We start from the raw sequence: 114027 nt of genomic DNA, 5'->3' as shown, positions 1-114027 counted from the left end.
TGTGCACGCTGCGCTCGAGCGACAACCCGCTCGTGCCCGTGTTTCGCGAGCTCATGCGAGGCCAGCTCTCGAACTGACCCGGCCCGGCCAAGCCGCGCGACGCCGGCCCTACTCGTCGGCCGTCTCCTGCTTGCCGCGCATCACGAGCAGCGGGTCCGGCTTCGTGACCACGTCGTGGTCCTTGCCCTCGTAGTCGAACTGGCCGAGCCAGAAGCGCATCGCGTTCAGGCGCGCACGCTTCTTGTCGTTGGAGCGGATGATCGTCCACGGCGCGTGCTTCTTGTCGGTGAGGCGGAACGTCTCCTCCTTCGCCGCCGTGTAGTCCTCCCAGCGGTCGAGCGAGGCGAGGTCCATGGGGGAGAGCTTCCACCGACGCACGGGGTCGAGCTGGCGGATGGCGAAGCGCGTGCGCTGCTCGGTGCGCGACACCGAGAACCAGAACTTCGTCACGTGGATGCCGGAGTCGACGAGCATCTTCTCGAACGCCGGTGCCTGCTGCATGAACTGCGTGTGCTCGTCATCGCTGCAGAACCCCATGACCCGTTCCACACCGGAGCGGTTGTACCAGGAGCGGTCGAACATCACGAGCTCGCCGTCCGTGGGGAGGTGCTGGATGTAGCGCTGGAAGAACCACTGCCCGCGCTCGCGGTCGCTGGGCTTCGCGAGGGCGACGACGCGCGCCTTGCGCGGGTTGAGGTGCTCCGTGAAGCGCTTGATGGTGCCGCCCTTGCCTGCCGCGTCGCGCCCCTCGAAGAGGATCACGGCGCGCTTGTCGTTGTCCTCCATCCAGTACTGGCACTTCAGCAGCTCCACCTGGAGGCGGTACTTCTCGCTCTCGTACTCGTCGCGGCTGAGGCGCTCCTCGTAGGGGTACCCCTCCTGCCACGTGTAGACGGGGTTGCCCTGCGGGTCGATGAGGTCGGGGTCGTTGGTGTGGCCGTCGCGCACCGAGTAGCCGAGCGAGCGCAGGTGCTCGATGTACTCGCGCAGGTCCTGGGGTTGGTCGATAGCCAAGCGTTCCTCCGGGGTCAGGTGCGGTGCATCCGCCGGCGTGCGGGGGAGCGGATGCGGCGCCATGATGCGCCGCCAATGCGAACGGCATGTGTACGGGCCTGCTGGCGGGAGTCCGCGGTCGACCTCCGGGCGCTGGCCGCTTGAGAATTCCCCGGGTGATCCATATCGAGAACCGGGGAATCGTGGTTCTGAATATCGGATCGGCGGCTTCGGAGACATTTCCGTCGACAGCCGGAATCAAACTGGTCCAACGAGGATGCGAGCAAGCTCAATCAGATGAAAATGCCCGATCAAGTCATCCTTTGACGCGTGGCTCGCGCCGCGGCGGGGGTGCCTTGTTCAGTTGCGCGCCCAGCGGGGCTTCCTATGATCCTGCTCGCGTCGACCGCTTCACTTCCTGCCGAGACGAGTTCAAACAATTTCGTGACGAATCACGGACCTGATGCGTCATACCCATACAGCCAGGCCGATGCACCAGCACCGGCCAGAGATCACAAGGAGAACCTCATGTCGAACACCACCCCCGCCACCGGAACCCCGGCCACCAGCCGCAAGGACCTCCAGTCCGCACAGGTCGACGGACACGGCAAGACCACGATCGATGACGGCGTCGTCGCGAAGGTCGCCGGCATCGCCGCCCGTGAAGCACACGGCGTCTACGACCTCGGTGGCGGCGCGGCCCGCGCGATCGGCGCCATCCGCAACGCCCTGAACGCCACCGACCAGGGCCAGGGCATCAGCGTCGAGGTCGGCGAGAAGCAGGTCGCCGTCGACGTGACCATCGTCGCCGACTACCCCGTCGCGCTGCAGGACGTCGCAGACGGTGTGCGCGCCGACGTGATCCGCGCCGTCGAGACGATCGTCGGCCTCGAGGTCACCGAGGTCAACGTGACCGTCAACGACGTCCACCTCCCCTCCGACGACAAGAACGAGGAGAAGGATGAGAAGGAAGAGGCGCGAGTCCAGTGAACACCGCATCCCTCACCCGAACCGGCATCCTCATCGGCGCAGTCCTCGCGCTCACCTGGATCATCCTCGGCTTCTGGGCGTTCTTCTTCGTCGCGATCGCGATGATCATCGGCGGCGTCATCGGACGCATCCTCGAAGGAAAGCTCGACGCCAGCGCCCTCGTCGACGTCATCCGAGGACGGAACACCTCCTCATGAGCATCGCCGCGACGACACACCACGGCGCGGCGCAGCGAGGCACAACACGACTCACCGCGAAGGCCCTGACTCGTGTCGCGTCAGCTGTCGCCGGTGACGCGCTCGGGGTCGACGCTGGCAGCGTCAGCGTCGACCTCGACGACCACAACGGCAAGCTCGCACTGCGACTCAGCACCCCCATCCGCGTGCCCTCGCTGGCTCGCATCCGCGAACAGCCGAGCTCCATCTCCCGCAGCGGCGGCCCGCTCCTCGAGCGAGTCGAGACTGCGAAGACCACCATCCGTGACCGCGTGCAGACCCTCAGCGGTTCGAGCATCAGCGCGGTCACCGTGCGTGTGACCGGGCTCGACATCAAACCAGAGGAGCGAGTCAGATGAGCAGCCACACGTCGCTCTACTCCCGCGTCTCCCGACGCGAGACGCACTCGCCTCGGTCGGCGCTCGCGATCGTCCTCGCCGTGCTGCTCATCGTCGTCGCAGCCTGGGTCGGCACCGAGGTGGTGCTCGCGCTCCTCGCCCTCCCGGCGCTCCTCGTGGCACCGGCTGACATGTTCACCTCCACGCTCGGGGTGCTCGAGCAGCCCGCCCAGTACGTCGGCCCAGCCGGCGTCATCGTGGCCATCATCGGGCTGATCCTGCTCATCGCAGGCCTCGCCCCCGGTCGCCGTTCCCGCCACGTCCTGCGCTCGTCGCGGACCGCAACCGTCGCGGACAACGCGGTCATCGCGTCCGCACTGGCCAGGCACGCGGCCCTCGCTGGCCACGTCAGCCCGGACAACGTCACCGTCTCGGTCTCGCACCGTCGCGCCGACGTCCACCTCGTGCCCGCCTCCGGTGTGCCGGTCGACGCCGCCTCCATCGAGGCGGCCGTCACCCGGCAGCTCGAGCAGTACGAGCTCAGCCCGCGTGTCACCGCCAAGGTGCGCGTCGCAGAGAACGGGAAGGTCGGCGCATGAACAGCACGAACCGAGGCCTGAACCGCCTCCTCATCGTTGTCACGGGGCTCCTTCTGCTCATCGTGGGCGCAGCTGCGGCACTCGGTGCCTGGCTGCCGGGAGCGAAGGACACCTGGACCCCGATCTCTGAAACGGTCACCACGCAGGTCGGGAGCTGGCTCCAGCAGACACCGTTCCCCGGCGCCGACTTCAGCTGGCTGATGATCGCCGTCGTCGCCGTCCTCGTGGTGGGCATCATCCTGCTCCTCGCCTTCGCCCTCCGACAGGGGCAGGGGCGGACGGGAACGCTCATCCACGACCGCAGCTCGGACACGGGACGCACTATCGTCGACGTGTCCGTCGCACGCGACGCCCTCGCTGACGCACTCGGCGAACGTGATGAGTTCCTCTCGACCAGCGTCTCGGCGTACTCGGTGAAGCGGGCCCCCATGCTCAAGGTCTCGGCGACCTGCCGACGTGGTGTCTCGCCCAGGGACGCGACGGCGATCGTCGAGCAGAACCTCGAGGCGCTGGATTCGCTCCTCGGCCAGAAGGTGCCGGTCCTGCTGCAGCTGAGCGGCGGATTCCGCGCCAAGGTGCAGCAGTCGACGCGCCTCCAGTAACCACGACTCCCCACCGCGGCACCCCGATTCCGAGGAACCGCACCCCCAACAGAAAGGAACTGCCATGAGCGCAGGAGACAAGATCAAGAACGCAGCAGAAGAGTTCGGCGGCAAGGCCAAGGAAGCCCTCGGCAAGGCCACCGACAACGACAAGCTCGTCGCCGAGGGCCAGGCCGACCAGGCCAAGGCCAACGTGAAGCAGGCGGGCGAAGACGTCAAGGACGCCTTCAAGAACTAGCTCTCACCAGCGCGAGAAGCGGCAGCCGTCCCTTCGGGGCGGCTGCCGCTTCTCGCTTCCGCGGCTGCAGACGACGGTCACGGGCTCGGGAGTGGGGCCGCAGGCGAGTCCCCAGGGCAGTGGAAGTTCATGGCTCGCCGTCGTCATGCCCCGGCGTCTCGGGTCGATCGGTAAAGTCGCGTCTTCGACGTTGGTTCCGCGACAGGAGAAGCGTGCCCAAACTCATCGGCTACGCCCGAGTCTCGACCCGACAACAGGGCGCCGACCGGCAGGAGGCGGACCTTCGAGCTGCCGGCGTCCGAACGGACGACCTCTACGTCGACCGTGCAGAGGCCACCGCTCGCGACACCTCCTCGGCCCTCGACGCCGCCCTGCGCGCGCTGAGCGGCGGAGACACCTTGGTCGTGCCGACGCTCGACCGGCTCGGGCGGTCCACCGGCGACCTGCTGCGGCTGGCCGCCGAGCTGCGCGCGGAGGGCGTCTCGCTGCGGGTGCTCGACCTCGACGGGGCAGAGGTGGACACGTCGACGCCTACGGGGTCGATGATGTTCACGGTCATGGCGGGGCTCGAGCGGATGGAGTCGGAGCTCACGCGTGAGCGAGTCCTGGACTCGGTCAGCCGGCGACGAGCGTCCCGAGTCGACGACGGCGGCAGCTCCCGGAAGCGCACCGACGGCCCCGCCCAGGCAGGCGGACAAGAACTGCCGGAGGTCGCGGGCGGAACGCACCCGCCTGCCCTGCACGGCCTCACCGTCCCGATCAAGCGACTCTGACCCAACGTCGCCGTGCCATCGAGCAGGGCGACGTCGCAGCGATGGGGCTGGGACCGCGGTCGCGATGCCGACGAGCGACCACCGCGTCGCGTCGACAGGGTGGGTAGTCTGCGTGGATGATCGGCTTCATCGTCGCCTTCGCCTGACGGTCCTGCGACCCACCCCTCGCAGTTCCCAGCACCGACCCGGGTGGGTTTCAGCGCGCCTTCTTCCGCGTGCTTTCCTGACGCAGGCCGCTTCGCTCATCTCTGGGGATGAGTGCGAAGCGAGATCTCATCGGAGTCTCCGTTGTCCCCTGAACGATCCTCATACACTTCCGTGCTGCGCACGCCGCACCTCTCACGCTCCTTCCTCGCCAGCGTCATCGGCCGCCTCTCGCTGGCAACCTCCGGGCTCGCGCTGATCCTCCTCCTGGAACAGTCGACGGGCTCGTTCGCGGTGGCCGGCATCGCAACTGCGACGCTCGGCGTCGCCAACGTCGTCGCGACACCATGGCGTGCGCGACTCATCGATCGACACGGACAGCGTCTCGTGGTGACGTCCCTCGGGCTCGTCCACGCCGCGTCCCTGCTCGCCGTCGGGGTGTTGTCGAGCGCAGGCCTGCCGACACTGCTGTTCCTCAGCGCGCTCGCCGGGGTGAGCGCCCCACCATTCGGCGCGGTCATGCGCGTGCTCTGGGCCGCAGCGCTCCCGGCTGGCCCCCAGCGCACTCGCGGATTCAGTCTCGACGCCCTCGCAGAGGAGGCGACGTTCGCCGTCGGCCCCTTGGCGGCTGCCGTCCTCGCCGTCGCCGCAGATCCGCTCTCGTCGCTGGTCGTCTCGGCAGGCTGCGTCGCCCTCGGGACGGCACTCTTCGTGACGAGCCCACGGTCACGAGCGCAGCGCGGATCACGTCAGGTGGAGGTCCCCGGCGCCCGGCCGGCGCTGCGTCCGCTGCGCTCCAAGGGCTTCCTGCCCATCGTGCTGGCGATGACGGCCCCGGGAGTGATGCTCGGCTGCGTCGAAGTCGCAGCCCCCGCAGTGGCCGCCGCCGCATCCAGCACGGTACTGGCAGGTGCGCTGCTCGCGGTGTTCGCGGGCACCAGCGCGATCGGCGGCTTGCTCTACGGCCGATGGGACCTCCGCGCGAGGCCGGAGCGTCAGCTGCTCGCGCTCACCCTGGCCCTTCTTGCGATCATCACTGTGACCGGGCTCCTCGGGGGCGTCGGCGTCGCGATCGTCGGCTTCGCGCTCAGCGGCCTCTTCCTGGCGCCGACCCTCATCGTCGGCTACCTCGCCGCGGACGCTCGCACCGACCCGCGAGCGCGAACCGAGGCGAGCAGCTGGATCAACACCGCCGTCAACCTCGGCGCAGCGCTCGGCGCGGCAGCATTCGGGGCGCTCACCGACCGCGTCGGCCCGGGCCCCGCCCTCGCGATCTCCGCAATCTGCACGCTCATCCTCATCTGCGCACCGCTGGCCCTGCACGACCGCCGATCTCGGCGACGGGCTGACGGATGACGGCGGCCCCATCGGAACGGCCGGACGCCACCCCGGTGCGTAACCGAGGGCATCCCGAATGGAAAAGTGGGGCCGCGGGGCCTACGGTCGGAGGCATGCCTGACGTCCTCTCCGATGAGCGCCCACTTCGTATCGCGTTTGTCGTGCTCCACACCTCCCCGCTCGACGAGCCGGGCACCAAGGATGCAGGTGGCATGAACGTCGTCGTGCTCGCCCAGGCCGAGGCGCTCGCCGCCCGCGGCCACCAGGTCGAGCTCATCACGCGACGCAGCGATCCAGACTCCGCACCCACCGTGCAGCTCGGCGAGAACCTGCGCCTCCACAACCTCGACGCCGGGCCGGCCCGCCTCATCGCGAAGGGGGAGCACGAGCACGTCATCCGCGAATTCCAGGATGCGCTCGCCACGCTCCTCGGAGAACTGCCCGTCGATGTGCTGCACGCCCAGCACTGGTTCTCGGGCGTCGCCGCCCTGCCCGTCGCCCGCGAGTTCGGGATCCCGATCGCGCAGAGCTTCCACTCCATCGCCGCGGACAGCTCCACGCCGCTCGCCGACGGGGAACGCGCCGAATCGCCTGGACGGCTCGCCGGCGAGGCGATGCTCGCGAAGTCCGTCGACGCGATCGTCGTCGTCAGCAGGGCCGAACGCGACACCGTCCTCTCGAGGCTCGGCGGCGACCCCGCGATCACGCACATCGTGCCGCCTGGCGTCGACGCCGACCTCTTCTTCCCCGCCTGGGATGCGCGGGCCGAGCTGGCTGCGCACGAGCAGCGACCCAGGCGTGCCCTGTCTGCCGGGCGCCTGCATCCGCTCAAGGGCTTCGACCTGGCCCTCGACGCGATCGCCGAGGTCGACGCCGACGTCCGCCCCGACTACGTGCTCGTGGGCGCCGCACCGCCGGATGCCGACGGCCGCGGATACGAGGCTCGCCTGCATGACGCCGTCGAGCAGCACGGGCTCGCCGACCATGTGCAGTACATCGGCTCGCTCAGCCGGCACGCGCTCGCAGCCCAGCTGCGCCTCGTGGACCTCGTGCTGATCCCCTCCCACTCCGAGACGTACGGTCTCGTCGCGCTCGAGGCCGCGGCATCCGGCGTGCCCGTCGTCGCCTCCGCAGCCGGCGGACTCCGCGAGGCTGTCGTCGACGGCGTCACCGGCATCCTGCTCGAGACGCGCGACCCCGCCGACTGGGCGGCCGCCATCGCGGGCATCCTCCGACAGTCCGAGGTCGCCGAGCGCATGAGCCGCGCCGCACGCGAGCACGCGCTCACCCACTCGTGGGACCTCAGCGCGGAAGGCCTCCTCTCGGTGTTCCGCGACCTCGTCGCTCACGCCCGGCCGGGTTCCGCGCGTGCCTGAGGGCGGCCACAGCCTGCTCGACTCGGTGCGCCACGCGCTGGTCGTGCACGCGCATCCCGACGACGAGGTGCTTGCCGGCGGCGCCCTGATCCGCGAGCTCCACGAACGCGGCGCACGAGTCACGCTCGTGACGTGCACGCGCGGCGAGCTCGGCGAGATCGTCGACGGCGCGCTGCCAGACGCCACGACCGTCGGAGAGCTCGCGGCCGTGCGGGAGCGGGAGCTGCGCGGCTCGCTCGACGCCCTCGGCATCGACGAGCACCGCTGGCTCGGCACCGCCCCCGCACGCGCCGAGGGCCTCGCACCCCGCGACTACCGTGATTCGGGGATGCGCTGGCTGCGGCCGGGCCTCGCGGGCCCCGCCGACGAGACTGACCTGCGGTCGCTGAGCGTCGCCCCGCTCGAGGAGGTCACCGCTGATCTCGCCGCCGCGATCGCCCATGACGGGCCGGACCTCGTCATCAGCTACGACGCGACCGGCGGGTACGGGCACCCCGACCATGTTCGGGCGCGGGAAGCGAGCCTCGCCGCATCGCGGGCAGCCGGTGTGCGATTCGCGGAGCTCGTCGAGCAGAGCGAGCGTGCCCTCGCGGCCGAGATCGGCGACCTCGAGTGGTTCGACCTCGAGCAGCACCGGGCCGCGGTCCTCGCCGCCCTCCGCAGCCACCGCACCCAGCTCACGGTCGACGACGAGGGCGCGTCGCTCGTGCACTCGGGCGGGCAGCGGCAGGACGTGCACCTCGCGATCGGTCTGCGCGAAGTGGTGGCGTAGCGAGGCCGTCCGCGCGGGCACCCGCCTGGGTGCGAGCTGTCCCACGACGTCACACGCCAAGCTTGCGGGCTTATGCTCGCCGTGCAACATGCTCCGGGGTCGGTGAAAGTCCGAACCGGCGGTGAGAGTCCGCGACCCGCTCGTCCGCGAGCGGTTGACCTGGTGGAATTCCGGGACCGACGGTTAAAGTCCGGATGGTAGGTGCATGGGAGGCGCTCGTTTCGGCGAGGGCCTCCGAGGCGTCGGCTGCCGGACTCTCCGGCTGCGCCGGCACCGGGACATGGCCCCGTGGTACGCGAAACGCGGAGGTCCGGCCATGCCGATCCAAGAACCCACACGCGTCGACACTGTCGACGCCGCCATGCAATTGGCGCTCTCCCTGGCGGCCCGAGGGCCAGCCCGAGATCCGAACCCACAGGTCGGGTGCGTCCTGCTCGCGCCGCCCTCCGGCGAGGGCGGCCCGCGCCGCATCCTGGGAAGCGGCCACCACCGCGGAGCGGGCACCCCGCACGCGGAGGCCGCCGCGCTCGACGCCGCGCGCGCAGCCGGGGCGGATGTGCGGGGTGCGACCGCCGTCGTGACCCTCGAGCCCTGCGCCCACAGCGGCAGGACGCCGTCGTGCGCCGACGCCCTCCTGCACGCAGGTGTCGCGGAGGTCGTCTACGCGGTCGCGGACCCGAACCCGATCGCATCCGGGGGAGCGGCGCGCCTTCGCGCGCACGGGGTGAGCGTGTCGATGGGCACCCGGCAGGTCGAGGCCGAGTCGCTCCTGCGGGTCTGGCTCGTCAATGTCACCGAGCGGCGGCCGTTCGTGACGCTCAAGCTCGCATCCACGCTCGACGGGAGGGTCGCCGCCGCCGACGGGTCGAGCCAGTGGATCACCTCCGAGGCCGCCAGGGCGCACGCGCACGGTCGGCGGGCCGAGGCCTGCGCGATCCTCGTCGGCACCGGAACGCAGCGCGCCGACGACCCATCGCTGTCGGTGCGGGGAATCGCCGCGACTGACGCGTCTCAGCCCCTGCGCGTCGTGATGGGGCTGCGCGAGGTCGAGGAGGGCGCCGCCGTGCGCGCGGAGCCGGAGCTGTTCGTGCACCTCCGCACGCACGACCCGGTCGACGCCCTCGAGGCCCTGCACGCGAGGGGCGTCCGCCACGTCATCGTCGAAGGCGGCCCGACCATCGCGGCGGCCTTCCTGCGCGCCGGACTCGTCGACGAGATCGACGCCTACGTCGCGCCCATCCTGCTGGGCGACGGGGCGAGCTCCGTCGCGTCGCTCGACATCGGGAGCCTCCGGGACGCGAACAGGTGGACCACCGACTCCGTGCATCCGCTGGGCGTCGACACGCTCATCCGGCTCGTCCGGGGCCCCGAATCACCCGCCGTTCACGTCCCCGGCGCTGCACCCGTGGGAGTCGCAGCATGAACGCTGAACTGCTCCGGGCACTCGAGGCGCTGCGGGCGGGACGCCCCGTGCTCGTCGCCGACGCCTCCTCACGCGAGAACGAGGTCGACGCGATCCTCGCGGCGAACACCGCCACCCCCGAGTGGATGGGCTGGATCATCCGCCATTCCTCCGGGCTCCTCTGCGCGCCCCTCCCGGCGGCGCTCGCCGACCGGCTCAGCCTGCCCATCATGGTGGAACGCAGCGAGGACGCGCGCGGCACCGCCTACACGGTCACGGTCGACGCGGCCGAGGGGGTGACGACGGGCATCTCGGCAACCGACCGGGCAACGACCGTCCGCGCCCTCGCCGAAGCGGATGCGCGCGCGAGCGATCTCATCCGGCCGGGCCACGTGCTGCCCCTGCGCGCCGTGGATGGCGGAGTGCTCGAGCGTCCGGGGCACACCGAGGCGGCCGTCGACCTGGTGCGCCTCGCTGGCACCGGCGAGGTGGGCGTCATCGCCGAGCTCGTGCGGGACGACGGCGAGATGCTGTCGTTCGGCGAGGCGCTCGAGCTCGCGGCAGCCACCGACCTGGTGCTGCTGCACGTCGACGACCTCGTGCGCCACCGCAGGGAGCATCCGGGCTTCCCCGCAATGCCCACGCAGGAAGAACCTCAGGACCACAGCCAGCAGCGCGCCGCCAAGGCGCACGGAAGAGGAGAACGACGATGAGCGGACACGGAGCACCGACAGTGCAGGCAGACGGGCGCGGCATGCGAGTCGTCGTCGTCGCGGCCGAGTGGCACGAGACGGCAATGGACGCGCTGCTCGACGGCGCCCAGCGCGCACTCGCCGATGCCGGCGTCACCGACGTCCAGGTCGTGCGGGTTCCCGGCTCCTTCGAGCTGCCCGTCGCGGCGAGCCGCATCGCCATGAGCAGGCCGGACGCGATCGTCGCGCTCGGCGTGGTCATCCGTGGCGGCACCCCGCACTTCGATTACGTGTGCACGGCCGCGACCAACGGCCTCACCGACGTGGCCGTGCGCACGGGCATCCCGGTCGGCTTCGGGGTGCTCACGTGCGACGACGAAGCCCAGGTGCAGGCCCGCATCGGCCTGCCGGGGAGCTTCGAGGACAAGGGGGCGGATGCGGCACTCGCCGCCATCGCCACCGCGAGCGCGCTCCGGGAATGGCCCGCGAGCCAGCCGGCAGGCCTGCCCACGAGCGGACGGGGCTGACCGTGTTCACGGGCATCATCGAAGAGCTCGGTCGGATCTCGAGCATCGAACGGCATGACACGGACGCGCGCCTCACGCTGCGCGCCCCGCTCAGCGTCAGCGACGCGAGGATCGGCGACTCCATCTCGGTGGACGGCGTCTGCCTCACCGTCGCCGAGCTGCTCGACGATGGCTTCACCGCGGACGTCATGGGGGAGACGCTGCGCGCCTCCGCGCTCGGCGACCGGGCCGAGGGCGATCCGGTGAACCTCGAACGCGCCATGCGCCTCGGGGATCGCCTCGGTGGCCACATCGTGCAGGGGCACATCGACACGACCAGCGAGGTGCTGGAGGTGGAGCGCTTCGACGCGTGGCGGCGCATCCGCTTCGCCATCGACCCAGCGCACGCGAGGCTGCTCGTCGACAAGGGGTCGGTCGCCGTGTCGGGTGTCTCGCTGACGGTCAGCGCGGTCAGTGCCGTCAACGGCGTCGACGCGGTCGGCTCAGGCGGGAGCGCAACCGCAGATGGCTCGCCCTGGTTCGAGGTGTCGCTCATCCCCGAGACGCTCGCCGCGACGACCCTCGGCGACCTTGGCGTCGGGGACCGGGTGAACGTCGAGACCGACATCCTCGCGCGCCACGTGGCGCGGCTCGCGAGCTTCGCGGGCTGAAGGAACAGACCCCTCAGGCGTCGCGGAGCCGCTCGTGCAGCTCCGCGACGCGGGCGCGGATGTCGTCTCGCACGAGGCGCATCCGCTCCATGCCGACGATGCCGCGCGTGGAAGGCTCGTCGGTGATCCACCGCTCGACCGGCACGCTCGTGTCCTCGGGCAGCTGCGCCTCGTCGCCGAGGATCACGACGAGGTCGGCGCCGGCGAGCATCGACGGCGTGAGCGGCTTCGGATGCTCGTCGCCGATGTCGATCCCGAGCTCGGCAAGCGACTCGACCGACTCGACGTTGAGCGCCCCGCCTGGGGAGGTGCCGGCCGAGGAGACCTCGACCGTCTCGTCGGCGATCGCCCGCAGGAGGGCAGCCGCGAGCTGCGACTTGCCGCCGTTCTTCTTGCAGACGAAGACGACGCTCGTGGGGGTGGGGCTCATGCTGATCCGTTCGTCGAGGGTAGCTATGCAGCTCATCATCGACGATACGGATGAACGCCGTCCGAGGGCCACGGGCGCCCCGCTCACCCCGCTCGTCCCTTGAGGCAGAATGGGGCGATGCAGGATCACGGTGCACCGGGACGCGACGAAGGTCCCGCGGGCGACACGAGCGCGGCGGTGTGCGTCGTCGAGTCGTGGCGGGTCGAGTCGGGGCGCGTCATCGCCGCCGCCGCGCACCGGCAGCGTTTCGAGCGCTCCGTCGCCGAGCTCTTCGGGGAGGCGGCAGCAGAGCGTCCCCCGCTCTGGGCCGGCAGCCCCGCTGGACTCACCCCGGTCGAGGCTGACTGGCCTCGAATCTGGGCCGACGTCTTCGAGAGCACGCCCCTCACCGACGCCTGGTTCCCGCGACTCTCCGCCCGCCTCGACGACGGCCGCCTGCTCGTCGAGCTCACCCTGCGGCCGGCTCCGGAGGCGCGGCCCCTCACGAAGCTCAGCACCCGCCTCGACGAGCGGCGCTGGCCGACGCTCAAGGGCCCCGACTTCCCGTCCCTCGCAGAGCTCAGGGCGAGCGTGCACGAGGAGGGTGCGGCCGATGCCCTGCTCGTCGACGAACGCGGCGCGATCACCGAGGCCGCCTACGGCACGGTTGTCGGCTGGCTCGGCGAGACCCTCGTGGTCCCCGCCGCGAGCCGCCGCGTGGCGGGGACGACCCTCGGCGTGCTCGAGAGACTCCTCGCCAGAGCGGGCGTCACGCGCGTCGAGGGGGAGCTGCTCGCCGACCCGCTCGCCTCATCCGCCGAGCGCGGCTGGGATGAGCTCTGGTACCTCAACACGCTCCACGGCATCAGCCCCGTGTCCATGCTCGACGGCACACGCCTCGGCCTCGACGTCGCCCGCGTGCGCAGGTGGCGGCCTCGCCTGCAGGAGACGAGCGCAGTACCCCGGCAGGATGGGCGCTCGGCGTGATCGTCGTCGTCGACAACCGCGATTCGTACACTTACAACCTCGTCCAGCTGCTCCTGGAGCTCAGCGATCAGGAGGTGCGGGTCGTCGACGCCGGTGACATGCAGGCGGTGGATGCGTGCCGCGGCTGGGTCTCCGAGGGGCTCGTCGCCGGGGTCGTCATCTCGCCCGGCCCCGGGCATCCTGCCGAACCGGCCGACTTCGCGGGCTCGGCCGTCGTGCTCGACGCCGCACTCGCCGAGGAGCGCCTGCCCGTTCTCGGGGTGTGCCTCGGCCACGAGGGCATCGCCGTGCGGTACGGCGGGGAGGTCGTGCCGGCCCCCGAGGCGAAGCACGGGTGGCGCAGCCCCCTCTCACACGACGGGTCTGGCCCGTTCGCCGGCGTGCCCCAGGGCTCCCTCGTCACGAGGTACCACTCCCTGGTCGTCAGCGAGCCCCTGCCGTCCGGGCTGCGCGTCACGGCGCGCAGCGAGGACGGCGTCGTGCAGGGCCTCGAGGTCGAGGGCCGGCCGGTCTGGGGTGTGCAGTTCCACCCGGAGTCGATCGCGAGCGAGCATGGCCGGCGGATGGTCGCGAACTTCGTCGACGCCGTGGATGCGGCGGGGCTCGTCGCGCCCGCTCGCGGGGCTCTCGGCGCTCGTCGCGCTCGCGGTCAGCGCGATGCGAGCCGTCGCCCCGCGGAGATCGGGGCGTTCCCGCGGCCCGCAGCTCGCGAGCTGTTCGTCGCGAGTCGCGTCGTGCGCGGCCCGCAGCCGGAGGGCACGGCCGCAGCCGAGGCCGCCGCAGCGGTGATCTACCGCGAGGTGCTCCGCCGAGGCTCTGCCAGCGTCTGGGTGGATGTGCCCGACGACACCGGCCGGCAGGCGCGGTTCAGCATCCTCGCCGACGACGCTCCGATCGGTACCGGGACCTGTACCGGGATCTGCCCCGCGCACGCCGCTCGCCTCGACGGCTCAGATGAGGCAGCGCACGAGACCGAGCCGGGCTGCGAGACGTGCGAGCCCGCTCGGGTGCTGCGCTTGGACGGCGACGGGAGCTTCGAGACCGTGCAGCGGGAGCTCGAGGCCATGCGCGCCGTCGGGGGCGACGGGCTCGCGTTTCGCGGCGGACTGCTCGGCTACTTCGGGTACGAGCTCGGGGTGCGGATGCTCGGCGTGCTGCCCCGGGAGGCGGAGGAGACCGCGTCCCCCCTCCCCGACGCGTGGTGGCTCGACCCGCGGCGCGCGGTGCTCGTCGACCGCGCAACTGGCGCAGTCACCGTCGTCGCGACCGCGTCGAGCGGCGCGCTCGCGGAGGCCGGCGCCGAGCGCTTCAGCTCCGAAGTCGGCGAGGCCCTCGAAGCGTCAGGCGGCGAGCGCCAGCACGCTCTCCCCGACGTGGGACGCGCCCGGGCGATGTTGCAGGGCCCCGACGTCCTCGCCGACGGTGCCTGGCACACGTCGAGAGAGCAGTACGCCGCCGACATCGACCGCTGCCGCGACCATCTCCTCGCGGGGGACTCCTACGAACTGTGCCTGACCAACGAGTTCCGGCCGCATGACGACCCCGACCCGCTCAGCCTGTTCCTGGAGGTGCGCGCCGCCGACCCGGCACCCTACGCCGCGCTGCTCGAGTTCGACGGCGGCGCGGTCGTGAGCGCGTCCCCCGAGCGGCTCCTGCGCGGCACCCCGGACGGGGAGTACGAGACGAAGCCCATCAAGGGCACTGCGGCTCGCGCCTCAGACCCCCTCGCCGACGCCGCCGCGGCCAGAGACCTGGCCAACGACCCGAAGGTCTTCGCCGAGAACCTCATGATCGTCGACCTGCTGCGCAACGACCTGGGCCGCGTCTGCACCCCCGGCTCGGTGCACGTGCCGAGCCTCATGGCCGTCGAGTCGTACACGACCGTGCACCAGCTGGTCACGACCGTGCGCGGTTCGGCGCCCGGCGTGCCGCCGCTCGACGTCGTGCGGGCGCTGTTCCCGGGCGGGTCCATGACCGGGGCGCCGAAGCTGCGAAGCGTCGAGCTGCTGCGAGACATCGAAGGTCGCGACCGTGGCGTCTACGCCGGTGCGCTCGGCGTGCTGGGCGCCGACGGATCGACCGAGCTGAGCATCGTCATTCGCACCGCCGTCCGGGATGCGCGCGGCTGGTCGATCGGCGCGGGAGGCGCGATCGTGCTCGCGAGCGACCCGGAATCCGAGACCCTCGAGGTCGAGCTCAAGGCGAGCGCCCTGCGACGCGCGTTCACGCGCGCCGTCTCGCGCTGACGCGTCCGGGCGGAGCGGGCGCGATCAGGCGACGCGGGTGCCCGGCGGCAGCCGCTTCGCGGGTGTCCGTGTGCGCGCCCAGGCGCCGAAGAGCAGGCCCCCGGCGAGCACCAGCTGGAGCGCCAGACCGACGAACCAGGTGGGGACCGTCGAATCGAGCACCTCCTGCGGCGTCGGGCCGGGCTCGAAGTTCGAGCCAGTCGGGTCAGCGCAGCCGTCGTAGCGCTGCTCGCCCATCTCCGGGGGAATCTGCGACTGACGCAGCAGCAGCTTCGCGCCGGAGAAGAAATCGTCTGGCTGATCGCTCGCGCCGAATGAAACCGGCGTCGCGTCCGTCAGCACGGCGAACGGATTCGCGGCCAGCACGCCCCAGACGAGGTCGTAGCGCGGAACCTCGTAGGTGTACGTCTCCCAGTCGCCGCACGTGAAGCTGTTCTCGTCGAAGGGCTGCTCCTCGCCGAACTCCGCATAGACGGGGTACCGGGAGGTGTTCGTCACCTCTGCCGTCACCGCAGCACCACCCAGGCCGAACGCGATGCCCGTGCCCACCGTGAGCGCGGCGATCGTCAGATAGCTCGCCGCCACGGAGAAGAGCGGCCTGGCCAGGATGCCGCTGAAGCCGACGCCGATAGCGGCCACGACGCCCACCTCGACGAGCAGTACCAGCAGCGAGACGACCACCTGCACGGGAGCGACGGCCCCCACGAGCCCGGCGAAGATCAGGAACGGCGCCGCGACCGCCAGGAACGCGAGCCCGGTCACCCAGGCGGCCAGGAACTTCGCCGCCACGATCTCGGCTGTCGTCGCAAGCGTCACCTGGATGGGCGCGAGCGTCGCCGCGTCCCGGTCGCCGTTGATCGCGTTGCCGCTGAGCGTCGGCGAGACCAGCAGAGCGAGCAGCAGCACGAAGTACACGACGATCGAGTACATCCACGACCCCGACTCCTGCAGGTCGCCGAAGACCACCACCGAGAGCGCGGTCATGCCGAGGAGCAGCACGGCGAAGATGCCGAGCAGCACGTACCAGGCGACGTTGCGGAGGCGCTGGCGCAGTTCGAGGGTGACAAGCGTCGTGACGCGGGCGGGGCTCATGACTGCTCTCCGAGGTCGAGGTAGGTGTGCTCGATGTCGCCCAATGCTGGGGCGAACTCCGCGACGTCGATGCCGGCGGTGAGGATCGCGCGCAGGCCGGCCGCGGCCGCGGCGTCAGAGGAGAACGGGACGAGGAACCCGGTCCGTTCGGCGCGGATGCCCGGAGCTCCGGTCCCCAGCACCGCCGCCAGCTGATCAGGCCCGACGCCCTCCGTCAGCACGCGCACCCGCCACTGTCGCTCCCGCGCCGACGCCTGCGCGAGCCGGTCGGCCCGCACCGTCACGCCCGCCTCGATGAAGACGGCATCGTCGACGATCTCGTCGAGCTCGGACAGCACATGGCTCGAGATGAGGATCGTGGAACCGGTCGCCGCAAGCTCCCGCAGGTGCTCGCGCAGGCCGATCCTCGCTCGCGCATCCAGGCCGGAAGCGGGCTCGTCGAGGAGCAGCACGCTCGGGGCGTGCACCAGAGAGCGCGCAAGCCCGAGGAGCTGCTTCTGCCCGCGGGACAGCACGCGAGCCTGCGCCTTCGCGAGGTCGCTGAGGCCGACCCGGGCGAGGAGCTCGGTGGCACGGGCATCCGCCGCGGCGCGCGGCAGGTCGTAGAGGCGGGCCGTCGTCACGAGCGTGTCGTGCACCGACAGCGACGGCCAGGCGCCGAGCGCGTCCGGCATCCAGCCGAGCTGCGCCCGCACCTCGGCTGTCGCCGTCGACGGGTCGAGGCCGTTGATGCGGATCGTCCCCGCATCCGGTCGCAGCAGCGAGGCCAGCATCAGCAGCAGCGTCGTCTTGCCGGAGCCGTTCGGGCCGACGAGCCCCGTGACCGCTCCAGCGCGCGCCGTGAAGCTCACATCGCGGACCGCGTGCGCTGCGCCGAAGGAGCGCCTGACGTTCTCGACGAGGATTCCGCGTTCTGACATGCGCCCAAACGTAGCGAGCGGGTGCAACGCCACGCTGAGAGGCGGCGCGCGCCGGCCTGACCAGCATCAGTGCAGGATCAGCCTGTTTCGGCGTCGCGGGCCCGATCTGGCCGCAGATCGCACTCATCGCGGACAGCCGCCGCCGATACACCCGCGTCGGGCAGCGCAACCGTCCGTCACACAGCGTCGCGAAGGTGGACCGCACGTGAGGGCTGTCACAGGATAGTCAGATGCTCGTGAGCCGCTCGGCTCCGAACAACACCCGACAGCAAGCTCGACAACCTGGAAGGAGTTCGCACATGTGCCGTCTGCTCGCTTACGCAGCCCCACGTGACACCACCGTCACGAAGGTGATCGGAGACATGAACAGCGACGCCTTCCAGCGCATGACCAGCGTGCACAACGACGGCTGGGGCACCGCCTGGCTCGCCGCCGGCTTCGGCGAGACGCAGCGCGAGATCGAATCCCTGCGCATCTCCACGCCCGGCCAGAACGACCCGCTGCTGTCGACGCTCCTCTCGGACGCCCCCTCCAACGCCCGCATCGTGCACCTGCGCCTCGCGACCGACGACTTCAAACGGACAAAGGTGAACACGCACCCGTTCGTCGCCGAGGGCCTCGCCTTCGCGCACAACGGCTCGATCGTCCCCACCTGGCGCTTCGACGACCTGCTCCGCCCCGAGATCCGCGCCACGGTGGCCGGCGACACCGACAGCGAGCTGTACTTCGGCCTCGTCCGGCAGAACGTGCGCGACGGCCTCTCCCTCGAGGAGGCGGCTACCGCCGCCGTCCGCGTGCTGCGCGACGAGTTCCCCGAGTCGAGCCTCAACGCGACCATCCTCTCCGCCGACGAGCTCGTGGTCGTCCACGCCTCGAGCACGGCACACGTCACGGAGGCGACGTTCGCGCGCTACGGCATCGACGCATCCACCCTCCCCAACGGGCACACCGACGAGTACTACCGGTTGAGCATGCTCCGCGCCGCAGACGGAACCACCGTCTTCTCGTCGACCGGTATCGACACGGCCGGCTGGACCTCGGTGCCCGAGGACACGATCTCCCGCATCGACCTCGCGTCGCTTGACTTCACGCAGCGCGCGCTCTTCTCGGGCGCCGCGGAAGCACGCGGAGCAGCGGGCCGCGCAGTGGGCGTCGCCGCGCCCACACCCCCTCGTCTCGTCGCCGTCTAGACCCGCGACGCAGCGCCCGGCGCCGATCACCTCTCCGGGGCGTGGGTCTCCCCGCGCGTAGACTGGCTGGCGTGTCTGTGAACCCTGAACTTGCCGGCCGCCGGTACGAGCTCCCCGAGCCGTACCTCGTGGGCCGAGAGCACATCCGTTCGTTCGCGAAGGCCGTGCTGGCCTCGCACCCGACGCACTTCGACGTCGACGCAGCCCGCGCTGCCGGGTACGCCGACCTCGTCGCACCCGCCACGTTCCCCGCCGTGCTGCAGGATGCGGGGCTGCAGCTCCTGCTCTCCGACCCCGAGGCGCAGATCGAGCTGTCGCACATCGTGCACGGCGACGAGCGCTTCACCTACGAGCGCCCGATCGTCGCGGGTGACGAGCTGCGCGCCGCTCTCGAGGTGAAGAGCGTCAAGTCGCTCGGCGGCAACTCCATGATCAGCGCTCAGACGGTGCTGACGGATGCGGCGGGCGAGCAGGTCGTCACCGCATCGGCAACCCTCGTCGTCCGCGCAACGCCCACCGAGAGCGAGTGACCGCATGACTGACACGATCGCCGTCGCGCAGCTTCCGCGCCCCGACTTCACGAGCCTCGAAGCCGGAACCGTCATCGCGGAGCGCACCGTCACGCTCACCCGCGACACCCTCGTGCGCTACGCGGGCGCGTCTGGCGACTTCAACCCCATCCACTACCGCGACGACGTCGCCGAAGCGGTCGGGCTGCCCGGTGTGCTCGCGCACGGGATGCTCACGATGGGTGTCGCGTTGCAGCCCGTCGTCGATGCCCTCGGCGACCCTGGCCGCGTCGTCGACTACCAGGTGCGCTTCACGCGGCCCGTCGTCGTCGACCCGCAGACCGGCGCGGAGGTGTCGATCGTCGCGAAGATCGGTCAGCTCGCCGGCGAGGACGGCGTCGGTCGCATCGACCTCGTCGTGTCCTTCGGCGGGCAGACGGTGCTCGCGAAGTCGCAGGTGCGCGCCGACTTCCGCGGCGAGGTTCCCGCCGTGCTGCCCGCAGAGGCCACCGCGTGACGAGGCTCTCCGAGCTCACGACCACGCAGGTCGGTGGGGAAGCGACGCAGCTCGTCGCCCCCGCGACGCGCCCTGAGCTGATCGCCGCGGCCGAGGAGCTGTTCGCGAACCACGAGCAGCCGCTGATCCTCGGCGGGGGGTCCAACACCATCGCCACCGACGACCGCATCGACGAACCCGTGCTGCGCGTCGTGACGAAGGGCATCCACCAGCTGGACGGGCCCGTCGACAAGGTGGGCCAGGCCCGCGTGCGCATCGACGCCGGCGAGTCGTGGAGCGCCCTCGTCGACTACGCCGTCGCTCGCAACTGGAGCGGCATCGAGGCGCTCGCCGGCATTCCCGGCTCCGTCGGCGCGACCCCAGTGCAGAACATCGGGGCGTACGGGCAGGAGCTCTCCGATGTGCTCGCTCGCATCGAGTTCTACGACGCCGACGCAGACACGGTGCGCTGGATCAACGCCGCCGACCTCGGTCTCGGCTACCGCACCTCCGCGATCAAGCGCGGCGAGCTGCGAGGCGTCGTGACTCGCGTCGAACTCGACCTCGTCGAGATGCCGGAGGGCCAGAGCGAACCGGTCCGGTACGACCAGCTCGCGCGCGCGCTCGACGTGCCCCTCGGCGAGCGGATGCCCGTGCACGTCGTCCGCGACGCCGTCATCCGCCTGCGCGCCTCGAAGGGCATGGTGCTGGATGCGCACGACCGCGACTCCGTCTCGTCCGGTTCCTTCTTCATGAACCCGATCGTCCGCTCCTCGTTCGCGAGCGAGCTGCCCGAGATGCCGAAGTTCGACGCGGGCAAGGACGAAGACGGCTCCCCGCTCGTGAAGCTCAGCGCTGCGTGGCTCATCGACCACGCCGGTGTGCAGAAGGGCTTCTCGCTGCCGGGCTCGAACGCCGCCATCTCATCGAAGCACACGCTCGCGATCACGAACCGCGGCGGTGCGACTGCCGAGCAGATCGTGGAGCTCGCCCGCTTCGTCCGTGCGCGCGTCGAAGCGGAATACGGCGTGCGGCTCGTCAACGAGCCTGTCCTCGTCGACCTGACGATCTAGGCACAGCCGGGCGAGACCAGCCGGGTGAGCCGGAAGCCCCGAAGCGCTGCACGCGCTTCGGGGCTTCCCGTTCGGTGCACCCAGCGTCCGCTCGGGACGCGTGTCAGTGGTGCATGCACTGCGCGCACCAGGCACGGAGTGCGTCCTGCTCGCGGCGGGCGCGCTCCGAACTGTTGCGGCGCCGACGATGCTGTTCGGCGTGGTCCAGTTCGGGTTCTTGACGCCGCGCGCTGCGCATGAGCAGCCACAGTGCGACGCGCAACTCGATGCGGTGGAGCAGCGAAGGCTGCACCGCGGAGGTGGGCGTGGACGCGGATGTGGGCGTGATCGTGACGTGCACGGTGCTCGGGTTTGAGGTGCGGACGGTGGTCAGGACGTGATTCATGAGAGTGGTCTCTCCGACAGAAGGCATGCAAGAAGAAGGCGCTCACTCGAGCGGGGCCGCGTTAACGCGGCGCGAGAGACGTGACTGCCGTGCAGTCGACGAATGCGGCGGCTGCTATGCCGCTGCGTATCCGTCGGGTGTGGGGGCAGACTTCACCCACGACACGGAGCTCAGGAGATGTGGGCGCCCAGGGAACGAGTCGCCGACTGCTGAATGCAAAATGTGAACGTACGCATTATCGGGACTCCTCTCTGTCTAGGCGCGTGCTGCGACCCTATCGAGTCTGCGAATACCCGTCAACCTTTTGGCAGGGTAGGGCAGGGCACTCTGGTGGATGCCACGCAGCCCCCGGATGCTCGGGTCAGTCGAGGACGACGGAGGCGCGGGGCTCCTCGCCGTCGAAGCTCACCGTGACCGTCAGCGGCGTGCCCGTGGCGTCGTCGGGGAGGTCGATCTCGCTCGTGTGCGGGGCATAGTCCGCTGTGCATGCCTGGTCGGGGTAGGCCGTGGCCTCGAGGTACTGCAGGTCGAGGGTCTGCGCGTCCACCGCGTTGATTTCGGTGAGGATCGCCGGGCATCCCGAGCTGCCCCACGTCGTGACGGAGATCGAGGAGCCCTCGTCGAGCCACATGACGAGCGGTCCTTCCATGTCGCCGGCTCCGACATCTTCGCCGAATCCCTTGGGCAGGCCGCCGTAGTTGTCGCTCGCGACGCTCGTCGGCGTGGCTGCGGGAGCGCATCCGCTCAAACCGAGCGCGGTGAGAGCGATCGTCGGGAGTGCAAGCAGGGCGACGCGTGCAGACTTCATGCGTCAAGCCTACGACTTCGGGCGGAGAGGCCCCTGGCCTGGCCCCGCAGCAGGGAGCTACGCTTTTGCGCTCATGCGCCTTGGTCCCATGCGGGCCGCTGGGTCCGCCGACGCCCTAGCTCCGGCGGAGCAGGCCGAGATCGAGACCCCTCGTCACGGCGCGCACCCTGGAGTTGACCTCGAGCTTCGCGAAGACCTTGCCGAGGTGCGTCTTCACGGTCGCCTCACCGATGTGGAGGCGCACGGCGATCTCAGGGTTGGACATGCCGTCGGCGACGAGCTGCAGCACCTGCAGCTCGCGTTCGCTGAGCGCGGGGGCTGAACCGGGCGAACCGGCAGGCGGATGCGCGGTGCTGGAACCGGCGGATGCCGCTGCCCCGGCAGCTCGAGTCTGGGCTACGAGCTTCGCGGTCACCGATGGTGCGAGGGCCAGCTCGCCCGCGGCCACACGGCGAACGGCCTCCACGAGCTCCGCCCCGCTGGCCGTCTTGAGCAGGTAGCCGCTTGCCCCGGCTTCGATGGCACCGATGATCGCGTCGTCGCTGTCGTAGGTCGTGACGACGAGGATGCGTGTCTCGGGGAGCGCCGCCAGGATCTGCCTCGTCGCGCTCACACCGTCGATGCCCGGCATGCGCAGGTCCATGACGACGACGGCGGGCGTCGTCGCGGTCGCGCGGGCAACCGCGTCGGCCCCGTTGGCGGCTTCAGCGACGACCTCGATGTCGGGCTCGTCCTCGAAGATGCCCACGAGTCCGGCGCGCACGATGGGGTGGTCGTCGGCGACCAGGATGCGGATCATCGCTCGGCACTCGCTTTCGCCGGAATCGTCACGGTCACGATCGTGCCACGCCCTGGTGCGCTGGCGATGTCCACGCCGCCCCCGATCGCGTTGGCGCGGTCGCGGAGGCTGTCCAACCCGAATCCGCTCGGCTCCGCCTCCAGCTCGAATCCTCGGCCGTCGTCGGTGACGTTCAGCACGACGTTCGCGGCCCCGTGCTCCACTGAGAGCTGCACGCTCGTGGCATGAGCGTGCCGCCTCGCATTCGACAGGGCCTCCTGCGCGCATCGCAGCAGGACCACTTCGCTCTCCCGCTCCAGCGCGCCGGCCTCCAGCTCGATTCGCGCCTCGGCGAGCACGCCCGTCTCGCGGCGGAACCGATCGACGAGGCGCCTCAGGGCATCTGCGAAGGTCGCTTCCGCGGGGTCGGTCGACCGCACCGGCGCGTTCTCGGCGATGAGGCCCCGCGCCTCGGCGAGAGCATCGCGGGCGAGCGACGCGATGAGGTCGGCCCGTTCCTCCTGCGCGGAGAGCTCCTCGCGCAGGTGAGCCCCCGCGGAGCTCTCGTCGTCGCGCATCCGCCCGATCTCCTTCGCGCTGCGGTCAGCCAGCATCGCGAGGCCGGCCAACGTCTGAGCCAGCGTGTCGTGCAGGTCGCGGGAGATGCGCTCCCGCTCGACGGAGGCGCCGCTCAGCCGAGAGAGCTCCTGCACGTGCTCCTGGGAGGCCGTGAGCTGCTCGAGCAGCTCACGTCGCTCGTCGGCCACTCGCCAGGCGTAGCTGATCGACAGCCCGATGCCGCAGGTCGCCGCGACGCTGAAGAGCTGGCCCGGCAGGATGTCCGGGATCTCCTCGACCCCGTTGTACAGCGCCGACACCGCGCCGATGCCGAACGCGATGCCGATCGAGACGAGGATGCTCCGTCTCGCGCTCACGCACACCAGCCAGACGAGCGGATAGATGAGGGTCTGCACGAAGCCCGTCCAGGGCACGAGCACCATCGAGACCGTCACGAGCAGCGTGACGAGCAGGATCAGCGCCGCGCCGCGGCGCGGGTCGGTGAGCGACCTGACGCCGAAAGCGAGCCACACGACGGGGATGAGCAGGAGCGCCCCCGTCGCCACGAGCGCCTCGGAGCGTTCGGACTCGGTGGCCGCGAAGGCCGCCACCGAGCCCGCGACGACGGTGTTCGCGAGCGCCGTGCCCACGATCAGCAGGTGCCACCAGCGCCCGTCCCGAAACCAGAAGTCGACCATGCGCTTATCCTCCCGCACCCCACCGACATTGCTGCACGGTCGGGTCAGGAGCGTCAACTCCGCCCTCGACTCCAGCGGAAGGTGAGCAGGCTCGCGACGAGCCCGATGACGGTCCAGACCCCGAGCGTGATCGCCGCGGCCCCCAGCCCCCACGTGCCTCCGACCTCGGCAGCCGCGAAGGCATCTGGCAGGAACACGCTGCGCATCCCGCGCACGAGACCGGCGAGGGGGAAGAGGTTCGACACCTGCTGCATCCACTCGGGCAGGACCGAGAACTGCACGTAGATGCCCGAGAGGAACTGCGGCACGAGCACAAGCGGCAGCACGATGGCGGATGCGGACCGTGCAGAGCGCGGGAGCGCCGAGATCGCGATTCCGAGGGAGGCGAAGCAGAGGATGCCGAGGGCAGCGAGCCAGGCGAAGCGCGCCCACAGCTCGCCATCTTCCGGCAGCGAGATGTCGAAGGCGATGACCGCGAGCCCCATCAGCATTGCCAGCTGCAGCGTGCAGGTGATGAGGACGAGCCCGATCTTCCCGATGAAGAACGACACCGGGCTGAGCGGGGTCGCGCCGAGTCGGGCGAGGCCGCCCTCGTGCTTCTCCGTGGCGATGTCGATGCCGAGGAACTGCATGCCGGAGAGGAGGATCGCCATCGCGAGCATCCCGGTCAGGTAGTACTGCGACATCGTCACGTCGGCGAAGCGTGGGTCGTCGACGACCGTCTCGCCGCTGAAGATCGAGGCGAAGAGCGCGAACATGACGAGCGGGAACAGGAAGACGAAGAACACCTGGTCGGTCTGCCGGAAGTAGCCGCGCAGCTCGAAGGCGATGCGCCGAAGACCGTTGCCGATCGTGGACCTGGGCTGCGACGGTGTGCGTGTGGGCGATTGGATGCTCGGCTGCGCCTTCGCGTCGCCCGAGACCGCGGTCTGGCTCATCGTGTTCCTCCTGCGGGTGCGGCAGCGCGGGCTGCATCGTCGGTCGCCGCGAGTCCCGCGGCGGGTGAGGCAGTCGCGGGCGTTCCGGGGGAGGCGGCCGGGTGCTCGCCGATGATCTCCAGGTAGACGTCCTCCAGGGACGGGCGGGTCACGGTGAGTCCGGCGGGTTCCGGGCCGAGGCGCTCGACGAGCGCGCCGACGAGCTGTGCGGGCGCATCCGTCGTCTCCTCGCGCCACCTGCCGTCCTGCTCCTGCCAGCGAACCCGCGGTGTGCGCGACTTCGGCCCGCCGATCGTCGCGATGTCGCCGATCTCGACGAGCTTCCCGGCGGCGATGATCCCGGCGCGGTCGCTGAGCTGCTCCGCCTCGTCGAGATAGTGCGTCGTGAGCACCATGGTCATGCCCTCGCCCTTGAGCTGCTGGATGAGGCCCCAGAACTCGCGGCGCGCGTTGGGATCGAACCCGGTTGTCGGCTCGTCGAGGAACAGCACCTCCGGGTTGCCGATGATGCCGAGCGCGACATCCACTCGCCGCTTCTGGCCACCGGAGAGGCGACCGACTCGCTGCGACGCGAATGGGGCGATGCCGCACCGCTCGATGGTGTCGTCCACGGCGCGAGGGTTTCGGTAGAGGCTTGCGAAGTGGCGCAGCACCTCGCGGGCCGAGTAGCGCTCGATGTCGGCGCTCGACTGGCTGACGACGCCGATTCGGCCTCGCCACTCGGCGTTGCCGCGGGCCGGGTCCTGCTCGAGCACGCGCGCGGTACCGGAGGTCGCCGTGCGGAAGCCCTCGAGGATCTCGATCGTGGTGCTCTTGCCAGCGCCGTTGGGGCCGAGGAAGGCGAAGGTCTCGCCGTGTCGGACCTCGAAGGAGAGGCCGTCGACGACGTCGCGGTCGCCGTAGCGCTTGACGAGGTCGGTGACCTCGATGGCTGCTTGTGTGCTCATGGTGCAATCAAACGCGCCGCGGGGCGTGCGCGACAGGGCCCGACCGGCGGATACGCATCCACCGTTCGGGGGAGGTGCGGGCCGCGCCGCCGCTGACCAGCTTCCGTGCAATATCCCCTGCACTGGGCCGCAGTGGGGCCCGTTCGCGAGTTTTTGCACTCAAGTTGGTCAGACCTGGGCGGACACACCCGCACATACTGGTGCCATGGCCTCACCCGATCTCGATGAGCTTCGCCGTCTTCGTCGTGCGCGCGACTTCATCGACCGGGAGTTCGCGAGCCCGCTCGATGTGCCGACCATGGCGAAGGCAGCCCACATGTCGGCGGCTCACTTCAGTCGACGCTTCCGAGAGGCGTACGGCGAGACCCCATATGCCCATCTCATGACACGGCGCATCGAGCGTGCCAAGGCGCTGCTGCGCAGCGGCGAGGTGAGCGTGACGGATGCGTGCACGGCGGTCGGGGCCACGAGTCTCGGGTCGTTCAGCAGCCGCTTCGCGGAGATCGTCGGAGAGTCTCCGAGCGCCTATCGGGCGCGTGATCACAGCGGCAGCGTCGTCATCCCGAGCTGCACCTCGCAGATCTGGGGGCGTCCCCGCCGCGTGCGCGACCGACCAGGAATGGCGCAACGGGAAGCCGGCGACGGGCAGGCACGTCTCTGAGCAGTTTCGAAGAAGTGAATGTCGGCGGCCGGTCCTAGCATCGGACACATGACGCTCTCACTCAGCCACGTGCACGTGTTCACCGACGACCCGGATGCGGCGCTCGTGTTCTACCGAGACGCCCTCGGCCTGGAGGTGCGCAGCGAGGTTCCGAATGAGGGGTTCCGCTGGGTCACGCTCTCCGCCCCCGGGCAGCCGGAGCTCGAGATCGTGCTCTCGCACCCGAAGGCGGGGCGTTCGGAGGACGATGGCGACACGCTCGCAGCGCTGCTGGCGAAGGGGGAGCTGCCCGGCCTCCTGTTCCGAACGAGCGACCTCGACGCGCTGTTCGAGAGGGTGCTGGCGACGGGCGGAGTCGAGGTGCTGCAAGAGCCCACCGATCAGTTCTGGGGCGTCAGAGATGCCGCATTCCGCGACCCATCCGGCAACATGGTGCGGGTCAGCCAGGCCTAGCCGACGACATATCACCCACATCGATTCGTCCCCGGTCCGGCGCTCGGCTGGCTCCCCGTTTCGAGGCAGAGGATCACGGCATGACTACAGTCGCTGACACGATCGTCGATATCCTCCACGATGCCGGAGTCGAGCGCGTCTACGGGCTACCCGGAGACTCGCTCAACGGATTCACTGACGCCATCCGACGAAACGACGCGGTCGCCTGGTCGCACGTGCGACACGAAGAGGCCGCGGCCTTCGCCGCCTCCGCAGACGCAGCACTCACGGGCGAGCTCGCTGTGTGCGCCGGCAGCTGCGGCCCGGGCAACCTGCACCTCATCAACGGGCTGTACGACGCGAACCGAAGCCGCGTTCCCGTGCTCGCGATCGCCGCCCACATCCCGTCCGCGGAGATCGGCAGCGGCTACTTCCAGGAGACGCACCCGCAGGAGCTCTTCCGGGAGAGCAGCGTGTACTGCGAGATGGTGGGGGTGCCGGAGCAGCTGCCTCGGATCCTGGAGATCGCCATGCGCGCCGCGGTCGAGAAGCGAGGCGTCGCCGTCGTCGTGATTCCCGGCGAGATCTTCCTGCAGGAGAGCGCAGGACGACGCAAGTCGGCACCCATCCTGCCTGCGAAGCCCGTCGTGCGACCTGCCGACGACGAACTGGCGCAGGCCGCCGACATCCTCAACTCGGCGAAGAAGGTCACCATTCTCGGTGGCGCTGGCACACAGGGAGCACACGCGCAGCTGCTTGCGGCCGCTGAGGCGCTGCAGGCACCCATCGTGCACGCGCTCCGCGGGAAGGAGTTCATCGAGTACGACAACCCCTACGACGTCGGCATGACGGGGCTGCTCGGCTTCTCCTCCGGCTACCGGGCCATCGAAGACTGCGACGCGCTCCTCATGCTCGGCACCGACTTCCCGTACCAGCAGTTCTTCCCGTCACAGGCGAAGATCATCCAGGTCGACATCCGCGGCGAGCAGCTCGGCAAGCGCACGCCCCTCGACCTCGGGCTCGTCGGCGACGTCGGCGACACCCTCGACGCCCTCATCCCGCTCCTCGAGGGCAACAAGAGCGGCAAGCACCTCGAAGCCTCGGTGAAGCACTACCGGAAGGCCCGGAAGGACCTCGACGCGCTTGCCGACAACGACCGGGGGCGCGCCCCCATCCACCCGCAGTACGTGGCACGGCTCGTGAGCGAGCTCGCGAGCCACGACGCCGTCTTCATCCCGGATGTCGGTTCCCCGGTCGTCTGGGCGGCCCGCTACCTCGAGATGAACGGCCAGAGGAGGCTCATCGGCTCGTTCAGTCACGGCTCCATGGCCAACGCCCTTTCGCAGGCGGTCGGCGCGCAGACCGCCTTCCCTGGGCGCCAGGTGGTGGCGCTCGCGGGAGACGGCGGACTCGCGATGCTCCTGGGGGAGCTGCTCACACTCAAGCAGAGCAAGCTGCCCGTGAAGATCGTCGTATTCAACAACTCGTCGCTGAACTTCGTCGAGGTCGAGATGAAGGCCGCCGGATTCGTGAACTACGGCACCGACCTCGACAACCCCGACTTCGCCGAAGTCGCCAAGGCGGTCGGCATCCACGGGCAGCGCGTCGAGAACCCGAACGACCTCGAGGCCGCCCTCCGCGAAGCCTTCGCCCACGACGGGCCCGCGCTCATCGACGTCGTGACCGCACGGCAGGAGCTGTCCATCCCGCCGACCATCACGGCCGAGCAAGTCAAGGGCTTCACCCTCTACGCGCTGCGAACAGTGCTCTCCGGGCGCGGAGACGAGCTCGTCGACCTCGCCGACACGAACCTGCTGCGACGCATCTTCGACTGACCGTCGCCCAGCCGCACGTACCGCCCGCGCCAAGGCAGCTCTCAAGGCAGCTGCCTGGCGCGGGCGGTACTCTCGCAGGCATGACGCAACCGCCCCTCACGCCACCGCCGGGTCAGAACGGCGGGTTCGACCCCCGCCGGCAGCAGCCGGGTGCCGCTCCTCAGGGTGGCCAGGGCGAGTGGGGCGGGCCACCGGCCCAGGGTCCTGTGCAGCAGGGCTCTGGTCAGCAAGGTCTCGGTCGGCAGGGTCCGGGGCAGCAGGGCCCCGGTCAGCAGCCTCCGTGGGGAGCGCCGTCGAACGGGCAGCCGCCGGCTCCCGGTCAGTTCCCGCACCCTGGTGCCGGACCTGGCCAGGCTCCTGGCGGCTTCGGCGCGCCGGGTCAGTTCCCCGCGCCCGGGCGACCTCCCGCGCCAGGCCAGCCACAGCATCCCGGGCAGTTCCCAGGCCAGCCGCAGACCGGCATCCCCGGGCAGGCGCCGTTCGTTCAGGCCCCACCGTCGCATCTGCCGGCTGGTGCCCCGCCGCCTCGCTACGCCCCGCAGCAGCAGGCGACACCGCAACCACGGCGTCGAGAGCTCGGCGAAGACCCTGAGCTGCAGAAGCAGCGCAGGCGCCCCGTCGGCCTGCTCCTCGGCGTCGGCATCAGCGGCGTCGCGATCATCGCCCTCGTCGTGGGCCTCTTCATGGCGTTCAGCTCGCCGAACGATCCCACCATCCCCGTCGGCGGCGCCGACCCGAACGCGGCGACCTCGACCCCCGTGCCGACGAGCACGCTCATGCCGGCCGCGCCCCAGGACGCCGCACCCGGGTTCATCCCGATCACGACCGACGTCGTGTTCCCGAACGGCATCACCGTCGTGAACCCACCCCTCGGCGGATGGGAGCAGGACATCTCCGAACGGCAGCCGAACCTCTACATCCTGAGCGACCCCGCATCCGGTGCCTACTTCTCGATCGCCCAGGAGAACCTGCACAAGAGCGAGTACCGGGACGAGGACATGACGAGGTCGGAGCTGAACTCGGCGTCGCTGCAGTTCACCGCCAAGCCGGAGCCGGTCGGCGACCCCGTCCCGCTCGTCCTGAAGGGGGCAGGCGGCTACGAGCTGGAGCTCCTGGCGCAGCGCCTGCGCTGGTCGGATGGCTCCGAGGGAATGATGGCGTCCCGCTACATGCCTTCGACCGGCACCAAGATCACGATCCTGGCGAACGCGTGGGGCGGGGAGCTGGACGACCCGAACTCGCGCATCTCGCAGAAGGTCGCGGAGATCACCTTCACGACGCCCTAGTCGCGCCCGCTCGCTGACCCGCCCGCTCGCTGGCCCACGCCTGCTCGCTGGCCCACGCCCGCTCGTAGGCCTGCGCGTCGCCCGCCGCCCCCACGAACCTCGAATAGGCCAGTTTCGCCCCATCCTGAGCGTCCGGATGGGGTGAAACTGGCCTAATCGGGGGAGCGGATGCGCGGGCGCGGCTGCGAACGCGGGGCCGCGCGGCGCGGGCTAGAGCTCGACGCCCGCGAAGAGCTTCTGCAGGCGCTGCACGCCCTCGAGGAGCGCGTCGTCGCCGAGCGCGTAGCTGAGGCGCAGGTACCCGGATGGGCCGAACGCCTCACCTGGCACGACCGCGACCTCCGCGACGTCGAGGATGAGGTCGGCGAGGTCGAGCGAGGAGTCGATCTGGCGCCCCTCGATCTCCTTCCCGATGAGCCTCTGCACGTCGGCGTACACGTAGAAGGCGCCCTCCGGCGTCGGCACGCGGAAGCCGTTGACCTTGCTCAGCTCCTCGACCATCGTCGTGCGGCGGCGGTCGAAGGCGAGGCGCATCTGCTCGACGGGCTCGGTGGGCCCCGTGAGCGCGGCGAGCGCGGCACGCTGCGCGATGTTGTTGACGTTGCTCGTGAGGTGCGACTGCAGGTTGCCCGCCCCCTTGATTGCGTCGACGGGCCCGACCATCCATCCGACGCGCCAGCCGGTCATCGCGAACGACTTCGCAACGCCGTTGACCAGGATCGTGCGGTCGGCGACCGCCGGGGCAGCTTCGACGATGGACACCGCGCGGACGCCGTCGTACGTGAGGTTCTGGTAGATCTCGTCGGCGATGACCCAGATGCCGTGCTCGGCGGCCCACTCTCCGATGGCGCGCGTCTCGGCCTCGGAGTAGACGGCGCCGGTCGGGTTCGACGGCGAGACGAAGAGCATCGCCTTCGTGGCGGGGGTGCGTGCGGCTTCGAGCTGGTCGACGGTGACCTTGTACTCCTGGTCGGCGCCGGCGAACACGGGAACGGTGGTGCCGCCCGCGAGCTGGATGACCTCGGGGTACGTCGTCCAGTACGGGGCGGGGAGGAGGACCTCGTCGCCCGCGCCGACCACGGTGTTGATGGCCTGGTAGACGGCCTGCTTGCCGCCGTTCGTGACGATGACCTGCGAGGCGGGGACATCCCAGCCCGAGTCGCGCTTCGTCTTCTCGGCGATGGCCTCTCGGAGTTCCGGCAGGCCAGGCGCCGGCGTGTACCGGTGGTTCTTGGGGTCGCTCACGGCGACGAGGGCGGCGTCGACCACGTGCTGCGGAGTCGGGAAGTCGGGCTCGCCCGCCGCGTAGCTGATGACGGGCCGGCCGGCGGCCTTGAGGGCCTTGGCCTTCGCGTCGACCTTGAGGGTTGCGGATTCGGCGATCGCGGCGATGCGAGGAGAGAGACGTGAGTCGGAAACCATGGCCCTGAGTCTAGGTCCGGTGGCCACGCCACGTCAGCGAGTTGCGCCCGCGTTGGACTTCCGTGTGGCACCTGTCGTATGCTTTCCTGGTTGCCGAAAGCGACATACTGAACCGCGCCTGAAACTGTTCCCTATGGAACGGCTGCAGACGGTATCAGGGTGAACGGATGCACGCATCCGGTGTTCACGCAAAGGGCGGTGGCTCAATTGGTAGAGCAGCGGTCTCCAAAACCGCAGGTTGCAGGTTCGAGTCCTGTCCGCCCTGCATTTCGGTGCTGAACGCACCCACTACGGGGCCCACCATCGAAGGTCTCAACCATCGAAAGGGAGAGCGCGTGAGTCCAAGCAAGTCAGATGAGGCGACAGACGTCGCCGAGTCAAAGCGAGGCTCCGAGCCGAAGCGCGGCATCATCGGCCGTATCGCTCTCTTCTTCCGTCAGGTCATGGGCGAGCTCAAGAAGGTCGTCACCCCGACCCGGGCTGAGCTCTTCAAGTTCACGGGCGTCGTGCTCGTCTTCGTCATCTTCATGATGGCGCTCGTCACGGTGCTCGACCTGCTCTTCGGGTGGGGCGCTTCGTGGGTCTTCGGTCAGGGAAGCTCGTTCTTCCCGAGCGAGCCGGCCGCGACGCCGGTCCCGACGGAATAGCCGGAGCGCGTCAAGCTCTCCACCGGCTCACAGGCCTCCACCGACAACGGGCGAGCAGCCCAGCATCACAGAATCGAGATGAGGAATCGTGTCAGACCCGAACGTCGCCGACCCGAACGGTCTTTACGAGACCGCCCTGGAGCAGGACTCCGAAGTCGTAGAGGCCCAGGAGGGTGACCGCGACATCGACGCAGAATTCGACGCGGCCCACGAGATCGAAGAGTCCGACGAAGTCGTGACCGAGGAAGACCTCGACGACGGAGAAGGCGCGGACGTCGTCGACCCCGAGGTCGACGCGATCGTCAACGATGTCCTCGAGATCGACACGAGCGAGGAAGAGGCCGCCGCGGCTGCCGCGACCGAGGACGAAGAGGTCGAGGCTCTCGAGGAAGACCCGGACGTCGACCCGTACGAGACCTTCAAGCGCGAGCTGCGCCTCAAGCCGGGCAAGTGGTACGTCATCCACACCTACGCCGGTTTCGAGCGTCGCGTGAAGCAGAACCTGCACCAGCGCACCGAGTCCATGAACATGAGCGACTTCATCTACCAGGTGGAAGTCCCCATGGAAGACGTGGTCGAGATCAAGAACGGCCAGCGCAAGATGGTCACGCGCGTCCGCATCCCCGGATACGTGCTCGTCCGCCTCATGCTCAACGAGGACAGCTGGTCGGTTGTCCGTCACACCCCGGGTGTGACCGGCTTCGTGGGCAACGCCCACAACCCGACCCCGTTGCGCTTCAACGAAGCATTTGAGATGCTGAAGAGTCTGGTCGAAGTCGCTGAAGCACCCGCGAAGGCGAACGCTTCCGGTCAGGCTGGCCTCCAGAAGCGCCAGCCCATCGCAGAGATCGACTTCGAGATCGGCGAGACCATCACGATCAAGGAGGGCTCCTTCGAGGGGCTCACCGGATCGATCAGCGAGATCAAGCCCGAGAGCGGCAAGCTCACCGTGCTCGTGTCGCTCTTCGAGCGCGAGACCCCGGTCGAGCTCAGCTTCGACCAGGTCACGAAGCTCTAGATCTCGCTCCAATAGGGCTGCTGCCCTCAGAAACCACCGGAGTCCGGAACCGCCGGGCCACCGGGAGAGCGCCGCGCATCAGCGCGGAGTTCGAATCGAAAGAAGGAAAAGACATGGCACCCAAGAAGAAGGTCTCGGGTCTGATCAAGCTGCAGATCCAGGCTGGCGCCGCTAACCCGGCTCCTCCTATCGGCCCCGCGCTCGGTCAGCACGGCGTCAACATCATGGAGTTCTGCAAGGCCTACAACGCGGCTACCGAGTCGCAGCGTGGCAACGTGATCCCCGTCGAGATCACCGTGTACGAAGACCGTTCGTTCACCTTCATCCTGAAGACCCCTCCTGCTGCCGAGCTCATCAAGAAGGCTGCCGGTGTCAAGAAGGGCTCCCCGACGCCTCACACGGCCAAGGTCGGCAAGCTCACCGCCGCCCAGGTCCGCGAGATCGCCGAGCAGAAGCAGTCCGACCTGAACGCGAACGACATCGACATGGCGTCGCGCATCATCGCCGGTACGGCTCGCTCCATGGGAATCACGGTCGAGGGCTAAGGCCTTCCCGCTCCCAACACCACACGTCGCGCTTCGGGCGCGGTACTGAACATCGCGGGAGAGCCGGCCAGGCTCGCAACCGCAACTCTTGAAGGAGAACAACATGGCTAAGTCCAAGGCATACCGTGCCGCGGCAGAGAAGATCGGCGAGGACAAGTTCTACGGTCTCGCCGAGGCCGTCGAGCTCGCACGCGAGACCGGCTCGTCCAAGTTCAACAGCACCGTCGAGGTCGCTCTTCGCCTGGGTGTAGACCCGCGCAAGGCTGACCAGATGGTTCGCGGCACCGTCAGCCTGCCAAACGGCACCGGCAAGACGGCCAAGGTCATCGTCTTCGCGACGGGTGACAAGGCAGAGGCGGCTATCGCTGCTGGTGCTGACGAGGTCGGCGGCGACGAGCTCATCGCTCGCGTTGCAGACGGCTGGACCGACTTCGACTCCGCGGTCGCCACCCCTGACCTCATGGGCAAGGTCGGACGCCTCGGTAAGGTCCTCGGACCCCGTGGCCTCATGCCGAACCCGAAGACCGGAACGGTCACGACCGACCCGGCCAAGGCTGTCACCGAGATCAAGGGCGGAAAGATCGAGTTCCGCGTCGACAAGCACTCCAACGTGCACTTCATCGTCGGCAAGTCGGCGTTCACGTCGGAGCAGCTCGGCGAGAACCTCCGCGCAGCTCTCGACGAGGTCGTCCGCCTCAAGCCGTCGAGCTCGAAGGGCCGCTACATCCAGAAGGCTGTCGTCTCGACGACCTTCGGCCCCGGCATCCCGCTGGACGTCAACGCGATCTAGTCTGCCGCGAGCTGCACAGCTCAGGTGGATGCCCCGCATCCGCCACGCGAGAACGGCCCAGTCTTCGGACTGGGCCGTTCTTGCGTTTCCGCGGTGGCCGCTACGCGCGTTCGAGCGCTGTGAGCTGGCGTCGCGCAGCGCTCAGGATCGCCTGCACGGTTGCCGACAGCACAGACCGGTCTCGGCCGGCGACCCAGTGTGCGCCTGACGAGTCGTTGTACTCCAGGAGCGTCAGAGCATCGCTGCTGTTGCCGGCGCCGAGCGATGTCTGGTGGAGTGAGCGTATGTCGACGGAGATGCCCGCGTCGGCGAGGAGCTGGGTGACGGCCTCTGCGGGGCCGACCTCGTCGAAGATGCCGGTGTGCTCGACGCCGTCGACGCTCACGCGAATGCGCGTGCATGCCACGCCGTCGCGGGTTTCGACGCTGAAGTCGAGCAATTCCACGCCGGACGTGTCGACGCGGAGGTAGCTGCGCTCGAAGAGCTCGAGCAGCTGTGCCGCCTCGATCTCCAGGCCGCTGGTATCGGTGTGCTCCTGGACGCGCCTGGCGAAGTCGATCTGCAGGCGTCTGGGGAGCTCGATGCCGTAGTCCGCCTCGAGGAGGTAGGCGATGCCGCCCTTGCCTGACTGCGAGTTGACTCTGATGACGGCGTCGTAGCTGCGCCCGATGTCGGCGGGGTCGATCGGCAGGTAGGGCACGCGCCACTCGGTTTCGCGTTCTGCCCGCATCTCGAGCGCAGCGCGGGATCGATGCTCGGCGAGTCCCTTCTTGATGGCGTCCTGGTGCGTCCCGCTGAAGGCGGTGTGGACGAGGTCTCCTGCGTACGGGTGCCTCGGGTGGATCTCGAGGCGGTTGCTGTACTCGACGGTTCGGCGAATCGCGTCGATGTCCGAGAAGTCGATCATCGGGTCGATGCCCTGCGCGTGCAGGTTCAACGCGAGGACTGCGATGTCGACGTTGCCGGTGCGCTCGCCGTTGCCGAAGATGCAGCCTTCCACTCGCTGCGCTCCTGCGAGCACTGCGAGCTCGGCGCAGGCGATTCCGGTCCCTCGATCGTTGTGGGGGTGCACGGAGAGGATCACCGAGTCGCGCCTCGCGAGGTGCTTGTGCATGTACTCGATCTGATCCGCGTAGACGTTCGGGGTCGCGACCTCTACCGTGGCGGGAAGGTTCAGGATGACAGGCCGATCCGGGGTCGCCATCCAGAGCGCTGTCATGGCGTCGCAGATGTCGATCACGTAGTCGGGTTCGGTGAGGTTGAACACCTCTGGCGAGAATTCGAATCGGACGTTCGGCAGGTGGCCGGCGAGCTCGAGGACATCTCTGCCCCCGGCCAGGATCAGTTCTTTCAGCTGCTGCTTGCTCTTCCCGAGGACGACATCGCGCCAGGCCGGCGCCGTCGCGGTGTAGAGGTGGATGACGACGGGGTTCCTGATGCCCTGGATCGAGTCCACCGTGCGCTGGATGAGGTCGCGACGCGCTGGCGTGAACACCACGATGGTGACGTCTTCCGGTGCGATGTCGGTGGTCGCGATGCGGCGCACGAAGTCGTAGTCCGTCTGCGAGGCGGAGGGGTAGCCGACTTCGATCTCCTTGTAGCCCATGCGGATCATGAGCTCGAAGAAGACGCGCTTGCGGTCGGGGTCCATCGGCTCCGACAGGGCCTGGTTGCCGTCGCGGAGATCGACTGGCACCCAGAGTGGTGCTGCCGTGAGTCGGCGTGAGGGCCAGTCGCGTTCCGTCAGGGGCACCTCGACCCGCGAGTACACGTCGCGGTATCGGTGCGATGGCATCTGCGAGTGGCGCTGGCGGTTCCAGTGCGGTGCGTTGTTGGGGATCGGGCCGGTTGGGGGAGAGATCCGGGATGCGCTGCTGTGCATGGTCGTGTCCTTGGTTGTCGTGCGATCGTGACGACCGGCGCGCGTCTCAGCTCCACGGCGGGGGACCGGTCAGGCGAGGTCCCGCCGTGGCAGAGAAGCGTGAGCGGAGTGCGCGGCATGCGAGAGAAGCTACCACAACTCCTCAGACAAGTAGACGAGTTGCGGGAGTGCGAGATGATGGGGGCATGAGCACCCTCCACCGTGAACCACTCGCCGAGCAGGCGGCCAAGCTGCTGCTCGAGCGCATCCGGGCAGGCGAGTGGGAACTCGGCCAGAAGCTCCCGGGAGAGACGACGCTCGCACCCCAACTCGGCGTCGGACGGTCGACCATTCGCGAGGCCATCCGCCAACTCGCGGGGAGCGGGGTGCTCGCCACCAGGCAGGGCGCGGGCGTCTTCGTGATTGCGCTGGACGCCCCGGAGGCCCTGGACGCTGTGCTGCTGCGTGCAGATATCCAGACGGTGATCGAAGCGCGCATCGCGGTCGAGGTCGAGGCCTCCTCGCTCGCCGCGGAGCGCCGCACGGGCGAGGAGCTGCTCGCGATGAGGCGGGCCGCCGATGCTCGCGACGCGCAACGATCGAGCATCGAGGCGCATGTGGATGCGGACACCGCGCTGCACCGCAGCATCGTCGCCGCGGCACACAACGAGATCCTCTCGGAGCTCTTCGAGGGCTTCGCGCCCCGCAGCAGGCAGGCCATGATCGGGATGCTGCGCCTTCGCAGCGAGTTCGGCAGTGACGCCGACCACCTCGTCCACACCCGCATCCTCGACGCGATCGATGCGCAGGACGCGCCATCGGCGGCCGCGCTCACGCGCGCCCACCTGCTGGAGCTCGCAGCGAGCGTGGCCTGACGACGGCCGGTTGCTCGCGGCCTACGCGTCGATGTCGAGGACGACCTTCCCGCGCACGTGGCCCTCTGCGATGAGCTCCTGGGCGGCGCCTGCCTCGGCGAGGGGGAAGACGCGGTCGACGTGGGTCTGCAGGGCGCCCTGCTCGAAGAGCTGCGTGATGGTCTGCAGGATTCGGCCCTCTGGCGAGAGCTTGAGGGTCGACGCGACGATGCCGCGGTTCTCGGCGGCGGCCTCCTCGAAGAGCTCCGGGTAGCTGCCAGTCGGCACGTTGATGAGCGTTCCGCCGTCGCGCAGCACCCGCAGCGAGCGGGTCCCCGTCTGGTCCTTCACGTTGCCGATGAGGTCGATGACGACGTCGACCGGCTCGGCGATGGCGTCCTCGAAGCGCGCTGAACGGTAGTCGATGACCTGGTCTGCGCCGAGCTCGCGCAGCCAGTCGTGATTGCGCTCGGACGCCGTGGTGATGACGTGGGCGCCGTAGTACTTCGCAAGCTGCACGGCGAAGTGGCCGACGCCGCCCGCGCCGGCATGGATGAGGACCCGCTGTCCGGTGTAGACGCCCCCGGCCTCCACCACTGCGGCCCAGGCGGTGAGCACCGCGAGCGGAACGCCGCCGGCCTCGATGAACGACAAGTTCTCGGGCTTCTTCGCGAGGCTCATGAACGGGACGGAGACGTACTCGGCGTACGCGCCGGAGTAACGCGGGAAGAGGAGCATCCCGTAGACCTCATCGCCGGGCTGGAACGGCGCGAGCTCGTAAGGGGCGCGGACGACGACCCCGGAGAATTCGCCGCCGAGGGTCGAGGGGAAGCTCGAGATCGCCTTCGACGCGCCGGCACCTGAGCGGGTCTTGCCGTCGATGGGGTTGACGCCCGCCGCCTTGACGCGCACGAGCGTGTCCGAGTTGAGCGTGAGCGGGACAGGCGCCTCGCCGAGCTGCATCTTCTCGGGCCCGCCGATGCCCGTGACAAGGGCGGCGCGCATCGTGTCGGAGGTGGGCTGGAGGTCGGAGGCGTCAGTCATACGCGCCATTCTCCCCCGAAAAGGGAGACTCCCCCGGAAAGGGAGACTCCCCCGGAAAGGGAGACTCCTCCGGAAAGGGAGACTCCCCCGGAAAGGGAGCCGCTCCCGTGGGGCTGGCTACGCGTAGGTCTCGGCGTCGTAGAACGACTGCGTGTAGTCGCTGCTGCTGTGCGTGTTGCCATACCCCTGGAACGGCGCGGCGTTGCCCGTGGAGTACTGCGCGAACTCACCGCGGTACTTCTCGACGTCCTTGAGGACCTCGTTGGCGAGCGTCACGAGTTTCGCGATCTCGGCCTCGTCGCGGTCGATCCACACGAACTTCGGCTCGCGGTCGACGACGATGAAGTCCTGGTGCCGCTCCCAGACCATGAGGGTGCGCTCGGCGCCGAGCACGTACTGCTGCCACCAGATCTGCCGCATGTACGAGCGGGGGATGCGCTTCCAGACCTTGTTGGTGGTCTTGATCTCGGCGAGGAGGATGCGTCCTTCCTCGTCGCAGTGCAGCCCGTCGGGGGTCGCGAGGTGGCTCTTCGACGCTTCGGCGTGGAAGAGGAGGCCGCTCGCTGGGATGCCGTGGCGCTCCATGACCCACCTGGCGATCTCCGGCTCGCGCTGCCGGCCGAAGTCGGTGTACGCGTTGCCGTTGAAGGAGGTGCCCATGACCTTGTCCTTGACGACCTGCTTGACCGAGGAGGGGGTCGCGAGTCGTGCCGCGTCTGTCGCGGTGACGCCGTCGGAGCGGGCTTTGAGCCAGGCCGCGCGGTCGTTGGAGTCGGCGAGCACTCGAAGGAGGTGGGCGCTCATCGCCTCGACCTCGCGCGTTGCCGGGAGCTCGATGGCGGCGGTCTCGGCGGAGGCCGGGACGTGGGCGCGCCAGACGCCCACCTCGCTTGCCGAGAGCGGTGCTGCTGCGGACGCGGGCCGGGTCTCTGAGGTGTAGAAGCGCGGCAGCGGCTCGGCGGGGAGCTCCGTGAGTCCACCGCTCGTGCGCGGTTGCTCCTGCCGGATCGGCGCGGGCGGCGCCGCGTAGTCGACGAGCGCGGCCGGGCCGTAGAGCTCGCGGTCCCGCCGCCGCGACTTCGGCGCTGTCTTGGGCTCGGTCTTGGGTTCGCCGAACCAGGACGTCTCGTCGACGTCGTGGCTCGGGCGGAACATGACCATCTGTTCATTCTTTCCTACACCACCGACAGATCCGGCAGGGAGTGCCGTCTGTCGGAAGAAAAGACGTCGCTCCACCTCCCCACACCACCGGCAGATCCGGTACCAGGCGCCGTTGCCGCGAAAGTCCCCGGCGCGTTGCGCCCGCCGGCCACGCACGTCAGTCACGGTCGTGCCGCCACGGCACGTCAGTGCGGGGCTGCCTCGACTGCCATGATCGCCGTCGCGAGCGCCCGCGCGCCGTGGTCGGCGTCGGCGTCTTCGACGTATTCCTCGGGGGAGTGCGAGATGCCGCTCGGGTTGCGGATGAAGAGCATGGCGGTGGGCAGGTGCGCCGCGAGCACTCCGGCATCGTGGCCGGCTCCCGTGTCGAGCACCGGCGCCTCGGGGAGCGCGTGCTGGAGCGTGTCTCGGAGGTTCGCGTCGAACGACACGGTCGGTGAGAGCGACTCCTCGACAAGCACGGCTTCACAGCCCTGCTGGGCAGCCACCTCGCTCGCTCGAGTACGGATGCGCTCGACGAGTGCAGCGGTCACGTCATCGTCCGGGTGGCGCACGTCGAGCCACGCGTCGACCCGGGATGCGATGACGTTGGTCCCGCCGGGGACCGGCTCGAGTCGACCCACGGTCGCGCGGGCGCCCGGCACGGTGCGGGCGATCTCCTCGATGCCGACGATCAGCCGAGCTGCGGCGACCATGGGGTCGCGCCGGTCGGCCATGAGCGTTGTTCCGGCGTGGTTGCCCTGGCCCGTGAAGCTCACTCGCCAGCGGCCGTGGCCGAGGATCGATGAGCCGATCGCGACGGGGCCGGCGAGGTCGACGAGGCCGCGGCCCTGCTCGACGTGCAGCTCGATGAAGGCGCTGAACTGCGCGACTCTCGAGGGGTCTGGGCCGAGATGCCTTGGGTCGAAGCCGGCCGCGGCCGACGCTTCCGCGAAGGTCGTGCCGTCCGCGTCCCGCAGCGATCGGGCCCGGTCCGGGTCGATGGCACCGGTGAGGAGCCTCGAGCCGAGGCAGGCCACGCCGAAGCGAGAGCCTTCCTCCTCCGGGAACACCGCGATCGCGATGGCGACGCTGGGTTGGCGGCCCTCGCTGCGGAGGAGGTCGACGGCGGCGAGGGCTGCCGTCACCCCGAGGGGGCCGTCGAAGGCGCCGCCCCCTGGAACAGAGTCGAGGTGGCTACCCGTGATGAGGGCGCCGGAGCGGTTGCCGTCGGGGCGGTCCCACCAGGCCCAGATGATGCCGTTGGCGTCGATCTCGACGTCGAGCCCGCGGGCCGCGGCGGCGGCGAGGAACCACTCGCGGAGCTCGAGCTCGGGATGCGAGTACACGGGCCTGCTGTAGCCGCCCCGCGTCCGGTCGCGCCCGAGGTGCTCGATCTCGCGCATGAGCGCCGACACGGAGCTCGGGTGGGCAGCGTTCGCCGTGGTCGCGGTCGTGGTTGTGCTCATGCTGCGGCTCCTGTCGCTGCGGCGATGCGGAATTCATCGGGAACGGTGCCCGCTCCGGTGAGCAGGTCGGCGGCGAGCTCTCCGAGTAGCGGAGCGAACTTCCCGCCGTGGCCAGAGCAGGCCGAAAGTACCACGAGGTTGTCGACCCGGTCGATCACGAAGTCCTCGCTCGGTGTCGTCGTGAACAGGCAGGTCGTCTCGGCGAACGGCTCTGGCCGCACGCCGGGGAGGAACCTCTCGGCGTACGCGATGAGCGCGCGGCGGTTGGCCGCATCCACGATGCCGTCCTGCGTGAGTGCGGAGTCGATGATCTTGCCGCCGTTGAACTGCGCGACCTTCTGCCCTCGCCAGTCGGCGTCGCGTCCGCCGGGGAGCCCGTAGGTCTGCAGTTGACGCGACTTGCTGATGAAGGTCGGCCAGGGGGCGGCGTCGGGGCCCGAGTCCGCATCGTCGAGGTAGGGGAAGTGGTACGCCTGTTCCTGGCGCACCTCCAGCTTCGGGAACTGATCGAGGAACGCGGTCGGCAGCGACAGCTCTCCGAGAAGCGCCGGGAGCCAGCCGCCGGCGGCGACGACGATGCTGTCCGCGTCGACCGTCGCCCCGTCGGCCGAATGCACGCGGTAGCCGCTGCCGGTGCGTTCGACGCGGGCGACGGGCCACGAGGTGCGCAGCTCGAGCATCCCGGTTGCGGATGCGGCGGCCAGGAGCGCGTCGACGGTCCCGCCAGCGTCGAGAACTCCGGCCCCCGGATGCCAGAGCACGTCGGTCTCGAACTGGAACTGCGGCCAGCGCTGCTTGGCTGCCTCGGCGCTGAGGAGCTCGTGCTCGACACCTGCGACCTCCAGCACGGCCGCGAGGCCCGCGGGGTCGCGGATGTTCCCGTGGTCGAGTGCGCCGGTCGGGCGGATGAGCTGCGTGCCGCTGACACGCTGCAGCTCGTCCCAGCCCGCCTTCGACCGCACGACGAGGTCGGTGTAGATCTGCTCCGGGTAGGCATACCGGAAGATGCGAGCGGAACCGTGGGAGCTCCCGTGATCGTTCGCCGGGGTCGTCCGTTCGAGAACGGTCACGTGGTGTCCGCGTTCGGTGAGATGCCAGGCGGCCGCTGCGCCGGCGAGTCCCGCGCCGATGACGATCGTGTCGGTCATATCCGCTCCCTGCGAGGTTGATCGAGTGGTGCTCGAGTGATGCTCGACCTCCAGTAGGCCACCGAGGTGCGCGTGTGTCCAATATCATTTGCAGAGCATTTGATATGCATCGCGAATGGAAGTCATGGAACTGCGCCAGCTCAAGTATTTCGTCGCCGTCGCCGACGAGCTGCACTTCGGTCGTGCTGCGGCACGCCTGCACATGACGCAGCCACCGTTGACCGTCGCCGTCCGCAAGCTCGAGGACGAGCTCGGCGTGCCGTTGTTCGAGCGGACGACGCGGAGCGTCTCCCTCACTGCGGCCGGCCGGATGTTCCGACAGCGAGTCGGGGCGGTCCTCGACGACCTGGACGCGGCCGTCTCGGACCTCGGGGACGTGGCGGCAGGGACGGCCGGAAGGCTCCGGATCGGCTTCGTGAGCTCGGCGAGCTACAGCGTGCTGCCCAGGGGGTTGCAGGCGTTCCAGCTGCTCAGGCCGCGCATCCAGCTCGAGCCGCAGTCCCTCACGAGCGCCGAGCAGGTGACGCTCCTGCTCGAAGGCGAGCTGGACGTCGGGATACTCCGCGACCCCCTCGCCGTTCCCGGGCTCCGCGCCACGCTGCTCGAGGGGGAGGACCTGGTGGCCGTGCTCCCCGCTGGTGACCCGCTTGCCGCCGAGGCGATCATCGGACCACAGGGCTTCCACGGGAAGCCGGTGGTGCTCTTCCCGTTCGAGCTCATGCCGGGCTTCGTCTCTGCCGTCATGTCGTGGCTCGGGGGAGCCCAGGCCGTGCCGCGCATCGTGCAGAGCGTCGTGCATCAGGAGACGGTCCTCGGCCTGGTCGCGGCGGGCGTCGGCGCCTCGATCCTGCCGGCGTCGGTGGCCCGGTTCCACATGCCGGGGGTTGTCGCACGCCCACTGCTCGGCTCGCCCCGCACCGAGCTCTACGCCGTCGAAGGCCAGCGTTCTCATCCCAGCTCCAGCCTGCTCATCGAGAGTCTTCGCGACTCGCGTTGACGGTCGCCGCGCGAGCATGTACACTTTCGGAAGCCCAAGACCGCAGGTCTTCGTTGTGCGTGAGAACGCACACGAACGAAGGTTCGCAAGAACGTCCCGCGCAGGTGAACGAAGCAGATCTGCTCTGCGCGCAAGCGCATCCTCTCAGCTCCGGTCCACCTGCGACCGGAGCTTTTTTGTGTGTTGTGCATCGAAGATGCGCCTGCGGTGCGTGAATGACAAACGTCATGCACGTGCAAGAGAGAGAGGAGTGCCATGGCGACCAAGGAAGCAACTGTTGCCGAGCTTCAGGACTTGTTCCAGAACTCGACCGCCGTCCTGCTGACTGAGTACCGCGGTCTCACTGTTGCGCAGCTCAAGACGCTGCGTCGCTCGATCAGTGAGCACGCAAGCTACGCCGTGGTGAAGAACACGCTGACGAAGATTGCGGCGAACAACGCCGGAATCACCGCGTTCGACGACGAGCTGGCCGGCCCGAGCGCAATCGCGTTCGTGCACGGCGACCCCGTCGCAGTCGCGAAGAGTCTTCGTACCTTCGCCAAGGACAACCCTCAGCTTGTCCTGAAGGGTGGTTTCTTCGACGGAAACCCCCTCAGTGCAGAAGAGGTCAACAAGCTCGCCGACCTCGAGTCCCGCGAAGTTCTGCTCGGCAAGCTTGCCGGCGCCTTCAAGGCCTCGCTGTTCGGTGCCGCATACCTGTTCACCGCGCCTGCAGCCAAGGCTGTTCGCACGGTCGAGGCATTGCGCGAAAAGCAGGAGTCCGCGAACTAGTCCTACGGGATCTCGCGGCTAGAACAACACACAAGGAGAAAAAACATGGCAAAGCTCACGACTGAAGAGCTCATCGCAGCATTCAAGGAGCTCACGCTCATCGAGCTCAGCGAGTTCGTCAAGGCGTTCGAGGAGACCTTCGAGGTCACCGCTGCTGCTCCCGTTGCAGTTGCAGGCGTTGCTGCTGCAGCAGCTGACGCACCCGAAGAGGAGGAGAAGACGGAGTTCGACGTCATCCTCGAGGGCGCTGGCGACAAGAAGATCCAGGTCATCAAGGAGGTGCGCGCACTCACGAGCCTCGGCCTCGGTGAGGCGAAGGCACTCGTCGACGGTGCTCCGAAGGCCGTTCTTGAGGGCGTCAACAAGGAAGCTGCTGACAAGGCAAAGGACGCCCTCGAGGCTGCCGGCGCTTCGGTGACCGTCAAGTAGTCATCCCGCAGCGGTTCTGCGCGGTGTGTTCCGACACGCCGAAGGAACTTTTTTCACGAGGCATCGCATCCAGTTTCTGGATGCGGTGCCTCGTTCCTGTTTGCGAGAAAATCCCTGTTGAAGATGCGATTCCTGAGGTCAGTGTGACCAATGTGACTGGTGTGTTGACGAGAATCCGCAACTTTCCGCGTGTCGCTTGACCCCATTTCGGCCTCGACGCACAATAATCCGCCGTGTTAGCGTCCCCTCATGCTTTCCGACACCTTCAAGAGCGCTCGCGCTCGCACCACGGCCCTCGTCATCGCCTTCGGCGTCGTTGCCGGTGGCGTCGCCGTCACGGCCGCGCCTTCGTTCGCAGCGAACGGCGACCAGGTCGACGCGAGTGTCGACCGCGGCCCGGCATCGGCCTCGGTCTCCGAGGAAGCGATCGCGGCGGACGCTTCCGGCGTCACGGTCACGGGCTCTGGCTTCACGCCGGGCAACGTCGTCCACGTGCAGGTTGTCGGCCCCGACGGGCAGACCAACTGGTCCTGGGGAACCGAGTCGCACAAGGTCGACGAAGCTGGTGCCGTCAGCGCTGAGCTGAAGAGCGACGAGGCGTGGAGCGAAGGTGACTACTCGGTCGTGATCTTCGAGTCGGAGGGCCTGCAGGCCTCGACGGCGTTCGCGGCAGTTGCGCCGGCGGGCACGGAGACGCCTGCTCCGACGGAGACGGCAGCTCCCGAGCCGACCGAGACCTCGACCGAGACGGCGACTCCCGAGCCGACCGAGACGGCCACAGAGACCCCCGAGCCGACGCTCACCGAGGAGCCCACGCTCGAGCCGACGGAGACCGCGAGCGTCGCCCCGACTGCGACGGAGACGGTCACGCCCTCCCCGACCGAGACCGAGGCTCCCGTTGCGGCCCCCGCTGTGGCAACCGAGCAGGCCAGCTACACGCAGGAGGAGGCCGCAGAGGGCATCACCTACGTCGCGACCGGCTTCGCACCCGGCGCCGAGCTGGGCCTCACGCTCCTGCTCCCGGATGGCAGCTCCGCGGAGTTCGAGTCCGCCGAGCCGATCACTCCGGATGCGGACGGCAACTACGCCGGCATCATCACGTACGACGCAGCCTGGGCTGTCGGCGACTACGGCATCACGCTCACGACCATCAGCCCCGCGGCTGGCGAGGAGACCGACGCTCCTGCTGCCGACTCCGCCCGCGCGGTGCCGCTCATCGTGCAGGAGGAGTCCGAGCTGACGGCGTCTGCTGAGTCGCCCTCGGCGGTGGAGCTCGAGCCCGACGCCGTAGCAGCTGCGGCAGAGCAGACGGCCACGACGTCCTTCTCGGTCACCGGCGAGACGCCAGCCACCGGCGGCACGTCGCCGAGCGCGACTTCTGCCCCGGCTGGAAGTGGCGGCAACGGTACTGGCAACGGCGACACCAAGGGCAAGGCGCAGAGCAAGTCGCTCGCGACCACCGGCGCGGAAGACGCCTTCGGCGCGGCGGGCATCGGCCTGCTCGTCCTCGGCGTCGGTGCCGCCGCGGTGACTGGCGCGCGCTTCCTGAGCCGCCGTCGCGAAAGCTGACAGCAACGAAGATTGCGATGAGCGGGGCTGGGGCCAAATGGCTCCAGCCCCGCTTTCTTTCTGTCGGCGGCGATTTCCATGCGTTTTCACGCAACTGGGGAGAAGTCCCCAGTCTGGATACCGGTCCAAAACCGTGCCCGTAAATGTCGTTTGACCAGGGCTTTAGTCGCCTCGGCACGAACCGAAGCAAGCTCGATTTCGCTATGTTCCGACTTAACCTTCTGGACATCACCTGTGAGTCGGGCCAAGATTTGGTTATGGCTTCCTCATTCTTCTCTCCGTCGCGCAAGCGCGCGTCCGCGTTCGCGATCGCCTTCGGCGTGTTCGCCGGCGGCGCCGTGCTGACTGCCGCCCCTGCGTTCGCAGCAACGACCACCCCTCCCGTCGAGAGCACGACTCCGGCGGAGACGTCCGCCGCATCCGAGGCGACGGGGCAGGCAACGAAGTCGAGCTTCACGCCCGACGAGAACATCACCTACACCCTCACGGGGTTCGCTCCTGACCTCGCTCTCTCCAGCATCACGCTCACGCTGCCCGACGGTTCGACCGTCCCGGTCGAGCCGAGCGGCGACGCTGCGTGGGATGTCGACAGCGACGGCAACTACAGCGGCGAGCTCATCTCGTCCCTGGGCTTCGACGTGGGTGACTACGGCGTCAGGATCACGCAGAACTACACCGACGCATCCGGCCCCGCACAGCACGTCGTGACGTTCGGCTTCACCGTGGCTGAGGAGTCGAGCCCGGAGCCGACCGAGACCGCGACGCCGACCGCGACGGCCACGCCGACCGAGACGGCAACGCCGACTGAGACGGCAACGCCCACGGCCACGCCGACGGCGACCAGCACGCCGACCGCGACGCCGACCCCCACGGTCGAGGCTCCGCTCGCCTACGCGAACGCAGACAGCTTCCTCCCGACGGACGACATCACGTACACGGCGCAGAACTTCACGCCGGGCCTCGCGCTCGACCTCACGGTCACCTCCCCGTCCGGCTCCTCGGTCCAGGTCGACCCGACCGACGACTCCGTGGTCGGGGAAGACGGCAGCTACCCGGGCGTCCTCATCAACCAGTCGGGCACCCCGCTGCCCCTCGGTGAGTACACCGTGACGCTCTCGCAGTCGAGCGGTCTTTCGGCGACGTTCACGTTCCTCATCGCCGAGGCGACGCCGGGCACCACGACCGCGCCGACCACGGCACCCACGGTCACCACGGTCCCCGTGGGCAACGGCGGAGGCACCAACACGGGCCACAAGTCGCCTGAGCTCGCCACGACGGGTGCGGAAGACGCATTCGGCGCAGCCGGCATCGGTCTCCTCGCGCTCGCCACGGGAGCCGGCGTGCTCGTCACCCGCCGCCTGGCGACCAAGAAGGCCTAGTAGCTCACCGAGCTCTTCGTGAAGAGGGCGTCACCTTCGGGTGGCGCCCTCTTCGCGTTCCCGCACGCGCGCCTGCCCGTCCGTACGCCCTGCCTGCAGCATGACGAAAGCCCCGACCTGGAATCCCTGGTCGGGGCTTTCGTGCACGTGGCGGAGGATAGGGGATTCGAACCCCTGAGGGCTTTCACCCAACACGCTTTCCAAGCGTGCGCCATAGGCCACTAGGCGAATCCTCCACGGGAGCGCCAGGCGCTCACCTCGAAAGAGCATAGCGGGTCTGGCGACCGTTCGTGAACGCGAGGGCCAAATCGACCCGCGGCGAGCCCGCGAGGCGCGCCCTGGCTACAGCTTCTTGACTGCCTCGCCCACCTCGTCGTCGCCAGACACGACCTCGAACTGCTTGTGGATGCCCACGCGGCGAACCAGCAGGGCCGCGATCACCGCCGCCACGTCTGCACGAGGAATGCTGCCGCGCTCGACCTGCTCGCCCACCTTGACGTGGCCAGTCGGCTCGTCGTCGGTGAGGCCGCCGGGGCGCACGATCGTCCAGTCGAGCTTCGCGCTGCGGGCGCGGATATCGGCGTCGGCCTCGCTCTTCGCCCGCAGGTACACCTGGTAGACGTCGTCGGAGTCGCGGTCGAACGTATCCGTGCCGATGGCGGAGACGACGACGAACCGGCGCACGTTCGCGATCTCTGCAGCATCCGCCGAGAGCATCGCGCCGTCGCGGTCGAGCGTGAGCTTGCGCTCCGCGGAGCTGCCGGGGCCAGCACCCGCGGCGAAGACGACTGCATCCACATGGCCGAGCTGCTTGGCGAGGTCGGTCGCCGTGCTCTGCTCGAGGTCGGCGATGACTGGATCCGCGCCGAGCTCCTTGAGGGAGTCCACGTAGTCCGGGTTGCGGATGATGCTCGTGACGCGGTGACCGCGCTCGATGAGCTGGGTTGTCAGGAGGCGTGCGATCTGACCATTTCCACCGATGACTGCAATTCTCATGCCTGCAGTCAAGCTGGTCAGCCTGAGTTCACGGCCAGCGTTCGCGGCGGGCGATCTGCGAGCGGCCGCGGGGCCGGCGATCGAACGGGCAGCTGCGGCCTGAGTGGCGGGGATGAGTCGCAGGAAAAGAAAAGACCCCCCGCGCACCCGCCAGAGCCCGGTTACCCTTGCTGCGTTTCCGCCCTGGGGGAGTTGGCCTGGATGGCGCCACGCGAGGAGCCGTCGACCATCATAGCGCGACGTGAGCGAGACGCGAATCGGGGGCGATTCGAATTGGCAGGATCACGACAGCCCGCTGACTCGGCACCCGACTACCATTGCCTGACGTGGGGACAAGCATCTACATCACGTCATCAGAGGGTCACTCTGGCAAGTCAGCTATCGCGCTCGGCGTGGTGAGTGCCCTGAGCCGGTCGATCGGCCGGGTCGGCGTGTTCCGACCCATCGTGCAGAGCGCTGAGGCGCGAGACGACATCCTCGAGCTCCTGCTCTCGCAGCTCGACCCGCAGAACCGCGGCTTCGAGTACGAGTCGGGCTTCGGGGTCACCTACGACGACGTGCACGCCGATCCCGACGAGGCGCTGTCCCGCATCGTCACCCGCTACCGGGCCCTCGAGCGGCGCTGCGACACCGTGGTCATCGTCGGCAGCGACTTCACCGACATCGGCAACCCCGCCGAATTGGGCTTCAACGCTCGAGTCGCCGCGAACCTCGGCGCGCCGGTCCTGCTCGTCCTGACCGGCCTCGATGCCGACAAGGGGCAGCCGCGCACGCCAGAGCAGCTGGCGCAGGCGCTCGAGGTCACCCTCCCCGAGCTCGACGCTGCGCACGCGACCCTGCTCGCCATCGCCATCAACCGCGCCGACGAGCACGCGACGGAAGAGGTGCGTGCCGCCGTCGCAGAGCGCGCGCTCCGCGAGCTCGGCCACAAGGTGCCCGTGTGGGCGATCCCCGAGACGCCGCTCCTCATGGCTCCGTCCCTGTCGCAGCTTCTGGATGCGGTCGGCGGCGAGCTCGTCTACGGCGACCGCGAGCTCCTCGGTCGCGAGGTCCTCGGCGTCGTGCTCGCGGGCATGTCCATGCAGAACGTCCTCGAGCGCCTCAAGGAGGGTGCCGTCGTCGTCATCGCGGCCGACCGCACCGAAGTGCTCCTCGCCGTGCTCCTCGCGCAGCGAGCCGAGACGTTCCCGTCGCTGACGGGCATCGTCGTCAACGGCCCGTTCGAGTTCCCGCCGGCGATCGAGCGCCTCATCAAGGGCCTCAATGTCGAGGTGCCCATCATCCGCACCAACTTCGGCACCTACGACACAGCCCAGCGCATCATGCAGACCCGCGGACGCCTCGCCGCCGCGGGCATCTCACGCCGCAAGATCGACCTCGCACTCGCCAAGTTCGAGCAGCACATCCCGGCCATCGAGGTCGTCGCGCTCCTCAACGTCAAGCCGTCGCTCGTCGTGACGCCGCTCATGTTCGAGAACACGCTCCTCGACCGGGCCCGCTCCGACCGCAAGCACATCGTCCTGCCGGAGGGGAGCGACGACCGCATCCTCGTGGCGGCGGGCTCGCTGCTGGCACGCGAGGTCGCCGAGATCACGATCCTCGGCGAGGAGTCCGAGGTGCGCGGCCGTGCATCCGCCCTCGGCGTCGACATCTCGGCAGCTCACGTGCTGAGCACGAGCAACCCCGACTACGTCGCCCGCTTCGCGGAGGAGTACGCGCGGCTCCGCGCACACAAGGGCGTCACGATCGAGGCCGCGACCGAGCGCGTGCGCGACGTCAGCTACTTCGGCACGCTCATGGTGCACCTCGGCCTCGCCGACGGAATGGTCTCAGGGGCCGCGCACACCACGGCCCACACCATCCGCCCCGGCTTCGAGATCGTCAAGACCAAGCCGGGCGTCTCCGTCGTCTCGAGCGTCTTCCTCATGGCCCTCGCCGACCGCGTGCTCGTCTACGGCGACTGCGCCGTCAACCCCGACCCGACGGCAGAGCAGCTCGCCGACATCGCCATCTCCTCCGCCGAGACGGCCACCCAGTTCGACATCGCCGTGCGCGTCGCCATGCTCTCCTACTCGACGGGGGAGTCGGGATCCGGCGCCGACGTCGACAAGGTCCGCACCGCGACCGGCATCGTGCGCGAGCGCATGCCGGAGCTGCCCGTCGAAGGGCCGATCCAGTACGACGCGGCGACGGATGCGGCGGTCGCGAGCAAGAAGATGCCAGGCAGCCAGGTGGCCGGCCGCGCCACGGTGTTCATCTTCCCCGACCTCAACACGGGCAACAACACGTACAAGGCGGTGCAGCGCTCCGCCGGAGCTGTCGCGATCGGGCCGATCCTGCAGGGCCTGAACAAGCCCATTAACGACCTCTCCAGAGGCGCGCTCGTCTCCGACATCATCAACACCGTCGCCATCACGGCGATCCAGGCGCAGCGCTCCTAGGAGCATCCGCCTCACGTCCCGCCCGCCTCTCGCGGGTCTCGAGAAAGGGTGCTCATGAGCATCGTCCTGGTCGTCAACTCCGGCTCGTCGTCCTTCAAGTACCAGCTGATCGACATGGACCGCGAGGAGACGCTCGCGTCCGGCCTCGTGGAGCGCATCGGCGAGAGCGTCGCCAGCGTCACGCACAAGACCGGGGGAGCGACCTTCGCGCGCGAAGCGGACATCCCCAACCACACGCGCGGGTTCGAGGCCATGCTGGAGGGCTTCGAGGAGCACGGCCCGAGCCTCGCCGAGTTCCCGCCGGTCGTCGTGGGGCACCGCGTCGTGCACGGCGGGCGCCGCTTCTTCGACGCGGCCGTCATCGACGGCAAGGTGCTGCAGGACATCGAGGACCTCATCCCGCTCGCGCCGCTGCACAACCCCGCCAACCTCGAGGGCATCGTCGGCGCGCGTGACGTCTTCGCAGAGACGCCGCACGTTGCGGTCTTCGACACGGCCTTCCACACGACGATGAGCGAGGCCTCGTCGCTGTACGCACTGGACGCGGCCGTCGCCAAGGAGCACAGGGTGCGCAAGTACGGCGCGCACGGCACGAGCCACAAGTTCGTCTCCGAGGAGACCGCAGGCTTCCTCGGGCGTGACCTGGGGGAGCTCAAGACGATCGTGCTGCACATCGGCAACGGCGCCAGCATGTGCGCCGTCGACGGTGGCCGTTCCGTCGAGACGAGCATGGGCATGACGCCACTCGAGGGCCTGGTCATGGGCACCCGCACCGGCGACCTCGACCCGGCCGTCCTCGTGCACCTGTCGCGTCGAGGCGGCTACACGATCGACCAGCTCGACGACCTCCTGAACCGCAAGTCCGGGCTGCTCGGGCTCACTGGGTCCGGCGACATGCGCGATGTCCGGCAGAAGGCGAACGCGGGCGACGAGCGCGCTCAGCTCGGCCTCGCCGTCTACGCGCACCGCATCCGCCACTACCTGGGCGCCTACATGCTGCTGCTCGGAGGAGTCGACGCGATCGTCTTCACCGCCGGCATCGGCGAGAACGACGCCCAGCTGCGCGCCGACGTGCTCGAGGGCCTCGAATGGCTCGGCGTGAAGCTCTCGCCCGAGCGCAACGAGTCGTCGTCGCGGGATGCTCGCCGCATCTCAACGGACGACTCGCGCATCGAGGTGCTGGTCGTGCCGACGAACGAGGAGCTCGAGATCGCGCGGCAGAGCCTGGCCGCGATCGCTTGACCTGAGCCGGAGCTGACCTGGAGGGGCGCGGTATGACCCGGCTCGGCTCGGTTCGGCCCGGCGGGGTCTGAACCAGACCACCTTGCCCTTGCCTCGGCCGATCACGGCTTTCCACATCCGCATCCGCATTTCGCATTTCGCATCCCGCGCCCTGCCTCCCACGCCCCACGCCCCCGCGTCGTCGGAGAGTGACCGCTGCCCGCCGATTTGCCGCTGAAGGGCGCCTCTGAAGGGTCATTTGGCTGGCAGCGATTTCGGCAGGGGCGCTGCTTCGGGGCCACTTGGCTGGCAGGGGGAGAGTCTGCGCGCGCTGTGAGCCCCACGGTGCGGATAGGGACGGTCCGCGGCGCGCCCGTTGTCGGTGGTGGCGTCTACGATGGTGCGCATGGCCACAGCCCTGTACCGCCGCTATCGGCCTGAGAACTTCGCCGAGATGATCGGGCAGTCGCAGGTCACCGAACCCCTCATGACCGCGCTGCGCACCGGTCGTGTCAATCACGCCTACCTGTTCTCCGGCCCGCGAGGGTGCGGGAAGACGAGCTCCGCGCGCATCCTCGCCCGCTGCCTGAACTGCGCGGAGGGGCCGACCGACACGCCATGCGGTGTCTGCCAGTCGTGCGTCGAGCTCGCGCGCGACGGCGGAGGCTCGCTCGACGTGTTCGAGATCGACGCCGCCAGTCACGGTGGCGTGGAAGACGCTCGCGAGCTGCGGGAGCGCGCCATCCTCGCGCCGAGCCGCGACCGCTACAAGATCTTCATCATCGACGAGGCGCACATGGTGACCTCGGCCGGCTTCAACGCCCTGCTCAAGGTCGTCGAGGAGCCGCCGGAGCACGTGCGCTTCGTGTTCGCGACGACCGAGCCCGAGAAGGTCATCGGCACGATCCGCTCGCGCACGCACCACTACCCGTTCCGGCTCATCCCGCCGGCCCTCATGCTCGAGTACGTCGAAGAGCTCTGCACCAGCGAGGGCGTCACCGCCGAGCCCGGCGTGCTGCCCCTCGTCGTGCGTGCCGGTGGCGGTTCTGCCCGAGACACGCTCTCGCTGCTCGACCAGATCATCGCTGGCTCCGAGACGGGTCTCCTCGGCTACCAGCGCGCCGCTGCCCTCCTCGGCTTCACCGGCCAGGAGCTGCTCGACGAGTCGATCGATGCCTTCGCCGACGCCGACCCTGCCGCTGCCTACACGGCGGTCGACCGCGTCATCCAGTCCGGCCAAGACCCTCGCCGCTACGTCGAGGACCTGCTCGAGCGCTTGCGTGACCTCATCGTCGCCAAGGCCACGGGTCCCGGTGCCGGCGCAGTGCTTCGCGGGCTCGGAGCGGACGAGGTCGAGGCGCTTCGCGTCCAGGCCGGTCGATTCTCGCCTGCCGCACTCACGGGCATCGCCGACCTCGTCAACGAGACCCTCACCGACATGAGCGGGGTGACCTCGCCGAAGCTGCACCTGGAGCTGCTCGTCGCGCGGATCCTCGTCGCGTCGCGGGCCGACTTCATCGACAGCGGCACGTTGCTCGCCGTCGCGGATGCGCCGGGCACGTCGCCGAAGCGTCTCGCCGCCCCTGCCGCCTCGGGTGCCACCGCGCCGGCCGTTGGTTCCGCCGCGTCGGCGCCAGCGGATGCGCCTGCCGCAGCTCCGCAGGCGGGCGCGCCTGCCTCAAGGTCCGAACCAGCCGCAGCCCACGCGACGCAGCCGTCGCCGTCGCAGTCGCTTGCCGACCGTGCGCCGAACGAGGCCGTGGTGCCACCGGTTCCCGCTGCCGCGCCTGCCGCCGGGGAGCCCGACACGGCGTCTGCGGCGCGTCTCGCCGCCGCGTCCTGGGCCGCCGCGACCCCAGGGTCTGGGGCGACCTCGAGCTCCGGCGCTCCCGCAGCCTCGGCAACGACTCCGGCGGAAGCTTTGGCCTCGCCGGCTCCAGCGGCGTCCGCACCTACACCTACACCTGCATCGGCTCCGGCTCCGGCTCCGGTGGTGCTACCGCCGACCGAGCCCTCGGCCGAACCGGCCGTGGACGCGGGGCCTCCCTCCGCGCCCATCGAGGAGCAGACCACGCCGGTCTCCGTCGGTGAAGCGAGCAAGGACTCCGAGCCCGAGCCCGACGCGGGTCGCACGGCCGAGGCCGAAGCGCCCTTCGACGGCCAAGCGCCGGCGGACGCCGACGCCCCTGCCGAGGACGAGCCACCCGCTCCGCCCGTCGCGGAGTCTGCGCCTGAACCCGAGTCTGCGCCTGAAGCCGAAGCCGAGTCCACGCCGGCCCCCGTCTCCGCGCCGGGCCTCACCGCCGCGCAGGAACCCGCACCCGGCGAGGCCCGCGAGCCGGCTCCGGTCCCGCACGCCACGGCCGCGCGAGCATCCGCTGAGCCGCCCGTGTTCGCGCAGCTGCGTGACGCCTGGCCGACGCTGCTCGAGCGCATGCGCGACCTCGGTGGCACACACGCCTGGAGCGTCGCCCAGTCGGTGCACCCGCGCGATCTCGTCGGCGACCTCCTGGTCTTCGAGGTGCCGTCGCGCGCCGTGCTCGATCAGTTCCGAGGCGAACGAGGCGCCGCCGACGCGCCGAGCGCCGTGCTGCGCACCGCCATCCAGGAGATGTTCGGCATCACCGTCAAGTTCCAGCCGCAGCGACCGGGCGGAGCGGGCGGCGCCGGCGCGCCAGGAGGAGGCCAGGCTCCCAGCCGCGGCGACGAGCCGGCGCCGGCACCGGCGGAGCCCGACCCGGCACCGGCTGCAGCTCCAGCCAAAACTCGAGCGGCGGACACTCGCACCGCCGGCACCTCGCGAGAGCAGTCCACGGCTGCACCGACCGCGACTCCGGCGCCCTCCGAGCGCTCATCCACGACCCCTCCGGCGAAGGCCTCGTCCTCGTCGAGCGGCCTCAACTGGACCGTCGCGAAGATCCCCGGGCAGGAGTCGGTTCCCGACGACGGCCCCGGGTCCGGATGGGCGACCGCGGCCATCCCCGGGTCTGGCCCTGCCTCGGGCGCGAGCTCGACGCCTCGCGTGCCCGCAGCATCCGCCCCGGGTGCGGTGGCGACCACGAGCGCAGCACCCGCGGTGCAGGCGGCACCTGTGGACGACGAGGTGTCAGCGCCCGTGGCAGCGCCAGCTCCGAAGCGCACCCAGCGCGTCGCGAGCGCACCCGTGATTCCCGGCGTCGAGCGCTACGGTGAGGCCATCGTTCGCGAGCGCCTCGGCGCACGCTTCATCGGCGAGGACATCATCGTGCCCGAACCCGAGGCCGCCGAGCTGCCGCCTGAGGACGACTTCTCCGCACCACCACCACCTGAAGACGGGGGCTATTGAGCCGTGCGTGCACCATCATCCGAAGGTCGGAGCAACTGAGCCATGTATGAAGGCATCATCCAGGACCTCATCGACGAGCTCGGGCGCCTGCCCGGCGTTGGTCCCAAGTCCGCGCAGCGCATCGCGTTCCACATCGTGCAGACGCAGTCCTTCGACGTGTCGCGGCTCGCGCAGATCCTCGCCACCGTCCGTGAGCGAGTGCAGTTCTGCACCGTCTGCGGCAACGTCAGCGAGGGGCCCGAGTGCAACGTGTGTCGCGACCCGCGTCGCGACCGCACCGTCATCTGCGTCGTCGAGGAGCCGAAGGACGTGGCCGCCATCGAGCGCACCCGCGAGTTCAGCGGCCTCTTCCACGTGCTGGGCGGCGCCATCAATCCGATGGAGGGCATCGGTCCGGATGACCTGAACATCCGCACCCTCCTGGCCAGGCTCGAATCGGGGGAGGTCAAGGAGGTCATCGTCGCGACCGACCCGAACCTCGAGGGAGACGCCACGGCGTCGTACCTGAGCCGGCTCCTCACAAGCATCGGCGTGCCCGTCTCCCGGCTCGCCTCCGGCCTCCCCGTCGGAGGAGACCTCGAGTACGCCGACGAGATCACCCTCGGTCGCGCCTTCTCCGGCCGCCGCGCCATCGACTGACCGTCGCGCGGCGGACTGGCGAGTTCCGCCGGTCCCCGGGGCCGCGCCAGCGCCGCCTGCCGCGCCGTCCGCCGCGACGCTCCGCTCCGCCGCTGCTTGCTGCCCCGTGTCGCCGCGCCCTCCGCTTCGCCGCGCGATCTCCGCTTCGCCCCGCCGGCCTCACTTCTGCCGCCCCTGGACTAGGCACCTCCACCCGCGCGGCGCAGAGTTGTGGGTGGGTGCGGTTGCGCGTGTTGTTGACCGCATCCGCCCACAACTCTGTCGCGGGGATGGGTGGGTGAGTGGGTCGGCGGGTGAGCGGGTGAGCGGGTGAGCGGGCGAGTGGGTCTGCGGGTCTGCGGGTGAGGGGACGAGTGGGTCTGCGGGTCGGTGGGGTCCTGCGTGGGGCGGTGCGACTCCGCGCGGCGCAGAGTTGTGGGTGGGTGCGGTTGCGCGTGTTGTTGACCGCATCCGCCCACAACTCTCTCGAGGGGATGAGCGGGCGAGTGGGTCTGCGGGTCTGTGGGGCCCTGCGTGGGGCGGTGCGACGACGCGCGGCGCAGAGTTGTGGGTAGGTGCGGTTGCGCGTGTTGTTGACCGTATCTGCCCACAACTCTGTCGAGGGGATGGGCGGGTGAGTGGGTCGGCGGGTCGGTGGGTCCCTGAGCGGGTCGGCGCGACCGCGCGGCGCCAGCGACTTGCGCGAGCAGTGTCGTCAGTCGGTCACCGCCCCGCAATCAACGGAAACGAACGGCACCCGCGCTAGGAACCGCATGCCCCCGCCGGATAGGATGGGAGCTTGTGGCGCGCGAGCGAGGCTCGACGCGCATCCCGAACCGGAGGAGACACGACACGTGAGTCTGATCGTCCAGAAGTACGGCGGATCATCGGTCGCCGATGCCGAGAGCATCAAGCGAGTGGCCCGTCGAGTCGTCGAGACCCGCCGAGCAGGGAACGACGTCGTCGTGGCTGTCTCCGCCATGGGCGACACGACGGACGACCTCATCGACCTCGCCCACCAGATCGCGACGATCCCGGATGCGCGCGAGTTCGACATGCTCGTCACGACCGGAGAGCGCGTCTCGATGGCACTCCTCGCGATGGCGATCAAGGACCTCGGCATGGACGCCAGGAGCTACACGGGCAGCCAGGCGGGCATGATCACCGACTCCACGCACGGCGATGCCCGCATCGTCGACGTCACCCCGGTGCGCGTGCGCGAGGCGCTCGACGAGGGCGCCATCGCGATCGTCGCCGGTTTCCAGGGCTTCAACCGCGACTCCAAGGACATCACCACGCTCGGGCGCGGAGGATCGGACACGACCGCCGTCGCCCTCGCCGCGGCGCTCGGCGCCGACGTCTGCGAGATCTACACCGACGTCGACGGGGTCTTCTCCGCCGACCCGCGGATCGTGCCCAAGGCGCACAAGCTGAGCTACATCTCGAGCGAGGAGATGCTGGAGCTCGCCGCCTCGGGTGCGAAGGTCCTTCACATCCGCGCGGTCGAGTACGCACGCCGACAGGGAGTCACGCTCCACGTCCGCTCGTCGTTCTCCGACCACGAGGGCACCATCGTCTACAACCCAGACCGGGCAGAGGAGTACGAAGTGGAAGCAGCAATGATCGCGGGTGTCGCCCACGACCTGAGCCAGGCCAAGATCACCATCGCGGGGGTTCCGGATGTGCCAGGCAAGGCGGCTGCGATCTTCACGATCGTCGCCGAGCAGGGCGCGAACATCGACATGATCGTGCAGAACGTGTCCGAGCAGGACACGAAGGTCACCGACATCTCCTTCACGCTCCCCAAGGCCGACGCGCAGCGCGTGCTCGACGCCGTCGCCGCGGAGGGCGAGCAGATCGGCTACGCGTCGCTGCGTCTCACGGAGGACATCGGGAAGATCTCGCTGGTCGGATCCGGCATGCGCACCAACATCGGCGTGACGGCGAAGCTCTTCACGGCGCTGAAGGATGCTGGCATCAACATCGACATGATCTCCACGTCCGAGATCCGCATCTCGATCATCACGCAGGCCGACCTCGTCACCGAGGCCACCCGCGTCATCCACACCGCCTTCGACCTCGACGGCGACGCCGAGGCTGTCGTCTACGCAGGCACCGGCCGCTGACGCGGCTGAGCAGAAAAGAGCACTCATGAGCACCAAGTTGAACGTCGCCGTCGTCGGTGCGACCGGCCAGGTCGGCGCCGTCATGCGCACCCTCCTCGAGGAGCGCGACTTCCCCGTCGCGAGCATCCGCTTCTTCGCCTCCGCCCGCTCGGCGGGAACGACCCTCCCGTTCCGCGGCGAGGACATCACGGTCGAAGACGTCGCCGTCGCCGACGTGAGCGGCATCGACATCGCGCTCTTCTCCGCGGGGGCGACCACGTCGCGCGCGCAGGCCGAGCGCTTCGCCGCCGCCGGCGCGGTTGTCATCGACAACTCGAGCGCGTGGCGCCGCGACCCCGAGGTGCCGCTGGTCGTCTCCGAGGTCAACCCGGAGGCCATCGTCGCGCCGCCGAAGGGCATCATCGCGAACCCCAACTGCACGACCATGGCCGCGATGCCCGTCCTCAAGGTGCTGCACGAGGCGGCCGGTCTCGAGCGCCTCGTCGTCTCGACCTACCAGGCCACGTCTGGCTCCGGCCTCGCGGGTGCCCGTGAGCTGTCCGGCCAGGCCGTCGCCGCGGTCTCGCAGGGCGAGGAAGCGCTCCTCGGGCTCGTGCACGACGGTTCGTCCGTCGAGTTCCCGGCTCCGGACAAGTACGTCGCCCCCATCGCCTTCAACGTGATCCCCCTCGCCGGGTCGGTCGTCGACGACGGATCCGAGGAAACGGACGAAGAGCAGAAGCTGCGCAACGAGAGCCGCAAGATCCTCGGCCTCCCCGAGCTTCGCGTGAGCGGAACGTGCGTTCGCGTCCCCGTCTTCACGGGCCACTCGCTGTCGATCAACGCCGAGTTCGCCGACGCGCTCACGCCTGACCGTGCGCGCGAGCTGCTCGCTGCGGCGCCGGGCGTCGCGCTGGTGGACGTGCCCACGCCGCAGCAGGCTGCCGGCGCCGACCCGAGCCTCGTCGGCCGCATCCGCCAGGACCAGTCGGTCGACGGCAACCGCGGTCTCGCGCTGTTCATCTCGAACGACAACCTCCGCAAGGGCGCAGCGCTCAACGCGGTGCAGATCGCCGAGCTCGTCGCCGCCAAGGCCTGACGACCGCCTCTTCCGCACAGAACGGACGCCCTCTCAGGGGCGTCCGTTCTTGCGTCTGGCGCCGAGAATGCCGCGGCGGAACACGCCCGTGGTGGCCATTGCATTCGAAAACGGCAAAAAGCTCAGAATGTGACGACTGACGTGCATCCTCGAAGCGGACGTGCATCTGCCTCGGACGTAGACTGTCTCGGTGACTGATTCACAGAAGATCTACGACGTCGTCCTGATCGGCGGGGGCATCATGAGTGCCACCCTCGGCTCGCTTCTCAACAAGCTTGAGCCGGAGTGGAGCATCAAGATCATCGAGCGACTCGACGGGCTCGCTCAGGAGAGCTCGAGCCCGTGGAACAACGCGGGAACTGGGCACGCAGCGCTCTGCGAGCTCAACTACACGCCTGAGAAGGACGGCGTCATCGACGCGTCCAAGGCAATCCAGATCAACGAGCAGTTCCAGGTGTCTCGTCAGTTCTGGGCCTCGCTCGTCGAGGCGGGCGAGCTGCCCGAGCCGTCCGGGTTCATCAACTCCGTGCCGCACATGACGTTCGTTCGAGGGGCCGAGAACGTCGAGTTCCTGCGCCGCCGCTTCGAGCTGCTCAAGACCGAGCCGCTCTTCTCGACGATGGAGTTCTCCGACGACCTCGAGGTCATCAAGGCGTGGGCGCCGTCGCTCGTCGAGGGGCGCCCGTCGGGCGAGAAGGTCGCCGCGACGCGCGTCGCCGCCGGAACCGACGTCGACTTCGGTGCGCTGACGCACAAGCTCGTGCAGGGTCTTGTCGACCGGGGCGCCGTGCTGCGCCTCAACACGGAGGTCATCGCGCTCCGCCAGCAGCGCGACGGCATCTGGCAGATCGCGACGCAGCAGCGTGCCGGCGAGCAGAAGGGCCGCAAGAACGTCACCCGTGCGCGCTTCGTGTTCGTCGGGGCAGGCGGCGGCGCGCTTCCGCTGCTGCAGAAGTCTGGCATCGACGAGATCAAGGGCTACGGCGGCTTCCCCATCTCCGGCCAGTTCCTGCGCACCGACAACCCGGCGGTCGTCGAGAAGCACCTCGCGAAGGTCTACGGCAAGGCATCCGTCGGCGCCCCGCCCATGTCGGTGCCGCACCTCGACACGCGTGTCGTCGACGGCAAGCCGGCCCTCATGTTCGGGCCGTACGCGGGCTTCAGCCCCAAGTACCTGAAGACGGGCAGCTACCTCGACCTCGTCAAGTCGCTGCGCCCGCACAACCTCATCCCGATGCTCGCAGTCGCGAAGGACAACTTCGACCTCGTCACCTACCTCGTCGGCCAGGTGCTCGCGAGCAAGGACAAGAAGTTCGAGCAGCTGCAGGAGTTCTTCCCGGAGGCGAACGCCGCCGACTGGCGCCTCATCACGGCGGGGCAGCGCGTGCAGGTCATGAAGAAGGACCCGAAGCGCGGCGGCATCCTGCAGATGGGCACGGAGGTCGTGGCCAAGAAGGACGGTTCGATCGCCGGCCTGCTCGGGGCCTCGCCCGGAGCATCCGTCGCCGTGCCGGTCATGATCGACCTGCTCGGCCGCTGCTACCCGCAAAAGAAGGCCGAATGGGCCCCGAAGCTCGAGGCGCTCGTACCGAGCCTCGGCACCGACGTCAACGATTCGGCCGAGCTCGCCGACTCAACGCAGGCGGCCAGCGCGAAGGCGCTTGAGCTCAACGCGCACTAGGACACGCGCTCAGGCAGCCCCGAGGCGGCCGACGCACGCCACCGAAGCCGTTCCGCACCCGCGGGGCGGCTTCGCTGCGTCAGCCCTGGTCCGATCGGCGGCGCAGCGCGAGGCGGACGACGACGCCCATGAGGAAGACGCCGAGCGCCGACGCCAGCGCGAGCGGGGGCAGCGTCACGACGAGCACGACGCAGCCGAGGGCGCCGAGCGCTGAGACGGCGCGCGGAACGCTGCGGTGCTCCCTCGCCTGGGTGAGCGCGCTGAGATTCGCGACCAGGTAGTAGACGAGCACTCCAGCGCTGGAGAACCCGATGACCTCGCGGATGTCGCCGACGCAGATCAGCAGCGCGGCGCCGGCCGCGACGGCGAGCACCGCGACCCGGGGTACCGAGGTCGACGGATGCTGGCGCGCCAGCGGGCCGGGCAGCTCGTGTCGTCTGCCCATCGCCATCGCCGTCCGGGAGCTCCCCGCCAGCACGGCCGAGAGTGCCCCGATCGAGGCGACCGCGGCAAGGATGCCGACTACGGCCTGGACCGCGGGCTGGGTCTCGACGAGGGCCGCTATCGGAGCCGGTGTCAGCGCGAGCCTGCCCGGGCCGAGCGTTGTCAGGAGCGCCCATCCGAGCATCGCCAGGATGACGCTCACGATGAGGAAGGACAGCAGCATCGCCCTTGGCACGGTGCGCCGCGGATCGCGGACCTCCTCGGAGAGCGTCGCGACGCGGGCGTAGCCGGCGAAGGCGAAGAAGAGGATGCCGGCGCCCTGCAGGACGCCGCTGGCCGAGAACTGGGCATCGCTTCCGGACGCGGAGCCGAAGAGCGGCGGCGAGAGCTGCGCCGTGACCAGGACTGCGACGAGCCCGAGCATCACGACGCCGGCGATGATCGTCGCGATGGCCGCTGTCCGCGTGATGCCGAACATGCCGGCCGCGGTGACGGCGAGCAGCACCGCGAGTGCGACCGGCCGCGCGAACGGCTCAGGCACGAGGTACGCGGCGGCCGTGATGGCCATGGCCGCGACCGAAGCGGTCTTGCCGATCACGAAGCCCCAGCCGGCGAGGAAGCCTGGCCACTCGCCGAGCTGCTCGCGCCCGTAGAGGTACACGCCACCCGCTCCTGGATGCTGACGCGCGAGTTGCGCGGTCGATGCTGCGTTGCTCGCGGCGACGACCAGCGCGACGCCGAGGCTCAGCAGCAGCCAGCTGCCGGCCGCCTGGGCCGCCGGAGCGAACGCGGAGAAGACGCCTGCGCCGAGCATGGCGGAGACGCCGATCGCCGTCGCGCCGACCGTGCCGACCTTCCTCGGCTCCGCCGTCTGCTGCATCCGCCCGCCTCCCGCTCCTGTGCGCAGCGCCTGTTCGCCTGCTCGTCAGGCCGACGATAGGGGCCGTCGGTGAACGCCGCACGGCGGGTACGCTCAGGCGATGACTTCAGCTCCGTTCACGATTCGCGCGACGACGCCAGACGACTGGCACGAGGTGCGGGAGATCCGGCTCGAGATGCTCCAAGACACCCCGCTTGCGTACACGGAGACCCTCGAGGAAGCGCTTGGCCACGATGAGGCGGAGTGGCGGCGGCGGGGCGCGCGGGGCGATGCCGCGAACGGCATCTCGCTCGTCGCGGTGCTCGAGGACGGCCGCTGGGTCGGCACCATGGGGTGCGTCTCCTTCCGGAATGAGCCGTGGCCGATGCTCGTCAGCGTGTACGTGGCGAGCGCCTTCCGCGGGGCGGCGGCCGGGGTGACGGATGCGCTGCTCGCCGAGGTCGAGGAGTGGGCCAGCTCGCGGGCGTCCGGGCTCATGCTGCACGTGCACGAGGACAACGCGCGGGCCAGAGCCGCGTACGAGCGGCGCGGCTTCGTCGCGACCGGCTCCACCATTCCCTACCCGCTCGATCGGCGGCAGCGGGAGCTGGAGATGGTCAAGCGGCTCTGAGCTGTCGCACCGCGAGCAGCGTCACGAGGTGGGCGGATGCGCGCCGTGCGGGTACGATCGACCGGGCTCAGCCCTGAAACGAGGAGGACCATGGCCAAGCTGTACTTCCGCTACGGGGCGATGAACTCGGGCAAGTCGACGGCGCTGCTGCAGGCGGCGTTCAACTACGAGGAGCGCGGGCACCGGGTGGTGCTCGCGAAGCCGGCGATCGACACGAAGGTCGAGGGGGAGATCTCGTCGCGCCTCGGCATGACGAGGGGCGTTGAGATCCTCGTGGGTGTCGAGGACAGCCCCCGCGAGCAGCTGGCGGCGCTGGTCGCTGACGGTCAGCCGATCTCGTGCCTGCTCGTCGACGAGGCCCAGTTCCTGACGACCTGGCAGGTCGATGAGCTGCTGCGCATCGCGGTGCTCGACGGCATCCCGGTGCTCGCGTACGGCATCCGCACCGACTTCCAGACCATCGCGTTCCCCGGGAGCCAGCGGCTGCTCGAGATCGCGCACTCGCTCGAGGAACTCAAGACGATCTGCCGCTGCGGGCGAAAGGCCATCTTCAACGGCCGCCGCGTCGCCGGCGAGTTCGTGTTCGACGGCGGCCAGGTCGCGATCGACCAGGGCGAGGTCAGCTACGAGTCGATGTGCGGCAACTGCTACCTCGAGGCGTCGCACGGCCGACTCGGGGCGGGGCGCCTGTAAGTCGTCTCCGACCGGCGCACCCCGCCCCGAAAGCCCGTCTCAGGCGGCGGTGGTCAGCTGAGCTCGGCGCGGAGGATGGCGGCTCCAGCCGACAGTGCGCTCAACTTGCCGTAGGCGACGTCTCGCGGCAGGGGAGCCATGCCGCAGTTCGTGCTGGCGATGAGCTTGTCCGCATCCACGAACTGGAGCGCCTTGCGGAGGGTGTCTGCGACCTCATCCGGGGTCTCGATCACTTCGCTCGCTACGTCGATGGCGCCGAGCATGACCTTCTTGCCGCGGATCAGCTCGATGAGATCCATGGGCACGTGCGAGTGCTGGCTCTCGAGGGAGACGATGTCGATGGACGACTGCTGGATGAGCGGGAACGTCTTCTCGTACTGACGCCACTCCGCCCCGAGGGTGGCCTTCCAGTCGTTGTTCGCCTTGATGCCGTAGCCGTAGCAGATGTGCACGACGGTCTCAGCGCCAAGGCCCTCCGCGGCACGCTCGAGAGCTGCGACGCCCCAGTCCTGCACGTCGTCGAAGAAGACGTTGAAGGCGGGCTCGTCGAACTGGATGATGTCGACTCCGGCGGCCTCGAGCTCCTTGGCCTCCTGGTTGAGGATCGTCGCGAACTCCCACGCCAGCTTCTCGCGGCTCTTGTAGTGGCGGTCGGAGAGGGTGTCGATCATCGTCATGGGGCCGGGGAGCGCCCACTTGATCTTCTGGTCGGTCTGCTGGCGCAGGAACTTCGCGTCCTCGACGAAGACGGGCTGCTTGCGGCTCACGGCTCCGACGACGGTGGGCACGCTCGCGTCGTAGCGGTCGCGGATGCGGACCGTCTCGCGATTCTCGAAGTCGACGCCCTCGAGGTGCTCGATGAAGGTCGTGACGAAGTGCTGGCGGGTCTGCTCACCATCGCTGATGATGTCGACGCCGCGATTGCGCTGTTCCTGGACGGCGATGCGCAGCGCATCCTGCTTGCCGTCGACGAGCGCCGCGCCCTCGAGCTCCCAGGGCGACCAGAGGACTTCTGGCTTCGCGAGCCAGGACGGCTTGGGCAGGCTGCCGACGCTTGCGACGGGGAGGAGTGTGTTCATGTTCGTCGATCCTTCTGGGGTCATCGAGCGGAGACGGCGTAGCCGGCGGCCCAGGCGTCGAGCACGTCGCCGTGCGGCTTCACGAAGTGCTCCTGGGTGTAGCGGCCCTGGGTGATGGCGAGCTGGCTGCGCTCTTCGCGGTCGTAGGCGATCTCGGTGCGGGAGAAGTCCTGCTGGTCGAGTGTTGGGCTGTAGATGTTCGCGGCGGCGGAGTTGGCGTTGTAGATCTCGGGTCGGTAGATCTTCTGGAACGCCTCCATCGTGCTGATCGTGCCGATGAGCTCGAGGGTGGAGTAGTCGCTGAGCAGGTCTCCGCGGAAGTAGAACGCGAGCGGGGCGACGCTGCCTGGGGGCATGAAGTAGCGGACCTGCAGCCCCATCTTGCCGAAGTACTGGTCGGTCAGGGAGTACTCGTCCTGCCGGTACTCGACTCCGAGGACGGGGTGGTGGTTGTCGGTGCGCGTGTACGTCTTGCTCGTCGAGACGCTGATGCAGATGACGGGCGACTTCGGGAACCGCGCCCGGTAGGCGGCCGAGTCGAGGAAGTGCTGGAACAGCTTGCCGTGGAGCTCGCCGAAGCCGTCGGGCAGGGAGAAGCCGCCCCCGCCCGCGTTTGCCGACGGCAGCAGCACGCTGAAGTCGTAGTCGCGGAGGTAGGAGGAGAAGTTGTTGCCGACGATGCCCTGGTGGTGCTCGCCCGTCGACCGGTCGACGATCCCGATGTCGAGGACCTCGAGCAGCGGGAACTCGCGGTCGTCGCCTTCGTCGTCGAACTGCAGCGATGCGGAGATGATGTCGAGCTCGAGCGTGTAGCGGTCGCCGGTCGGGTTGTCCCAGCGGGCGAGGTCGTTGAAGCGCCGGTCGATCATCGTCAGGGCGTTGCGGAGGTTCTGCTGACGGTGCTCGCCGCGGGCCAGGTTGGCGAAGTTCGTGGTGATGCGGGAGCTCTCCGACGGCGCGTAGTGCTCGTCGAAGCGGGTGGTGGTGATGTTGAACGTGATGTCGTTCGCCATGTGAGGCCTATCCGGGAGTCGAGAGGCCGGTCGGCCTGTGGGCGTGGATGCGTCCATTGTGCAGGCGATTCGCGGCCATCGAGTAATTCGACGCAACTATGCGTCACTATAGGCTTCGGCTATGACTCGGCGATCGAACGGCGTGACTCTGCAGCAGCTGCACTACTTCATCGAGGTCGCCGCCGAACGGTCGATCAGTGCCGCCGCCGACATGCTGTTCGTCGCGCAGCCGACGATGTCTGCGGCGATGAAGGATCTCGAGACCCGGGTGGGCCGCGCGCTCCTCGTCCGCTCTGCCCGCGGCGTCTCGCTCACGACCGACGGGACGGAGTTCCTGCGCTACGCGAAGCAGGTCGTCGAGCAGGTGGAGCTGCTCGAGCAGCGCTACCTCGGTCGCCCGCCTTCGCGTCGCCTGCTCGGGGTGTCCGCGCAGCACTACTCGTTCGCGGTCGACGCGTTCGTCCGCATGGTCAAGGGCACCGGGGCGGCCGAGTACGAGTTCTCGCTGCGCGAGACCCGCACGTGGGACATCATCGAGGACGTGCGCACGCTCCGCAGCGAGCTGGGCCTCCTCTACCGGAACGAGTTCAACCGGAACGTCATCGACAAGCTGCTGCGGGAGTCGGGCCTCGCGTTCCACACGCTGTTCCTCGCGGAGCCGCACATCTTCGTCTCCCGGAGGAACCCGCTCGCGTCGAAGGCGCGCGCGACGCTCGACGACCTCGCCGGCCTGCCTCGGCTCACCTTCGACCAGGGCGCGAACAACTCCTTCTACTTCGCCGAGGAGATCCTCTCCACGCTGTCGAGCAAGCAGGAGATCCGCGTCTCCGATCGCGCGACGATCTTCAACCTCATGATCGGCCTCGACGGCTACACGATCTCGACGGGCATCATCAGCGACGACCTCGACCCGGGCATCGTCGCCGTCCCGCTCGACGTGGACGAGCGCATCGAGATCGGCTGGATCGGTCACTCCGCGATCCCCCTCACCGCTCAGGCGCAGCGCTACCTCGACGAGGTGCGGGCGGTTGTCGCGGAGGCTGGGGTGGAGCTGCTCGGGTAGGGGAAGTTCGGATCCACTCGGGGATTTTCGCGCTACTTTGTAAGTAGCTGATCATTCTGTACGTTTCAGTCGATGAGGCGTACCCTGTCGACATGAGTCAGATAGCTATCACCGATGCCCGTGCCCGCCTGGCCTCGATCATCGACGATGCGCGCCTCGAACCGGTGTATCTGACTCGGCGGAACCGGCCTGTCGCCGCGGTGATCGATGCCGCACAGCTTCAGCAGCTCCTCGAGGACGCCGAGGAGCTGGCCGATATTCGCGCAGTGGACGCTGCGTGGGAGGAGACCGAGGCGTTGGGTGAGGAGCCGGTCCCGTGGGAAGTCGTCAAGCGTGACCTCGGTCTCGCTCCGTGAGCTACCGGATCCTGGTCCTCCCGGCGGCGGCCAGAGTCATCAAGAAGCTCCCACCGGAAGCGAAGCGTCGCATCCAGGCAGCGGTTGAGCTGCTCGCAGAGGATCCACGACCACCTGCCGCCAAGAGACTCTCCGGACGCCCGGAGTGGCGAGTGCGAACGGGTGGCTACCGAGTGCTGTATCGCATCCAGGATGACGTCTTGACCGTGGTGATCGTTCACGCTGGTCATCGGCGTGAGGTCTATAAGGCCTAGGTGAGGTGAGCGTTTACCTGTGCGGTCTGCGCCGATGGTGGCCTAGTCCGCTCGCGCATGGCTGAGCGCTCGTCTCTGCGCCACCACGTCCGGCGTCGGCGCAGCCTCACGCCTCGAACGTCACCCGCCCGCCGACGACCGTCAGCAGCGTCCGCGCAGTGAGCAGGCTCGCGGCGGGTTCGGTGAGCACGTCGGTGTCGACGACCGTGAAGTCGGCGGCCGAGCCTTCTCGGATCTCTCCGCGCCAGCTCGCGTCGCCGACGGAGGCGGCTGCGTCCCGCGTCGCGTGGAGCAGCGCGCGCTCGATCGGCACGGTGCGGTCGAGGCGAGCCGCCGAGTAGCTCGGGTCGAGGGCAGACTCGCGGGTCGCCGCGATGTAGAGGTTGGCGAGCGGACCGTACGGGGCGGTGGGCGCATCCGTCGAGAACGCCAGCGTCGCCTGGGTGTCCTCGTATTCGTGCCAGGCGAAGCCCCGCTCGACTCGATCGTCGTCGAGCTGCGCGATCCAGTTGCCGAGCACCGCCGGGTCAGCGTGCACGGGCTGCATGGATGCCGTCACCCCGAGGGCCGCCATGCGCTCGGCGGTGCCGGGCGCCGCGTACTCGAGGTGCTCGATCCGGTGTCGGCGCGGAAGCTCGCCGTTGGCCTCGAACGCGTGCTCGAGTGCATCCAGCGCCATGCTGCTCGCCGCGTCTCCGATGGCGTGCATCGCGATCTGCAGGCCGGTCGCATCCGCCGCCGCGACCACGGGGAACAGTCGGCCCGCCGGCCAGATGGCATCGGCGTTCGACCCGTCGGCGTACGGCGTGCTCATCGCCGCCGTGCAGGCGTCGATCGTTCCGTCGAGGATGAGCTTGATGCCGACCACGCGCAACCAGGGCGAGGCATGTTGGGCCGAGAGCTCCTCGGCACGCTCGACCTGCGAGAAGTTCTGGGCGTCGTCGTCGGTATTGGAGACGAGCCAGTGCGCCGCAACCCGCAGGGGGAGGGTGCCGCCCCGTCGGTCCGCCGCGCGCCGGAGTGCGTCGAGCGCGACCTCGTTGAGCGCCATATCGACGACCCCCGTCACGCCGACTGCGCTGTACGCGGCGAGCACGCGCTCGACGGCGACGTCTCGGTCGGCGTCGGTCATCGCGGCGTCACGCTGCGCCCAGGCGTACTCGACCGCGGCTGTCTCGAACAGCATGCCGTTCGGCTCCCCGTCCGCATCCCGCCCGATGCGGCCGCCGCTCGGGTCAGGGGTGTCGCGGGTGATGCCGAGCTCGCGCAGGGCCGCGCTGTTGACCCAGCAGGAGTGGTAGTCGTTCGCGTCGAGGTACACGGGCACATCGGCGACGACCTCATCGATCATCGCGGCCGTCGGGGCGCCGCCCGGGATCGAGTCGAACAGCCAGCCGCGACCCCGCAGGACGCGGGCATCAGGGTCCGCGGCGCGGGCCTCGGCCAGCAGGCGCTGGATCTCACCGAGGTTGCGGGCATCCGTGAGCCCCACCTGCCCGAGGGCCTCGCCCATCATCACGAGGTGCGTGTGCGCGTCGGTGATCCCGGGGAGTACAAGCTGCCCGCCCAGGTCGACCGTCTCATCCGGATGCGCGGCGAAAGCTCTGGCCCCTGCCTCGTCGCCGACGAACGCGAACACCTCGTCGCGCACCACGAACGCCGTCGGGGCGGGTGCATCCGCTGCGGTCCCGGATGCGGGGCCCTGGAAGACGTGGGCATTCGAGTACAGGGTGGTGGTCATGCGTTGGCCTCCGTGAGGATCGGGGTGGAACGTTCGGTGCGGGTCGAGATGGCGGCGATGATGCCGGTGGGGACGGCCAGGGCGAAGCTCGTGATGCCGAGCGCGAGCGTGAAGCCCTGCGCGCCGAGCGTCTCGCTGAGGCTGGCCCCGACGAGGGGAGTGAGGGCCGAGCCGACGAGATAGACGGAGAGGAGCGGGCCGGACCAGCGGCCGCGAGCATCCAGCGCCGCCGCCGTCGAGAGGAAGTACATGTACGCGACGGCGTAGATGGAGTTCCAGGCGATGAACGCCACGATGAGCGCCGCCTCGTCGGTGAGCGTGCCCTGCACGATCTTGAGGATGCCGCCGAGCACCAGCAGGACGATGAGGGGCACGGCCCGGCCGAGGCGGTTGCCGACGGCCATGAGCGCAAGCGAGCCGAGGAGCCCGCCCGCGGTGGCGCCGGAGAGCGCGATGCCGAGCCCCTCCGGGGTCAGGCCGCTCGTCTCGGCGCCGATGATGCCGATCATGGCCCAGAGCGAGTCCTCGCTGACCGCCCAGAGTGCGAAGACGGCCAGCAGGCCGAAGCCGCTCACCGTGAGCAGTCGCGACGACGCGGCGCTCTGCGTGCGGATTGCGCCGGTCGGCGGGATCTCGATCGGCATCGCCTCGCCCGTCGCGGCGCCAGCTGTTCCGAGTGCGGCATCCGCGTCGAGCAGGGGAACGCGGGGGAGCCACTTCGTCATGACCAGGCCGACGGCCGAGAAGAGCGCGAGCGAGCCGAAGACGTTGAGCGGCGCGAGCCCGAGCAGGGGCAGGGTCGCGAGGACGATCGAGATGACGCCTCGGTTGGTGAAGCCGTTCCAGCCGGCCACGCGGTCCGGGTTCCGGAATGACGCCATCGCCGCTCCGGCCGAGGCAACCGCGCCGCCGGCGCCGATGCCGCCGACGAGGAGGCCGGGGATCGTGAGCGACGGTACGAGGGCCGCGGCGAGGAACCCGAGCGTCGCGACGGTGAGACCGATGCGGGCCACCTGATGGCGGCGCGCGCCCGCGCAGAGGCCGGCGGCGGCGAGGCCGGCGACCGCGGTCAGGAGGAGCGTGCCCGTGACGAGCCAGCTCGCCGCGAGCACGTCGAGGCCGACCGCCGTCTGTGCCGCGGTGATCATGTACGGCGACAGGTTCACGGCCAGGTAGCCGGCGATCGCGATGGCGAACGTCGCAGAGGCCGGCGCGAGGCGCAGGGGCACTCGCGTGCTGAGTTCGGCTGCAGTGGTCATGGGGCTCCATGGGTCTGGGTTCTCGGCGTGCGTCCTGCTGCTGTGAACAGGTTCCGGCGCGCCGTGCGTTTGGCGAACACCATTCGCCAGCGAATGGTGTTCGCTAGTATGCACGGAGACGGAGCCGAGCGGAAGGCATCCGGAGCATTTTCCTCGACCAACACGACGGGGAGGCCAACACACGTGCACGAGGTGAAGGGGCCAGCCATGGAGGGACGCAGGATTGTCGGGCTCACCCCGGCCCGCATCGCCGACGCCGGGCTGCAGCTCGTCGAAGCTGGCGAGCCGTTCGGCGTCAACGCCATCGCGCGCAAGCTCGAGGTGCGGCCGTCCTCGCTCTACAAGCACATCGCGGGACTCGACGACATCGTCGAGCTCATGCGCGGTCGGCTCGTCGATCGCTACCGGGCAACACCGGAGCAGCGGGCATGGGACCAGTACGTCGAGGAGGTCGTGCGGCTCCAGCGGCGCATGTACGCCGACCATCCGGCGCTGCTGCCGTTCCTCATCGGGAAGACCATCACGAGCTCCTCGGTGATCGAGGCCTACGACGACCTCGCCGTCGCGCTGCAGGCCGGGGGCTTCCCCGATGACGACATCGTCACGCTCATCGGCATGATCGACGCGTTCGCGATCGGCTTCGGCCTCGAGCTGGCGTCACCGGAACAGGTCTGGCAGCCGGATGCGCCGACTCGGCTCTTCGGGAGGCTCCTCGCCGACTCCGGGTCGGGCCCCGAGCGCATCGAGCGCTCGTTCGAGCTCGGGCTCGCAGTCCTGCTCGCTGCGCTGCGCGAACGCCTCCCGCGCGCCCAGAGCTGAGTTGTGGTCGTTCCCGCGCTTCGCAAGCAACCACAAGTCAGCCCTGGGTGGGGAGAGTCAGCCCTGGGCGGGGCGGAATGCCCGTCGAGTCAGTAGCCTGGTGACACCTGTCCGCCCCAGTCCGGAGCCCACGATGACGTTCTCGCACGGTGCCGCTCCCGAGCGCACACGCAGCAGCCCTTGGCTGTACGTCGCGCTCGGCGTCGTTCTCGTGGCCGCGCTCGCGGTGCTCGGCTTCTTCTTCGGCGGCGCGTTGCTCACGCAGGCCACGAGCCGCGCCGCGGAGACCGACGAGACGGTCACCGTCGGCAGCGACGAGTCGGCCGTCGCGGTCGTCGCGCCGGCCGGATGGGTCATCGTGCCCCACTACTTCGGCACCGACGTCGTGACGCTCCGCAGTCCGGATGCGCGCCTCGAGATCACCCTCCAAGTGCCGTCCCAGCCCCAGTCGATGGTGGATGCGTCCGAAGCCGCAGCAGGTGAGGCGAGCGAGGCGCTTGTCAAGGACGGGCTGGTGCCAGAGGGCGCGATGGCCGCCGACGTCGGAAGCCTCTTCTGGATCGACGAGGTGCCGAAGGAAGGACTCTCCGTGCGCCACGCGAGCTACGAGTACGGGCAGGCTGCCGCAGGAGGACAAGGGGCTCCCGGCGTGATGGTCGGCTCCGCGGCCGTTGCGAGCGCTGGTGCCACCTCGCCGAACGCTGCGGTACGGTTCAGCGCCAGTGCAGACGACCTCGACCGGTACCGCCCCGCCATCGCCCAGATCCTCGAGAGCATCGGCGGGTCGGCCGCGTGACGCGCAGTCGATGGCGCTCGCGGCAGCCCAGCACACAGCCGCGCCCTGTGCGGCGCCTGCTCACGGTCGCGATGCTCACGGCCACGGCCCTCGCGCTCTCGGCGTGCGCCCCCGCTCCCGACCTGGCCTGGCAGCCGCCCGTTCGCGCGGCCGTGACGAGCTTCGACGAGGCGGTCGGTGACGTCGCCGGCGCGGAAGCCGGGGCAACGCCCCTGGACCACTACCGCATCCGCGACTCGGCACCCGCCGTCGACGCGAGGTGGACGGAGGTGCCAGGGCAGACCGATCTGAACACACGCGTCCGCTCGCTGGTCATCGACACGGTCGGCGCCTTCGCGACGAGGCTCGGCACCGTCTACGAGCCGGAGGCCGCGGCAGCGGGAGCTGGGCTCGGAAGTCGCGGCTGCGAGGCGGGATCCAGCAGCATGCCGGCCGTTGAGGTGCTCGCCCAGGGTGGCGCCACGGCGGGTGAGGCGCTCGTCATCACGTGCGAGATCGTCGTCGCCAGCGGCAGCGAGTTCGGCGAGCGCGTCCGGGTCGTCGAGGGAACCGCGGGAGCAGCCCCGGCGGTCACCCGAGACGAGAGCTTCGTCTTCTTCGCCGACACCGCGACGGCGCAGCAAGCCGGTGGCGCCGACGTCATCACGGCGGACGCGGCACTGGCCATCTGGAACGAGCTCGTGCTCGCCGCGCGGCGAGAACTCGGCGCCCTCTGGGATACGCAGGTCGCGGCGCCGAGCGACACCAACGCGGCCGTGCTCGCACAGGGGTTCGCCGACGTCACGCCCACACCGGACGGTGGACTGCGCATCGGCATCCCCGCGGGCCTCCTCACCCCTGAGATGGACGTATCCGGCGGTGCGAACGCTTCCCCTCCCGTCTCTCCTGACGGCGAGACCACGCTCGTCGTCGGCGAGCCGATCTCGCACCGCTTCCCGAGCATCCACATCGGCGCGGAACTGGCAGCCCCCATGCTCACCGACCTCGGCCGCGAGCTCGTCGCCGCCTCGGCGACCCCGCAGCCGCTCGTCGCGGGCCAGCGGCCGCTCGCCGGCGACCGCCAGGTCGACTGCACGCTGTTCCCGTGCGTCGCCCTGACCTTCGACGACGGCCCCGCGCCGATCACGGAGACGCTCCTCGGGCAGCTGCGGGAGCAGGACGCGACCGCGACCTTCTTCCTCGTCGGCCCGAACGTGCAGCGGCACCCGGAGATCGCGAGGCAGATCGACGACGACGGCCACCAGATCGGCAACCACTCGTGGACGCATCCGCGGCTCACGACCCTCGACGACAAGAAGATCGAGGAAGAGGTCAAGAAGACCAACGACGCCATCGCGGCCGCGACCGGCGAACGGCCGAGCGTCTTCAGGCCCCCGTATGGCGACCTCGACGCGCGGGTCCTCACGAAGCTCGGCATGCCGGCCATCCTGTGGGACATCGACACCCTCGACTGGGAGGGGCCGCCGCACGAGACGCTCGTCGACCGCGGCGCGAACGAGGCGGAGGCCGGGTCGATCATCCTCATGCACGACATCCACGACTCGACCGTCGACGCGGTGCCCGAGATCCTCACAGGCCTCCACGACCGGGGGTTCGTGCTCGTGACGATCGACCAGATCTTCGGCGGCGCCCCAGCCGCGGGCAACAGCTACACGTCGGCGCGGTAGCTCAGGGGTGCGAGACCAAGACGGCGAGGCCAGGACTGCTCCGCCAAGATAGCTAGGCCTCGACCTGCGCGGCCCAGGCCTTCACGAGCTCGGCGAGTGCGCCCCGCGCATCTTCGAACTCGGCCAAGCTCGCGAACGAGACGACGGCGCGACCCGGGCCCCGCCACGTGAGCAGCTTCGAGCGGTCGTCGACGACGACCTCCGGGTGCGCTGGCTTCACCTTCGCGCCCGTGTGCAGGACGAGCTGCACGGCCTTCGGGCGCCGGAGGTTGAGGGTCGCGAAGTCGTCGGCGAGCTTGTAGTTCGGCGACTTCCACTTGATGCTCTCGACGACGTCGGGATGCGCGTCCAGCAGCAGCCCCCGCAGGCCGACCGCCGCACCCCGCAGTGGATGCTCGAGCTCGGCGAAGTAGGCGTCGACATCCGGCGACGGGGCAGCGGTCATGCCGCCAGCGTAGACCTTTGGTCCGCTGGCGGCTCGACTCGCAGCACTGCTCGGGCTCGGGGCGCCGGTCAGTACTTCGCCGACTGGCCGCCATCGATGGGAACGACGGCTGCGTTGATGTAGCTCGCGTCGTCCGACAGGAGGAACGCGACGACCGCTGCGATCTCCTCGGGCTGCCCGTAGCGCTTCGTGGGGTTGATCTGGATGAACTGCTCTGCTGCCTGCTTCGGGTTCTCCGCGTCGAGCTGGCGCATCGAGTTCTCGACCATGGGCGTCCAGATCGCGCCGGGCGCGATGGCGTTGACGCGCACGCCGAACTGGCCGTACTCGACGGCCGAGTTTCGGGTGAGGCCGACGACGCCGTGCTTCGCGGCAGCGTAGCCCGACTGGTTTCCGACGCCGCGGATGCCGCCGACGGAGGCCGTGTTCACCACGAAGCCGGAGCCCTGCTCGCGCATGACCTTGAGCACCTTCTCGAGGCCGAGGAACACCCCGCGGAGGTTGATGGAGACGACCCGCTCGAACTCGTCTGCGCCGAAGTCCTCGGTGAGGTTCTGGCGGCCTTCGATGCCGGCGTTGTTGAAGAAGCCGTCGATGCGGCCGAAGCGCTCGAGAGTGGCGGCGACGTAGGCGTCCGTGTCGGCCTCGCTGGAGACGTCCGCGGTCGTCGTGAAGACCTCGGCGTCAGGCGCGGTCTCGAGGATGGCCGCCTTGCTCGCTTCGAGGCCCTGCTCCGAGATGTCGACGAGTGCGAGCTTCCCGCCCTCGCTCGCGACGCGGACCGCGGTGGCGCGGCCGAGGCCGGATCCTCCGCCGGTGATCAGAACGACTTTGTCGGTGAACCGAGACATGCTTCTCCTTCGTTGCGGTGCATCGCCCGGCAGTCGCAGGACGACACTCTAGTTATGTCGTGGCCTAGTGAATTTATTCCCGAGAGGCCTCCGCGACGGGCCCGACTCGCCCCCAGCGAGCATCCACATCCGCTTCCTAGGATTGCGATATGACTCAGGCGACGCAGGACGCACGACCAGACGGCGAAGAAGCGGCAGAGCAGGGCGTGTACTCGAAGGCCGGGCAGCCCTTCGACCGCGACACCAACTACATCGGCGACCGCATCACGAAGGATGCGCGCTCGGTCGGAGAGGGCATCCAGACCTGGCCCGTCGAAGCCGGACGCTACCGGCTCGTCGTCGCTCGCGCCTGCCCATGGGCGCACCGCTCGACCATCGTCCGCCGGCTCCTCGGCCTCGAAGACGCCATCTCGATGGGCATCTGCGGCCCCGTGCACGACAAGCGCTCGTGGACCTTCGACAAGGACCCGGGCGAGCTCGACCCGGTGCTCGGCATCCCGCGCATCCAGGACGCCTACCTGAAGCGCTTCCCGGACTACCCCCGCGGCATCACCGTGCCCGCCATCGTCGACGTGCCGAGCGGCGGCGTCGTGACGAACGACTACCCGTGGATCACCCTCGACTTCTCGACCGAGTGGACCGAGTTCCACCGCGACGGCGCCCCCGAGCTCTACCCGGAGGTGCTGCGCGACGAGATGGACGCCGTGATGAAGCACATCTACACCGAGATCAACAACGGCGTCTACCGGTGCGGCTTCGCGGGATCGCAGGAAGCCTACGACGAGGCCTACGACCGACTCTTCGCGGCACTCGACATCGTCTCGGAGCGCCTCGAGACACGTCGCTACCTCATGGGCGACACGATCACCGAGGCCGACGTGCGTCTCTACACGACACTCGCCCGCTTCGACGCCGTGTACCACGGCCACTTCAAGTGCAACCGGCAGAAGCTGAGCGAGATGCCGGTGCTCTGGGCCTACGCGCGCGACCTCTTCCAGACACCAGGCTTCGGCGACACGACCGACTTCGTCGACATCAAGCGCCACTACTACGAGGTGCACCGAGACATCAACCCGAGCGGCATCGTCCCCGCAGGCCCGGAGCTCCACAACTGGAAGCTGCCGCACTTCCGCGAGCAGCTCGGCGGGTCGCCGTTCGGCGACGGCACCCCTCCCGGCCCGAACCCAGAGCCCATCGAGGCTGCTCACGACCTCGTGCACCTCGGACGCTCGCGCGCATGAGCGGCGACGTGATCGCCGTGCTCGACGACTTCGCGAGCCGCCCCGTCGAGGCTGCCGAGCGCCTCGCGGGCGAGCTGACCGCAGATGCCCTCAACGCGCATCCGGGCGGCCACGACAACTCGATCGCCTGGCTGCTCTGGCACACGGCGCGCGAGATCGACGTGCAGCTCACGGCCCTCTCCGGTGTTCCCGAGGTCTGGTCAGCTGAGGGTTTCGACGCCCGCTTCGGCCTCGGCGAGCTCGGCGACTCGGTCGGCTACGGGCACTCGACGGCCCAGGCGCGCGCCGTCATCGTCGACGATGCCACGCTGCTGCTCGACTACCTGCGCGCGGCGACGGATGCACTGCGCACGTACATCCGCTCGCTCAGCCCGGATGCGCTCGGCGAGATCGTCGACGAGCAGTGGGACCCGCCCGTCACGCGCGCCGCCCGCATCGTCAGCATCATCGACGACGCGGCCCAGCACGTCGGCCAGGCCGCGTACGCCGCAGGCATCCTGCGAGGGTGATGCTCGACGGCTCGGGCTCGAGCCCTACTTCGAGCTCGAGCCGCGTCCGACCGCGGCGGCCCTGCCCGGCTCCCCGCCGGGGCTTCGCTGCGACTTCCGCCCCGTGAAGATCACGATGGCCCCGCCGATCGCCGCGACGATGGCGATCGCGCCCCAGATGCCGACAGCGGCCCACGCAGCACCGCCGATCACCAGCAACGGCACGAAGGTGATCGCCGCGACCTCGACGGGCACGACCGGCAGGTAGGCGATCGAGAAGTCCTCCAACGTGCGCGACTTCATGCGCGGGTCCACGATGCGAAGCAGGGCGATGCCGGTCGCGACGGCACCCGTCGCCCAGCCCCACGTGAACAGCTGGCGCTCGAACCACCCGTCCTGCATGAGTCGAGGCGCCGCGAAGAAGCCCAGGAACAGGCAGAACGCGAGACCGACGAGGAACAGGATGAGCAGGGCGAGCCAGTTGTCGGCCACGATGCTCGGCACGATGGAGACCATGCCGCACACGACGAGGACGTCGGTGGCTGCGCCGGAGATGGAGCGCAGCGAGTCGGGGTCGATGTACTTGCGCGTCTTCGAGACGGCCATGAGCCCCCGCAGGACGAGGCCGACGATGAACGCGATCGAGAAGAGGGGGAACGTCACGGCGGGCAGCAGCTCGCCCAGCATCAGGTTGATGCCGTAGGCGCCGGCGGACACCCCGGCGACGATCGCCGCCTGGAACGCGAGCGACTCGATCGTCCCTCCGGAGAAGGTGTGCGTGCCGATCGAGGGCCGCGTCTTAATCTGATCGAGCACACCCGTGCGCAGGTCCTCCGGCATGCTCTTCATGCCAGCGAACTCCTTCGCGTGGCCACGCATCGCACCGATCTTCGCCTGGATGATGCCGCCGACCACGCCGACGAGCATGCCGACGGTCGCCGCCGTGAACGCGATCGACTGCACCTCCGGCTGGCCCGCATCCGCGAACACCGCCCCGATCGCCGCCGCCGAGCCGAAGCCGCCCGCCCAGCCCGCGAAGAGCATGAGGCCGATGCTGTCTGGAGCCCCGAGCAGAGGGCCGAGGAGCACGAGCACCAGCACGAGGCCGATGACGACCTGCAGCGAGTACATGAGCACGCCATAGGCGGCGAACCCCGCGACGTTGCGGCCGATCTTGAAGATGTTGAAGTCGTCGGTGAGCGCGAGGCACGCGAACACGAGGACGATGAGCAGCGAGCCGTATGTGCCCAGCTGGTCGGAGAAGGGAAGGAGCCCGAGCCCGTTCGGACCGAGCAGCAAGCCGAGCGCACCGGCGATGACCGACGCGGGGATCATCATCGTCTGCAGCGGTTTGATCTTCGCCCTCGCGAGGGTGCCGATGATGAGGAGCATGCCGATGAGGCCGGCATCGACGAGGAGAGCTTGAGGCGTGTACTCCACGAGAACTCTTTTCTGTGCGTTGGGGATCGTGAATCCGGTCGTCGCTGACCGGGAGGAATGGGCGGGGTCAGCGGATGAGCGAGTTCTGAGCGGCCCAGCCGTGGAGCGCCGAGCTGATCGGCCCGAGCAGGCCGAGCGGGTCGCCCGCCGCGACGCGCACCGCCAGCGGATAGCTGTGCTCCGCGTCCTGCAGCTCACGGAACGCCACCCCCGGCCACGGGTGCAGCGCGAGCGACTGCGGCACGAGCGCGATGCCCAGCCTGGCGCTGACGAGACCGAGGATGGCCTGCTCGTTCGTGACGCGCGCGGCGATTCGGAGCGGGTGGCCGGAACGGAGGAACGCGCTCGCCGTCAGGTCGAAGGCGAGCGGCGCTCGCCCGCGATCGAAGAGCACGAGCGGGAAGTCGCGGAGCTGCTCGGCCGAGACGATCTGCTGCGCGGTCAGCTCATGGTCGGCCGCCACGGCGACGCAGAGGCGCTCGCGGAAGGCGACCGCGTGCCGGTCGCTGTCCGGCGAGAGGTCCCGGAGCAGCGCCACGTCGAGGTCGCCGTCGTCGACGGCCCTGCTCAGGTCCGTCGTGCCACCGTCGGAGACCGTGACGGCGTAGGGCGACAGCGGCTCGGCGCGGAGCAGAGTCGGCAGCGCGCTGGAGAACAGTGAGCTGATCGATCCGAGGCGCAGCACCCGTTTCGCGCGTTCCTCGGTGGCCGTCGACGCGAGGTGCTGGAGGCCCTCTGCTCGACGGCGGATCTCCACCGCCTCCGGGTACAGCGCCTCGGCGGCCGGCGTCGGGACGACGTCACGTCCGCCGCGTTCGAAGAGGGTGACGCCCAGCTGCGCCTCGAGGGCCGCGACCGCCTGGCTCACGGGCGACTGCGCGAGTCCGAGTCGCTTCGCAGCTCGGGTGAAGCTGCGCTCCGTGTAGACGGCCACGAAGCAGCGCAGCTGCTTCAGGCTGATCTCGCTCACGCGCTGAACCGCTGCGGCGCGAAGGGGGAGATGTCGAACTCCGGTGTGCGGCCCAAGGCGGTGTCGGCGAGGATGTCGCCGAAGACCGGGGTGAACTTGAAGCCGTGGCCCGAGTATCCGGTGCCCACCGTGATGCGCTCGCTGATCCTCCCGATGATCGGGGTCTTGTCGAACGTGAAGAGGTCTGCGTGCACGGAGTGCTTGGCGATCGCGTCTGGCAGGCCCGGGATACGCGCATGGATGTCGTGCGAGATCTTGGCGCGCTCGGCGACGCTCAGGCGGCGTTCGAGCTGCTCGGGAGCGTCGATGTCTCCCCACTTCGCGTCGTAGCCGGCCTTCACGAGCGAGCCGTCGAGGGTCGGGACGCCGAAGATATGCACGTTGCCGTGGTCTCGGATGAACGCGGGAAACACCTCGGGTGCGAAGTCGTGGGGGTTCTCTGGCGCGAACCAGGTGAGCGCGATGGGCTTGATCGTCAGGTGCGGTGCGAGTTCCGGGAGGAGCTGTGGGGTCCAGATCCCTGCCGACACGATGACCTGCTTGGCGCTCAGCGTGCCGTCCGCTGTGGTGACGTGCACTGCGCCTGCGGTCTCCTCGATCGAGAGCACCGCCGTGCTTCCGCGCAGCTCGGCGCCCGCGGCGCTCGCGCGTCGTTGGATCTCGGTCACGGCCGATTCGGGTCTGAGCGCACCGCCGAGCTCATCGAGGACGGCGATCTCGTCGGTCAGCTGCTCATGCTGCGGGTAGCGGCTCCGGAGCTCCGCCGTCGACAGGGCCGCGTGCGGGATATCGGCGTGGGCGAGGGAGCGGCGCACCTGCTCGAGGCGAGGGTCGTCGGGGGAGCCGATCGAGAGCACGCCCGTCGACTGGAAGATGGGTGCCCGGCTCTCCTCGGCCAGCTCGAGCCAGGCATGACGGGCCGCGAGCAGCAGGGGCACGTAGTGGGACCCCTCGTGGTAGGCCGCGCGGAAGAGGCGGCTCTCGCCCGAGTAGGCCCCGTCGTCATGGACGAGGGTCTGCGCCTCGAGGCCCAGCACGCTCGCGCCATTGCAGGCCAGATTCCAAGCCGCGTACGAGCCGGCGGCTCCGAGTCCGATGACGACGACGTCTGCATCCATCACATGATCATGCGTGGTCCGAAACCCAAACGCAAGACTTAAATCAGATTGACGCAGTCATTCGGCAAACGAAAAACAGCTGATGTCGGTGTCTCAGAGGTCGGACAGCGCCTTCGCGATCGCGAGGTGCAGGGTCACGAGCGTGGGCCACCCCTCTTCCGAGACCTGGTGCGCGTTCAGAATGGCGTGCGCGATGCACCATTCCCTGGCGTCATCGAGATCGATGCCCGCCTCGCCACTGATCAGCTCAACCCGGCTGCGTACCTCCGCGTGCATGAGCGCACCGCCCCGGTAGTCCTCGACGCGAGTTCGCAGCGCCGGGTACACCTCGAATCCGGCGGGACCCGCGACGGGCTTCGGGTCGATGGCAAGCCACGGCTCCCGCTCGGCGGCGAGCACGTTCCCGTAGTGCAGATCGAGGTGCAGCAGCCTCGGCTCGTAGGGACGCGAGTCGAACGTGTCGAGGGCGCGGTCGACCCACCGGCGAGGCACCGAAGGCGGATGCGCCCGCAGGGGCGCGATCCAGTCGCGCGCCTCGACGCGGAAATCGGGCACCGAATGCGGGGGTGCGACGTGGAGGCGCCGCAGGAGGCCGCCGATCACGAGGCACGCGTCGTCGGTCTCGACCGAATGCAGGTCGAGATCCGCGTCGAGGGGCTCGAGGAGCAGCGCGAAGTCAGACGGATGCGCCGCCACGAGCCGCACGATGCCCCCGCCGTTCCAGTGGCGAAGCCCGAGGTGCTCGACGGCTGCCTCCCGATGGGGCCAGCTGAGCTTCAGTACCTGCGGCTGCCCGTGACGAGCGACCGGCAGCACGATCGCGTTATGGCCGTTGTGAGCCGCACCGGTGATGGTCAGCTCCCACGCGTCGAGGCGCTCGTCGATGAGAGACGGCAGGCGGCGGAGCCACTCGTCGCCGTCCACCCCGAGGTCGGCGGGGCGACCCGCGACGCGGCGGACGAGGTCTTCTGGGATCAGCACGATGGCCACACTGACGGCATCCGCCGAAAGTACACCATCACGCGGGGCGCGTTCCTCTCGGAGCGAGGGCTGAAGGCGGGCACGAATGCGGGCACGAAAAAGGCCTGAGCTTGCAAGCAAGCTCAGGCCTCTTCGATCACACAACTGTCGGGGTAGCGGGATTTGAACCCACGACCTCTTCGTCCCGAACGAAGCGCGCTACCAAACTGCGCCACACCCCGATCGCTCACCGCTGAGCGGCGAACTCCCCAAGAGTACCCGAAGGTTGCTCGCGCCGCCAACCGAGGGCGCGAGCAACGGAAACTCCTACGGCCCAGAGGAGACGAACAGCCTGATGTCGCCGGTCGGCTCGATGGGAGTGCCGGTCGCGGGGTCGGTGCGGATCACCTGCCCGCTCGGCACGCTCGCGCTCTTCTCGGCGATCACGGTGACGGTCCCGCTGAAGCCGGCGCCCGCGAGCAGCGTCGTCGCCTCATCCTGGGTCTTGCCCGCCACATCCGGTGCCAGGAGTCCGTTCGACGCGTCCTCCGACAGGGCCGAGGGGTGGATGGTGATCGTCGTCCCCTTGTCGACACGCGTGTTGGCGGTCGGCAGGGTGTTCGCGACGCTTCCCGGCGACTGGTCGGAGTCGGCCGATGGACCGATGGACACGCCGAAGCCGAGCCCCTCGAGCACCTGGCGTGCCTCCTCCGTCGACCGGCCGGTCACGTCCGGCACGGTTGCGAGCACCAGCGCGTCCTCGTCCTCCACGTACTCGGGGAAGTCGCCTCCGCCGTACGTGGTCATCGCGTGCCCGATGATGTCGTTGAAGAGCACGTGACGCGTCTGGCTCCCCGCCGCGAGGGGCAGGTCGACGTCGTACATGGGCAGGAGGCCGTTGGCGTTGCCGACCCAGACGGCGAGTCCGACCCTGGTCGTCGCCCCGACCATCCACGTCTGCAGGCCGTTGTCGGTCGTGCCGGTCTTGCCGATGAGGGGAACGATGCCCGGGTTCGACCGCGAGCCGGTGCCGCCGTTGACGACGCCAGCGAGGGCTTCGTCGACGCCCGCCGCGACCTGCGGCGAGACGGCCTGGATGCAACGGGATTCGGGACCCGAGACCTCGGTGCCGTCAGGAAGCGTCACGCGGTCGATGCCCGTCGGCGAGCAGGTCGTGCCATTGTTCGCGAGCCCTGACATGACGGTTGCCATCGAGAGCGGGGCCATCTCGTTGGCGGCGCCGAGGATGGCGGCGGGTACCGAGGAATTGATCGCTCCGTCGGCGCGGTGACCGCCGAGGGCCATCGCGGTGTCGCGGATGCGGCACTGGTCGAGGCGCTCCGCCATCGTCACGTAGGCGGTGTTGATCGACGAGGCAGTCGCCGACTTGACCGAGACGGTCCCAACCCGCTGGCCGCTGTCGTTCGTCGGAGCCCACGGGCCGTCTGACTCGGCCTCGCACGTGTTGGAGAAGTTCTCGAGGTAGAAGGTGCGGTTCTGTCCTGGGACGGACGAGTAGAGCGACTTCCCCGACGAGAGCCATTCGGCGAGCGTGAAGATCTTGTACGTCGAGCCAGTCTGGAATCCGGTGGAGCCGCCGTACTCGTAATCGGCGTTGTAGTTCACCGAGGTCACACCGGGTTGGCCTTGGTTCTCGGCCACCTCGCTGAACTGGGTGTTCTGCACCATCGCGAGGATGCGACCGGTGCCGTTCTCGACCATGGAAGCGGCGGCGCCGAGCTCCGTGCCCGGGTAGCTGGACGGCACGGCGTTCTGCATCGACTGCGTCGCGACGCCCTGCATGTCGAGGTCGAGGGACGTGTAGATCTTGTAGCCCTTGCCGGCGAGGTTGAAGTTTCGCTCGGCCTCGGTCGCACCGAAGGCCTCGTCCTGCAGCACGGAGAGCTGCACGAACTTACAGAAGTACTTCGCGTTTCCTTCCGCGAACTCGCACCCGTGGTTCGGCTCCGTGACGTTCGGCTCCACCGGCAGCGCGATGGTCGCCTCGTAGGTCGCCTGGTCGATCGCGCCCTCCTCCATCATGCGCATGAGGATGTAGTCGCGGCGCTCCTTGTTGCCCTCGATGTTCTCCTCGCGGTCGAGGCGGTAGGCGTTCGGCTCCTGCACGATCGCGATGAGGCTCGCGGACTCCTGCAGGTTCAGGTCGAGCGCGGACTTGCCGAAGTAGCGCTGGGCGGCCGACTCGATGCCGTAGGTGGTGCCTCCGAAGAGGGCGATGTTGAGGTAGCCCTGGAGGATCTCGTCCTTCGAGTACTGCTGCTCGACGCCGATGGCGAGGCGCATCTCCTGGAGCTTGCGGCCCGTGTTCGGGTCGGTCGCCTCGATGTAGGCCTTCTCGCTCTCGGCGGGGTCGAGGATCGCCTCGGCCTCCTGCACGCGCACGTTGCGGACCCACTGCATGGTGATGGTCGAGGCGCCAGCTGAGGCGTCGCCGATGACCGAGGTCACGAGGGCTCGCGCCGCGGAGATGACGTCGACGCCGTCGTGCTCCCGGAAACGCGGGTCCTCAACCGAGATGGCAGCAAGCGGCACCCACGGCGAGACCTGGTCGAGGGGTACCTCGATGCGGTTCTGGTTGTAGAACTGGGCGAACTTCACGTCCTGCCCGCCCTGCTTGGCGTAGAGCTCGGTGACCTGCTGGAGCTCGTTGATCTCCAGGTAGTCGGGGAGGCTCTCGAACAGGTTGATCGAGCTGTTGTCCGCGATGTTGGCGACGGAGATCAGCGGAGTCACGAGCGCGGTGATGAGGACGGCGGCCAGGCCGCTCACCCCGACCAGTCCGAGGACGCGCGTCAGAGGACCGCGCTTCCGGTTTCCACGTTGCTTTGTTGCCATGGCGGTCACGATACCCGGGGTAGGAAGGTCAGGAGGGTCGCCTCCGGTGGGCATGCGAAGCGCACCGGGGCGTAGATGGAGGTGCCGAGTCCGGCAGAGACGTGCAGGGCGGCGCTGCGGCCACGCGAGGTCCACGTGCTGAGGCCCTTCACCTGCTCACGCGGGATGTCGCAGTTGGTGACAAGTGCCCCGTAGCCGGGCACGCAGACCTGGCCACCGTGGGTGTGGCCGGCGAAGATCGCGTCTGCGCCCAGGTCGACGAGGCCGCTGAGCACACGCTGGTACGGGGCATGAGCGAGGCCGATCGTGAGGTCCCAGTCCTGGCCCTCCGACGCGTCTCGCAGCGCCTCGCCCGCCGCGGCGAAGTCGTCGGCGTCGATGTGCGGGTCGTTGACCCCGAAGAAGCGGATGCGCCTGCCGGCGACCTCGAGGACGGCGGCAGCGTTGTTGAGGGGCGTCCACCCGAGGCGGTCGAAGTGGGCGGTGAGGCCCTCCGTGTCGAGGTGCGGTGCCTTCTTCGCAACGTGGGTGGAGCTGCTGAAGTACGTGAAGGGGTTCTTGAGGACGGGGCCCAGGTAGTCGTTGGAGCCGTACACGTGCACCGAGGGGATCCCCTCGAACGGCTCGAGCATGCTGGCGACGGTCGGGACGGCATCGACGTGGCCGAGGTTGTCACCTGTGCCGATGACGAGGTCGGGCTGGAGGGCGGCGAGCCCTCTGACGAAGTCCTGCTTCTTGCGCTGCCAGGGGGCGACGTGGAAGTCGCTGAGGTGCAGCACGCGCAGCGGGGCCGAGCCCGGGGGCAGGATGCGCGACTCGATGCGTCGCAGGCGGAACGCGCGGCGCTCGATCATCGTGCCGTAGATGGCGGTCGCCGCCCCCACCCCGAGGAGGGTGAGGGCGACGGCGCTTGCTGGTCCGAGGCCGGAAGAGGTTCCTTGGCCCGAGGTGGCGACGGAATTCGCCATGTGGAACTCGTTTCAGTTGGTGCGATGGCCTGCTAGGGGCCGGAAGAGACGTAGACCTGGATGGAACCGCTGCGCTCCAGCTCCGCGCCGGGCGCCGGGTCGGTGCGGATCACCTGTCCCTTCGGGACGGTCGAGCTCTCCTCGGTGAGGATCGCCATCGTGCCGCTGAAGCCGAGCTGGGAGAGCGTGGACTGCGCCTGCTCCTGTGTCTGCCCCGCCAGGTCCGGTGCGACGAGCGCCGCGGTGGTCGGTGTGGGGGCTGGCCCGCGCGACGGGCTGATCGTGATCGTCGTTCCCTGCGTCACGCGGGTGTTGGCGCTCGGCAGGGTGCTCGCCACGGTGCCTTCCGGCTGATCGGATGTGACGGCGTTGCCGACGGACACGGTGAAGCCGAGCCCCTCGAGCGAGGACTTCGCCTCAGCGGTCGTCTTTCCGGTCAGGTCGGGGACCGTCACCTGCTCGTTCTTGACGGCGCTGCCGGTCGGCTCGGGGAACGAGTCGCCGCCGTAGGTGCGCATCGCCTGGGCGATGACGTCGTTGAAGATGACGTGACGCGTCTGGCTTCCGACCGCACGGGGGAGGTCGACGCCGTACATGGGGACCTGGCCGCTGGCGTTGCCCACCCAGACGGCGAGGCCGACCTTCGTGGTGGCTCCGACCATCCAGGTCTGCAGGCCACTGTCCGTCGTTCCGGTCTTGCCCATGAGCGGTGCGATGCCGGGGTTCGAGGCGCTGCCCGTGCCGCCGTTGGCGACGCCCTGGAGGGCCGCGGTCACGCCAGCCGCGACCTCGGGGGTCACCGCCTGGTTGCACGTCGACTTCGGGGCCTCGATGGATGAGCCGTCGCGCAGCGTGATGCTGTCGATCGCGATGGGCGTGCAGGTGACGCCGCCGTTCGCGAATCCGGCCACGGCGGTCGCCATGGACAGAGGCGCGATCGTGTTGGTTCCGAGCACTGCGGCCGGGTTCGATTCGTTGATGGCCCCGTCGGCGCGGTGCGCGCCCATGGCCATCGCGGTGTCGCGGATGCGGCACTGGTCGAGCTGTTCGGCCATGGCCACGTACGCCGTGTTGATGGACTGCGACGTCGCCTGGCGGACCGACACGTTGCCGACCTTCGCGCCGCCGTCGTTCGTCGGCGACCAGGAGCCGCCGTCAGCGCCGAGGCAGGAGTTCTGGAAGTTCGCGAGGTTGAAGGCGCGGTCCTTGCCGTTGACCGAGGAGTTCAACGACTTCCCTGACGCCAGCCATTCGGCGAGGGTGAACATCTTGTAGGTCGACCCGACCTGGAACCCCGTGGAGCCGCCGTACTCGTAGTCGGTGTTGTAGTTCACCGACGTGTACCCCGGTTGGCCGGCCAACTCCTCCGTGTCGCCGAAGGCGGTGTTCTGCACCATCATGAGCACGCGGCCCGTGCCCTCTTCGACCATCGAAGCGGCAGATCCCATGTCCATGCCGTCGACGTAGGCGGGCACGGCCGAGGCCATCGAGGCCTGGCCCTGAGCCTGCATGTCGAGATCGAGGGTCGTGTGGATCTGGTAGCCCTTGGTCTGGAAGTTGAACTGCCGCTCCTCGTAGGTCTCACCGAAGGCGGGATCCTGCACCATGACGAGCCGCACGTAGTCGCAGAAGTACTGCGCGTTGCCCTCGGCCGCGCCGCAGCCGTGCTTCGGCTCCGTCGGGCGGGGCTCGACGGGCAGCACGACGGTCGCGTCGTAGGTCGCCTGGTCGATCGCGCCCTCCTCCATCATGCGCATGAGGATGTAGTCGCGGCGTACCTTGTTCGGCTCGATGTTCTCGGGCACGTCGAGGCGGTAGGCGTTCGGCTCCTGCACGATCGCGATGAGGCTCGCGGACTCCTGCAGGTTCAGGTCGAGCGCGGACTTGCCGAAGTAGCGCTGCGCTGCCGACTCGATGCCGTAGGTGGTGCCTCCGAAGAGGGCGATGTTGAGGTAGCCCTGGAGGATCTCGTCCTTGGAGAACTGCTTCTCCACGCCGATCGCGAGACGCATCTCCTGGAGCTTGCGGCCCGTCGTGGTCTCGGTCGCCTCGAGGTAGGCCTTGTCGCGTTCCTCTTGATTGGGGATCGCTTCGGCCGTCTGCACGCGCACGTTGCGCACGTACTGCATGGTGATCGTGGATGCGCCTGCCGCGCCATCGCCGATGACGGACTGGGCGAGCGCACGCGCCGCCGAGATGACGTCGACGCCACCGTGCTCGCGGAACCTCGGGTCCTCCACCGAGATCGCCGCGGCGGCGACGTACGGGGAGATCTGGTCGAGTGGGACCTCTTCGCGGTTCTGGTTGTAGAACTCGGCGAACTTCTGTCCGTTGGCGGCGTACAGCTCGGTCTTCTGCTGCAGTGAGCCGATCTCGAGGTACGTCGGGAGGTTCTCGAACAGCGAGATAGTGCTGTTCGCGGCGACGCCGGTGACGGCGATGAGCGGGGTGATCATGGCCGTGACGAGCACGCCCGCGACTCCGCTCATACCAAGCAGCCCTAGGAGGCCACCCAGAATGTTGCGTTTGGGCGCCCCTGGATTCGTGACAGACATAGGATCAAGGGTAAGTCACACCCGCTCGTGGCGTCTTCAGGAGTGTTCAATGAGTACCCCATGAAGAGCCTGAGCGCTCATCGCACAGGAGGACGTCCATGCAGAAGTGGGAATATTTCATCACCCCGCTCCCATTGCACACCCCCACCGTCATCCTCAACAACTGGGGTGCTCAGGGCTGGGAGCTGGTGCAGGTTTCCACGAATGCTGAGGGCGGATCCGTCGCCTACATGAAGCGCCCGATCGCGGGGGAGTGAGCATGAGCCAGGTAGAAGAACGTCTCGGCGCGATGGGAATGGCGGTACCTCCGGTTGCCGCTCCGGTCGCCGCCTACGTGCCCGCAGTCGAGCACGGCGGCCTCGTGTACACGTCGGGGCAGCTCCCGTTCATCGAGGGAGCGCTCCCCGAGAAGGGCAAGGTCGGCGCTGAGGTGCCGCGCGACGATGCCATCGAGTTCGCGGCCTTCGCCGGGCTCAACGCGCTTGCGGCCATCAAGTCCGTCATCGGCGACCTCGATCGCGTGACGCGAGTCGTGAAGGTCACCGTCTACGTCGCATCCGCCCCCGACTTCACCGAGCAGCCGCTCGTCGCGAATGGCGTCTCCGAGATGCTGGGGCTCGCCTTCGGCGACGCGGGCACGCACGTCCGCGCCGCGGTGGGCGTCGCCGTGCTGCCGCTCGACTCACCGGTCGAGGTCGACCTCATCGTCGCGTACGAGTAACGGCCCGCCGCGCGGCGCGAGCAGCTGAACCGACGGAAGCCCTGCATCCCTCCTCCGAGGGGTGCAGGGCTTCCGTCATTCTGGCTGCGTCGGGTCAATCGTCGTCGGCGGCTCCGGATGCGACGCCGGAGGAGATCGCCGACATCACCGAGGCGTCGGTCAGGGTCGTCGTGTCGCCGACCGCCTTGCCGTCTGCGACATCGCGCAGCAGGCGCCGCATGATCTTGCCGGAACGGGTCTTGGGGAGCTCTGCGACGACATACACCTGACGGGGGCGAGCGATCGCGCCGATCTTCGTCGACACGTGCTCGCGCAGCACCTTCGGAGCGTCAGAGGCCTCGATCTCCGCCTTCTTGCTCTCCTTCAGGACGACGAAGGCGACGACCGCCTGCCCCGTCGTCTCGTCGCTCGCGCCGACCACCGCCGACTCGGCGACGAACGGGTGGTCGACGAGCGCCGACTCGATCTCGGTCGTCGAGAGCCTGTGGCCGGAGACGTTCATGACGTCGTCCACTCGGCCGAGCAGCCAGAGGTGCCCGTCCTTGTCGACGCCGGCACCGTCGCCGGCGAAGTAGCGGCCAGGGAACTGGGACCAGTACGTCTCGATGAACCGCTCCCGGTCGCCGTAGATGCCTCGAGTCATCGACGGCCACGGCTCCGTGATCGTGAGGAGCCCCATCTCGCCGGGGTTGACGCGCTCGCCCTTGTCGTCGACGACCTCGACGACCACCCCGGGAACAGGCACCTGCGCTGCGCCGGGCTTGAGCGCGACCTGGCTCGGGATCGCGGAGATCATGATGGCACCCGTCTCGGTCTGCCACCAGGTGTCGACGACGGGCACGCGGTTGCCGCCGATGACCTCCCGGTACCAGGACCAGGCCTCAGGGTTGATCGGCTCCCCCACGGAGCCGAGGAGGCGGATCGAGGAGAGGTCGTACTTCGCGGGGATCTGCCTGCCCGACTTCATGTATCCGCGGATCGCCGTCGGCGCCGTGTAGAAGATCGTGACCCCGTAGCGCTCGATGATGTCGAACCAGCGGCCGAGGTCCGGGGTGTCGTGCGTGCCCTCGTACATGACCTGCGTCGCACCGTTCGCGAGCGGTCCGTAGACGAAGTAGCTGTGGCCGGTCACCCAGCCGACGTCGGCCGAGCACCAGTAGACGTCCTGCTCCGGCTTCAGGTCGAAGATGGTGCGGTGCGTGAACGACGTCTGGGTGAGGTAGCCGCCGGTCGTGTGCAGGAGGCCCTTCGGCTTCCCGGTCGTGCCCGACGTGTAGAGGATGAAGAGCGGGTGCTCGGCGGGGAACGGCTTCGCGACGTGCTCATCGCTCACCTGCGTGATCTCCTCGTGCCACCAGAGGTCACGCCCCGGGGTCAGCGACGGCTCGTTGTCGGCGCGACGGACGACGAGCACGTGCTCGACGGTGTGCCCGTCTGCCTCGAGCGCCGCATCCACGGTCTCCTTGAGGGGGAAGATCCGCCCCTTGCGGATGGAGCCGTCGCTCGTGATCACGAGCTTCGCGTTCGCATCCTCGACGCGGCTGCGGATGGAGTCGGCGCTGAAGCCGCCGAAGATGACCGAGTGGATGGCACCGATGCGCGCGCAGGCGAGCATCGCGACGACGGTCTCCGGGATCATGGGCATGTAGATGGCGACGACGTCTCCGGCCGCGACGCCGAGGCTCTCCAGGAGGTTCGCGGCCCGCTTCACCTCGCCGAGGAGGTCGGAGTACGTGATGGTGCGCTTGTCGCCGGGCTCGCCCTCCCAGTAGATCGCGACTCGGTCGCCGTTGCCGGCGAGCACGTGACGGTCGACGCAGTTGAAACTCGCGTTGAGCGTGCCATCGGCGAACCACTTCGCGAAGGGAGCATCGCTCCAGTCGAGGACCTCGGTGAACGGCGTCGACCAGTGCAACTCCTTGGCCTGCTCGGCCCAGAATCCGAGCCGGTCTTCTTCTGCCCGTGCGCCGAGGTCGGCCGGCACGGGGGAGGAGGACGTGAAGTCGTCGCTGGGCGGGAAGGTCTCGAGGTCTTCCAGGAGGTGTTCGATCTTGTCAGCCACCACAGGTCCTTTCGCGTCGTTGCGATGCCGCGCCACCTCATTGCGGCGCAGCCTCTGAGAAGTCTACGGAGCCAGCATGCGCTCCGACTCCCGCCTTTCGGGGGGAATGTCGGAGCGCTTCGGAGGATCCCTGCGGCGCCGGGTCCCGCGGAAGTGAACCGGCAGCAGTGCCAGCGGCGACGCGCTCGACGCTCGGTCTCCGAGCGCCGGAGCGCAGCCCCACCGGCCTTTCAGCGTGCGGGATTTGTGCAGCCGTGCGGTCGTGAGAGCCCAGCCGAACATTTTTCGATTGTCTGGGAACCAGACGTGGTCTCGGGCGAAATATGCACTAGCATGGACTTCGATGGTTTCGCTCTCTGTCGCAACTGTCGTCGCTCTGCAGCAATCAACCCCCCTGAACGCTGCATGAGCTGAGGCGCTCGGATATCCCCCTGTCCGGGCGCCTCTTCAGTTAACCGCGCGACTCTGCGGCTCCTGGACCTGTGGAGAACGCTCCTCCCCAAGTTGGCGCACCTCCGCCCGCGCTCGAGCGCGGCCGTTCGTACGCTTCCTGCATGTCCTTCACCTCAGGCTCCGGCGCAGCGCCCGCCCAGCGGTTCGTCGCTCGTCCAGCAGCCGACCGAGCCGCGTCGCTCACGTTGCCGCCACGCGCCGGTTTCGACGACTCCACACCGCGATCGGTGCGCTCGCTCACCCGAGGCCAAGCGGACGCGTTCGGCCCGCTCGCCGGGTACGTGGCAGACGGCGAGGTGACCGACCTCTTCGTCAACGGCTGCGACGGGCTGTACGTCGACCGGGGGAGCGGCGCCGAGCGGGAGGAGTCCTGGCTGGCCCCGAGCGAGCGGGCGCTGCGGGAACTCGCGGTCCGCATCGTCGCGGCCGGCGGACGGCACCTCGACGAATCCGCGCCATGCGTGGATGTGCGGATCGCCGACGGCATCCGCGTGCACGCCGTGCTCCCGCCCGTCTCGACCACGGGCACCCTGCTGTCGATCAGAGCCCCGAAGGTTCGTCAGCTCACGCTTGAGCAGCTCGACCGACAGGCGTTCTTCGCTCCCGGTGCCGAGGAACTCGTTCGCGAGGCGGTGCGGACCCGAGCGAACGTCCTCGTGACCGGTGCGGGCGGAAGCGGGAAGACGACCTTCCTGGCTGCCATGCTCTCGGAGGCCGATGCGCGGGACCGCATCATCCTGATCGAGGACGTGGCTGAGCTGCGTATCGCGCACCCGCACAGCGTCTCGCTGGAGGCGAGGCAGGCGAACATCGAAGGCGCGGGCAGCGTGCCCCTCGAGCGCCTCGTCCGCGAGTCTCTGCGGATGCGCCCTGACCGCCTCGTGCTCGGCGAGTGCCGTGGCGCGGAGCTGCGGGAGCTGCTGGCGGCCCTCAACACCGGCCACGACGGCGGCGCGGGCACGCTGCACGCGAACTCGCTCGCGGACGTGCCCTCCCGGCTGGAGGCCCTCGGTGCGCTCGCGGGGATGACACCGGACGCGGTTGCGCGGCAGACGGTGAGTGCCATCGACCTCGTCATGCACGTCGAGCGCACCCCGTCCGGGCATCGACGACTCGCGGAGATCGGCGAGTTCCGTCTCGATGCTGCTGGCCGATTGGCGATCGCCACGGTGACGCGCCCGCGGGGCGCGCCCGGCGTCGACGTCGCCGGGTCCACGTCCCTCCCTGAGGCGGGGACGGGGACCAGCGCGACCGGAACCCGTCACCGAGAGCCCAGGCGGTCATGACGAGGCAGGCCATCGACGAGGCCGAGCAGACGGCTGCGGTCGTCGAGCGCCTGGCCGCACTGCTCCTCGGCGGCGCCACGGCGGCCTCCGCCTGGCAGCACGTTGCGAGCTTCGCCGCAGCCGAGTCGGCGCACCCGGCGAGTCATCGCGCTCGGGCGGGAAGCGCGCTCCGAGGCGAGCTGCGACGACGAGCGATCGCCGTGTTCCGCGTGAGGGTGGCGCCGCCGCGCGTCGACGTCGCCGAGCCCGTCGAGCTCCGGGTCGCGCGAGGCCTGCGTGCGGGCCAGCGCGTCGGCGCGATACTCCGAGAGCAGCAGGCGACGAGCTGGCGCTCCCTCGGCTGTGCGTGGTCGCTCGCCGAACGCACGGGTGCCCCGCTCGCCCGCGGCCTCGCCGACCTCGGGCAGTCCTTCCGAGATCATGCAGCAGCCGAGCGCGATGTGGAGCTCGCGCTCGCCGGCCCGAGCAGCGCCGCACGCCTCGTCATGGGTCTGCCGGCAGTGGGGGTGCTGCTCGGCCTCGCGCTCGGCTTCGACAGCCTCGCCGTGCTCTTCGGCACCCCCATCGGCCTGGCCTGCCTCGTCGGCGGCCTCGCGCTCATGACGACCGCGCACCTCTGGAACCGCGCCCTCATCGCGGCGGCCTCGAGACGAGACCCGGTGCCGGGCCTTGCACTCGACCTGACGGCGCTCGGCATGCTCGGCGGGGCATCCGCCGGCACCGTCCTGCATCAGGTCGAGCGTGTCCTCGAAGACGCCGGCCTGGCCCACGGCGACCGGCCGAGTCGGGAAGCCTCGCGCTCAGACGGTCGCATCGAGCGGGTCCTCGACCTCGCCAGAGGCGCCGGAGTACCCGCCGCCGAGCTCCTCCGGAGCGAGGCCGCACTGGAGCGCCGAGACGCCCGAGCCGCATCGAGTCGGAACGCCGCGCAGCTCGGAGTGCGCCTCATGCTGCCGCTCGGGCTCTGCGTGCTCCCCGCGTTCCTGCTCCTCGGCGTCGCGCCGCTCATCCTCGCGGTGCTCACCCAGACGATCTCGCGGCTGTGATGCGCGCCTCGAAGGCGCGCCGCCGCCGCCACTCCTTCGGCAGCCCAGACGGTTGCCCCTCGACGCTCGTGCCGACTCCGAACTGACGACCAATAAGAGAGGTACAACCTTGCTCACCAACGACCGCCTCAGCGCAGGCCCACGCGCCATCCTCACGAGACTCCGAGCCCGTCTCCACGACGAGGAGGGTGCGGCGACCGCCGAGTACGCGATCGCGACCATGGCCGCCGTCGCCTTCGCGGGACTCCTCGTCGTCATCATGCAGAGCGACGAGGTCCGCGAACTGCTCGAGAACATCATCCGGACCGCGCTCACGCTGGACGAATGATGCTCCGGGTGCCGCGGTGGCGACAGCTCGCCCGCTCGTGCCGGGGCTCCGCGACCGCGGAGTTCGCCATCGTCGCACCCGCCGTCGTCCTCCTGCTCGCGCTGTGCCTCGCCGGACTCCAAGGCGTCGTGGTGCAGGTGCGGCTGCAGGATGCGGTCGCCGACTCGGTCAGGCTCATCGCCAGGGGTGACGACGAGGCCATCGCGCGTGCCCGCATCCAGGCGCTCGTGCCCGACGCGAGGCTCGAGATCAGCCACGCGGATGGGCTCGTGTGCGCGCTCGCATCCGCGCCGCTCGAACTCGGCCAGCGGGAGCTGCCCGTCACGGTCGCCGCACGCGCCTGCGCTCTCGGTGGTGGCCGGTGATCGCCGCGAAGCTCGCCGGAGAGCGCGGCGCCGGTGGGGTCGTCGTGCTCGCCGTCGGGCTGCTCGTCCTCGCGATCTCCATCGGCGCGATCGGCATGCTGGCTGCCTTCCCCGCCAGGCAAGCTGCGCAGGCGGCCGCGGATGCCGGGGCGCTCGCGGCGGCGGACGTCGCCTCGGGGTATCTGGACGGAGAACCGTGTGCGGAAGCGGGTCGCGTCGTCGAGGCGAACGGCGCATCGCTGGAGGAGTGCGCGACCGATGGCCGGGAGGCCGTTGTGCGAGTTCGTGTAGAGTCCGGCCCGTTCGTCTTTTCGGAATCGTCGAGGGCAGGACCGCCGCCGGAACGAGAAGACGTGAGGCGGAGCCGCCAGCATTTGGAAGCCTTCCGTTTCAGCCAGCCCGTTCACAGACCAGCCCGTCCATATAATGGGCGCCGACGGGTGGCAACAGCCCCCACATCACTCCGGCCAGCCGGAATCGCCGTGCGAAAGCACGCAGACCCATCCAAGGAACGCTTGTGTCAGGCAGCAACACACTGGTCATCGTCGAGTCGCCGACCAAAGTGAAGAGCATCTCGCAGTATCTCGGTGATGACTACACCGTGCTCGCCTCCGTCGGACACATTCGCGACCTCATCGAGCCCAAGAACCTCCCGCCGGAACTCAAGAAGGGCTCCCTCGGCAAGTTCAGCGTCGACGTCGACAACGGCTTCGAGCCCTACTACGTGGTCTCCGAGCAGAAGAAGAAGACCGTCGCCGAGCTCAAGCGAGCTCTGAAGGACGCCGACGAGCTCATCCTCGCAACTGATGAGGACCGCGAAGGAGAGGCCATCGCCTGGCACCTCCTGCAGGTGCTCCAGCCGAAGGTCCCCGTCAAGCGCATGGTCTTCCACGAGATCACCCGCGAGGCGATCGAGGCGGCCAAGGACCGGACTCGCGACATCGACGTGCACCTCGTCGACGCCCAGGAGACCAGGCGAATCCTCGACCGTCTCTACGGCTACGAGGTCTCCCCGGTCCTGTGGCGCAAGGTCGGCCCCGGGCTCTCCGCCGGCCGCGTGCAGTCAGCGGCGACACGCCTCATCGTCGACCGCGAACGCGAGCGCCTCGCCTTCGTCAAGGCCAGCTACTGGGGCGTCGAAGCACGCTTCGCGCCGGAGCCCGGCAAGGACGGCGCAGCCTTCGTCGCCCGCCTCACGAAGCTCGACGGCGAGCGCGTCGCCACCGGACGCGACTTCGACGATCACGGTGTGCTCAAGAACACCAGCGTGATCCTCGGCGAGGCCGAGGCGACCACGCTGACCGTGCAGCTCACCGCGGGCACCGTGCCCCTCACGGTCTCCTCCGTCGAGTCCAAGCCGTACACGCGCCGCCCCGCCGCGCCGTTCACGACCTCGACGCTCCAGCAGGAGGCGGCGCGCAAGCTGCGCTTCACCGCCCGCCAGACGATGAGCGTCGCCCAGTCGCTGTACGAAAACGGGTACATCACCTACATGCGTACCGACTCGTCGTCGCTCTCGTCGCAGGCCCTCAACGCGGCCCGCACGCAGGCGTCGAAGCTCTACGGCGCCGAGACGGTCCCCGCCGCTCCCCGCCTCTACGGCTCCAAGTCGAAGAACGCGCAGGAAGCGCACGAGGCGGTCAGGCCAGCAGGGTCCACCTTCGCGCTTCCCAGCGAGCTGCGCCCCAAGCTGAGCCCGAACGACTTCAAGCTCTACGACCTCATCTGGAAGCGGACCATCGCCTCGCAGATGGCCGACGCCAAGGGGCAGACGGCCACCGTCACGATCGACGCCTCGCCCGTCGACGTGTCCGATGCGCAGGGGACGGTCACCAGCCGCGCGGCGGAGTTCCAGGCATCCGGCACCGTCATCACCTTCCGCGGCTTCCTCGCCGCCTACGAGGAGGGAAAGGACGAAGCGCGCGACGACTCGACGACCGCGGAGGCCAAGCTGCCGCCGCTCGAGAAGGGCCAGAAGCTCGAGACCGAGACGGCAGACGCCAAGAGCCACGAGACGAGCCCACCCCCGCGCTACACGGAAGCCAGCCTCGTCAAGACCCTCGACGAGCTCGGCATCGGCCGTCCGTCCACCTACGCGTCGATCATCTCCACGATCATCGACCGCGGCTACGTCGCACCGCGCGGCAGCGCACTGGTCCCCAGCTGGACGGCCTTCTCCGTCGTCCGCCTCCTGGAGGAGCACTTCCACGACCTCGTCGAGTACAACTTCACGGCGCAGATGGAAGGCGACCTCGACCGGATCGCCGCAGGGTCCGAGCAGCGCAACGACTGGCTGCGTGGCTTCTACTTCGGCACCGAGGACCACAAGGGCCTGCGCGGCGTCATCGACAACCTCGGTGAGATCGACGCCCGTGAGATCAACTCCACCCCCCTCGCCGACGGCATCGTGCTCCGCATCGGACGCTACGGCCCGTACCTCGAGGTGGCGCCGGAGACGGAGGGCGACACTCCTCGCCGCGTGAACGTGCCTGAGGAGCTGGCCCCGGACGAGCTGACGGCCCAGAAGGCGATCGAGCTCGTCGAGGCACCGATCCAGACCGACCGCGTGCTCGGCGTCGTCCCCGAGACCGGCAAGCGCATCCTCGTCAAGGACGGCCGCTTCGGCCCCTACGTGACCGAAGGCCCCTCCGAAGCTGAAGAGGCCGCCGCGGAGGCGGACGCGAAGGCCAAGGCACTCGCGGAAGAGGCGGAGGCGAAAGCCGCTGCGGCCGAGGGGCGTCCCGTCAAGAAGCCGCGCGCCAAGAAGGCCGCCGCGGCAGACAAGCCGCGCACCGCATCGCTCTTCAAGTCCATGATCCCCGAGCAGGTCACCTACGAGCAGGCCATCGGGCTGCTCGAGCTGCCCAGGGTCGTCGGCGTCGACGCCGAGACAGGTGCGGAGATCACCGCGCAGAACGGCCGCTACGGCCCGTACCTGAAGAAGGGGACCGACACCCGCTCCCTCACGAGCGAGGACGAGATCTTCACGGTCACGCTCGAAGCGGCGCATGAGCTGTTCGCGCAGCCCAAGTACGGTGCTCGCACCACGAAGGCCGCGATCAAGGAGTTCGAAGCCGACCCGGTCAGCGGGAAGCCGATCAAGATCAAGGACGGCCGCTTCGGGCCGTACGTGACCGACGGCGAGACGAACGTGACCGTCACACGGGGCGCGAACCCCGAGGATGTCACCTTCGAAGAGGCCGTGCAGATGCTCGCCGACAAGCGCGCCAAGGGACCGGTGAAGCGCAAGACCACGGCCGCGAAGAAGCCTGCCGCCAAGAAGCCTGCCGCGAAGAAGCCGGCGGCCAAGTCGACGACGGCGAAGACGACCGCCGCGAAGAAGCCGGCCGCGAAGCGCGCACCCGCCAAGAAGCCGGCGGCCAAGGCCAGCGAAGCAGCAGCCACCGAATGACGGGCCTCTTCATCACGCTCGAGGGCGGCGACGGGGCAGGGAAGTCGACGCACTCGGGCCTGCTCGAGAACTGGCTGAACTCGCTCGGCCAGCAGGTCGTGCGCACCCGCGAACCAGGCGGCACCGACCTGGGCGCCGACATCCGAGAGCTCGTGCTCCACCGCAATGGGCACATGGACGCGCGAGCCGAGGCGCTCCTGTACGCCGCCGACCGCGCACAGCACATCGCGACGGTCGTGCGGCCAGCCCTCGAGCGCGGCGACATCGTCGTGCAGGACCGGTACCTCGACTCCTCGATCGCGTACCAGGGGACCGGTCGTGAGCTCGGCGCCGACGAGGTCAGAGACCTCTCGCTCTGGGCCGCGCGCGGCCTCCTTCCCGACCTCACCGTGCTCTTCGACCTCGACCCGGAAGAGGGCCGCCGCCGCATCGGCGAGACCCGCGGCACCTACGATCGGCTCGAAGCGGAGTCCAAGGCGTTCCACGACTCCGTCCGCTCGGCGTTCCTCGCCCTCGCCGCAGCAGACCCCGGCAGGTTCCTCGTCATCGACGCGACCCAGCCTCGAGAGCACGTGGCCGAGCTCATCCGCACCCGCGTCGCCGAGCTCCTCGAGCGGCAGTCGGCGAGCGAGTAGCCGTGACCGTCTGGGACGACCTGTCCGGTCAAGACGATGCGATAGCGCTGTTCTCCAACGCGGCGAAAGCCTCGAAGCGGGGAGCGATCGACCCGAGTGGCATGACCAACTCCTGGCTCATCACCGGCCCTCCGGGTTCCGGCCGAAGCAACATGGCCTACGCCTTCGCGGCCGCGCTCCTCTGCCCGGACGGCGGATGCGGGGTGTGCCCGTCGTGCGTGCAGGTGCGCGCTCGCTCACATCCCGACCTCACGGCGGTCGTGACCGAGACCGTGCAGCTGGACATCAAGACCGCCCGCGAGCTCGTCGAACGCGCCTCCATGTCCCCCATGACCGGGCGCTACAGGGTCATCATCGTCGAGGACGCCGACCGCATGGTCGCACGCACCTCCAACACCCTCCTCAAGGCGATCGAGGAGCCGCCGGAATCGACCGTCTGGGTGCTCTGCGCTCCGAGCGAGGCCGACCTGCTGCCGACCATCCGCTCGCGAGTGCGCAGCGTGCGCCTGCGCGTCCCCGCGGTTCGAGACGTCGCGGCCCTGCTCGTCCGGCGCGACGGGATCGAGCCCGACACCGCGCTGCGTGCCGCCCGCGAAGCGCAGAGCCACGTCGGCATGGCCAAGCGCCTTGCGACCAGCGACGACGCCTGGGGGAGGCGCGACGCGTCGCTCGACGGGCTGCTCGACATCCGCACCACCGGCGAGGCCGTTCGCAAGGCCGCGCAGCTCGTCACCATCGCCGACGAAGATGCAACCGCCAACGCCGCCGATCGTGACGAGCACGAGCGCGCCGCGGCGTTCCGCTCGCTGGGGCTCACACCGGGACAGGCGGTGCCACGGCAGTTGCGCGGCCAGATCCGCGAGCTCGAGGAGCACCAGAAGCGCCGGGCCAAGCGAGGGCAGGTCGACGCGATCGATCGCATCCTCACCGACTCCGTCTCCCTGCTGCGCGACCTGCTCATGCTGCAGCTCGAGCTGCCCGTCGAGCTCGTCAACGAGCACCGGAGGAGCGAGCTGGAAGCCGCAACGGGCTCCCACAGCTCCGACGACGTGCTCACCAGCATCGACGCCGTCAGCAAGGCTCGCGCACGACTCGCCGCGAACGTGCCCGTGGCGCTCGTGCTGGAGGCATTCTTGATCAGCTGGACGCAGAAGCAGCAGGGAGCATCATGACCAGAACGACCACCCGCGCTCGAGCGACGGCGCGGGGCATCGGCGCCTCGCTCCTCACAGCCGCCGTCATCTTCGCGCTCAGCGGATGCACGCTCATCACGACCCTCTCTGGCCCCGGAACGTCGGGAGACCGCGGGCCGCAGGAAGACGCGCAGCTCGTGCCCTCCGGGCTCGAGCCGAGCATCCAGGCGTACTACGAGCAGGACCTCGACTGGGGCGACTGCGGCAACGGGCGCGAGTGCGCCACCGCAGAAGCTCCCATGAACTGGGGCGACGGGGCGTCCGAGAAGATCGAGCTCGCCATGGTCAAGGTGCCAGCAGCGAGCGGCAACCCCCTCGGCACGATCTTCACGAACCCGGGTGGCCCCGGTGCCTCCGGCATCTCCTTCGTCCGCGACAGCGCCGAGTACGTCTTCACGCCCGAGCTCATGGACGACTTCGACATCGTGGGCTGGGACCCGCGCGGCGTCGGGGAATCGAGCGCCGTCGACTGCCGCGACGACGCCGGCATGGACGAATGGTTCTACGGCGTCGACGAGGAACTCGACGCCGAGACGGCGACCGACCAGCAGATCATCGACGCGGTGACCGCGAACTCCAAGGAGTTCGCCGACGACTGCCTCGAGAACACGGGGGCTCTCCTCGAGTTCGTCGACACGAAGAGCACCGTCAAGGACCTCGACATGATGCGAGCCCTCGTCGGCGACCCGAAGGTCAACTACTTCGGGTTCTCGTATGGCACCGACATCGGCGCGCAGTACATCGACATGTTCCCCGAGACCGTCGGACGCGTCGTGCTCGACGGCGCGACCGACCCCACGCTCTCGACCTTCGAGGTCGTGCTCGCCCAGCAGGGCGCGTTCGGCGAAGCGACCCGCACCTACCTCGAGGATTGCCTGACGACGACCAGCTGCCCATTCACGGGCAGCGTCGACGACGCGATCGCGAAGATCAACGCCCTCATGGCCGAGGCCGACGACACGCTCCCCAACAACGCCGACGGCCGGAAGCTCACCAGCAGCGTCATCGACACCGCCATCAGCTCGGCCCTGTACAACGACCAGAGCTGGCCGTACCTGAGCGAGGCGTTCGCCGCCTACGAGGCCACCGGCGACCCGGCAGGATTCTTCGCGCTCAGCGACTCCTATTACGGGCGCGAGCCCGACGGCACCTACGCGGACAACATGTTCGAGGCGTTCACGGCCATCAACTGCCTCGACTACCCGGTCGAGACCGATCCCGCGAAGATCGCCGACTTCAACCGGCAGATCGCGGAGTCGACCCCCATCGGCATCCCCGGCCCTGAAGCGCTCGGCGACACGACCTGCCAGCAGTGGGCGTTCCCATCCACCAACGAGCTCGCGCCCGTCACGGGAGCGGGTGCGGACCCCGTGCTGGTCATCGGCACCACGGGCGACCCGGCCACGCCATACGCGTGGGCGGAGGCAGTGACCGAGCAGCTCGAATCGGCCACGCTCGTCACCTTCGAGGGTGAAGGGCACCTCGCCTACACGCAGGGCGACAGCTGCGTCACGGGCGCGGTCGACGCGTACTTCATCGACGGGACGGTGCCCGCAGAGGGCCTCGTCTGCTGACTCCGACACCCCGATGTGCACTTGAGCTGAGTGTGCGTTATGCTTTGGTGTCGAGTTCAGCGCCCCAGGGAGTTGAGCTGCAGGCAGGCCGCCTTAGCTCAGTCGGCAGAGCGATTCACTCGTAATGAATAGGTCGCGAGTTCGATTCTCGCAGGCGGCCCCATCGCCCCTCCGCACTTCGGTGCGGAGGGGCTTTCGTCTTCTCCGGCGGCACCGAGTCGGCCGCGCTCCTCAGCGCGCCTCGCCTACGCTGATGAGATGCTCGAGCGCCGGCACCACCAAGACCCCGACCAGCACCCGCCCCTGGCATTCCCGGGCCTGCGCAGCCCGGTCCATCGGCTCGGCGAGGGGGAGGGGTTCGACTTCTCTCGCCGGGTCGCGGTCATGGCGATCGTGAACCGCACCCCCGACTCGTTCTATGACGATGGGGCGACCTTCGCGCTCGAGAGCGCCGTGGATGCCGTGCTCGCCGCCGAGCGGGCGGGAGCGGACATCGTGGACATCGGCGGTCAGCCCTTCGCGCCAGGTGAGGAGCTCTCCGAGCAGGACGAGATCAGCCGGGTGGTGCCCGTGATCCGTGCCGTGCGGGAGCGGACCAGCATCCCCATCTCCGCGGAGACCTACCGTGCACGCGTCGCCGAGGCATGCCTCGAAGCGGGCGCAGGCATCATCAACGACACGAGCGGCCTCCGCGACGAAGACCTCGCGAGGGTCGTCGCGGGCTCGGGTGCTCAGCTCATCATCACGCACAGCGTCGCGGCCCCGCGGGCGGAGCTCGCCCGGCCGCACTACGACGACGTGGTGGGAGAGGTGCGCTCGTTCCTGCAGGCACGGGCCGAGCGGGCCATCGAGCTGGGGGTCGGGGAGGACCAGCTCATCGTCGACCCGGGGCACGACCTCAACAAGAACACGCTGCACACGCTCGCACTGACACGGCACTTCGACGAGATCTCGTCGCTGGGCTTCCCTTCCCTCGCCGCGGTCTCCAACAAGGACTTCATCGGCGAGAGCCTCGACAGGCCGAAGCGGGAGCGGGTAGCCGGGTCGCTGGCGGCGGCCGTCGCGTGCATCCTGCTCGGCGCTCGCATCGTCCGAATGCACAACGTGCCAGAGGCGGTCGACGCGACCCGCATGACCGAGGCGATCCTCGGCCTCCGTGCGCCCGCGTACACGCGACACAACGTCTAGGGCGCCCCCAAGTTCGCACTCGACTCACCACTGCCGTCCACGTCTGCGTGGCATGCTCTCAGCATGAACGCTCCATTCTCGGCGATCCGCTCGCTGCTCGGTCCTGCGGGTGCCCGTGAGCAGCTCGACGACGAGCAGCTGCTCGCCCACTACGCCTACCCCGCGAACGGGGCGTTCCGGCTGAACTTCGTGGCGAGCGTCGACGGGGCTGCGATGGGCGGCGACGGCAGGTCGGGGAGCCTCGGCACCGCCGCGGACCATCGTGTGTTCGAGCTGCTGCGTCGCCTCGCGGACCTTGTGCTTGTGGGGGCTGGCACCCTTCGCGACGAAGGCTACGTGGGCCTTCGAGTCTCCGAGCCCTCCGTGGCCTGGCGCGAAGAGCGGGGGCGCCCCCCACATCCGACGCTGGGCATCGTCTCGAACCGTCTCGCGCTCGACCCGAAGCACGAGATGTTCGCGGATGCACCCGTACCGCCCATCGTGGTGACTCCCGTCTCCGATCTCGAGCGGCTCGCACCGTTCCGGGAGGTCGCGACCGTGCTCACCGTGCCGGAGCATCCGGAGCGCCCTGGAACCCTCGACGTCACCGAGCTCCGCGCCATGCTGCGCGAGCTTGGCCACACGGAGGTGCTCTGCGAGGGCGGGCCCTCGCTGTTCGGCGAGGTCAACGCTCAGGGCGCGTTCGACGAGCTCTGCCTGACGATCTCGCCGGCGTCGGTTGGTGGGCAGGGTGGACGCATCACGCACTCGGAGACGCTTGCGCAGCACCCGCTCGCCCTTGCCGGTGTCCTGGAGTGCGACGACACGCTGCTGCTCCACTACCTCCGCTCTGCCGGCCTGAGCTGAGGGCTCGAGTCTCCCGCCTGCCCCGCCGAGCGAGCCAGCGGGCAGGAGGCCTCCCCGAATCCTCGGTCAGGCGCGGCGCCCGCATCGCGTGGCTAGACTTGCAGCTTGCCGTGCCGTCGAACGACGACGCGGCCCTCGTTCCGCCCGGAGGTGACATGGCCAGGTCAGGAAAGTCCCCGCGCTCAGTCGCCAGTCGCCTCGTCGGCTTCGCGCTCGCGGGCGTCCTCGCACTCGGAGGGGGCTTCGCGGCCGGCGCGGCCGGGTTCGCAGCAGCAGCACCGGCGTTCGCCGGCACGTCCGAGGTCCTCCCCGCCAAGTCGCTCGGCGCGGTTCGTGTGGCACCCGTCGAGGCCACCGCCGCCGAGCCGATGCGAACCTGCTCCATCGAGGACGTGGCGAGCGCCGCAGGAGCCCTCGACTTCCACGGCGTGGTCGTCGACTCGCAGAGCGGCGAGGCGATCTACGAGCGCAAGGCGACGGACGCGGTGCCGACGGCATCCGTCATGAAGCTCCTGACCACGACCGCGGCCATGCAGGTGCTCGGCCCGGACTTCCGCATCCCGACACGCGTCTACGCAGGCAGCGAGCCGGGCTCGGTGGTCATCGTGGGAGGTGGGGACGTGACCCTCGCCTCCACCGACACCGGCGCGGGCAGCTACTACTCCGGCGCGACCGCGACGCTCGCCGACCTCGCCGCCCAGACCCGGACGGCCTGGGCGAGCGACCCGAGCCTCTCCGGCATGCCCCTCACCCAGGTGCTCGTCGACAAGTCGGCGTTCAGCGGGCCGGAGTGGCAGCCGTCGTGGTTGCAGGCGGACCGCACCGACGGCTACATCAGCCCGATCTCGGCGCTCATGGTCGACGGCGGACGCCAGAACCCGGCGAGCCTCGTCTCGCCCCGCACGGATGACCCGAGCGGCGCCGCCGCTGGCGCGTTCGCCACGAGGCTCGGAGCCGCGACGGCAGGCGCGAGCGGCACCGTGCCGGAGGGCGCGACGCTGCTCGCGGAGGTCTGGTCGCAGCCGGTCTCCGAACTCGTGCACTACGCCCTCATCGACAGCGACAACAACGTCGCCGAGATGCTCTCGCGGCTCGTCGCGATCGAGCAGGGTGTCGGCACCGACTTCGCCGCCATCCAAGCCTCGACCAGCCAGGCACTGTCGACCCTCGGCCTCGACGCCGACGGCCTCGTCCTCGCGGACGGCTCCGGTCTGTCCGCCGACAACCGAGTTCCGCCCGAACTCGTCGCCGAGCTGCTGCAAGCCATCTCGCAGCCGGACATCGCCGCGTCCCAGATGCTCGACGACCTGCCCGCATCCGGCCAGACCGGCACCCTCCAGACGAGGCTCACCTCCCTGGGCGTCCCCCCAGGCGCCATCACCGCGAAGACCGGGTGGATCAACGAGGTCTACGGACTCGCCGGCTACATGACCGCCGCGGACGGCAGCAGGCTGACCTTCGCGTTCTTCGTCGTCGGCGCCGTGACGCCCGCCAACCGCGACGCGCTCGACAGCATCGCCGCCCGCGCCTACTCGTGCGGCGCATCCCTCGCCAACTGGTGAGCGACGAGCTGAGCGGGCGCGGATGCGCCTGGCTCATCCAGGAACGCTGCGGCAGACTGGGGGCATGAGCCGCGCACTGCTGATCGTCGACGTCCAGAACGACTTCACCGAGGGTGGGGCCCTCGAGACAGCCGGTGGTGCCGCCGTGGCCGCTGGCATCACCGAGCACCTCGCGGAGCACGGCGAGGACTACGCGGTCGTCGTCGCCTCGCGCGACTGGCACGACGCCGACAGCGACAACGGTGGGCACTTCCACCCGCAGCCCGACTTCGTCGACAGCTGGCCGGAGCACTGCGTGGCCGGCACGCCGGGCGCCGACTACCACCCCGCGCTCGACACGAAGCTCGTCGACCTCCACATCTTCAAGGGGCAGGGCTCGCCGTCCTACTCGGCTTTCGACGGTGCCACCGCCGAGGGCGAGCCGCTCGCCGAGGCGCTGCGCGCTCGCGGCGTCGACCACCTCGACGTCGTGGGCATCGCGACCGACCACTGCGTGCGGGCATCCGCGCTCGACGCCCACCGGGAGGGGTTCACGGTGCGTGTCGTCGACGGCCTCACCTCAGCCGTGGCCGCAGCGTCCCGCGCGGCGGCTCTCGACGACCTGCGTGCCGCCGGCGTCACCGTCGAGTAGCGCTCCTGCCCGCGCGCGGGCCAGCTGGCCGGCTCAGCGGGGGAGGAGCAGCTGGTGCTGTGCGAGCTCCCGGTAGAGGGGGACCGTGTCGACGAGCTCGAGGTGCTTGCCGCGGCCGAGCACCTGACCGTGCTCGAGGACCACGATCTCGTCGCTGTCCACGACCGTCGACAGGCGGTGGGCGATGACGATGACGCTTCGACCCTCCGAGACCTTGTCCAGGGCGTCGCGCATGAGCCGCTCGTTGGCACCGTCGAGGGCTGACGTCGACTCGTCGAGCAGCAGGATGGGCGGGGCCGAGAGCAGGGCGCGGGCGATCGCGAGGCGCTGGCGCTCGCCGCCGGAGAGCATGACGCCGGACTCGCCGACCTGGGTGTCGAGCCGGTCGTCGCTGCGGTCGAGGACGTCCCCGAGGTTCACCTCGCGGAGTACCTCCTCGCAGGCGACGTCGTCGGCGTCCGGTCGGCCGAGGAGCAGGTTCTCGCGCAGGCTTCCGGCGAGCACGGGCGCGTCCTGCTGCACGTAGCCGAGCTGTGCGCGCAGCTGCTGCCGGTCGATGGAGCGGAGGTCCACGCCGCCGACGCGGATACTGCCACCCGTGGGGTCGTAGAAGCGCTCGAGCAGGGCAAGGGCCGTCGACTTGCCCGAGCCGGAGGGGCCGACGAGGGCGAGGCGCTCGCCGCGGCGCAGCGCGAAGCTGACGCCGTCGAGCACCAGCGGCGCCTCGACGCGCGCCTGAGCCCCGTCCTCCGCGAAGAGTCGAGCGTCGGGGTCGGACGCGGCCCCCGTCATGGCCGCTGCCATGCCGCCGCGCGACGACTCTCGGCGGATCGTCTCGAGCCGCGCGGCTGCCCGCTCGCGAGCTGCCCGCGCGCGCACGACGTCCTCCGGGTAGTGGAAGGTGACGTCCTCGAACTCCACGGCGGGCGCGTCCGGTGCCCCGCGCTCGTTGGCCGGACCCTCGAGGACGACCAGCGCCGCCTCGTCGCGGTCGCCTGCCCCCTCTTCGGGGATCGCGATGATCTCCTCGATGCGCCCGAGCGCGCCGAGGGCGGTGTTCACCGCGGTGAGGGCGCCGAAGAAGAGGCCGAGCGGCATGATCATCATGAACAGGAACATGATGAAGGCGATGAGGTTCGCGATGCTCAGCTCGCCTGCCGCCACGCGCAGGCCGCCGACGCCGAGCACCGCGATGAGCGCGCCCTGCATGGCGAAGCCCGCGACGGGCACGATGAACGCGGAGATGCGGGCCACGTCGAGGCCACGCTGGTAGGCGCCGACCGCGTCGGTGTCGACGAGGCGCTCCTCGCGTTCGGTCGCGCCGAACGCCCGCACGGTCCTGACCGAGGAGATGGCGCGTTCGACGGAGGCGGTGAGGTCGCCCACCTTCTGCTGGGCCGCGGCGCTGGCCTCGCGGATGCGCATCGACATGCCTACGACAAGCAGCAGGGCCACGACGACGACGGCGAAGGTGATGAGGAACAGGACGCCATCGAGCACGATCATCGCGACGACGGCACCGATGAAGGTGAGGGCGCCGCCGATGGCTTCGACGAGTCCCTGCGTGAGCACGGCCCGGAGCATGGTGGTGTCGCTGCCCACGCGGGAGACGAGGTCGCCCGTCCTGCGGGCGTCGAACTCGGCGACCGGCAGCCGCAGGAGCTTCGCGACGAGGCGGCGTCGCGTGTTGAGCACGATCGACTCGCCCGTGCGCTGCAGGAGGAAGTGCTGGATCCCGTTGGCGATAGCGCCGATGACCACGGCGCCCACGAGCACCCACACGACCCAGGCGGCGATGGTGCCGACCTCGACCTGGCCGATGAGCACGTTCACGAGCAGCGGCTGGGCGAGGCTCAACGCCGAGCTGAGCACGCTGATGGCGATGATGCCCGCCAGCAGCGGCTTGTTGACGAGGAGGTGCGGGAGGAGCTGCTTGAAGGTCGCCCTCGGTGCGCCCGACGCTTCACGAGCCGGTCGCCCGGGGAATCCCCTGCGCTTCTTCTGCGCCGTCTCCCCGCTGCCAACTGCTCCTGCATCCACTGGCTTGTCGCCCAAACTCCTGGCCTTTCGCCCGCAGCGCGCCGAGATGCGCGCACGCCGATGGCGCGCAGTCGTGTGCGCGCACCCGCCAAGGGTACCCGCCCCGACCTGGGGCATCCGCCCCTCCCGGCCCGCTGGGCAGGCAGACGACAAGGGGCCGTGCATCCGCAGTGGATGCACGGCCCCCGTCGATGAGGCGCGGCGACTACTTCGTGTTGGTCACGTATGCGATGTCGCGGGTCTCCTTGGAGATCAGCAGCGCCACGAAGGTGAGGACCGCGGCGCCGGCGAGGTACACGCCGACCCAGAACGGGCTGCCGTCGCCGAACGCCCAGAGCGCGATGAAGACGGTCGGCGCGAAGCCGGCGCCGAAGACGCTCGAGAGGTTGTAGGCGATGGCGCTTCCGGTGTAGCGCACGTTGGCGGGGAAGAGCTCGGGGAGGACGGCGCTCATGGGGCCGAAGGTGAGGCCCATGAGCGTCATGCCGATGACGAGCATTCCCTGCGTGCCGATGAATCCGCCAGCGAGCAGCGGCGTCATGGCGAAGCCGAAGATGAAGATCGCGCCGGTGGTCCAGAGCAGCATCTTGCGGCGGCCGTACTTCTCGGCGAGCGGGCCGGAGACGAGCGTGAAGATGCCGAAGAAGACGACGGAGACGATGAGCATGATGAGGAACTGCTCGCGCATGTAGCCGAGACCTGGCACCCAGGCTGCCGGGTCGAACGCCTCGCCGGCTGCTTCGGCCTTCGCGGCAGCCTGCTCGGTCGTGGCCTTCGTCCCGAAGGACAGAGTGAACGCGGTCATCATGTAGAAGAGCACGTAGGTGGCGAGCATGATGAACGTGCCCAGGATGATCTGGCGCCAGCTGGTCTTGAACGCTGCGAACAGCGGAACCTTGGAGACCTCGCCTGCGGCGACGACCTTCTCGAACGCGGGCGTCTCGAGGAGGCTGATGCGCACCCAGAGGCCGACGATGACGAGGATGGCGCTGAGGAGGAACGGCACTCGCCAGCCCCAGGCGAAGAACGTCTCGTCGCTCATGAAGTGGGAGAGCAGCACGAAGAGCAGGTTGCCGAGGATGAAGCCGATGGGGGCGCCGAGCTGCGGGAAGGTGCCGTAGATGGCGCGCTTGTTCGCCGGGGCGTTCTCCGTGGCGAGGAGGGCCGCGCCGCTCCACTCGCCGCCGAGGCCGAGGCCCTGGCAGAAGCGCATGATGACGAGCAGCGTCGGCGCGAGGATCTCCCAGCCGGGCGTGAGCGCCGTCGGGAGGAGCCCGATCGCGAAGGTGGCGATACCCATCGTGAGGAGCGTCGCGACGAGGGTGCCCTTGCGGCCGATGCGGTCGCCGAAGTGGCCGAAGAGGATCGACCCGATGGGGCGAGCGATGAAGGCGACGCCGAAGACGGCGAACGAGGCGAGGAGTGCCGTCGTCTCGTTGTCGTTCGGGAAGAAGAGGGCCGGGAAGACGAGGCTCGCGGCGGTCGCGTAGATGTAGAAGTCGTAGAACTCGATCGAGGTTCCGACGAGGCTCGCGGTGAGGACCTTGCCGCGGGAGTTCTTGACCTCGAACTCCTCGACGGACGCTCCGGTCTTGGTCTTGCTGGGGGATGACACGTTGCTCCTGAGACAGCTGGCTCGCTGGTGAGTCGCGGTTTCGGTGCGGGTTGCGCGGTGCTTGAGCTCAGAGCAGCGGTGGGTGGAACGCGTCGGACCGTGCGGATGCGAGGTGGATTGACGCGTGCTCGGTCGGATGCTTGTGGCTTCCGGCCGAGACGAGGTTACACGTCATTCGTCGCTTTCGCTGGCCCACTACCCAATCGTGGGCCGCATGAGGTATGCGGTTCCGGCTGTGCTCAGCTGGCGGCGTCGTCGTTCGGCAGCTGGGGAAGCTCGCTCATGATGTGACCCATGCGCTGGACCTTGGTGGTCAGGTAGGCGAGGTTCGCGTCTTCACGCCCCACCTCGAGGGGCACGCGCTCCTCGACCGTGATGCCGTGCGCTTCGAGGGCCTCGGCCTTGGCGGGGTTGTTCGTGAGCAGGCGGATGCGGGAGATCTGGAGGTCATCGAGCATCCGGGCGGCTGCCGTGTAGGCACGGCTGTCGGCGGGGAGGCCGAGCGCGAGGTTCGCATCCACCGTGTCGAGCCCCTGCTCCTGCAGGGCGTAGGCGCGGAGCTTGTTGAGGAGTCCGATGCCGCGGCCCTCGTGGCCGCGGAGGTACAGCACGATGCCGCCGTCGCGACCGATCGCCTCGAGGGAGGCGTCGAGCTGCGGCCCGCACTCGCACTTCAGCGAGCCGAAGGCCTCACCCGTGAGGCACTCGGAGTGAACGCGCACGATGGCGCCGTTCTCGGGCTCACCGGAGATGATCGCGAGGTGCAGCTGCCCGTCGGCGTCGTCGGTGTACGCGCGGAAGCGCAGGACCCCGTGGCGCGTGGGGATCGAGGTCTCGGCCTCGAAGGTGACGGAGGAGGTGGGTGCGTCGCTCATGGAATCGCCTTCGCTCAACGACCGGTCAGGCGCGAGAGCGCGCCGAGTCGGTAGCCGAGGCCCCAGGCGAACACGCGCCAGACGGCCTCGACGATGATGTCGCTCGACATCTTGGATGCGCCTTCCTGGCGTTCGACGAACGTGATGGGCACTTCGCTCACGCGAATGCCGGAGCGTTCGAAGAGCCAGGCCATCTCGATCTGGAAGCAGTAGCCGGCGCTCTTGATGCGGCTGAGGTCGAAGCCCTGGAGGAGGTCGACGCGGTAGCCGCGGTAGCCGGCGGTGATGTCGCGGATCTTGCTCTGCAGCAGCACGCGGGCGTAGATGGACGCGCCGCGGGAGAGGATCTGGCGCTGGAGGGGCCAGTTCTCGGTGCGCCCGCCGGGCATCCAGCGGGTTCCGATGACAAGGCCTGCGCCAGCATCGAGCGCGTCGATCATCTCCGGCAGTCGCTCGGGCGGGTGCGAGCCGTCGGCGTCGAACTCGAAGACGTAGGTGTAGCCGCGCTCGGCTGCGAGCGCGAAGCCCTCGAGGTAGGCGGTGCCGAGACCGAGCTTGCCGGCGCGGTGCAGCACGGTGACGCGCTCGTCGGCCGCGGCCATCTCGTCGGCCATGTCGCCGGTGCCGTCTGGGCTGTTGTCGTCGACGACCAGCACGTGGATACGCGAGTCCGCCCCGAGAACACGGTCCACGATGGAGCGGACGTTTTCGCGTTCGTTGTAGGTGGGGATGATGACGAGCGTTTCGGGCATTGCGTCATCCTAGCGCGGAGATTCGGCAGAAATGGTGCGATCAGCTGGGGTGTGGGAAGTGCCCAGCTCGCCTCTCAGGGAACTGGCGAGGTCAGCGTCTCGGCTTGGGGAAGCCGACGCGGGCGTAGACCTCGTCGAGCGTCGTGAGGGCGAGTTCGCTTGCCCGCTCTGCGCCGCGCTCCAGGATGCGGTCGAGCTCGGCGGGGTCGGCCAGGAGTTCGTTGGTCCGTTCGCGGATGGGAGCGAACGTGGACTCGACGAGCTCGGCGAGGCCCTTCTTGAGGTCGCCGTAGCCGCCGCCCGCATACTGCGCCGTGATCTCGTCGATCGACGACCCTGAGAGCACGGAGGCGATGGTGAGGAGGTTCGACACCCCTGGCTTGGTCTCGCGGTCGAAGCGGATCTCGCCGTCGGCGTCGGTCACCGCGCGCATGATCTTCTTGCGCGTGACCTTCTCGTCGTCGAGCAGGCGGAGGAGGCCAGCGTCCGACTCCGCCGATTTCGACATCTTGGCGGTTGGGTTCTGCAGGTCGTAGACCTTCGCGGTCTCCTTCATGATGTGCGGTTCCGGCACGACGAAGGTGTCGCCGAAGCGCGAGTTGAACCGCTCGGCGAGGTTGCGGGTGAGCTCGATGTGCTGGCGCTGGTCTTCGCCGACGGGCACGGACGCGGCCTGGTAGAGCAGGATGTCTGCGGCCATGAGCACGGGGTAGGTGAAGAGGCCGACGGTCGTCGTGTCTGCGCCGTACCGCTGCGACTTGTCCTTGAACTGCGTCATGCGGCTGGCCTCGCCGAAGCCCGTGATGGTGGACAGCACCCACTGCAGCTGCGCGTGCGCGGGCACCGCCGACTGCACGAAGAGGATCGACTTCTCGGGGTCGATGCCTGCCGCGATGTACTGCGCAGCCGTCACCCGGGTGCGCTCGCGCAGCGAGCTCGGTTCGAAGGGCACGGTGATGGCGTGCTGGTCGACGACGCAGTAGATGGCCGTGAAGTCCTCCTGCATGGGCACCCAGTTGCTGAGCGCGCCGATGAAGTTGCCGAGGTGGAGCGAGTCGGCGGAGGGCTGCATGCCGGAGAAGAGCACTGGCTTGGTCATCAGGAGATCCTCGAGGTCGTGCGGTTGGTCGTGCGAGTGGGGTGGGCCGGTGCGGGCGGATGCGGGGCGACGACCCCGGAGGTCAGAACGTGTAGTCGACGACGACGGGCGCGTGGTCCGACCAGCGGGTGTCGTAGCTGGCGGCGCGGTCGACGGCGTAGGAGACGGCGCGCTTGGCGAGCTCGGGGGTCGCGACCTGGTAGTCGATGCGCCATCCGGTGTCGTTGTCGAACGCCTGGCCTCGCTGCGACCACCACGTGTATGGGCCTTCGACCTCGCCGGTGAGCGCGCGGCCCACGTCGACGTAGCCGAGCCCGGTGCCGGTGCTGCCGTCTGCGCCTTCGACGCTCGCGCCGTGCTCGCCGAAGATGCGGTCGAAGTAGGCGCGCTCGCGGGGGAGGAAGCCGGCCCGCTTCACGTTGCCCTTCCAGTTCTTGATGTCGAGCTTCGTGTGGCCGACGTTGAGGTCGCCGACGATCAGCGAGTGGGCGCTGTGGGCCTGCAGCTCGGGGAGCCTCGCGCTCATGGCGTCGAGGAACTTCCACTTCTCGTCCTGCTTCGGGGTGTCTGCCTCGCCGGAGTTGACGTAGCAGCTCACGACCGTGAGCGGGGTGCCGTCGATGTCGAAGTCGGCTTCGAGCCAGCGGCCCGCCGAGTCGAAGTCGTCCGGGCCGAGCTCGGTGCGGACGGCGCTGATCGGGATTCGGGAGGCGATGGCGACGCCGGCGCGACCCTTCGCGGTCGCCAGGTGGTCGTGCAGGTCCCAATCGGACGTGTCGATGAGCTTGTGCAGCTCTTCCGTGGGGGCGCGAACCTCCTGCAGTGCCAGGATGTCGACCTCGCGTTCGGCGAGCCACTCGCCCATGCCCTTCTTGTAGGCGGCACGGACTCCGTTGACGTTCACTGACGCGATGCGAATGGTTCTTGGCATGCGCTCGAGTCTAGACGGGACCACCGACACGGGCACTCGGCGTCGCCGGTCGCCTGTCCCCTGGCGCCCCTCAACTGGGGCGCGTCGTCTAGACGCGTCCGCCTTGGAAGCGGCGTCGCTGCGCCTCGGCTTCGATCCTGCGCTGCTCACGCAGGAGAGCCCGGTACTCGGCCATGGCCTTCCACCGGAAGAACCGAGGTGCCGCGTTGAGCCGCTCGCGGGACTCGATCACCTGGGTCGCGATCTTCTCTCGCTCGGCACGGAGGATCGTGTCGGACGATTCCTCGCGGGCCTCCTTGGCCGTGAGGAGCCTCGGGGAGGCGCCGATGTCATCCATCGTCACCTTGACCCACGCCGCGGTGAGCAGGAGCACGGTGCAGAGCAGGTTGAGGAAGATCATGAGGCCGAGGAGCACGGCGAAGGAGGCGACGAGCGGATTGCTCGTGGCGCCGCCGATGAGCGCCGTCGAGATCTGCTTCAGGATGCCGATGATGATCGCCCCGAGGAAGGCGGCGAAGAACAGCGAGCGCGTGGGGATGCGCAGGCCGGCGAGGATGCGCAGGATGCCGGCCAGGACGACGGTGTCGAACGCGAGGAGGATGAGGACCGTCACGATGCGGATGACGACGAGCGCGAATCCGCTCGACTCGTCGATGCCGACCGTCTCGAGCAGCGACGAGAGGAAGGTCGAGGAGAGCACCGTGAGCGCGGTCGAGATGGCAAGGGCCACGGCGAACGCGAGGAGGAAGCCGAGGTCGATGAGCTTCTGGACGACGAAGCTCCGCTTGGTCGCGACGGGGACGTCGAAGATCGTGCGGATGCCCGTGCGCGCCTGCCCGAGCCAGCCGAGCGCGGTGCCGAGGGTACCGATGAGGGCGATGGCGCTCGCCCAGCCGAAGGCGCCCGTGCTCTCGAGGAGGCTCGGGTCGATCGCGCCCTGCTCGCCGATGAGTCCGGGCAGGGATGAGTTGAGCACTCCGATGAGCCCGTCGCGGAGCTCGGTGTTCGTCGCGAGGAAGATGCCGGCGACAGAAAAGAGTAGCCAGATGCCAGCGAAGATGGAGAAGATAGCGGAGTAGGCCATGCCGCCGGCCAGCACCGAAGCACTTCTCGCCCCGAAATGGGCGAAGACTCGGGCGGGGCGGGTAGCTTGGGCCCAGGCGATCAGTGCTTGCATGCGCTCGCCGAACGGCGCCTCCGGGGGGAACTTCGGAAACGGCGGCGCGAAAGTGGAACTGCGCGAACTCTTGGTTGAGTCTTGCTCGGTCACGGTCGAAGCCTACGTTGCTGTGCCGATACGCTGTCTGAGTTACCAGCACGAAGGAGTTGCTATGAAATACACGGGGTTTGGCGTCGGGACCGGCGTCGCTTTCGGTGAAGTCCTGCGCATGCCTGATCCGCTCCCCGAACCGGCCGACGAGCGCGCCACCGGCGACGCCGCGACGGAGTACGAGCGTGCGATCGCCGCACTCCGTGAGACCGGCGAGGCGCTGACCGCTCGAGCAGCGACCGTCGACGGCGCGGCGAAGAACGTGCTGGAGTCGCAGGCCATGATGGCTGCCGACCCGTCGCTCGCCGACAGCATCAAGGCGGCCACCGAGGGTGGCAAGACCGCCGAGCGTGCCGTCTTCGAGTCATTCTCCTCGTTCGCCGAGATGCTCAAGAGCCTCGGCGGCTACCTCGCAGAGCGCGCCACCGACCTGGGTGACGTCTCGCAGCGCGTCATCGCCCTGCTCCGCGGCGTTCCTGCACCCGAGGTGCCGTCGAGCGACACCCCGTTCATCCTGGTCGCGCACGACCTCGCGCCCGCCGACACGGCCAAGCTCGACCTGTCGAAGGTGCTCGCGCTGGTCACCCGTGACGGCAGCCCGAAGGCGCACACCGGCATCCTGGCGGCCGAGAAGGGCCTCCCCGCGGTCGTCGCGGTCAAGGAGGCCGACAGCCTCCGCGACGGCGAGACCATCGTCGTCGACGCGGCCAAGGGCCAGGTCATCACCGAGCCGTCCGCCGAGCGCATCGCGGAGGCCCAGGCCGAGATCGACCGCGTCGCGGCGATGAAGGCCGCTCCGGTCGAGCCGGGCGAGCTCGCCGACGGCACGCCCGTGCAGATCCTCGCGAACATCGGCAAGCCCGTGGATGCGGAGCGCGCGGCAGCGCTCGGCGCCGAGGGTGTCGGCCTGTTCCGCACCGAGTTCCTCTTCCTCGACAGCGACACGGCCCCGTCGGTGGAGAAGCAGACCGCCGACTACACGGCGGCGCTCGCCCACTTCCCCGGCAAGAAGGTCGTCGTGCGCGTGCTCGACGCCGGTGCCGACAAGCCCCTCGCGTTCCTCACCGAGGCCGACGAGCCCAACCCGGCACTTGGCCTTCGCGGCATCCGC

General features: G+C 69.3%; 107 protein-coding genes, 4 tRNA genes, 1 other RNA gene and 1 riboswitch (2 of these 113 cut by a window edge). Of the genes, 70 read left to right on the top strand and 42 right to left on the bottom strand.

Annotated features, from left to right (window positions below):
• Nucleotides 1-77: the end of a LysR family transcriptional regulator gene (locus C5E05_RS10585; protein ID WP_104341905.1), read on the top strand. 817 nt of this gene lie to the left of the window's left edge; 77 of the gene's 894 nt are visible here — the last part of the coding sequence; its start codon lies off the left edge, out of view; it ends in the stop codon at nt 75-77.
• 31 nt (nt 78-108) lie between these two features.
• Here the strand turns inward: C5E05_RS10585 and ppk2 are convergent, their stop codons facing one another.
• On the bottom strand, nt 109-1077 hold the full coding sequence (gene ppk2, locus C5E05_RS10580) for a polyphosphate kinase 2 (protein WP_104341904.1): 969 nt from the start codon (nt 1075-1077) through the stop codon (nt 109-111).
• Between the two features lie 444 nt (nt 1078-1521).
• On the opposite strand from ppk2, the gene C5E05_RS10575 reads away from it, so the two are divergent.
• The 14 genes from C5E05_RS10575 to C5E05_RS10510 all read left to right on the top strand — a co-directional run bounded on the left by C5E05_RS10575 (nt 1522) and on the right by C5E05_RS10510 (nt 11649).
• A complete protein-coding gene (locus C5E05_RS10575) occupies nt 1522-1983 on the top strand; it encodes an Asp23/Gls24 family envelope stress response protein (RefSeq protein WP_104341903.1) in 462 nt (153 codons plus the stop codon).
• On the top strand, nt 1980-2180 hold the full coding sequence (locus C5E05_RS10570) for a DUF2273 domain-containing protein (protein ID WP_104243617.1): 201 nt from the start codon (nt 1980-1982) through the stop codon (nt 2178-2180). The genes C5E05_RS10575 and C5E05_RS10570 overlap by 4 nt, the downstream gene beginning before the upstream one ends.
• A complete protein-coding gene (locus C5E05_RS10565; RefSeq protein ID WP_104341902.1) occupies nt 2177-2557 on the top strand; it encodes a hypothetical protein in 381 nt (126 codons plus the stop codon). Before C5E05_RS10570 ends, C5E05_RS10565 begins: the two co-directional genes overlap by 4 nt.
• Nucleotides 2554-3135 carry a DUF6286 domain-containing protein gene (locus tag C5E05_RS10560; protein WP_104341901.1) on the top strand — a complete coding sequence of 194 codons (582 nt, stop codon included), beginning with the start codon at nt 2554-2556 and terminating at the stop codon, nt 3133-3135. Before C5E05_RS10565 ends, C5E05_RS10560 begins: the two co-directional genes overlap by 4 nt.
• A complete protein-coding gene (locus C5E05_RS10555) occupies nt 3132-3737 on the top strand; it encodes a hypothetical protein (RefSeq protein WP_104341900.1) in 606 nt (201 codons plus the stop codon). Before C5E05_RS10560 ends, C5E05_RS10555 begins: the two co-directional genes overlap by 4 nt.
• Nucleotides 3738-3801: 64 nt before the next feature.
• Nucleotides 3802-3975, top strand: coding sequence for a CsbD family protein (locus C5E05_RS10550; protein WP_104305940.1), 174 nt, complete (start codon nt 3802-3804; stop codon nt 3973-3975).
• 212 nt (nt 3976-4187) lie between these two features.
• A complete protein-coding gene (locus C5E05_RS10545; protein ID WP_104305941.1) occupies nt 4188-4748 on the top strand; it encodes a recombinase family protein in 561 nt (186 codons plus the stop codon).
• Between the two features lie 318 nt (nt 4749-5066).
• Complete coding sequence (locus C5E05_RS10540) at nt 5067-6248, top strand: MFS transporter (RefSeq protein WP_219819521.1); 1182 nt, start codon at nt 5067-5069, stop codon at nt 6246-6248.
• Nucleotides 6249-6343: 95 nt separating this feature from the next.
• Complete coding sequence (locus C5E05_RS10535) at nt 6344-7606, top strand: glycosyltransferase (RefSeq protein ID WP_104341898.1); 1263 nt, start codon at nt 6344-6346, stop codon at nt 7604-7606.
• Nucleotides 7599-8378: a PIG-L deacetylase family protein gene (locus C5E05_RS10530; protein ID WP_104341897.1), complete on the top strand. Its 780-nt coding sequence runs from the start codon at nt 7599-7601 to the stop codon at nt 8376-8378. Before C5E05_RS10535 ends, C5E05_RS10530 begins: the two co-directional genes overlap by 8 nt.
• A gap of 85 nt (nt 8379-8463) precedes the next feature.
• Nucleotides 8464-8588, top strand: a riboswitch (FMN riboswitch).
• A 106-nt stretch (nt 8589-8694) separates the two neighbouring features.
• Nucleotides 8695-9801 carry a bifunctional diaminohydroxyphosphoribosylaminopyrimidine deaminase/5-amino-6-(5-phosphoribosylamino)uracil reductase RibD gene (ribD, locus tag C5E05_RS10525; protein WP_104341896.1) on the top strand — a complete coding sequence of 369 codons (1107 nt, stop codon included), beginning with the start codon at nt 8695-8697 and terminating at the stop codon, nt 9799-9801.
• Nucleotides 9798-10493: a 3,4-dihydroxy-2-butanone-4-phosphate synthase gene (ribB, locus tag C5E05_RS10520; protein WP_104341895.1), complete on the top strand. Its 696-nt coding sequence runs from the start codon at nt 9798-9800 to the stop codon at nt 10491-10493. Before ribD ends, ribB begins: the two co-directional genes overlap by 4 nt.
• The gene (gene ribH, locus C5E05_RS10515) at nt 10490-10999 is read left to right on the top strand and encodes a 6,7-dimethyl-8-ribityllumazine synthase (protein WP_104243297.1); all 510 of its coding nucleotides are present in this window, start codon (nt 10490-10492) and stop codon (nt 10997-10999) included. Before ribB ends, ribH begins: the two co-directional genes overlap by 4 nt.
• A gap of 2 nt (nt 11000-11001) precedes the next feature.
• Nucleotides 11002-11649, top strand: coding sequence for a riboflavin synthase (locus C5E05_RS10510; RefSeq protein ID WP_104341894.1), 648 nt, complete (start codon nt 11002-11004; stop codon nt 11647-11649).
• Nucleotides 11650-11662: 13 nt separating this feature from the next.
• Here C5E05_RS10510 and C5E05_RS10505 read toward each other — a convergent pair whose 3' ends face one another.
• Nucleotides 11663-12079 (bottom strand): low molecular weight phosphatase family protein, encoded by a 417-nt coding sequence (locus C5E05_RS10505; RefSeq protein ID WP_104341893.1) that lies wholly within the window; start codon nt 12077-12079, stop codon nt 11663-11665.
• Nucleotides 12080-12196: 117 nt separating this feature from the next.
• Here C5E05_RS10505 and C5E05_RS10500 point away from each other — a divergent pair, with 117 nt between their 5' ends.
• Nucleotides 12197-13045: an aminotransferase class IV gene (locus tag C5E05_RS10500; protein WP_104341892.1), complete on the top strand. Its 849-nt coding sequence runs from the start codon at nt 12197-12199 to the stop codon at nt 13043-13045.
• Nucleotides 13042-15291 (top strand): chorismate-binding protein, encoded by a 2250-nt coding sequence (locus tag C5E05_RS10495; RefSeq protein WP_146081089.1) that lies wholly within the window; start codon nt 13042-13044, stop codon nt 15289-15291. Before C5E05_RS10500 ends, C5E05_RS10495 begins: the two co-directional genes overlap by 4 nt.
• Before the next feature lie 24 nt (nt 15292-15315).
• On the opposite strand, the gene C5E05_RS10490 is transcribed toward C5E05_RS10495, so the two are convergent.
• Together C5E05_RS10490 and C5E05_RS10485 are read right to left on the bottom strand one after the other, a co-directional pair.
• Complete coding sequence (locus tag C5E05_RS10490) at nt 15316-16383, bottom strand: ABC transporter permease (protein WP_104341890.1); 1068 nt, start codon at nt 16381-16383, stop codon at nt 15316-15318.
• On the bottom strand, nt 16380-17303 hold the full coding sequence (locus C5E05_RS10485; protein WP_104341889.1) for an ABC transporter ATP-binding protein: 924 nt from the start codon (nt 17301-17303) through the stop codon (nt 16380-16382). Before C5E05_RS10485 ends, C5E05_RS10490 begins: the two co-directional genes overlap by 4 nt.
• 299 nt (nt 17304-17602) lie before the next feature.
• On the opposite strand from C5E05_RS10485, the gene C5E05_RS10480 reads away from it, so the two are divergent.
• The 4 genes from C5E05_RS10480 (at nt 17603) to C5E05_RS10465 (ending at nt 20571) form a co-directional block, all read left to right on the top strand.
• A complete protein-coding gene (locus C5E05_RS10480; protein WP_181059523.1) occupies nt 17603-18493 on the top strand; it encodes a class II glutamine amidotransferase in 891 nt (296 codons plus the stop codon).
• Nucleotides 18494-18564: 71 nt separating this feature from the next.
• On the top strand, nt 18565-19023 hold the full coding sequence (locus C5E05_RS10475) for a MaoC family dehydratase N-terminal domain-containing protein (protein WP_104243274.1): 459 nt from the start codon (nt 18565-18567) through the stop codon (nt 19021-19023).
• 4 nt (nt 19024-19027) lie between these two features.
• Complete coding sequence (locus C5E05_RS10470; RefSeq protein ID WP_104341887.1) at nt 19028-19519, top strand: MaoC/PaaZ C-terminal domain-containing protein; 492 nt, start codon at nt 19028-19030, stop codon at nt 19517-19519.
• Nucleotides 19516-20571 carry a UDP-N-acetylmuramate dehydrogenase gene (locus C5E05_RS10465; protein WP_104341886.1) on the top strand — a complete coding sequence of 352 codons (1056 nt, stop codon included), beginning with the start codon at nt 19516-19518 and terminating at the stop codon, nt 20569-20571. The genes C5E05_RS10470 and C5E05_RS10465 overlap by 4 nt, the downstream gene beginning before the upstream one ends.
• 103 nt (nt 20572-20674) lie before the next feature.
• Here C5E05_RS10465 and C5E05_RS10460 read toward each other — a convergent pair whose 3' ends face one another.
• From C5E05_RS10460 to C5E05_RS10435, 6 genes are all read right to left on the bottom strand, one after another.
• Nucleotides 20675-20956, bottom strand: a complete 282-nt coding sequence (locus tag C5E05_RS10460; protein ID WP_104341885.1) for a hypothetical protein — start codon at nt 20954-20956, stop codon at nt 20675-20677.
• Between the two features lie 361 nt (nt 20957-21317).
• The gene (locus tag C5E05_RS10455; protein WP_104341884.1) at nt 21318-21764 is read right to left on the bottom strand and encodes a hypothetical protein; all 447 of its coding nucleotides are present in this window, start codon (nt 21762-21764) and stop codon (nt 21318-21320) included.
• Between the two features lie 115 nt (nt 21765-21879).
• Nucleotides 21880-22563 (bottom strand): response regulator transcription factor, encoded by a 684-nt coding sequence (locus C5E05_RS10450; RefSeq protein ID WP_104341883.1) that lies wholly within the window; start codon nt 22561-22563, stop codon nt 21880-21882.
• A complete protein-coding gene (locus C5E05_RS10445) occupies nt 22560-23798 on the bottom strand; it encodes a sensor histidine kinase (RefSeq protein ID WP_104243262.1) in 1239 nt (412 codons plus the stop codon). Before C5E05_RS10445 ends, C5E05_RS10450 begins: the two co-directional genes overlap by 4 nt.
• Before the next feature lie 53 nt (nt 23799-23851).
• Nucleotides 23852-24736, bottom strand: coding sequence for an ABC transporter permease (locus C5E05_RS10440; protein ID WP_104341882.1), 885 nt, complete (start codon nt 24734-24736; stop codon nt 23852-23854).
• On the bottom strand, nt 24733-25683 hold the full coding sequence (locus C5E05_RS10435) for an ABC transporter ATP-binding protein (RefSeq protein WP_104305960.1): 951 nt from the start codon (nt 25681-25683) through the stop codon (nt 24733-24735). The genes C5E05_RS10440 and C5E05_RS10435 overlap by 4 nt, the downstream gene beginning before the upstream one ends.
• Before the next feature lie 205 nt (nt 25684-25888).
• On the opposite strand from C5E05_RS10435, the gene C5E05_RS10430 reads away from it, so the two are divergent.
• The 4 genes from C5E05_RS10430 to C5E05_RS10415 all read left to right on the top strand — a co-directional run bounded on the left by C5E05_RS10430 (nt 25889) and on the right by C5E05_RS10415 (nt 29897).
• Nucleotides 25889-26344, top strand: coding sequence for a helix-turn-helix transcriptional regulator (locus C5E05_RS10430; RefSeq protein ID WP_104305961.1), 456 nt, complete (start codon nt 25889-25891; stop codon nt 26342-26344).
• A 48-nt stretch (nt 26345-26392) separates the two neighbouring features.
• Nucleotides 26393-26797 (top strand): VOC family protein, encoded by a 405-nt coding sequence (locus C5E05_RS10425; protein ID WP_104341931.1) that lies wholly within the window; start codon nt 26393-26395, stop codon nt 26795-26797.
• An 80-nt stretch (nt 26798-26877) separates the two neighbouring features.
• On the top strand, nt 26878-28611 hold the full coding sequence (gene poxB, locus C5E05_RS10420) for a ubiquinone-dependent pyruvate dehydrogenase (RefSeq protein WP_104299759.1): 1734 nt from the start codon (nt 26878-26880) through the stop codon (nt 28609-28611).
• An 80-nt stretch (nt 28612-28691) separates the two neighbouring features.
• On the top strand, nt 28692-29897 hold the full coding sequence (locus C5E05_RS10415; protein WP_146081088.1) for a hypothetical protein: 1206 nt from the start codon (nt 28692-28694) through the stop codon (nt 29895-29897).
• Between the two features lie 210 nt (nt 29898-30107).
• Here the strand turns inward: C5E05_RS10415 and C5E05_RS10410 are convergent, their stop codons facing one another.
• Nucleotides 30108-31319 carry a pyridoxal phosphate-dependent aminotransferase gene (locus C5E05_RS10410; protein ID WP_104341880.1) on the bottom strand — a complete coding sequence of 404 codons (1212 nt, stop codon included), beginning with the start codon at nt 31317-31319 and terminating at the stop codon, nt 30108-30110.
• A 192-nt stretch (nt 31320-31511) separates the two neighbouring features.
• Between C5E05_RS10410 and C5E05_RS10405 the strand changes: the two genes are divergently transcribed.
• The 5 genes from C5E05_RS10405 to rplA all read left to right on the top strand — a co-directional run bounded on the left by C5E05_RS10405 (nt 31512) and on the right by rplA (nt 34319).
• Nucleotides 31512-31584, top strand: a tRNA-Trp gene (locus C5E05_RS10405).
• 70 nt (nt 31585-31654) lie between these two features.
• Nucleotides 31655-31966 carry a preprotein translocase subunit SecE gene (gene secE / locus C5E05_RS10400; protein ID WP_104243246.1) on the top strand — a complete coding sequence of 104 codons (312 nt, stop codon included), beginning with the start codon at nt 31655-31657 and terminating at the stop codon, nt 31964-31966.
• Between the two features lie 88 nt (nt 31967-32054).
• Nucleotides 32055-32984: a transcription termination/antitermination protein NusG gene (gene nusG / locus C5E05_RS10395; protein WP_104243244.1), complete on the top strand. Its 930-nt coding sequence runs from the start codon at nt 32055-32057 to the stop codon at nt 32982-32984.
• A gap of 113 nt (nt 32985-33097) precedes the next feature.
• Entirely contained in the window at nt 33098-33529 is a 432-nt protein-coding gene (gene rplK / locus C5E05_RS10390; RefSeq protein ID WP_104243242.1) for a 50S ribosomal protein L11, read from the top strand.
• Between the two features lie 103 nt (nt 33530-33632).
• Nucleotides 33633-34319: a 50S ribosomal protein L1 gene (rplA, locus tag C5E05_RS10385; RefSeq protein ID WP_068482355.1), complete on the top strand. Its 687-nt coding sequence runs from the start codon at nt 33633-33635 to the stop codon at nt 34317-34319.
• A 100-nt stretch (nt 34320-34419) separates the two neighbouring features.
• Here rplA and C5E05_RS10380 read toward each other — a convergent pair whose 3' ends face one another.
• On the bottom strand, nt 34420-36114 hold the full coding sequence (locus C5E05_RS10380) for a 2-isopropylmalate synthase (protein ID WP_308471893.1): 1695 nt from the start codon (nt 36112-36114) through the stop codon (nt 34420-34422).
• Nucleotides 36115-36386: 272 nt separating this feature from the next.
• Between C5E05_RS10380 and C5E05_RS10375 the strand changes: the two genes are divergently transcribed.
• Nucleotides 36387-37055, top strand: coding sequence for a FadR/GntR family transcriptional regulator (locus C5E05_RS10375; RefSeq protein WP_104341878.1), 669 nt, complete (start codon nt 36387-36389; stop codon nt 37053-37055).
• A gap of 21 nt (nt 37056-37076) precedes the next feature.
• Here C5E05_RS10375 and C5E05_RS10370 read toward each other — a convergent pair whose 3' ends face one another.
• From C5E05_RS10370 to C5E05_RS10355, 4 genes are all read right to left on the bottom strand, one after another.
• Nucleotides 37077-38078, bottom strand: a complete 1002-nt coding sequence (locus C5E05_RS10370) for an NADP-dependent oxidoreductase (protein WP_258064834.1) — start codon at nt 38076-38078, stop codon at nt 37077-37079.
• Nucleotides 38079-38195: 117 nt separating this feature from the next.
• Nucleotides 38196-39239, bottom strand: a complete 1044-nt coding sequence (locus C5E05_RS10365) for a YqaJ viral recombinase family protein (protein WP_228497244.1) — start codon at nt 39237-39239, stop codon at nt 38196-38198.
• Between the two features lie 185 nt (nt 39240-39424).
• Nucleotides 39425-40687, bottom strand: coding sequence for an allantoate amidohydrolase (locus C5E05_RS10360; RefSeq protein WP_104341877.1), 1263 nt, complete (start codon nt 40685-40687; stop codon nt 39425-39427).
• Complete coding sequence (locus tag C5E05_RS10355) at nt 40684-41835, bottom strand: FAD-dependent oxidoreductase (RefSeq protein ID WP_104341876.1); 1152 nt, start codon at nt 41833-41835, stop codon at nt 40684-40686. Before C5E05_RS10355 ends, C5E05_RS10360 begins: the two co-directional genes overlap by 4 nt.
• Nucleotides 41836-41950: 115 nt before the next feature.
• Here C5E05_RS10355 and C5E05_RS10350 point away from each other — a divergent pair, with 115 nt between their 5' ends.
• The 5 genes from C5E05_RS10350 to C5E05_RS20155 all read left to right on the top strand — a co-directional run bounded on the left by C5E05_RS10350 (nt 41951) and on the right by C5E05_RS20155 (nt 46980).
• The gene (locus C5E05_RS10350) at nt 41951-42832 is read left to right on the top strand and encodes a LysR substrate-binding domain-containing protein (RefSeq protein WP_104341875.1); all 882 of its coding nucleotides are present in this window, start codon (nt 41951-41953) and stop codon (nt 42830-42832) included.
• Between the two features lie 255 nt (nt 42833-43087).
• The gene (rplJ, locus tag C5E05_RS10345; RefSeq protein ID WP_104243230.1) at nt 43088-43603 is read left to right on the top strand and encodes a 50S ribosomal protein L10; all 516 of its coding nucleotides are present in this window, start codon (nt 43088-43090) and stop codon (nt 43601-43603) included.
• A gap of 45 nt (nt 43604-43648) precedes the next feature.
• A complete protein-coding gene (gene rplL, locus C5E05_RS10340) occupies nt 43649-44032 on the top strand; it encodes a 50S ribosomal protein L7/L12 (protein ID WP_104243228.1) in 384 nt (127 codons plus the stop codon).
• A 249-nt stretch (nt 44033-44281) separates the two neighbouring features.
• Nucleotides 44282-45601 carry a hypothetical protein gene (locus C5E05_RS10335; RefSeq protein ID WP_104341874.1) on the top strand — a complete coding sequence of 440 codons (1320 nt, stop codon included), beginning with the start codon at nt 44282-44284 and terminating at the stop codon, nt 45599-45601.
• A gap of 257 nt (nt 45602-45858) precedes the next feature.
• Nucleotides 45859-46980: a hypothetical protein gene (locus C5E05_RS20155; RefSeq protein ID WP_181059521.1), complete on the top strand. Its 1122-nt coding sequence runs from the start codon at nt 45859-45861 to the stop codon at nt 46978-46980.
• A gap of 148 nt (nt 46981-47128) precedes the next feature.
• Here C5E05_RS20155 and C5E05_RS10325 read toward each other — a convergent pair.
• From C5E05_RS10325 to ffs, 3 genes are all read right to left on the bottom strand, one after another.
• Nucleotides 47129-47216 (bottom strand) — tRNA-Ser (locus C5E05_RS10325).
• Nucleotides 47217-47322: 106 nt separating this feature from the next.
• Entirely contained in the window at nt 47323-47976 is a 654-nt protein-coding gene (locus tag C5E05_RS10320; RefSeq protein WP_104341873.1) for an SDR family oxidoreductase, read from the bottom strand.
• A 127-nt stretch (nt 47977-48103) separates the two neighbouring features.
• An RNA gene (gene ffs, locus C5E05_RS10315) (signal recognition particle sRNA small type) lies at nt 48104-48200 on the bottom strand.
• 102 nt (nt 48201-48302) lie between these two features.
• Here ffs and pta point away from each other — a divergent pair.
• The 7 genes from pta (at nt 48303) to C5E05_RS10280 (ending at nt 60466) form a co-directional block, all read left to right on the top strand.
• Entirely contained in the window at nt 48303-50417 is a 2115-nt protein-coding gene (gene pta / locus C5E05_RS10310; protein WP_104341930.1) for a phosphate acetyltransferase, read from the top strand.
• A 54-nt stretch (nt 50418-50471) separates the two neighbouring features.
• Nucleotides 50472-51659 carry an acetate/propionate family kinase gene (locus C5E05_RS10305; protein ID WP_104341929.1) on the top strand — a complete coding sequence of 396 codons (1188 nt, stop codon included), beginning with the start codon at nt 50472-50474 and terminating at the stop codon, nt 51657-51659.
• 385 nt (nt 51660-52044) lie between these two features.
• Nucleotides 52045-54963: a DNA polymerase III subunit gamma and tau gene (locus C5E05_RS10300; protein WP_104341872.1), complete on the top strand. Its 2919-nt coding sequence runs from the start codon at nt 52045-52047 to the stop codon at nt 54961-54963.
• Between the two features lie 42 nt (nt 54964-55005).
• Complete coding sequence (gene recR / locus C5E05_RS10295) at nt 55006-55602, top strand: recombination mediator RecR (RefSeq protein ID WP_068476612.1); 597 nt, start codon at nt 55006-55008, stop codon at nt 55600-55602.
• A gap of 833 nt (nt 55603-56435) precedes the next feature.
• Nucleotides 56436-57707 carry an aspartate kinase gene (locus C5E05_RS10290; protein WP_104243220.1) on the top strand — a complete coding sequence of 424 codons (1272 nt, stop codon included), beginning with the start codon at nt 56436-56438 and terminating at the stop codon, nt 57705-57707.
• A 25-nt stretch (nt 57708-57732) separates the two neighbouring features.
• On the top strand, nt 57733-58785 hold the full coding sequence (locus tag C5E05_RS10285; RefSeq protein ID WP_104243219.1) for an aspartate-semialdehyde dehydrogenase: 1053 nt from the start codon (nt 57733-57735) through the stop codon (nt 58783-58785).
• Between the two features lie 190 nt (nt 58786-58975).
• Nucleotides 58976-60466, top strand: a complete 1491-nt coding sequence (locus C5E05_RS10280; RefSeq protein ID WP_104299737.1) for a malate:quinone oxidoreductase — start codon at nt 58976-58978, stop codon at nt 60464-60466.
• A 79-nt stretch (nt 60467-60545) separates the two neighbouring features.
• Here the strand turns inward: C5E05_RS10280 and C5E05_RS10275 are convergent, their stop codons facing one another.
• Nucleotides 60546-61790, bottom strand: a complete 1245-nt coding sequence (locus C5E05_RS10275; RefSeq protein ID WP_104243215.1) for an APC family permease — start codon at nt 61788-61790, stop codon at nt 60546-60548.
• A gap of 100 nt (nt 61791-61890) precedes the next feature.
• Between C5E05_RS10275 and C5E05_RS10270 the strand changes: the two genes are divergently transcribed.
• A complete protein-coding gene (locus C5E05_RS10270; protein WP_104341871.1) occupies nt 61891-62400 on the top strand; it encodes a GNAT family N-acetyltransferase in 510 nt (169 codons plus the stop codon).
• A 90-nt stretch (nt 62401-62490) separates the two neighbouring features.
• Nucleotides 62491-63093 (top strand): thymidine kinase, encoded by a 603-nt coding sequence (locus C5E05_RS10265; protein ID WP_104299734.1) that lies wholly within the window; start codon nt 62491-62493, stop codon nt 63091-63093.
• 53 nt (nt 63094-63146) lie between these two features.
• Here C5E05_RS10265 and C5E05_RS10260 read toward each other — a convergent pair whose 3' ends face one another.
• Nucleotides 63147-64172, bottom strand: coding sequence for a methionine synthase (locus C5E05_RS10260; protein WP_104341870.1), 1026 nt, complete (start codon nt 64170-64172; stop codon nt 63147-63149).
• A gap of 20 nt (nt 64173-64192) precedes the next feature.
• A complete protein-coding gene (locus C5E05_RS10255; protein WP_104341869.1) occupies nt 64193-65185 on the bottom strand; it encodes a DUF1852 domain-containing protein in 993 nt (330 codons plus the stop codon).
• 121 nt (nt 65186-65306) lie between these two features.
• Here C5E05_RS10255 and C5E05_RS10250 point away from each other — a divergent pair, with 121 nt between their 5' ends.
• The 3 genes from C5E05_RS10250 (at nt 65307) to C5E05_RS10240 (ending at nt 66858) form a co-directional block, all read left to right on the top strand.
• Nucleotides 65307-66248, top strand: coding sequence for a LysR family transcriptional regulator (locus C5E05_RS10250; protein ID WP_104341868.1), 942 nt, complete (start codon nt 65307-65309; stop codon nt 66246-66248).
• Between the two features lie 92 nt (nt 66249-66340).
• Nucleotides 66341-66604 (top strand): type II toxin-antitoxin system Phd/YefM family antitoxin, encoded by a 264-nt coding sequence (locus C5E05_RS10245; protein ID WP_104243203.1) that lies wholly within the window; start codon nt 66341-66343, stop codon nt 66602-66604.
• Nucleotides 66601-66858: a type II toxin-antitoxin system RelE/ParE family toxin gene (locus C5E05_RS10240; RefSeq protein WP_104341867.1), complete on the top strand. Its 258-nt coding sequence runs from the start codon at nt 66601-66603 to the stop codon at nt 66856-66858. The genes C5E05_RS10245 and C5E05_RS10240 overlap by 4 nt, the downstream gene beginning before the upstream one ends.
• A 106-nt stretch (nt 66859-66964) precedes the next feature.
• On the opposite strand, the gene C5E05_RS10235 is transcribed toward C5E05_RS10240, so the two are convergent.
• Complete coding sequence (locus C5E05_RS10235) at nt 66965-68599, bottom strand: amidohydrolase (protein ID WP_104341866.1); 1635 nt, start codon at nt 68597-68599, stop codon at nt 66965-66967.
• Nucleotides 68596-69858 carry an MFS transporter gene (locus C5E05_RS10230; protein ID WP_181059519.1) on the bottom strand — a complete coding sequence of 421 codons (1263 nt, stop codon included), beginning with the start codon at nt 69856-69858 and terminating at the stop codon, nt 68596-68598. Before C5E05_RS10230 ends, C5E05_RS10235 begins: the two co-directional genes overlap by 4 nt.
• A gap of 207 nt (nt 69859-70065) precedes the next feature.
• Between C5E05_RS10230 and C5E05_RS20150 the strand changes: the two genes are divergently transcribed.
• From C5E05_RS20150 to C5E05_RS10215, 3 genes are all read left to right on the top strand, one after another.
• Nucleotides 70066-70677 (top strand): TetR/AcrR family transcriptional regulator, encoded by a 612-nt coding sequence (locus tag C5E05_RS20150; RefSeq protein ID WP_181059517.1) that lies wholly within the window; start codon nt 70066-70068, stop codon nt 70675-70677.
• A gap of 133 nt (nt 70678-70810) precedes the next feature.
• A complete protein-coding gene (locus C5E05_RS10220) occupies nt 70811-71473 on the top strand; it encodes a hypothetical protein (RefSeq protein WP_104341863.1) in 663 nt (220 codons plus the stop codon).
• A gap of 47 nt (nt 71474-71520) precedes the next feature.
• Nucleotides 71521-73140, top strand: a complete 1620-nt coding sequence (locus tag C5E05_RS10215; RefSeq protein ID WP_104341862.1) for a polysaccharide deacetylase family protein — start codon at nt 71521-71523, stop codon at nt 73138-73140.
• A 52-nt stretch (nt 73141-73192) separates the two neighbouring features.
• On the opposite strand, the gene C5E05_RS10210 is transcribed toward C5E05_RS10215, so the two are convergent.
• Nucleotides 73193-73585, bottom strand: coding sequence for a DUF1801 domain-containing protein (locus C5E05_RS10210; protein WP_104341861.1), 393 nt, complete (start codon nt 73583-73585; stop codon nt 73193-73195).
• 68 nt (nt 73586-73653) lie between these two features.
• Nucleotides 73654-74436, bottom strand: coding sequence for a glucose 1-dehydrogenase (locus C5E05_RS10205; RefSeq protein WP_104305989.1), 783 nt, complete (start codon nt 74434-74436; stop codon nt 73654-73656).
• A 149-nt stretch (nt 74437-74585) separates the two neighbouring features.
• Here C5E05_RS10205 and C5E05_RS10200 point away from each other — a divergent pair, with 149 nt between their 5' ends.
• Nucleotides 74586-75677: a glutathione S-transferase family protein gene (locus C5E05_RS10200; protein WP_104341860.1), complete on the top strand. Its 1092-nt coding sequence runs from the start codon at nt 74586-74588 to the stop codon at nt 75675-75677.
• Entirely contained in the window at nt 75674-76186 is a 513-nt protein-coding gene (locus C5E05_RS10195) for a DinB family protein (protein WP_104341859.1), read from the top strand. The genes C5E05_RS10200 and C5E05_RS10195 overlap by 4 nt, the downstream gene beginning before the upstream one ends.
• Nucleotides 76187-76210: 24 nt before the next feature.
• Here C5E05_RS10195 and C5E05_RS10190 read toward each other — a convergent pair whose 3' ends face one another.
• The 8 genes from C5E05_RS10190 to C5E05_RS10155 all read right to left on the bottom strand — a co-directional run bounded on the left by C5E05_RS10190 (nt 76211) and on the right by C5E05_RS10155 (nt 86966).
• Nucleotides 76211-77605 (bottom strand): sodium/glutamate symporter, encoded by a 1395-nt coding sequence (locus C5E05_RS10190; protein ID WP_219819520.1) that lies wholly within the window; start codon nt 77603-77605, stop codon nt 76211-76213.
• Nucleotides 77606-77672: 67 nt separating this feature from the next.
• Nucleotides 77673-78575 (bottom strand): LysR family transcriptional regulator, encoded by a 903-nt coding sequence (locus C5E05_RS10185; protein ID WP_104243181.1) that lies wholly within the window; start codon nt 78573-78575, stop codon nt 77673-77675.
• A complete protein-coding gene (solA, locus tag C5E05_RS10180) occupies nt 78572-79693 on the bottom strand; it encodes an N-methyl-L-tryptophan oxidase (RefSeq protein ID WP_104341858.1) in 1122 nt (373 codons plus the stop codon). Before solA ends, C5E05_RS10185 begins: the two co-directional genes overlap by 4 nt.
• A gap of 93 nt (nt 79694-79786) precedes the next feature.
• Complete coding sequence (locus tag C5E05_RS10175; RefSeq protein WP_181059515.1) at nt 79787-80674, bottom strand: aminoglycoside phosphotransferase family protein; 888 nt, start codon at nt 80672-80674, stop codon at nt 79787-79789.
• Between the two features lie 147 nt (nt 80675-80821).
• Nucleotides 80822-80895 (bottom strand) — tRNA-Pro (locus C5E05_RS10170).
• Between the two features lie 85 nt (nt 80896-80980).
• The gene (locus C5E05_RS10165; protein WP_181059513.1) at nt 80981-83509 is read right to left on the bottom strand and encodes a transglycosylase domain-containing protein; all 2529 of its coding nucleotides are present in this window, start codon (nt 83507-83509) and stop codon (nt 80981-80983) included.
• A gap of 5 nt (nt 83510-83514) precedes the next feature.
• Entirely contained in the window at nt 83515-84477 is a 963-nt protein-coding gene (locus C5E05_RS10160; RefSeq protein ID WP_104341856.1) for a metallophosphoesterase, read from the bottom strand.
• Nucleotides 84478-84509: 32 nt separating this feature from the next.
• Nucleotides 84510-86966: a transglycosylase domain-containing protein gene (locus C5E05_RS10155; RefSeq protein ID WP_181059511.1), complete on the bottom strand. Its 2457-nt coding sequence runs from the start codon at nt 86964-86966 to the stop codon at nt 84510-84512.
• Nucleotides 86967-87130: 164 nt separating this feature from the next.
• Here C5E05_RS10155 and C5E05_RS20145 point away from each other — a divergent pair, with 164 nt between their 5' ends.
• Together C5E05_RS20145 and C5E05_RS10150 are read left to right on the top strand one after the other, a co-directional pair.
• Nucleotides 87131-87289 carry a hypothetical protein gene (locus C5E05_RS20145; protein WP_181058021.1) on the top strand — a complete coding sequence of 53 codons (159 nt, stop codon included), beginning with the start codon at nt 87131-87133 and terminating at the stop codon, nt 87287-87289.
• A gap of 2 nt (nt 87290-87291) precedes the next feature.
• On the top strand, nt 87292-87753 hold the full coding sequence (locus tag C5E05_RS10150) for a RidA family protein (RefSeq protein WP_104243168.1): 462 nt from the start codon (nt 87292-87294) through the stop codon (nt 87751-87753).
• Between the two features lie 94 nt (nt 87754-87847).
• Here C5E05_RS10150 and acs read toward each other — a convergent pair whose 3' ends face one another.
• Complete coding sequence (acs, locus tag C5E05_RS10145; RefSeq protein ID WP_104341854.1) at nt 87848-89815, bottom strand: acetate--CoA ligase; 1968 nt, start codon at nt 89813-89815, stop codon at nt 87848-87850.
• Between the two features lie 554 nt (nt 89816-90369).
• Here acs and C5E05_RS10140 point away from each other — a divergent pair.
• From C5E05_RS10140 to C5E05_RS10075, 14 genes are all read left to right on the top strand, one after another.
• Nucleotides 90370-91554 (top strand): TadA family conjugal transfer-associated ATPase, encoded by a 1185-nt coding sequence (locus C5E05_RS10140; protein ID WP_104341853.1) that lies wholly within the window; start codon nt 90370-90372, stop codon nt 91552-91554.
• Nucleotides 91551-92600, top strand: a complete 1050-nt coding sequence (locus tag C5E05_RS10135) for a type II secretion system F family protein (protein ID WP_104341852.1) — start codon at nt 91551-91553, stop codon at nt 92598-92600. The genes C5E05_RS10140 and C5E05_RS10135 overlap by 4 nt, the downstream gene beginning before the upstream one ends.
• 109 nt (nt 92601-92709) lie before the next feature.
• A complete protein-coding gene (locus tag C5E05_RS10130; RefSeq protein WP_181058019.1) occupies nt 92710-92928 on the top strand; it encodes a DUF4244 domain-containing protein in 219 nt (72 codons plus the stop codon).
• Complete coding sequence (locus C5E05_RS10125) at nt 92925-93293, top strand: TadE family type IV pilus minor pilin (RefSeq protein WP_258064833.1); 369 nt, start codon at nt 92925-92927, stop codon at nt 93291-93293. The genes C5E05_RS10130 and C5E05_RS10125 overlap by 4 nt, the downstream gene beginning before the upstream one ends.
• Nucleotides 93200-93859, top strand: a complete 660-nt coding sequence (locus C5E05_RS20705) for an Rv3654c family TadE-like protein (RefSeq protein ID WP_104243160.1) — start codon at nt 93200-93202, stop codon at nt 93857-93859. Before C5E05_RS10125 ends, C5E05_RS20705 begins: the two co-directional genes overlap by 94 nt.
• A complete protein-coding gene (topA, locus tag C5E05_RS10115; protein ID WP_104243158.1) occupies nt 93811-96705 on the top strand; it encodes a type I DNA topoisomerase in 2895 nt (964 codons plus the stop codon). The genes C5E05_RS20705 and topA overlap by 49 nt, the downstream gene beginning before the upstream one ends.
• Complete coding sequence (gene tmk, locus C5E05_RS10110) at nt 96702-97340, top strand: dTMP kinase (RefSeq protein WP_104341851.1); 639 nt, start codon at nt 96702-96704, stop codon at nt 97338-97340. The genes topA and tmk overlap by 4 nt, the downstream gene beginning before the upstream one ends.
• Before the next feature lie 2 nt (nt 97341-97342).
• Nucleotides 97343-98512 carry a DNA polymerase III subunit delta' gene (locus C5E05_RS10105; RefSeq protein WP_104341850.1) on the top strand — a complete coding sequence of 390 codons (1170 nt, stop codon included), beginning with the start codon at nt 97343-97345 and terminating at the stop codon, nt 98510-98512.
• Nucleotides 98509-100107 carry an alpha/beta hydrolase gene (locus C5E05_RS10100; protein ID WP_104243152.1) on the top strand — a complete coding sequence of 533 codons (1599 nt, stop codon included), beginning with the start codon at nt 98509-98511 and terminating at the stop codon, nt 100105-100107. The genes C5E05_RS10105 and C5E05_RS10100 overlap by 4 nt, the downstream gene beginning before the upstream one ends.
• A gap of 87 nt (nt 100108-100194) precedes the next feature.
• Nucleotides 100195-100270: transfer RNA gene (locus C5E05_RS10095), tRNA-Thr, on the top strand.
• Between the two features lie 95 nt (nt 100271-100365).
• Nucleotides 100366-101295: a dihydropteroate synthase gene (gene folP / locus C5E05_RS10090; protein WP_104341849.1), complete on the top strand. Its 930-nt coding sequence runs from the start codon at nt 100366-100368 to the stop codon at nt 101293-101295.
• A 63-nt stretch (nt 101296-101358) separates the two neighbouring features.
• Entirely contained in the window at nt 101359-102141 is a 783-nt protein-coding gene (locus C5E05_RS10085; RefSeq protein ID WP_104341848.1) for a dihydrofolate reductase family protein, read from the top strand.
• Between the two features lie 110 nt (nt 102142-102251).
• Nucleotides 102252-103703, top strand: a complete 1452-nt coding sequence (gene dacB, locus C5E05_RS10080) for a D-alanyl-D-alanine carboxypeptidase/D-alanyl-D-alanine-endopeptidase (RefSeq protein ID WP_146081086.1) — start codon at nt 102252-102254, stop codon at nt 103701-103703.
• Nucleotides 103704-103767: 64 nt separating this feature from the next.
• Nucleotides 103768-104334 (top strand): isochorismatase family protein, encoded by a 567-nt coding sequence (locus C5E05_RS10075; RefSeq protein ID WP_104341846.1) that lies wholly within the window; start codon nt 103768-103770, stop codon nt 104332-104334.
• Between the two features lie 33 nt (nt 104335-104367).
• On the opposite strand, the gene C5E05_RS10070 is transcribed toward C5E05_RS10075, so the two are convergent.
• The 7 genes from C5E05_RS10070 to C5E05_RS10040 form a co-directional block, all read right to left on the bottom strand.
• Nucleotides 104368-106389 (bottom strand): ABC transporter ATP-binding protein, encoded by a 2022-nt coding sequence (locus tag C5E05_RS10070; RefSeq protein ID WP_258064832.1) that lies wholly within the window; start codon nt 106387-106389, stop codon nt 104368-104370.
• A gap of 190 nt (nt 106390-106579) precedes the next feature.
• On the bottom strand, nt 106580-107989 hold the full coding sequence (locus C5E05_RS10065) for an MFS transporter (RefSeq protein WP_104306005.1): 1410 nt from the start codon (nt 107987-107989) through the stop codon (nt 106580-106582).
• A 239-nt stretch (nt 107990-108228) separates the two neighbouring features.
• Nucleotides 108229-108864 (bottom strand): GTP cyclohydrolase II, encoded by a 636-nt coding sequence (gene ribA, locus C5E05_RS10060; RefSeq protein ID WP_104243138.1) that lies wholly within the window; start codon nt 108862-108864, stop codon nt 108229-108231.
• Nucleotides 108865-108878: 14 nt separating this feature from the next.
• Nucleotides 108879-109616, bottom strand: coding sequence for a polyprenol monophosphomannose synthase (locus tag C5E05_RS10055; protein ID WP_104341844.1), 738 nt, complete (start codon nt 109614-109616; stop codon nt 108879-108881).
• 91 nt (nt 109617-109707) lie between these two features.
• Nucleotides 109708-110715, bottom strand: coding sequence for a tryptophan--tRNA ligase (gene trpS, locus C5E05_RS10050; protein ID WP_181059507.1), 1008 nt, complete (start codon nt 110713-110715; stop codon nt 109708-109710).
• A gap of 82 nt (nt 110716-110797) precedes the next feature.
• The gene (locus C5E05_RS10045) at nt 110798-111646 is read right to left on the bottom strand and encodes an exodeoxyribonuclease III (RefSeq protein ID WP_104299705.1); all 849 of its coding nucleotides are present in this window, start codon (nt 111644-111646) and stop codon (nt 110798-110800) included.
• Between the two features lie 88 nt (nt 111647-111734).
• Complete coding sequence (locus C5E05_RS10040) at nt 111735-112823, bottom strand: YihY/virulence factor BrkB family protein (RefSeq protein ID WP_104341843.1); 1089 nt, start codon at nt 112821-112823, stop codon at nt 111735-111737.
• A gap of 154 nt (nt 112824-112977) precedes the next feature.
• On the opposite strand from C5E05_RS10040, the gene ptsP reads away from it, so the two are divergent.
• Nucleotides 112978-114027, top strand: partial view of a phosphoenolpyruvate--protein phosphotransferase gene (gene ptsP / locus C5E05_RS10035; RefSeq protein ID WP_104243127.1) — the 5' portion only. The gene runs 642 nt beyond the window's last position; 1050 of the gene's 1692 nt are visible here — the first part of the coding sequence; it begins with the start codon at nt 112978-112980; its stop codon lies off the right edge, out of view.

This window comes from Pseudoclavibacter sp. AY1H1 (assembly GCF_002931055.1).
Taxonomy (GTDB): Bacteria; Actinomycetota; Actinomycetes; order Actinomycetales; family Microbacteriaceae; genus Pseudoclavibacter.
This window is presented reverse-complemented; position numbering and strand designations above follow the sequence as displayed.

Bases quoted from the DNA above. Each gene is read 5' to 3' on its own strand.
- ppk2 (WP_104341904.1), bottom strand. From the start codon at position 1,077: ATGGCGCCGCATCCGCTCCCCCGCACGCCGGCGGATGCACCGCACCTG.
- C5E05_RS10575 (WP_104341903.1), top strand. From the start codon at position 1,522: ATGTCGAACACCACCCCCGCCACCGGAACCCCGGCCACCAGCCGCAAG.
- C5E05_RS10565 (WP_104341902.1), top strand. From the start codon at position 2,177: ATGAGCATCGCCGCGACGACACACCACGGCGCGGCGCAGCGAGGCACA.
- C5E05_RS10560 (WP_104341901.1), top strand. From the start codon at position 2,554: ATGAGCAGCCACACGTCGCTCTACTCCCGCGTCTCCCGACGCGAGACG.
- C5E05_RS10555 (WP_104341900.1), top strand. From the start codon at position 3,132: ATGAACAGCACGAACCGAGGCCTGAACCGCCTCCTCATCGTTGTCACG.
- C5E05_RS10550 (WP_104305940.1), top strand. From the start codon at position 3,802: ATGAGCGCAGGAGACAAGATCAAGAACGCAGCAGAAGAGTTCGGCGGC.
- C5E05_RS10535 (WP_104341898.1), top strand. From the start codon at position 6,344: ATGCCTGACGTCCTCTCCGATGAGCGCCCACTTCGTATCGCGTTTGTC.
- ribD (WP_104341896.1), top strand. From the start codon at position 8,695: ATGCCGATCCAAGAACCCACACGCGTCGACACTGTCGACGCCGCCATG.
- ribB (WP_104341895.1), top strand. From the start codon at position 9,798: ATGAACGCTGAACTGCTCCGGGCACTCGAGGCGCTGCGGGCGGGACGC.
- ribH (WP_104243297.1), top strand. From the start codon at position 10,490: ATGAGCGGACACGGAGCACCGACAGTGCAGGCAGACGGGCGCGGCATG.
- C5E05_RS10505 (WP_104341893.1), bottom strand. From the start codon at position 12,079: ATGAGCCCCACCCCCACGAGCGTCGTCTTCGTCTGCAAGAAGAACGGC.
- C5E05_RS10500 (WP_104341892.1), top strand. From the start codon at position 12,197: ATGCAGGATCACGGTGCACCGGGACGCGACGAAGGTCCCGCGGGCGAC.
- C5E05_RS10490 (WP_104341890.1), bottom strand. From the start codon at position 16,383: ATGAGCCCCGCCCGCGTCACGACGCTTGTCACCCTCGAACTGCGCCAG.
- C5E05_RS10485 (WP_104341889.1), bottom strand. From the start codon at position 17,303: ATGTCAGAACGCGGAATCCTCGTCGAGAACGTCAGGCGCTCCTTCGGC.
- C5E05_RS10480 (WP_181059523.1), top strand. From the start codon at position 17,603: ATGTGCCGTCTGCTCGCTTACGCAGCCCCACGTGACACCACCGTCACG.
- C5E05_RS10470 (WP_104341887.1), top strand. From the start codon at position 19,028: ATGACTGACACGATCGCCGTCGCGCAGCTTCCGCGCCCCGACTTCACG.
- C5E05_RS10460 (WP_104341885.1), bottom strand. From the start codon at position 20,956: ATGAATCACGTCCTGACCACCGTCCGCACCTCAAACCCGAGCACCGTG.
- C5E05_RS10455 (WP_104341884.1), bottom strand. From the start codon at position 21,764: ATGAAGTCTGCACGCGTCGCCCTGCTTGCACTCCCGACGATCGCTCTC.
- C5E05_RS10450 (WP_104341883.1), bottom strand. From the start codon at position 22,563: ATGATCCGCATCCTGGTCGCCGACGACCACCCCATCGTGCGCGCCGGA.
- C5E05_RS10445 (WP_104243262.1), bottom strand. From the start codon at position 23,798: ATGGTCGACTTCTGGTTTCGGGACGGGCGCTGGTGGCACCTGCTGATC.
- C5E05_RS10440 (WP_104341882.1), bottom strand. From the start codon at position 24,736: ATGAGCCAGACCGCGGTCTCGGGCGACGCGAAGGCGCAGCCGAGCATC.
- C5E05_RS10435 (WP_104305960.1), bottom strand. From the start codon at position 25,683: ATGAGCACACAAGCAGCCATCGAGGTCACCGACCTCGTCAAGCGCTAC.
- C5E05_RS10430 (WP_104305961.1), top strand. From the start codon at position 25,889: ATGGCCTCACCCGATCTCGATGAGCTTCGCCGTCTTCGTCGTGCGCGC.
- C5E05_RS10425 (WP_104341931.1), top strand. From the start codon at position 26,393: ATGACGCTCTCACTCAGCCACGTGCACGTGTTCACCGACGACCCGGAT.
- poxB (WP_104299759.1), top strand. From the start codon at position 26,878: ATGACTACAGTCGCTGACACGATCGTCGATATCCTCCACGATGCCGGA.
- C5E05_RS10415 (WP_146081088.1), top strand. From the start codon at position 28,692: ATGACGCAACCGCCCCTCACGCCACCGCCGGGTCAGAACGGCGGGTTC.
- C5E05_RS10410 (WP_104341880.1), bottom strand. From the start codon at position 31,319: ATGGTTTCCGACTCACGTCTCTCTCCTCGCATCGCCGCGATCGCCGAA.
- rplK (WP_104243242.1), top strand. From the start codon at position 33,098: ATGGCACCCAAGAAGAAGGTCTCGGGTCTGATCAAGCTGCAGATCCAG.
- rplA (WP_068482355.1), top strand. From the start codon at position 33,633: ATGGCTAAGTCCAAGGCATACCGTGCCGCGGCAGAGAAGATCGGCGAG.
- C5E05_RS10380 (WP_308471893.1), bottom strand. From the start codon at position 36,114: ATGCCATCGCACCGATACCGCGACGTGTACTCGCGGGTCGAGGTGCCC.
- C5E05_RS10375 (WP_104341878.1), top strand. From the start codon at position 36,387: ATGAGCACCCTCCACCGTGAACCACTCGCCGAGCAGGCGGCCAAGCTG.
- C5E05_RS10370 (WP_258064834.1), bottom strand. From the start codon at position 38,078: ATGACTGACGCCTCCGACCTCCAGCCCACCTCCGACACGATGCGCGCC.
- C5E05_RS10365 (WP_228497244.1), bottom strand. From the start codon at position 39,239: ATGGTCATGTTCCGCCCGAGCCACGACGTCGACGAGACGTCCTGGTTC.
- C5E05_RS10360 (WP_104341877.1), bottom strand. From the start codon at position 40,687: ATGAGCACAACCACGACCGCGACCACGGCGAACGCTGCCCACCCGAGC.
- C5E05_RS10355 (WP_104341876.1), bottom strand. From the start codon at position 41,835: ATGACCGACACGATCGTCATCGGCGCGGGACTCGCCGGCGCAGCGGCC.
- C5E05_RS10350 (WP_104341875.1), top strand. From the start codon at position 41,951: ATGGAAGTCATGGAACTGCGCCAGCTCAAGTATTTCGTCGCCGTCGCC.
- rplJ (WP_104243230.1), top strand. From the start codon at position 43,088: ATGGCGACCAAGGAAGCAACTGTTGCCGAGCTTCAGGACTTGTTCCAG.
- rplL (WP_104243228.1), top strand. From the start codon at position 43,649: ATGGCAAAGCTCACGACTGAAGAGCTCATCGCAGCATTCAAGGAGCTC.
- C5E05_RS10335 (WP_104341874.1), top strand. From the start codon at position 44,282: ATGCTTTCCGACACCTTCAAGAGCGCTCGCGCTCGCACCACGGCCCTC.
- C5E05_RS20155 (WP_181059521.1), top strand. From the start codon at position 45,859: ATGGCTTCCTCATTCTTCTCTCCGTCGCGCAAGCGCGCGTCCGCGTTC.
- C5E05_RS10320 (WP_104341873.1), bottom strand. From the start codon at position 47,976: ATGAGAATTGCAGTCATCGGTGGAAATGGTCAGATCGCACGCCTCCTG.
- C5E05_RS10305 (WP_104341929.1), top strand. From the start codon at position 50,472: ATGAGCATCGTCCTGGTCGTCAACTCCGGCTCGTCGTCCTTCAAGTAC.
- C5E05_RS10300 (WP_104341872.1), top strand. From the start codon at position 52,045: ATGGCCACAGCCCTGTACCGCCGCTATCGGCCTGAGAACTTCGCCGAG.
- recR (WP_068476612.1), top strand. From the start codon at position 55,006: ATGTATGAAGGCATCATCCAGGACCTCATCGACGAGCTCGGGCGCCTG.
- C5E05_RS10285 (WP_104243219.1), top strand. From the start codon at position 57,733: ATGAGCACCAAGTTGAACGTCGCCGTCGTCGGTGCGACCGGCCAGGTC.
- C5E05_RS10275 (WP_104243215.1), bottom strand. From the start codon at position 61,790: ATGCAGCAGACGGCGGAGCCGAGGAAGGTCGGCACGGTCGGCGCGACG.
- C5E05_RS10270 (WP_104341871.1), top strand. From the start codon at position 61,891: ATGACTTCAGCTCCGTTCACGATTCGCGCGACGACGCCAGACGACTGG.
- C5E05_RS10265 (WP_104299734.1), top strand. From the start codon at position 62,491: ATGGCCAAGCTGTACTTCCGCTACGGGGCGATGAACTCGGGCAAGTCG.
- C5E05_RS10260 (WP_104341870.1), bottom strand. From the start codon at position 64,172: ATGAACACACTCCTCCCCGTCGCAAGCGTCGGCAGCCTGCCCAAGCCG.
- C5E05_RS10255 (WP_104341869.1), bottom strand. From the start codon at position 65,185: ATGGCGAACGACATCACGTTCAACATCACCACCACCCGCTTCGACGAG.
- C5E05_RS10250 (WP_104341868.1), top strand. From the start codon at position 65,307: ATGACTCGGCGATCGAACGGCGTGACTCTGCAGCAGCTGCACTACTTC.
- C5E05_RS10245 (WP_104243203.1), top strand. From the start codon at position 66,341: ATGAGTCAGATAGCTATCACCGATGCCCGTGCCCGCCTGGCCTCGATC.
- C5E05_RS10235 (WP_104341866.1), bottom strand. From the start codon at position 68,599: ATGACCACCACCCTGTACTCGAATGCCCACGTCTTCCAGGGCCCCGCA.
- C5E05_RS10230 (WP_181059519.1), bottom strand. From the start codon at position 69,858: ATGACCACTGCAGCCGAACTCAGCACGCGAGTGCCCCTGCGCCTCGCG.
- C5E05_RS20150 (WP_181059517.1), top strand. From the start codon at position 70,066: ATGGAGGGACGCAGGATTGTCGGGCTCACCCCGGCCCGCATCGCCGAC.
- C5E05_RS10220 (WP_104341863.1), top strand. From the start codon at position 70,811: ATGACGTTCTCGCACGGTGCCGCTCCCGAGCGCACACGCAGCAGCCCT.
- C5E05_RS10210 (WP_104341861.1), bottom strand. From the start codon at position 73,585: ATGACCGCTGCCCCGTCGCCGGATGTCGACGCCTACTTCGCCGAGCTC.
- C5E05_RS10205 (WP_104305989.1), bottom strand. From the start codon at position 74,436: ATGTCTCGGTTCACCGACAAAGTCGTTCTGATCACCGGCGGAGGATCC.
- C5E05_RS10200 (WP_104341860.1), top strand. From the start codon at position 74,586: ATGACTCAGGCGACGCAGGACGCACGACCAGACGGCGAAGAAGCGGCA.
- C5E05_RS10195 (WP_104341859.1), top strand. From the start codon at position 75,674: ATGAGCGGCGACGTGATCGCCGTGCTCGACGACTTCGCGAGCCGCCCC.
- solA (WP_104341858.1), bottom strand. From the start codon at position 79,693: ATGGATGCAGACGTCGTCGTCATCGGACTCGGAGCCGCCGGCTCGTAC.
- C5E05_RS10165 (WP_181059513.1), bottom strand. From the start codon at position 83,509: ATGGCAACAAAGCAACGTGGAAACCGGAAGCGCGGTCCTCTGACGCGC.
- C5E05_RS10160 (WP_104341856.1), bottom strand. From the start codon at position 84,477: ATGGCGAATTCCGTCGCCACCTCGGGCCAAGGAACCTCTTCCGGCCTC.
- C5E05_RS10155 (WP_181059511.1), bottom strand. From the start codon at position 86,966: ATGAGCGGAGTCGCGGGCGTGCTCGTCACGGCCATGATCACCCCGCTC.
- C5E05_RS20145 (WP_181058021.1), top strand. From the start codon at position 87,131: ATGCAGAAGTGGGAATATTTCATCACCCCGCTCCCATTGCACACCCCC.
- C5E05_RS10150 (WP_104243168.1), top strand. From the start codon at position 87,292: ATGAGCCAGGTAGAAGAACGTCTCGGCGCGATGGGAATGGCGGTACCT.
- C5E05_RS10140 (WP_104341853.1), top strand. From the start codon at position 90,370: ATGTCCTTCACCTCAGGCTCCGGCGCAGCGCCCGCCCAGCGGTTCGTC.
- C5E05_RS10135 (WP_104341852.1), top strand. From the start codon at position 91,551: ATGACGAGGCAGGCCATCGACGAGGCCGAGCAGACGGCTGCGGTCGTC.
- C5E05_RS10125 (WP_258064833.1), top strand. From the start codon at position 92,925: ATGATGCTCCGGGTGCCGCGGTGGCGACAGCTCGCCCGCTCGTGCCGG.
- tmk (WP_104341851.1), top strand. From the start codon at position 96,702: ATGACGGGCCTCTTCATCACGCTCGAGGGCGGCGACGGGGCAGGGAAG.
- C5E05_RS10100 (WP_104243152.1), top strand. From the start codon at position 98,509: ATGACCAGAACGACCACCCGCGCTCGAGCGACGGCGCGGGGCATCGGC.
- folP (WP_104341849.1), top strand. From the start codon at position 100,366: ATGCTCGAGCGCCGGCACCACCAAGACCCCGACCAGCACCCGCCCCTG.
- C5E05_RS10085 (WP_104341848.1), top strand. From the start codon at position 101,359: ATGAACGCTCCATTCTCGGCGATCCGCTCGCTGCTCGGTCCTGCGGGT.
- C5E05_RS10075 (WP_104341846.1), top strand. From the start codon at position 103,768: ATGAGCCGCGCACTGCTGATCGTCGACGTCCAGAACGACTTCACCGAG.
- ribA (WP_104243138.1), bottom strand. From the start codon at position 108,864: ATGAGCGACGCACCCACCTCCTCCGTCACCTTCGAGGCCGAGACCTCG.
- C5E05_RS10055 (WP_104341844.1), bottom strand. From the start codon at position 109,616: ATGCCCGAAACGCTCGTCATCATCCCCACCTACAACGAACGCGAAAAC.
- trpS (WP_181059507.1), bottom strand. From the start codon at position 110,715: ATGACCAAGCCAGTGCTCTTCTCCGGCATGCAGCCCTCCGCCGACTCG.
- C5E05_RS10045 (WP_104299705.1), bottom strand. From the start codon at position 111,646: ATGCCAAGAACCATTCGCATCGCGTCAGTGAACGTCAACGGAGTCCGT.
- C5E05_RS10040 (WP_104341843.1), bottom strand. From the start codon at position 112,823: ATGCAAGCACTGATCGCCTGGGCCCAAGCTACCCGCCCCGCCCGAGTC.